Annotated in this window: 94 protein-coding genes, 1 tRNA gene, 1 other RNA gene and 1 pseudogene (2 of these 97 running past the window's edge); 48 read left to right on the top strand and 49 right to left on the bottom strand. The window is 59.4% G+C overall.

Annotated features, from left to right (window positions below; translation table 11 throughout):
* The 5 genes in view from I6L35_RS15320 to I6L35_RS15340 are tightly spaced (at most 11 nt apart) and all read right to left on the bottom strand, a layout consistent with a single transcriptional unit that may run on beyond the window.
* Positions 1–880, bottom strand: partial view of a hydroxymethylglutaryl-CoA lyase gene (locus tag I6L35_RS15320; protein WP_100653898.1) — the 5' portion only. 89 nt of this gene lie to the left of the window's left edge; 880 of the gene's 969 nt are visible here — the first part of the coding sequence; the start codon lies at positions 878–880; its stop codon lies beyond the left edge, outside the window.
* Positions 877–2,847 carry a biotin carboxylase N-terminal domain-containing protein gene (locus I6L35_RS15325; protein ID WP_216978642.1) on the bottom strand — a complete coding sequence of 657 codons (1,971 nt, stop codon included), beginning with the start codon at positions 2,845–2,847 and terminating at the stop codon, positions 877–879. The genes I6L35_RS15320 and I6L35_RS15325 overlap by 4 nt, the downstream gene beginning before the upstream one ends.
* Positions 2,844–3,698, bottom strand: a complete 855-nt coding sequence (locus I6L35_RS15330) for an enoyl-CoA hydratase-related protein (protein ID WP_216978643.1) — start codon at positions 3,696–3,698, stop codon at positions 2,844–2,846. Before I6L35_RS15330 ends, I6L35_RS15325 begins: the two co-directional genes overlap by 4 nt.
* Positions 3,699–3,709: 11 nt before the next feature.
* Entirely contained in the window at positions 3,710–5,311 is a 1,602-nt protein-coding gene (locus tag I6L35_RS15335; RefSeq protein WP_216978644.1) for a carboxyl transferase domain-containing protein, read from the bottom strand.
* Positions 5,308–6,450, bottom strand: coding sequence for an isovaleryl-CoA dehydrogenase (locus I6L35_RS15340; protein ID WP_127008673.1), 1,143 nt, complete (start codon positions 6,448–6,450; stop codon positions 5,308–5,310). Before I6L35_RS15340 ends, I6L35_RS15335 begins: the two co-directional genes overlap by 4 nt.
* Positions 6,451–6,754: 304 nt before the next feature.
* Between I6L35_RS15340 and I6L35_RS15345 the strand changes: the two genes are divergently transcribed.
* From I6L35_RS15345 to ffs, 8 genes are all read left to right on the top strand, one after another.
* Entirely contained in the window at positions 6,755–7,912 is a 1,158-nt protein-coding gene (locus I6L35_RS15345) for an acyl-CoA dehydrogenase family protein (protein WP_216978645.1), read from the top strand.
* 140 nt (positions 7,913–8,052) lie between these two features.
* Positions 8,053–8,835: an enoyl-CoA hydratase gene (locus I6L35_RS15350; RefSeq protein WP_005336930.1), complete on the top strand. Its 783-nt coding sequence runs from the start codon at positions 8,053–8,055 to the stop codon at positions 8,833–8,835.
* 18 nt (positions 8,836–8,853) lie between these two features.
* Positions 8,854–9,966, top strand: a complete 1,113-nt coding sequence (locus tag I6L35_RS15355; protein ID WP_216978646.1) for an enoyl-CoA hydratase/isomerase family protein — start codon at positions 8,854–8,856, stop codon at positions 9,964–9,966.
* Positions 9,967–10,017: 51 nt separating this feature from the next.
* Positions 10,018–10,920, top strand: coding sequence for a 3-hydroxyisobutyrate dehydrogenase (mmsB, locus tag I6L35_RS15360; RefSeq protein WP_216978647.1), 903 nt, complete (start codon positions 10,018–10,020; stop codon positions 10,918–10,920).
* 52 nt (positions 10,921–10,972) lie between these two features.
* Positions 10,973–11,752: an SDR family oxidoreductase gene (locus I6L35_RS15365; RefSeq protein ID WP_216978648.1), complete on the top strand. Its 780-nt coding sequence runs from the start codon at positions 10,973–10,975 to the stop codon at positions 11,750–11,752.
* A 358-nt stretch (positions 11,753–12,110) separates the two neighbouring features.
* A complete protein-coding gene (arcD, locus tag I6L35_RS15370; RefSeq protein ID WP_005336921.1) occupies positions 12,111–13,547 on the top strand; it encodes an arginine-ornithine antiporter in 1,437 nt (478 codons plus the stop codon).
* 105 nt (positions 13,548–13,652) lie between these two features.
* The gene (locus I6L35_RS15375; RefSeq protein ID WP_216978649.1) at positions 13,653–14,441 is read left to right on the top strand and encodes a sulfite exporter TauE/SafE family protein; all 789 of its coding nucleotides are present in this window, start codon (positions 13,653–13,655) and stop codon (positions 14,439–14,441) included.
* A 102-nt stretch (positions 14,442–14,543) separates the two neighbouring features.
* Positions 14,544–14,640, top strand: an RNA gene (gene ffs / locus I6L35_RS15380) — signal recognition particle sRNA small type.
* A gap of 317 nt (positions 14,641–14,957) precedes the next feature.
* On the opposite strand, the gene I6L35_RS15385 is transcribed toward ffs, so the two are convergent.
* Positions 14,958–16,784, bottom strand: coding sequence for an ATP-binding protein (locus tag I6L35_RS15385; RefSeq protein WP_047435143.1), 1,827 nt, complete (start codon positions 16,782–16,784; stop codon positions 14,958–14,960).
* 8 nt (positions 16,785–16,792) lie between these two features.
* Positions 16,793–17,284 carry a molybdopterin-dependent oxidoreductase gene (locus tag I6L35_RS15390; protein ID WP_216978650.1) on the bottom strand — a complete coding sequence of 164 codons (492 nt, stop codon included), beginning with the start codon at positions 17,282–17,284 and terminating at the stop codon, positions 16,793–16,795.
* Positions 17,285–17,622: 338 nt separating this feature from the next.
* On the opposite strand from I6L35_RS15390, the gene I6L35_RS15395 reads away from it, so the two are divergent.
* From I6L35_RS15395 to I6L35_RS15420, 6 genes are all read left to right on the top strand, one after another.
* Positions 17,623–17,973: an STAS domain-containing protein gene (locus I6L35_RS15395; protein WP_005333409.1), complete on the top strand. Its 351-nt coding sequence runs from the start codon at positions 17,623–17,625 to the stop codon at positions 17,971–17,973.
* The gene (locus I6L35_RS15400; protein WP_005351415.1) at positions 17,970–18,386 is read left to right on the top strand and encodes a hypothetical protein; all 417 of its coding nucleotides are present in this window, start codon (positions 17,970–17,972) and stop codon (positions 18,384–18,386) included. Before I6L35_RS15395 ends, I6L35_RS15400 begins: the two co-directional genes overlap by 4 nt.
* Before the next feature lie 18 nt (positions 18,387–18,404).
* The gene (locus I6L35_RS15405; protein WP_005351417.1) at positions 18,405–20,510 is read left to right on the top strand and encodes an SLBB domain-containing protein; all 2,106 of its coding nucleotides are present in this window, start codon (positions 18,405–18,407) and stop codon (positions 20,508–20,510) included.
* A 1-nt stretch (position 20,511) separates the two neighbouring features.
* On the top strand, positions 20,512–21,180 hold the full coding sequence (locus I6L35_RS15410) for a tyrosine-protein kinase family protein (protein ID WP_005360129.1): 669 nt from the start codon (positions 20,512–20,514) through the stop codon (positions 21,178–21,180).
* A 23-nt stretch (positions 21,181–21,203) separates the two neighbouring features.
* Positions 21,204–22,694, top strand: coding sequence for a SpoIIE family protein phosphatase (locus tag I6L35_RS15415; protein ID WP_101530773.1), 1,491 nt, complete (start codon positions 21,204–21,206; stop codon positions 22,692–22,694).
* Positions 22,695–22,774: 80 nt separating this feature from the next.
* Positions 22,775–23,776 carry a glycosyltransferase family 4 protein gene (locus I6L35_RS15420; RefSeq protein ID WP_216978651.1) on the top strand — a complete coding sequence of 334 codons (1,002 nt, stop codon included), beginning with the start codon at positions 22,775–22,777 and terminating at the stop codon, positions 23,774–23,776.
* 194 nt (positions 23,777–23,970) lie between these two features.
* Here I6L35_RS15420 and I6L35_RS15425 read toward each other — a convergent pair whose 3' ends face one another.
* Genes I6L35_RS15425 through I6L35_RS15435 form a run of 3 tightly spaced genes read right to left on the bottom strand, consistent with a single transcriptional unit; the run spans position 23,971 to position 26,979 of the window.
* Positions 23,971–24,606 carry a sugar transferase gene (locus I6L35_RS15425; protein WP_005333398.1) on the bottom strand — a complete coding sequence of 212 codons (636 nt, stop codon included), beginning with the start codon at positions 24,604–24,606 and terminating at the stop codon, positions 23,971–23,973.
* Complete coding sequence (locus I6L35_RS15430) at positions 24,603–25,796, bottom strand: glycosyltransferase family 2 protein (protein ID WP_216978652.1); 1,194 nt, start codon at positions 25,794–25,796, stop codon at positions 24,603–24,605. Before I6L35_RS15430 ends, I6L35_RS15425 begins: the two co-directional genes overlap by 4 nt.
* Before the next feature lie 31 nt (positions 25,797–25,827).
* Positions 25,828–26,979, bottom strand: a complete 1,152-nt coding sequence (locus tag I6L35_RS15435) for a glycosyltransferase (RefSeq protein WP_216978653.1) — start codon at positions 26,977–26,979, stop codon at positions 25,828–25,830.
* A gap of 157 nt (positions 26,980–27,136) precedes the next feature.
* Between I6L35_RS15435 and I6L35_RS15440 the strand changes: the two genes are divergently transcribed.
* The 3 genes from I6L35_RS15440 (at position 27,137) to I6L35_RS15450 (ending at position 30,789) form a co-directional block, all read left to right on the top strand.
* Entirely contained in the window at positions 27,137–28,552 is a 1,416-nt protein-coding gene (locus tag I6L35_RS15440) for a GNVR domain-containing protein (RefSeq protein ID WP_216978654.1), read from the top strand.
* 393 nt (positions 28,553–28,945) lie between these two features.
* Entirely contained in the window at positions 28,946–29,875 is a 930-nt protein-coding gene (locus I6L35_RS15445; RefSeq protein WP_216978655.1) for a hypothetical protein, read from the top strand.
* 290 nt (positions 29,876–30,165) lie between these two features.
* Positions 30,166–30,789 carry a hypothetical protein gene (locus I6L35_RS15450; protein WP_139478191.1) on the top strand — a complete coding sequence of 208 codons (624 nt, stop codon included), beginning with the start codon at positions 30,166–30,168 and terminating at the stop codon, positions 30,787–30,789.
* A gap of 169 nt (positions 30,790–30,958) precedes the next feature.
* On the opposite strand, the gene I6L35_RS15455 is transcribed toward I6L35_RS15450, so the two are convergent.
* Entirely contained in the window at positions 30,959–31,804 is an 846-nt protein-coding gene (locus I6L35_RS15455; RefSeq protein ID WP_113739425.1) for a DUF1194 domain-containing protein, read from the bottom strand.
* Positions 31,805–31,962: 158 nt separating this feature from the next.
* Between I6L35_RS15455 and I6L35_RS15460 the strand changes: the two genes are divergently transcribed.
* Positions 31,963–32,730 (top strand): hypothetical protein, encoded by a 768-nt coding sequence (locus I6L35_RS15460; protein ID WP_216978656.1) that lies wholly within the window; start codon positions 31,963–31,965, stop codon positions 32,728–32,730.
* A gap of 90 nt (positions 32,731–32,820) precedes the next feature.
* The gene (locus I6L35_RS15465) at positions 32,821–33,267 is read left to right on the top strand and encodes a hypothetical protein (RefSeq protein WP_216978657.1); all 447 of its coding nucleotides are present in this window, start codon (positions 32,821–32,823) and stop codon (positions 33,265–33,267) included.
* Here the strand turns inward: I6L35_RS15465 and I6L35_RS15470 are convergent.
* The 4 genes from I6L35_RS15470 to I6L35_RS15485 are packed head-to-tail and all read right to left on the bottom strand — an operon-like array spanning position 33,245 to position 38,227.
* Positions 33,245–33,721 (bottom strand): hypothetical protein, encoded by a 477-nt coding sequence (locus I6L35_RS15470; RefSeq protein ID WP_216978658.1) that lies wholly within the window; start codon positions 33,719–33,721, stop codon positions 33,245–33,247. The two genes, I6L35_RS15465 and I6L35_RS15470, sit on opposite strands and share 23 nt — an antisense overlap.
* An 11-nt stretch (positions 33,722–33,732) precedes the next feature.
* On the bottom strand, positions 33,733–36,279 hold the full coding sequence (locus I6L35_RS15475) for a hypothetical protein (RefSeq protein ID WP_216978659.1): 2,547 nt from the start codon (positions 36,277–36,279) through the stop codon (positions 33,733–33,735).
* Positions 36,276–37,475 carry a glycosyltransferase gene (locus I6L35_RS15480; RefSeq protein WP_216978660.1) on the bottom strand — a complete coding sequence of 400 codons (1,200 nt, stop codon included), beginning with the start codon at positions 37,473–37,475 and terminating at the stop codon, positions 36,276–36,278. Before I6L35_RS15480 ends, I6L35_RS15475 begins: the two co-directional genes overlap by 4 nt.
* Positions 37,472–38,227, bottom strand: a complete 756-nt coding sequence (locus I6L35_RS15485; protein WP_216978661.1) for an acyltransferase — start codon at positions 38,225–38,227, stop codon at positions 37,472–37,474. Before I6L35_RS15485 ends, I6L35_RS15480 begins: the two co-directional genes overlap by 4 nt.
* 299 nt (positions 38,228–38,526) lie before the next feature.
* Between I6L35_RS15485 and I6L35_RS15490 the strand changes: the two genes are divergently transcribed.
* Genes I6L35_RS15490 through I6L35_RS15505 form a run of 4 tightly spaced genes read left to right on the top strand, consistent with a single transcriptional unit; the run spans position 38,527 to position 43,657 of the window.
* The gene (locus tag I6L35_RS15490) at positions 38,527–39,846 is read left to right on the top strand and encodes a lipopolysaccharide biosynthesis protein (RefSeq protein ID WP_216978662.1); all 1,320 of its coding nucleotides are present in this window, start codon (positions 38,527–38,529) and stop codon (positions 39,844–39,846) included.
* Positions 39,834–41,240 (top strand): O-antigen ligase family protein, encoded by a 1,407-nt coding sequence (locus I6L35_RS15495; RefSeq protein WP_216978663.1) that lies wholly within the window; start codon positions 39,834–39,836, stop codon positions 41,238–41,240. The genes I6L35_RS15490 and I6L35_RS15495 overlap by 13 nt, the downstream gene beginning before the upstream one ends.
* Positions 41,237–42,508: a glycosyltransferase family 4 protein gene (locus I6L35_RS15500; protein WP_216978664.1), complete on the top strand. Its 1,272-nt coding sequence runs from the start codon at positions 41,237–41,239 to the stop codon at positions 42,506–42,508. The genes I6L35_RS15495 and I6L35_RS15500 overlap by 4 nt, the downstream gene beginning before the upstream one ends.
* A 12-nt stretch (positions 42,509–42,520) precedes the next feature.
* Positions 42,521–43,657, top strand: a complete 1,137-nt coding sequence (locus tag I6L35_RS15505; protein WP_216978665.1) for a glycosyltransferase family 4 protein — start codon at positions 42,521–42,523, stop codon at positions 43,655–43,657.
* Between the two features lie 44 nt (positions 43,658–43,701).
* On the opposite strand, the gene I6L35_RS15510 is transcribed toward I6L35_RS15505, so the two are convergent.
* The 3 genes from I6L35_RS15510 to I6L35_RS15520 all read right to left on the bottom strand — a co-directional run bounded on the left by I6L35_RS15510 (position 43,702) and on the right by I6L35_RS15520 (position 49,825).
* Positions 43,702–44,748, bottom strand: a complete 1,047-nt coding sequence (locus tag I6L35_RS15510) for a diguanylate cyclase (protein ID WP_216978666.1) — start codon at positions 44,746–44,748, stop codon at positions 43,702–43,704.
* Positions 44,749–45,049: 301 nt separating this feature from the next.
* The gene (locus I6L35_RS15515) at positions 45,050–47,965 is read right to left on the bottom strand and encodes an HD domain-containing phosphohydrolase (protein WP_216978667.1); all 2,916 of its coding nucleotides are present in this window, start codon (positions 47,963–47,965) and stop codon (positions 45,050–45,052) included.
* Between the two features lie 246 nt (positions 47,966–48,211).
* Complete coding sequence (locus tag I6L35_RS15520) at positions 48,212–49,825, bottom strand: response regulator (protein ID WP_216978668.1); 1,614 nt, start codon at positions 49,823–49,825, stop codon at positions 48,212–48,214.
* 362 nt (positions 49,826–50,187) lie between these two features.
* Here I6L35_RS15520 and I6L35_RS15525 point away from each other — a divergent pair, with 362 nt between their 5' ends.
* From I6L35_RS15525 to I6L35_RS15585, 13 genes are all read left to right on the top strand, one after another.
* On the top strand, positions 50,188–51,360 hold the full coding sequence (locus tag I6L35_RS15525) for an HD domain-containing phosphohydrolase (RefSeq protein WP_216978669.1): 1,173 nt from the start codon (positions 50,188–50,190) through the stop codon (positions 51,358–51,360).
* Positions 51,357–55,379 carry an ATP-binding protein gene (locus tag I6L35_RS15530; protein ID WP_216978670.1) on the top strand — a complete coding sequence of 1,341 codons (4,023 nt, stop codon included), beginning with the start codon at positions 51,357–51,359 and terminating at the stop codon, positions 55,377–55,379. Before I6L35_RS15525 ends, I6L35_RS15530 begins: the two co-directional genes overlap by 4 nt.
* 956 nt (positions 55,380–56,335) lie before the next feature.
* The gene (gene hybO / locus I6L35_RS15535; protein WP_216978671.1) at positions 56,336–57,469 is read left to right on the top strand and encodes a hydrogenase 2 small subunit; all 1,134 of its coding nucleotides are present in this window, start codon (positions 56,336–56,338) and stop codon (positions 57,467–57,469) included.
* Positions 57,470–57,471: 2 nt separating this feature from the next.
* Entirely contained in the window at positions 57,472–58,518 is a 1,047-nt protein-coding gene (hybA, locus tag I6L35_RS15540) for a hydrogenase 2 operon protein HybA (RefSeq protein WP_216978672.1), read from the top strand.
* Entirely contained in the window at positions 58,511–59,698 is a 1,188-nt protein-coding gene (gene hybB / locus I6L35_RS15545; RefSeq protein ID WP_216978673.1) for a Ni/Fe-hydrogenase cytochrome b subunit, read from the top strand. Before hybA ends, hybB begins: the two co-directional genes overlap by 8 nt.
* Positions 59,695–61,398 (top strand): hydrogenase 2 large subunit, encoded by a 1,704-nt coding sequence (gene hybC / locus I6L35_RS15550; protein WP_058059088.1) that lies wholly within the window; start codon positions 59,695–59,697, stop codon positions 61,396–61,398. Before hybB ends, hybC begins: the two co-directional genes overlap by 4 nt.
* Complete coding sequence (locus I6L35_RS15555; protein WP_041207560.1) at positions 61,398–61,928, top strand: HyaD/HybD family hydrogenase maturation endopeptidase; 531 nt, start codon at positions 61,398–61,400, stop codon at positions 61,926–61,928. Before hybC ends, I6L35_RS15555 begins: the two co-directional genes overlap by 1 nt.
* The gene (gene hybE / locus I6L35_RS15560; RefSeq protein ID WP_216978674.1) at positions 61,910–62,449 is read left to right on the top strand and encodes a hydrogenase-2 assembly chaperone; all 540 of its coding nucleotides are present in this window, start codon (positions 61,910–61,912) and stop codon (positions 62,447–62,449) included. The genes I6L35_RS15555 and hybE overlap by 19 nt, the downstream gene beginning before the upstream one ends.
* 136 nt (positions 62,450–62,585) lie before the next feature.
* Positions 62,586–64,196 carry an ABC transporter substrate-binding protein gene (locus I6L35_RS15565; protein WP_216978675.1) on the top strand — a complete coding sequence of 537 codons (1,611 nt, stop codon included), beginning with the start codon at positions 62,586–62,588 and terminating at the stop codon, positions 64,194–64,196.
* Positions 64,181–65,191 (top strand): ABC transporter permease, encoded by a 1,011-nt coding sequence (locus tag I6L35_RS15570; protein WP_216978676.1) that lies wholly within the window; start codon positions 64,181–64,183, stop codon positions 65,189–65,191. Before I6L35_RS15565 ends, I6L35_RS15570 begins: the two co-directional genes overlap by 16 nt.
* Entirely contained in the window at positions 65,181–65,996 is an 816-nt protein-coding gene (locus I6L35_RS15575) for an ABC transporter permease (protein ID WP_216978677.1), read from the top strand. The genes I6L35_RS15570 and I6L35_RS15575 overlap by 11 nt, the downstream gene beginning before the upstream one ends.
* A complete protein-coding gene (locus I6L35_RS15580; RefSeq protein WP_199416563.1) occupies positions 65,990–66,778 on the top strand; it encodes an ATP-binding cassette domain-containing protein in 789 nt (262 codons plus the stop codon). Before I6L35_RS15575 ends, I6L35_RS15580 begins: the two co-directional genes overlap by 7 nt.
* Positions 66,778–67,419, top strand: a complete 642-nt coding sequence (locus I6L35_RS15585) for an ATP-binding cassette domain-containing protein (RefSeq protein WP_216978678.1) — start codon at positions 66,778–66,780, stop codon at positions 67,417–67,419. Before I6L35_RS15580 ends, I6L35_RS15585 begins: the two co-directional genes overlap by 1 nt.
* 226 nt (positions 67,420–67,645) lie before the next feature.
* On the opposite strand, the gene hypB is transcribed toward I6L35_RS15585, so the two are convergent.
* Positions 67,646–68,464 carry a hydrogenase nickel incorporation protein HypB gene (gene hypB, locus I6L35_RS15590; protein WP_216980301.1) on the bottom strand — a complete coding sequence of 273 codons (819 nt, stop codon included), beginning with the start codon at positions 68,462–68,464 and terminating at the stop codon, positions 67,646–67,648.
* Here hypB and I6L35_RS21150 point away from each other — a divergent pair.
* Positions 68,357–68,683 (top strand): annotated as a pseudogene (locus I6L35_RS21150) (hypothetical protein). The gene hypB and the pseudogene I6L35_RS21150 sit on opposite strands and share 108 nt — an antisense overlap.
* Here I6L35_RS21150 and hypA read toward each other — a convergent pair.
* The 19 genes from hypA to I6L35_RS15685 all read right to left on the bottom strand — a co-directional run bounded on the left by hypA (position 68,661) and on the right by I6L35_RS15685 (position 90,132).
* Positions 68,661–69,002 (bottom strand): hydrogenase maturation nickel metallochaperone HypA, encoded by a 342-nt coding sequence (gene hypA, locus I6L35_RS15595; protein ID WP_045526958.1) that lies wholly within the window; start codon positions 69,000–69,002, stop codon positions 68,661–68,663. The pseudogene I6L35_RS21150 and the gene hypA sit on opposite strands and share 23 nt — an antisense overlap.
* Before the next feature lie 69 nt (positions 69,003–69,071).
* Positions 69,072–70,076 carry a hydrogenase expression/formation protein HypE gene (gene hypE / locus I6L35_RS15600; protein WP_216978679.1) on the bottom strand — a complete coding sequence of 335 codons (1,005 nt, stop codon included), beginning with the start codon at positions 70,074–70,076 and terminating at the stop codon, positions 69,072–69,074.
* On the bottom strand, positions 70,073–71,185 hold the full coding sequence (hypD, locus tag I6L35_RS15605; protein WP_216978680.1) for a hydrogenase formation protein HypD: 1,113 nt from the start codon (positions 71,183–71,185) through the stop codon (positions 70,073–70,075). Before hypD ends, hypE begins: the two co-directional genes overlap by 4 nt.
* Entirely contained in the window at positions 71,179–71,430 is a 252-nt protein-coding gene (locus I6L35_RS15610; protein ID WP_216978681.1) for a HypC/HybG/HupF family hydrogenase formation chaperone, read from the bottom strand. Before I6L35_RS15610 ends, hypD begins: the two co-directional genes overlap by 7 nt.
* 5 nt (positions 71,431–71,435) lie before the next feature.
* Positions 71,436–73,874: a carbamoyltransferase HypF gene (hypF, locus tag I6L35_RS15615; RefSeq protein WP_216978682.1), complete on the bottom strand. Its 2,439-nt coding sequence runs from the start codon at positions 73,872–73,874 to the stop codon at positions 71,436–71,438.
* Positions 73,871–75,766: a selenocysteine-specific translation elongation factor gene (gene selB / locus I6L35_RS15620; protein ID WP_216978683.1), complete on the bottom strand. Its 1,896-nt coding sequence runs from the start codon at positions 75,764–75,766 to the stop codon at positions 73,871–73,873. The genes hypF and selB overlap by 4 nt, the downstream gene beginning before the upstream one ends.
* A gap of 4 nt (positions 75,767–75,770) precedes the next feature.
* Positions 75,771–77,249 (bottom strand): L-seryl-tRNA(Sec) selenium transferase, encoded by a 1,479-nt coding sequence (gene selA / locus I6L35_RS15625; RefSeq protein ID WP_216978684.1) that lies wholly within the window; start codon positions 77,247–77,249, stop codon positions 75,771–75,773.
* A gap of 314 nt (positions 77,250–77,563) precedes the next feature.
* Positions 77,564–77,655, bottom strand: a tRNA-Sec gene (locus tag I6L35_RS15630).
* A 213-nt stretch (positions 77,656–77,868) separates the two neighbouring features.
* On the bottom strand, positions 77,869–78,360 hold the full coding sequence (gene hycI, locus I6L35_RS15635) for a hydrogenase maturation peptidase HycI (RefSeq protein WP_005301892.1): 492 nt from the start codon (positions 78,358–78,360) through the stop codon (positions 77,869–77,871).
* The gene (locus tag I6L35_RS15640) at positions 78,360–78,773 is read right to left on the bottom strand and encodes a formate hydrogenlyase maturation HycH family protein (protein ID WP_104014700.1); all 414 of its coding nucleotides are present in this window, start codon (positions 78,771–78,773) and stop codon (positions 78,360–78,362) included. The genes hycI and I6L35_RS15640 overlap by 1 nt, the downstream gene beginning before the upstream one ends.
* Positions 78,766–79,581 carry an NADH-quinone oxidoreductase subunit B family protein gene (locus I6L35_RS15645; protein WP_005333324.1) on the bottom strand — a complete coding sequence of 272 codons (816 nt, stop codon included), beginning with the start codon at positions 79,579–79,581 and terminating at the stop codon, positions 78,766–78,768. The genes I6L35_RS15640 and I6L35_RS15645 overlap by 8 nt, the downstream gene beginning before the upstream one ends.
* Positions 79,581–80,126 carry a formate hydrogenlyase complex iron-sulfur subunit gene (locus I6L35_RS15650; protein ID WP_104014701.1) on the bottom strand — a complete coding sequence of 182 codons (546 nt, stop codon included), beginning with the start codon at positions 80,124–80,126 and terminating at the stop codon, positions 79,581–79,583. The genes I6L35_RS15645 and I6L35_RS15650 overlap by 1 nt, the downstream gene beginning before the upstream one ends.
* Positions 80,127–80,135: 9 nt before the next feature.
* Positions 80,136–81,854 (bottom strand): NADH-quinone oxidoreductase subunit C, encoded by a 1,719-nt coding sequence (locus I6L35_RS15655; RefSeq protein WP_017784116.1) that lies wholly within the window; start codon positions 81,852–81,854, stop codon positions 80,136–80,138.
* An 80-nt stretch (positions 81,855–81,934) separates the two neighbouring features.
* A complete protein-coding gene (locus I6L35_RS15660) occupies positions 81,935–82,888 on the bottom strand; it encodes a respiratory chain complex I subunit 1 family protein (RefSeq protein ID WP_043819836.1) in 954 nt (317 codons plus the stop codon).
* Position 82,889: 1 nt separating this feature from the next.
* Positions 82,890–84,758 carry a hydrogenase 4 subunit B gene (hyfB, locus tag I6L35_RS15665; protein WP_216978685.1) on the bottom strand — a complete coding sequence of 623 codons (1,869 nt, stop codon included), beginning with the start codon at positions 84,756–84,758 and terminating at the stop codon, positions 82,890–82,892.
* Positions 84,758–85,423, bottom strand: coding sequence for a 4Fe-4S dicluster domain-containing protein (locus I6L35_RS15670; RefSeq protein ID WP_216978686.1), 666 nt, complete (start codon positions 85,421–85,423; stop codon positions 84,758–84,760). Before I6L35_RS15670 ends, hyfB begins: the two co-directional genes overlap by 1 nt.
* Positions 85,424–85,990: 567 nt before the next feature.
* On the bottom strand, positions 85,991–87,859 hold the full coding sequence (gene kup / locus I6L35_RS15675; RefSeq protein WP_104014706.1) for a low affinity potassium transporter Kup: 1,869 nt from the start codon (positions 87,857–87,859) through the stop codon (positions 85,991–85,993).
* Between the two features lie 530 nt (positions 87,860–88,389).
* Entirely contained in the window at positions 88,390–89,376 is a 987-nt protein-coding gene (locus I6L35_RS15680) for a hypothetical protein (RefSeq protein ID WP_216978687.1), read from the bottom strand.
* Positions 89,377–89,805: 429 nt separating this feature from the next.
* Complete coding sequence (locus I6L35_RS15685; RefSeq protein WP_216978688.1) at positions 89,806–90,132, bottom strand: hypothetical protein; 327 nt, start codon at positions 90,130–90,132, stop codon at positions 89,806–89,808.
* Between the two features lie 157 nt (positions 90,133–90,289).
* On the opposite strand from I6L35_RS15685, the gene I6L35_RS15690 reads away from it, so the two are divergent.
* The 5 genes from I6L35_RS15690 (at position 90,290) to fdhD (ending at position 96,982) form a co-directional block, all read left to right on the top strand.
* Entirely contained in the window at positions 90,290–90,889 is a 600-nt protein-coding gene (locus I6L35_RS15690) for a 4Fe-4S dicluster domain-containing protein (RefSeq protein WP_005333302.1), read from the top strand.
* Positions 90,890–90,935: 46 nt separating this feature from the next.
* Positions 90,936–93,080 carry a formate dehydrogenase subunit alpha gene (fdhF, locus tag I6L35_RS15695; protein ID WP_216978689.1) on the top strand — a complete coding sequence of 715 codons (2,145 nt, stop codon included), beginning with the start codon at positions 90,936–90,938 and terminating at the stop codon, positions 93,078–93,080.
* Positions 93,081–93,176: 96 nt separating this feature from the next.
* The gene (locus tag I6L35_RS15700; protein WP_123174147.1) at positions 93,177–93,575 is read left to right on the top strand and encodes a hypothetical protein; all 399 of its coding nucleotides are present in this window, start codon (positions 93,177–93,179) and stop codon (positions 93,573–93,575) included.
* A 417-nt stretch (positions 93,576–93,992) separates the two neighbouring features.
* Complete coding sequence (locus I6L35_RS15705; RefSeq protein WP_216978690.1) at positions 93,993–96,125, top strand: sigma 54-interacting transcriptional regulator; 2,133 nt, start codon at positions 93,993–93,995, stop codon at positions 96,123–96,125.
* Complete coding sequence (gene fdhD, locus I6L35_RS15710; RefSeq protein ID WP_254204473.1) at positions 96,122–96,982, top strand: formate dehydrogenase accessory sulfurtransferase FdhD; 861 nt, start codon at positions 96,122–96,124, stop codon at positions 96,980–96,982. Before I6L35_RS15705 ends, fdhD begins: the two co-directional genes overlap by 4 nt.
* Before the next feature lie 101 nt (positions 96,983–97,083).
* On the opposite strand, the gene asd is transcribed toward fdhD, so the two are convergent.
* The 4 genes from asd to I6L35_RS15730 form a co-directional block, all read right to left on the bottom strand.
* On the bottom strand, positions 97,084–98,196 hold the full coding sequence (asd, locus tag I6L35_RS15715) for an aspartate-semialdehyde dehydrogenase (RefSeq protein WP_005345266.1): 1,113 nt from the start codon (positions 98,194–98,196) through the stop codon (positions 97,084–97,086).
* 361 nt (positions 98,197–98,557) lie between these two features.
* Positions 98,558–99,823 carry a D-amino acid dehydrogenase gene (locus I6L35_RS15720; protein ID WP_216978691.1) on the bottom strand — a complete coding sequence of 422 codons (1,266 nt, stop codon included), beginning with the start codon at positions 99,821–99,823 and terminating at the stop codon, positions 98,558–98,560.
* Positions 99,824–100,021: 198 nt separating this feature from the next.
* The gene (locus tag I6L35_RS15725; RefSeq protein ID WP_216978692.1) at positions 100,022–101,542 is read right to left on the bottom strand and encodes a cryptochrome/photolyase family protein; all 1,521 of its coding nucleotides are present in this window, start codon (positions 101,540–101,542) and stop codon (positions 100,022–100,024) included.
* Positions 101,542–101,706, bottom strand: a complete 165-nt coding sequence (locus I6L35_RS15730) for a DUF2256 domain-containing protein (protein WP_216978693.1) — start codon at positions 101,704–101,706, stop codon at positions 101,542–101,544. The genes I6L35_RS15725 and I6L35_RS15730 overlap by 1 nt, the downstream gene beginning before the upstream one ends.
* 459 nt (positions 101,707–102,165) lie before the next feature.
* Between I6L35_RS15730 and I6L35_RS15735 the strand changes: the two genes are divergently transcribed.
* Complete coding sequence (locus I6L35_RS15735; RefSeq protein ID WP_216978694.1) at positions 102,166–103,551, top strand: tryptophanase; 1,386 nt, start codon at positions 102,166–102,168, stop codon at positions 103,549–103,551.
* A gap of 133 nt (positions 103,552–103,684) precedes the next feature.
* Here the strand turns inward: I6L35_RS15735 and cdd are convergent, their stop codons facing one another.
* The 3 genes from cdd to I6L35_RS15750 all read right to left on the bottom strand — a co-directional run bounded on the left by cdd (position 103,685) and on the right by I6L35_RS15750 (position 105,794).
* Positions 103,685–104,569, bottom strand: a complete 885-nt coding sequence (gene cdd / locus I6L35_RS15740) for a cytidine deaminase (RefSeq protein ID WP_005345271.1) — start codon at positions 104,567–104,569, stop codon at positions 103,685–103,687.
* 185 nt (positions 104,570–104,754) lie between these two features.
* Entirely contained in the window at positions 104,755–105,441 is a 687-nt protein-coding gene (locus tag I6L35_RS15745; RefSeq protein ID WP_104014718.1) for an LrgB family protein, read from the bottom strand.
* The gene (locus I6L35_RS15750) at positions 105,438–105,794 is read right to left on the bottom strand and encodes a CidA/LrgA family protein (RefSeq protein WP_005333279.1); all 357 of its coding nucleotides are present in this window, start codon (positions 105,792–105,794) and stop codon (positions 105,438–105,440) included. The genes I6L35_RS15745 and I6L35_RS15750 overlap by 4 nt, the downstream gene beginning before the upstream one ends.
* 165 nt (positions 105,795–105,959) lie before the next feature.
* On the opposite strand from I6L35_RS15750, the gene I6L35_RS15755 reads away from it, so the two are divergent.
* Positions 105,960–107,669, top strand: a complete 1,710-nt coding sequence (locus I6L35_RS15755) for a glycoside hydrolase family 36 protein (RefSeq protein WP_216978695.1) — start codon at positions 105,960–105,962, stop codon at positions 107,667–107,669.
* A gap of 68 nt (positions 107,670–107,737) precedes the next feature.
* On the opposite strand, the gene I6L35_RS15760 is transcribed toward I6L35_RS15755, so the two are convergent.
* Both I6L35_RS15760 and sbcB read right to left on the bottom strand, forming a co-directional pair.
* Positions 107,738–108,238 (bottom strand): hypothetical protein, encoded by a 501-nt coding sequence (locus I6L35_RS15760; RefSeq protein ID WP_216978696.1) that lies wholly within the window; start codon positions 108,236–108,238, stop codon positions 107,738–107,740.
* A gap of 155 nt (positions 108,239–108,393) precedes the next feature.
* Positions 108,394–109,809, bottom strand: a complete 1,416-nt coding sequence (sbcB, locus tag I6L35_RS15765; protein WP_216978697.1) for an exodeoxyribonuclease I — start codon at positions 109,807–109,809, stop codon at positions 108,394–108,396.
* A gap of 188 nt (positions 109,810–109,997) precedes the next feature.
* Here sbcB and I6L35_RS15770 point away from each other — a divergent pair, with 188 nt between their 5' ends.
* A complete protein-coding gene (locus I6L35_RS15770; protein ID WP_064337861.1) occupies positions 109,998–111,191 on the top strand; it encodes a site-specific integrase in 1,194 nt (397 codons plus the stop codon).
* 40 nt (positions 111,192–111,231) lie between these two features.
* Here the strand turns inward: I6L35_RS15770 and I6L35_RS21320 are convergent, their stop codons facing one another.
* A complete protein-coding gene (locus I6L35_RS21320; RefSeq protein ID WP_216978698.1) occupies positions 111,232–111,405 on the bottom strand; it encodes an AlpA family transcriptional regulator in 174 nt (57 codons plus the stop codon).
* A gap of 516 nt (positions 111,406–111,921) precedes the next feature.
* On the opposite strand from I6L35_RS21320, the gene I6L35_RS15780 reads away from it, so the two are divergent.
* Positions 111,922–113,292: an SVAGG family GlyGly-CTERM protein gene (locus tag I6L35_RS15780; protein ID WP_216978699.1), complete on the top strand. Its 1,371-nt coding sequence runs from the start codon at positions 111,922–111,924 to the stop codon at positions 113,290–113,292.
* Positions 113,293–113,534: 242 nt separating this feature from the next.
* On the opposite strand, the gene I6L35_RS15785 is transcribed toward I6L35_RS15780, so the two are convergent.
* Positions 113,535–114,458 (bottom strand): WYL domain-containing protein, encoded by a 924-nt coding sequence (locus I6L35_RS15785; protein WP_047435310.1) that lies wholly within the window; start codon positions 114,456–114,458, stop codon positions 113,535–113,537.
* A gap of 100 nt (positions 114,459–114,558) precedes the next feature.
* Between I6L35_RS15785 and I6L35_RS15790 the strand changes: the two genes are divergently transcribed.
* Positions 114,559–114,849 (top strand): DUF4258 domain-containing protein, encoded by a 291-nt coding sequence (locus tag I6L35_RS15790; protein ID WP_064337874.1) that lies wholly within the window; start codon positions 114,559–114,561, stop codon positions 114,847–114,849.
* Positions 114,850–114,855: 6 nt separating this feature from the next.
* On the top strand, positions 114,856–115,343 hold the 5' portion of the coding sequence (locus I6L35_RS21155) for an ADP-ribosylglycohydrolase (protein ID WP_234879819.1). Its footprint extends 151 nt past the window's final position; only the first 488 of its 639 coding nucleotides appear in the window; the start codon lies at positions 114,856–114,858; its stop codon lies beyond the right edge, outside the window.

The raw sequence follows: 115,343 nt of genomic DNA on the forward strand, positions 1-115,343 counted from the left end.
CGTTGGGACGGCCGAGCTGCTCGCTCACCCACTGGCCGGTGGCCGCCAGTTTGTCGAGATCCACCCCGGTCGTCATGCCAAGGCCGTGCAGCAGGTAGACCACCTCTTCTGACGCTACATTGCCGGAGGCGCCCGGCGCATAGGGGCAGCCGCCAAGCCCCGCCACCGAGCAGTCGATGGTGCGAATGCCGCGCTCCAGCGCGGGTAGCAGGTTGGCCAACCCCTGGCCGTAGGTGTCGTGAAAATGGACCGCGAGTCGACCCGCCGGGATCTCGTGCAGCACCGCATCCAGCATGGGCGCCACCGTGCCCGGAGTGCCGACGCCTATGGTGTCCCCCAGCGAAATTTCGTGGCAGCCGAGATCCAGCAACTGCTCGGCCATGGCGGCGACCCGTTTCGGGCGGGTCGGGCCATCAAACGGGCAGGCGATGACGGTGGAGAGGTAGCCACGCACCTTGATGCCGAGGCGGCGCGCCTCCTGCACCAGCGGGGCGAAGCGCACCAGCGACTCCTCCACGCTGATGCCGATATTGGCGCGGGTAAAACCGTCGGAGCAGGCGGTGAAGAGGCCAATCTCATCGGCGCGGGCGGCAATGGCTGCCTGCAAGCCTTGCAGATTGGGCACCAGTGCGCCGTAACGGGTTGAGCCCTTGCGCGGCAGTGCCTCGAACAGCGCTGCGGAGTCCGCCATCTGCGGCACCTTTTTGGCAGAGACAAAGGCTCCCACCTCGATGCGCTGCAGACCGCTGTCGGTAAGGCGCTGGATCAGCTCCAGCCGCTGTACCAGGGAGAGGGGCGCAGCTTCATTTTGCAGGCCATCTCGCGGCCCCATCTCCACCAGACTGACCCTGTCGTCACGGACGTCCTGTGATCGGTTCATGGGTGTTCCTCCTGTGAAGCAGTCTCTTCGACAAAGCGCACCAGCACGGCCCCCTGGCTTACCTGCTCGCCCTGCTTGCACTGCAGGGTTTCAATTACCCCATCCCGCTCTGCACGCAACTGGTGTTCCATCTTCATCGCCTCCAGCACCAGCAGGGGTTGTCCCTTGCTGACTGTTTGGCCGGGTTCGACCAACACGGCTACCACGATGCCGTGCATGGGGGCGATGGCGCCCTGCGCCTTCTCGTTTGCCTGCTCATGGTAGTGACTGTGCAGCTGATCATCGGCCGCGAAGCGGATGCGCTGGCCCCCTAGGGTCATGATGAAGGCTGCCTCCGAGCCTGCGACCGTCTGAATGGGGATCTGTTGCCAGCAGTCACCCTGCTGCAGCCGGATATTATCGTCACCTCTCTGGTAGCAACGGGTCTCCCCTTGCCACTCAAACTGGCCGCCATGATCGTTAAGGGTCAATACCCGGTGCTCATCACCAATGCGTACCGCCGCTGCCCAGCAGCGAGCCGGCCCTAGCCGAAATCCGCAGGCTTGCTGCCAGGGGGCGGTGCCCGCAGGGCGGCTCGCCAGCCAGAGGGTGGCCAGCGGCCAGGCGAGTTCAGGAATGGGCTGCGCTGTGGTGGGAATGGGCCACTGGGTATGGTGGCCCATGGCCAGGACGTCAGGCTCTTCACAAAGGCGCAGCAAGAGCGCGCCGTTGTGCACCAGCGGGCCGAGATCCAGTGCCGCCAGCGCATCGGCCAGTTGGGCGAACGCCTCGGTGCGGCTCTGGCCGTGGGCGATCAGCTTGGCGATCATGGGATCGTAATAGGGGCTCACCTCATCGCCAGCGGTGACGCCGGTGTCGATGCGCACGCCAACGGGCCAGTGGAGCCAGTGGATAGGCCCGCTGGCGGGCAGAAAACCGGCCGCCACATCCTCGGCGTAGAGGCGCGCCTCCACTGCATGGCCGCGCAGCACCACTTCCTCTTGGGTGAGTGGCAGCGGCTTGCCTTCGGCCACGGCCAGCTGCCAGGCCACCAGATCCTGCCCGGTCACCGTTTCGGTGACCGGATGCTCCACCTGCAGCCGGGTGTTCATCTCCATAAAGAAGAACTCATCCTTGCAGAGCAGGAACTCGATGGTGCCAGCCCCCTGATAATGGATGGCTTTGGCTGCGGCCACGGCTGCCTCCCCCATGGCGCGGCGCAGAGCCGGAGGGATGTCGGGGGCGGGCGCCTCTTCGATCACCTTCTGATGGCGTCGCTGCAAGGAGCAGTCCCTGTCCCCCAGATAGATGGCGTTGCCGAGGCTATCGGCAAAGACCTGTACTTCCACGTGGCGAGCCTGGGGCAGATAGCGCTCGAGCAGTACCAGATCGTCACCAAAGGCAGCCTTGGCTTCCCGTTTGACGGCTGCCAGCGACTCGTGAAAGTCGGCCAGCTGATCGACCCGGCGCATCCCCTTGCCACCGCCGCCACTGGCCGCTTTGATAAGTAGCGGGAAGCCAATCTGGCTCGCCAGATCGCGCAAGAAGTCCGGCCGTTGATCCGTGCCGTGATAGCCAGGCAGTACAGGTACACCGGCAGCCTGCATCAGCGCCTTGGCCCCCGATTTGTCGCCCATGGCGAGAATGGCGGCGCCGCTTGGGCCGACAAAGCGCAGGCCGCGCTGTTCGCAGGCGGTGGCAAAATCGCTGTTTTCCGACAGAAAACCGTAACCGGGATGGATGGCATCGGCGTGCGCCTCTTTGGCAATCTTCAGCACCTTGCCGGTGTCGAGATAGCTCTCTCTGGCCGGTGCGGGCCCCAGATGCCAGGCCTCATCGGCCAGACGGGTGTGCATGGCAAGGGCGTCGGCATCGGAGTAGAGGGCGATGGTGTGAATGCCGAGGCGTTTCGCCGTCTTGATGATGCGCACGGCGATTTCGCCGCGGTTGGCAATTAGCAGGCGTTTAATCTGAATGTGATGGGTCATGTCTCATCCTTGAAACGGGGACGCCAGGCAGGAGGACGTTTGTCGAAGAAGGCCTGCATCCCCTCCTGGGCTTCGAGCCCCACCCGTACCCGGGCGATGGTCTCGACGGTTTTCTCTTCGTAGAGGCGGGACGGGTGGGCCTCTATCGCTGCCAGCAGTCGTTTGGTCTCTTTCATCGCTTCCGGCCCGTTGCGGCACAGGCGCAGGGCTTGCGCCCGCCCTTCCGCCAGCAGTTGATCCGGTTTGCAGAGTTGATGCGCCACATTGAGCCGACAGGCGGTGATGGCATCGAACGGCTCGGCACTGAGCATGTAGCGGCGCGCCTGACGCATTCCCATGGTGCGCACCACGTAGGGGCTGATCACCGCAGGCACCAGCCCCAGGCTCACCTCGGAGAGGCAGAAGCGCGCATCATCGCTGGCCAGCACCAGATCGCAGGCGCAGATCAGCCCCAGCGCCCCGCCATAGGCAGCCCCTTGTACCAGTGCCACCGTAGGGAAGGGGAGTTCGTCGAGGGTCTGCATCAGCCGCGCCAATACCCGGGCGTCTTCGCGATTGTGCTCAAAATCGGCGTGAGCCAGATTGCGCATCCAGTTGAGATCGGCGCCCGCGCAAAAGTGTTTGCCTTCGGCACGTAACAGCAGGGCGTGAGGGCGTTCGGTGAGATCATGACCATGGAGATGGGCCAGATCATCGAGGCAGTCGAGCAGCCCCAGCATCAGGTCGGCATCAAAGGCGTTGTGGCGGGCCGGGCGCGACAGCACCAGCTCGGCCAGCGGGCCGTGCCGCTCCAGCCGAAACGGGCCCTGTGTTGAAGAGCCAAGTGCTGAGGAAGTAAGTGGATCTGACATCGTTTTGCTCCTTACATCCGGAAGATACCGTACTGCTCGGGTTCAATGTGGGCACCCTGACAGGCGGCGAGCGCCAGCGCCAGCACGGTGCGGCTCTGGGCCGGGTCAATGACGCCATCATCCCACAGGCGGGCGCTGGCGTAGTAGGGGTGACCCTGCCGCTCATACTGCTCGATCACCGGGGCACGGATGGCGGCCGCTTCCTGCTCGCTCACATCTTTGCCCTCGGCAGCCAGCTTGTCCCGACGCACCTGCACCAGCACCCCGGCAGCTTGCTCGCCCCCCATGACAGAGATGCGGCTGTTGGGCCAGCTAAAGAGAAAATCGGGCTCATAAGCGCGGCCGCACATGCCGTAGTTGCCGGCACCAAAGCTGCCGCCGACGATCAGGGTGATCTTGGGCACCCGGCTGCAGGCCACTGCGGTGACCAGCTTGGCGCCGTGCTTGGCGATCCCCTCTTTTTCTGCGCTACTCCCCACCATAAAGCCGGTGATGTTCTGCAAAAAGAGCAGCGGGATGGCACGCCGGTTACAGAGTTGGATAAAGTGGGCCCCCTTCTGGGCACTGTCGCTGTGCAGCACGCCGTTGTTGGCGAGGATGCCCACTTCCATGCCGCAAATACGGGCAAAGCCGGTCACCAGTGTGGTGCCGAACAGCGCCTTGAATTCGTCAAAATCAGAGCCATCCACCAGTCGTGCAATCAGTTCGCGGGCGTCGTAAGGGCGTTTGAGACTGGTGCCCACCAGACCGTAGAGCTCCTCGATCGGGTAGCAGGGGGGTTCGTAGCCGGGGCTGCTCTCTACCGGATTGCTGCCCAAATGAGTCACCAGCGTACGGGCGATGGCCAGCGCGTGGGCATCGTCACGGGCCATATGATCAGCAACTCCCGAGTGGGCGCAGTGTACCTCGGCGCCGCCCAGGGCCTCGGCGCTGATCTCCTCGCCGGTGGCGGCCTTGACCAGCGGCGGACCCGCCAGAAAGATGGTGGCTTGCTCCCTGACCATGATGGATTCATCAGCCATGGCGGGCACGTAGGCGCCGCCTGCAGTACAGAGCCCCATCACCACTGCCAGTTGAGGGATGTTTTGGGCCGACATGCGGGCCTGGTTGTAGAAGATGCGGCCAAAGTGATCCCGGTCGGGGAACACCTCATCCTGCATCGGCAGAAAGGCGCCGCCGGAATCCACAAGATAGAGGCAGGGGAGGCGCAGCCGCTCGGCGATGGCCTGGGCGCGCAGGTGTTTTTTCACCGTGAGCGGGTAGTAGGTGCCGCCTTTCACTGTGGCGTCGTTCACCACCAGCATGCAGAGCCGGCCCGAGACCCGACCGATGCCGGTGATGATACCGGCGGCGGGGACCGGCTCGTCATAGACCTGCCAGCCAGCCAGCGCCGAGAGTTCGAGAAACGGGGAGCCCGGGTCCAGCAGCTGATTGATGCGCTCGCGGGGCAACAGCTTGCCACGGGCCTGATGGCGGGCGTTGTTGGCCGTGCCGCCCCCTTGCGCGATCTCGGCAATGCGGGCGTGGAGATCGTCGACCAGCCCCTGCATAGCGGCCCGATTGGCCGTATATTCCGGGCTCGCCGTGTCGAGGCGGGAGTGGATACGACTCATGCATTTTCTCCCATCAGCTCGCGGCCGATGAGCCAGCGGCGGATCTCCGAGGTGCCGGCGCCGATCTCGTAGAGTTTGGCGTCCCGCAGTAGGCGGCCAGTGGGGTATTCGTTGATGTAACCGTTGCCGCCTAGCAGCTGGATAGCGTCGAGGGCCATCTGGGTGGCGTTTTCGGCGGCAAACAGGATGGCTGCGGCGCAATCTTTACGGCTGGTGCGCCCCTGATCGCAGGCGCTCGCCACCGAGTAGACCAGCGCCCGGCTGCTGGCGAGGCGGGTATACATGTCGGCGAGCTTGCCCTGCACCAGCTGGAACTCGCCGATGGCTTGACCAAACTGCTTGCGCTCACGCACATAGGGCAGCACTACATCCATGCAGGCCTGCATGATGCCAAGGGGGCCCGCAGCCAGCACCACCCGCTCGTAATCGAGCCCGCTCATCAGCACCTTGACCCCGCCGTGCAGGGTGCCCAGCAAGTTCTCCTGCGGCACCCGGCAGTTGTCGAACACCAGCTCGCAGGTGCTGGAGCCGCGCATCCCCAGCTTGTCGAGCTTCTGGGCGGTAGAAAAACCGGGAGTGCCGGCTTCAACGATAAAGGCAGAAATTCCTTTGGGGCCCGCACTGGTATCTGTCTTGGCATAGATGACGAAGGTGTCGGCATCGGGCCCGTTGGTGATCCACATCTTGTTGCCGTTGAGCACGAAGTGATCGCCCTCGCGCTCCGCGGTGAGGCGCATGCTGACCACATCGGACCCGGCTCCCGGCTCGCTCATGGCCAGCGCCCCCACATGCTCGCCGCTCACCAGCGGGGGGAGGTAGCGTGCTTTTTGCTCCGCCGTGCCGTGGCGGTGGATCTGATTGATGCAGAGATTGGAGTGGGCGCCGTAGGAGAGGCCGACCGAGGCGCTGGCGCGGCTCACCTGTTCCATCACCAGCACGTGGGCCAGATAGCCGAGGTTCACCCCGTCATACTCCTCCGCCACTGTGATGCCGTGCAGCCCCAGCTCACCCATCCGGGGCCAGAGATCACGGGGGAAGGTGTTGCTCTGATCGATCTCGCTGGCGCGCGGGGCAATCACTTTCTGGCAGAAAGCCGCAACCTGTTCGGTCAGGGCATTCAGGGTCTCATCCATCTGCATCCATGCTCTCCTTGCGGATATGACAGTCGGGTAGGAAGGTTGGTTCGACCGGCTGACTCGGCGTTACGGCTGGCAGTGGTCGGTCCATTTTGTACTTCACTTCTGCCATAAGTTTACGTTAGCGTAAACGTAAATCAATTGTTAATCTGTTGTGTATCGATAAAGCCGTGGTAGTGAGAGCGTCATCAGCTACCACGACAACAGCGCCATAGTGGCAGATCCGAATGACCAGTGTGTGGGCGCCGCGTCATAAAGCGCTAACGCAGGAAAATAAGCGCGGGGCAACAAGGGAGCGAACGACAAGATGGATTTTACCCTGACAGATGATCAACAGGCGTATGTGGAGGCGGCCGCCGCCTTTGCCGATGAGGCGCTCAAACCCCATGCCGCGCGCTGGGACAAGGAGCATGAGTTTCCGATCCCGACCATCAAGCAGGCGGCCGGGCTAGGTTTTTGTGGCCTCTATACCCCGGAGCAGTTTGGCGGATTGGGGCTACCTCGCCTCGATGCGAGCCTCATCTTCGAGCGCCTCGCCATGGGGTGTACCTCGACCACTGCGTATCTGACCATTCACAACATGGTGAGCTGGATGCTGGGCAGCTGGCTGCCCACCGAGGTTGCCAAGGAGTGGGTGCCCAAACTGGCCTGCGGCGAGCTGTTGGGATCATATTGCCTTACCGAGCCGGGGGCTGGTTCCGATGCGGCGGCCCTCAAGACCCGGGCGGTGCGCGAGGGTGACAGCTACCTCATCGAGGGAACCAAAGTCTTTATCTCGGGAGCGGGCAGCAGCGATGTGCTGGTGGTGATGGCGCGCACCGGTGGTGAAGGTGCGAAGGGGATCTCAGCCTTTATGGTGCCGGCCAATGCCCCCGGCGTGAGCTATGGCAAGGCAGAAGAGAAGATGGGCTGGAACAGCCAGCCGACCCGGGAGGTTGTCTTTAATGGGGTTCGCATTCCTGCCTGCTATCGGTTGGGTGAGGAGGGGGAAGGGTTCAAGTTCGCCATGCAGGCCCTTGATGGGGGGCGCATCAATATTGCCACCTGTTCGGTGGGCACAGCCCAGCAGGCGCTGGACGATGCGCTGGCTTATGTGCAGCAGCGTCAGCAATTTGGTCACCCGATCAGCGAATTCCAGAGCGTGCAGTTTCGCCTGGCCGATATGGCGACCGAGCTGGCTGCCGCCCGTTTGCTGGTGCGTCAGGCCGCTGACAAGCTGGATCGCGGGGCACCGGACAAGAGTGCCTGGTGCGCCATGGCCAAACGGTTTGCCACCGATGTGGGTTATCGAATCTGTGATGAGGCTCTGCAACTCTTTGGCGGCTATGGTTATATCCGCGAGTATCCGCTCGAGCGCTATCTGCGCGATACCCGGGTACACCGCATTCTGGAGGGCACCAACGAGGTGATGCGACTCATCATCGCGCGCCGCATGCTGGCCGATCCCGGTTTGTCGCTGGGCTAACCGGTGGTCGCATCAAGGGTGTGTTGCCTGCCACCCGATTTGCACCATGCCATGCCGGTTTCGGCTTTGTGAGCCAGCCACAGGTTGGCGGCATTCAAGCCTGTCATCATGGCGGCAGCTTCATCGACAAGGACAATGTTATGACAAGGATCAGACTCGAATATCATGGCCACGTGGCCTATATCACCCTCGACCATCCCCCTGCCAACACCTGGACTCTCGCCAGCCTGCAGGCCTTTTTGCAGATGATGGTGGAGCTCGACAGTCGTCCCGATGTGGTGGCGCTGGTGATCCGTGGTGCGGGCGACAAATTTTTCTGCGCCGGTGCCGACCTCAATATGTTTGTCGAGGGGAATGTCGAGCTGGCCCGCGAAGTAGCCGAGGCCTTTGGCAAGGCCTTCGAGGCGCTGGCCCGTTTTCACGGCGTCAGTATCGCCGCCATCAATGGTTATGCCATGGGCGGTGGCCTGGAAGTGGCGCTGGCTTGTGATATCCGTATCGCCGAGCAGCAGGCGTTGCTGGGACTGCCGGAAGCCTCGGTGGGCTTGCTTCCCTGTGCCGGTGGCACCCAGCGTCTGACCGAGCTGGTGGGGCCGGGCTGGGCCAAGCGGATGATCCTCTGCGGTGAGAAGGTGAGTGCCTCGCTGGCCTACGAGATGGGGCTGGTGGAGGAGGTGGTGAAAACCGGTCAGGCGTGGGAGGCGGCGCACCAGATGGCCCATCTGGTGGAGCGCCAGAGCCCGAGCGCCCTGCGCGCCTGCAAAACCCTGATCAATCAGGGCCGCAGTGGTCCGCGGGATGCCGCCTTGCCCCTTGAGCGGTCGCTGTTTCTCGATCTCTTTAGCGATGCCAATCAGCGTGAAGGGGTGGCCGCCTTCCTGGAGAAACGCTTACCGCGCTGGCAATATGGCCCAACAGAATAAATCCATACGGAGCCGTTTATGAGTGAGCCGGTCAAGGTTAGCTGTTATCCCACCGAAGATGGCCATCAGATCGGGGTGTTGACCCTCGATAGCCCTGCGTCTCTCAACGCATTGAGCCTGCCGATGATCCAGATCCTGCAACAGACGCTGACCCGTTGGGAGCAGGATCCCGCCATCGTCTGTGTACTGCTGCAGGGGATGGGTGAGAAGGCATTTTGTGCCGGTGGCGATATCCGCTCCTTCTATTACCGCAAACAGGAGGCAAGCGGATCGGAACTGTTCGATTATGCCCGCGACTTTTTCGAGCAGGAGTATCGGCTCGATCACCACATCCACTCTTACCGCAAGCCCCTTGTCTGCGTGGCGGACGGCATCTGCATGGGCGGTGGGATAGGCTTGTTTGCCGGCGCCGATTTTCGGGTTGTCACCGAAAGAAGCCTGTTCGCCATGCCGGAGGTGACCATAGGACTCTACCCCGACGTGGGGGCGAGCTGGTTTTTAAGCAGGATGCCGGGGCGGCTGGGGCTCTGGCTTGGTTTGACTGGCGCCCGCTTCAACGGGAGTGATGCCATCGGTCTTGGGCTGGCGGATCACGTCATCGCCAGTGGCGAGCGCAGTGCGCTGTTGTCACGCCTCGCCGTGCTCGAGTGGGCTGGCAGTGGTGATCCCCGCGAGCAGATCGATCTGCTGTTCAGGGAATTGCACAGTGAGGTGGCGGCCCGGTTGCCAGCGCCAGTATTGCTACCCCATCAACAGAGGATCGATGCCTTGCTGGCGGGACGCACGCTGCAAGGGGTATTGGCGCGGTTGTTCGAGGCTCAGTTCGATGAACAGGAGGCGGTACTCCAGCAGGCGCAGCAGCTCTGCCGCACCGGCAGCCCCATCAGCCGTGCCATTTTGTGGCGCCAATATTGGCAGGCTCGCCGCTACTCCCTGGCAGAGGTATTTGCCGAGGAGCTGACCCTCTCGGTCAACTGTGTGCTGAAGGGGGATTTTGTGGAAGGGGTACGGGCACTGCTGATCGACAAGGATAAAGATCCCCGCTGGCAACAGTTGCCACCGGAGGGGGAGTGGCTGGACGAGTTCTATCGCTGGCCGCAGGGGCGCAATCCGTTGGCCTGCAAGGAATAACATCTTGGCAACCGGCGCACGCCGCCATCAGCAACGCAAGGAGCAAGCGGGATGACAAGGATAGGGTTTATCGGGCTCGGCAACATGGGGGGCCCCATGGCGGCCAATCTGGCCGGGGCCGGGCACACGGTGCAGGTGTTTGATCTGGTTGCCCAAAACATTGAGCGCGCCATCGCCGCTGGCTGTATCGCAGCGGGGGATGCCCGAGAGGCGGTGACCGGCTGCGAGGTGGTGATTAGCATGTTGCCTGCGGGGGAGCATGTGCGCGACCTTTGGTTGTCTGAGGGGCAGGATCTGCTGGCGGCCCTGCCGGTTGGTGCACTGGTGATCGACTGCTCCACTATCGATGTCGACTCTGCCCGTCAGGTCGGGGAGGCGGCCCGCGCCCGCGGTTTGCGCTTTATTGATGCCCCCGTATCGGGCGGTGTCGCCGGTGCGGCCGCCGGGACGCTCACCTTTATCGTTGGCGGCGACGCGGCAGATTTCGAGGCGGCAAAACCCTTGCTCGCCTGCATGGGGCAGAACCTGTTTCACGCCGGGACGCTGGGTGCCGGGCAGATCGCCAAGATGTGCAACAACATGCTGCTTGCGATCCATATGGCGGGTACTGCCGAGGCGCTGGCCCTCGGGGTGAAGGAGGGGCTGGATCCCGCCGTGCTCTCCACCATCATGGGCAAGAGCTCCGGCAACAACTGGAGTCTGGAGCGCTACAACCCCTGGCCCGGGGTGATGGAGAATGTCCCTGCCGCCCGCAACTATCAGGGGGGCTTTATGACCCGTCTGATGGTGAAAGATTTGGGGCTGGCCATGGCGCTGGCCGAGCATGGCCACAGCGCTGTGCCGATGGGGGCGCTCGCGCGTAACCTGTTCAACCTGCATGCCGCTCAGGGGCAGGGGAGCCGCGATTTCTCCAGCATCGTCGAGCTCTATCTGGATAAACAGGATCCCGCCTGACGGGCCACCTCTCTTTAAGGCATCTCTCTTCGACCAGCTACAAGGAGCATTGATGGATATCAAAGATAAGGTCATCGTTATTACCGGCGCTGGACGTGGCTTGGGACGGGCCATTGCGCTGGCCCTGAGCGCACAGGGGGCGACGCTGGCGCTGCTCGACATCAATCGCGCCGATCTGGAGGCGACCGCAGCCCTGGTGCGCAGTCAGAATGATCAGTGCGATCAAGATAGCCAGTGCGAGCTGTTTGTCTGCAATGTGGCGAGCGAAGCCGAGGTTGAGTCGGTTTTTGCTGGCATCAAGGAGCGTTTTGGCGTGCTGCACGGTCTTATCAACTGCGCCGGTATTTTGCGCGATGGCATGCTGATCAAGGTCAAAGAGAGTGAGCTGGTGGAGAAGATGACGCTGGCCCAGTGGCAGAGCGTGATTGATGTCAACCTCACAGGTACCTTCCTCTGCGGGCGCGAAGGGGCGGCGCTGATGGCGCAAGGGGGGCAGGGGGGCGTTATCATCAACATCTCCTCCATCGCCCGCGCTGGCAATATTGGCCAGAGCAACTATGCCGCCAGCAAGGCAGGGGTTGCCTCGCTGGTGGTGACCTGGGCGCGGGAGTTGGCGCGCCATGGCATTCGGGTGATGGGGATTGCCCCCGGGGTGTTTGCCACCGACATGACGGCGGCGATGAAGCCGGAGGCGATGGCGCGGATGCAGCAGGCCATTCCGGTCGGCACCCTTGGCGAGGCGCAGCAGCTGGCCGAGACGGTGAGCTTTATTTTTGCCAACGACTATCTGTCGGGAAGGGTGATAGAACTGGATGGCGGTTTGCGTTTATAGGGATTTACATAATGGGCCCCGGTGTTTCCACCGGGGCTTTTTTATGCAGATTATTTATACAGAGAGTGCCTGAATGGCGATGCATAGGAACCATGCGAGTCAGGTTGTGTTGGCAGAAAAATGAGAAATATCAATGGGTCTTGGTTAATTTGAGCCAGCTCACAGGCCATATGGGTCAGTGCTGTAAAATTGCGCGCGGTCAAGGCGGTGCATGATTGACGGGACGAGGGATTGCGGTCGGAATAGTCATGCAATATAGTTGCCGCCTTTTTCACGGGGTCAGGATTCCCAGCCCCTCCCATATTGCGCGCAGTATGAATACGGACGCTCTGCCGCCGCCTAAATAAACAGGATTGAAATGGACAAGAAACTAGGGCTGGGCGCCCTCATTTCGCTGGTGATCGGCTCCATGGTCGGCGCCGGGGTCTTCAGTCTGCCACAAAATATTGCTGCGCATGCCAGTGCCGGGGCGGTCGCCCTGGGTTGGGCCATCACCGGTCTGGGCATGATCTGTCTCGCGCTGGTTTATCAGAACCTCTCCATGCGCCGCCCCGATCTCGATGGCGGTATCTTCAGCTATGCCAAAGCCGGTTTCGGCGATTTCATCGGTTTCAACGCCGCTTGGGGTTACTGGCTCTGCCAACTGCTGGCCAACGTCTCTTACGCCATCGTGGTGTTCAGCGCCCTGAGCTACTTCTTCGATACGCCGGACAACGTCATCTTCGGTGACGGCAATACGCCGGTCGCCATCACGCTGGCCTCCATCCTGATCTGGTCGGTGCATGCGCTGGTGCTGCGCGGGGTACAGGTTGCTGCGCTGGTGAATATCGTCACCACCATCGCCAAGATGGTGCCGCTCATCGTCTTCTGTGTTGCGATCCTGCTGGCCTTCAACATGGATACCTTCACTCTGGATATCTGGGGCCAGAACAACATGGAGCTGGGCTCCGTGATGGATCAGGTCAAGTCCACCATGAAGGTGACCCTCTGGGTCTTTATCGGGATTGAAGGGGCCGTGGTAGTCTCTGCCCGTGCCCGTCATCGCAAGGATGTGGGCCGAGCTACCGTGCTGGCGCTGCTCGGCGCCCTGACGCTTTACGTGATGGTGACCCTGTTCTCGCTGGGTGTCATGAGCCAGCCGCAACTGGCGGCGCTCAAGAACCCTTCGACCGCCATGATCCTTGAAGCCGTGGTCGGCCCCTGGGGCGCCTGGCTTATCAACATTGGTCTGGTGGTGTCTGTGATGGGTGCTCTGCTCAGCTGGACCGTGCTGGCCGCTGAAGTGCCCTACATCGCAGGCAAGACCGGTGTGTTCCCGGGCTGGTTTGCCAAGGAGAACAAGAACGGCTCGCCGCAGGTGTCCCTCTGGTGCTCTACCTGTCTGGTGCAGATCTTCCTGATCATCATCTACTTCCAGAGCAGCACCTATCTGGCGCTGGTCAACATCGCCACCTCGGCGGCGCTGGTGCCTTACGTCTTTTCGGGCGCTTATGGCCTGAAGCTGGCATTGAAAGGGGAGACCTATCAGGGTCAACCTCATCAGCGCAAGCGTGACCTGCTGCTGGCCCTGGTGGCGACGGTTTACGGCTGCTGGCTGGTCTACGCTGCTGGTGTGGAGTACCTGTTGCTGGTGGCGCTGCTCTATAGTCCGGGCATCTTCATCTACTGGAAGGCACGTCAGCATCACGGTCTGCGCGGCCTTAACCGGTTGGAGCAGGGGATGACGGCGGCCCTGCTTGGCTGTGCCGTGCTGGCCTTCTACAAGGTGATGGACGGTACCATTCCACTGCACTAACCGGCACAATGAAGAGATGGCCCTCGCGCCATCTCTTTTTTTTCATGCAGATATCCACTGTTGCCCGGCCGTGTTGGCCAGTTTTTGTTTAACACAGGAATTTTTATGCTGTTTATGGGTTACCTCCTGCTGGGCGCCTTTGCCGGTATGCTGGCGGGACTGTTCGGGATCGGCGGCGGTCTTATCATTGTCCCCGTGCTGGTCATGACCTTTCGCGCCCAGGGCATCGACCCTGAAATCATTACCCATCTGGCCCTCGGCACCTCGTTGCCCACCATGATCTTTACCGGATTCAGCTCGCTGCGGGCCCACCGGGAGGCGGGCGCCGTCGACTGGGTGATGATCCGCCGACTCGGCGCCGGCATGCTGATTGGGGGCTGGCTTGGCGGCATCACCGCCAATCTGCTCAGCACCAGCACCCTCAATATCATCATCGGCTGCTTCGCCTGGAGCATGGCGCTACAGATGGGGCTCAACCTTAAACCCAAAGCGGAACGCCATATGCCGGGTCCGCTCGGCACAGGCATCGCCGGTACCATCATTGGCTGGATGTCTGCGCTGTTTGGTATTGGCGGTGGTTCACTGACCGTCCCTTACCTGAGCTGGAACTCGGTGCCAATGCGCAATGCGGTAGCGGCCTCTGCAGCCTGCAGTATGCCCATCGCGCTGGCGGGGAGCCTCAGCTACCTCTATGCGGGTTGGGGTCATGCCGATTTGCCCGAGTGGAGTGTGGGCTACATCTATCTGCCCGCCCTGCTGGGCATTGTGCTGACCAGTACCCAGTTCGCCCGCATTGGCGCCAAGCTGGCACACCGCCTGTCACCCACACGCCTCAAGCAGGCCTTTGCCCTGCTGATGCTGCTGGTGGGGGCGAAATTTATGCTGTTTAGCTGATTCATTCGGCAGATTGTTGAAAAATAAGGCAAACGATCTGTTGGAGGGTAGAAAGCCGTTGCATTGAACGCTCAGTTTGCCTATTCTCCTCGCCGGTGGTCCTATTGGTCCTCTCGCATTGATAACCCGTCGACCTGGTCAGGACCGGAAGGTAGCAGCCAAGGCGGGGGACTCGAGTGCCGGGATGTGGCTGGTAGGGCCACCACTTGTTTCTGAAATTCAATAAGTTAGCTTCCTAAAGCCCTTGGTCATCCACTTTGTGTGGACGACGAGGAGCTCATCGATGAATCTCTGGCTCAGTCCCCACGGCACCTGGTATTACCGGAAAGTCACCACGCTCCCCTGTGGTCGTCGTAAAGAGATCAAAAAATCCCTGCATACCCGAGACAAGCCGACGGCCCGTGCAGCTGTTGCGAAGCGGCTTGCCTGCGTGGGTTCCAGACCCAAGCCCATTCAGTTGCCTGCAGAGGTCAATGTTGCCCCACATGAGCAATCAGTAGCCCGGAATCCAAGGTTTTATTGTTTGGTGACACGCATGGCTGCGTTGTATTTGAGCCGACCATGGGAAATATGTCTGTTTATCTCGCTTAGCAGCGTCTCTTTATTGATGGGCTTGGTGATATACCCGTTCATGCCATGGGAGAGATAGTATTGCTTGGATTCCGGCATCGCATCCGCCGTCAGTGCGATGATGGGGATATCTGCCCAAGGCATCTGGGAGGTGCGGATCCGGGTGGTGGCCACCAGGCCATCCATCACTGGCATCTGGACATCCATCAACACCAGATCAAATTCGGTGTGACCCAGTTTCTCCAGCGCCTCTTCTCCCTGAACGGCCAGTGTGACCTGATGGCCCACGGAGTCGAGCATGGCGCCGATCACCTTGCGGTTGGTGGCATTGTCATCAACCAGCAAGATGCGATAACTCTCCTGGTCCAGCGGTTTGGACGGCAGGCAAACAATCGAGGGGGTCGTGGCTCTGGCGGGCCAGATGTAGGTAAAAGTACTGCCATGTCCCTCGCTGCTCTCTACCGAGATATCGCCGCCCATCAGGCGTGCGAGGTTACGGGATATTTCAAGTCCCAGGCCCGATCCGCCATATTGGCGGGTGATCGAGACATCCGCCTGGGCGAAACGTTGAAACAGGTTCTTTAGCTGACTTTTGCTCATGCCGATCCCGGTGTCCTGGATCGAGATGCGTATCGAGTGGCGATCCTGCTCCAACAGGGTGCTATCAACGTGGATCTTTACTTCCCCCTGATGGGTGAACTTGATGGCATTGCTCACCAGATTGAAGAGGATCTGGCGCACCCTCAGCGGGTCGATCATCAACCACTCCGGCGTATCGGGGGCAACAGTCAGGGTCAGCTTGATCCCTTTTGCATCGCAGTTGCTCTGCATCAGAGCCCGGATATCCTCCAGCAGCTGGGGCAAGTGATGGGGGGCCAGTTGCAGCTCGATCTTGCCCTCTTCCAGCTTGGATACATCCAGAATGTCGTTAAGCAGACCGAGCAGATGGTTTGCCGATTCGCGCGCCGTCTCCAGATAGTCTCGCTCCCTCGGATCCATATCCCGGTCGGCCAGCAGTGAGAGCATGCCGAGAATACCATTCATGGGGGTGCGAATTTCATGGCTCATGTTGGCCAAAAAGCTGCTTTTGGCTCTTGTGCCTGCCTCTGCCGCCTGATTTGCCCGCAGCAGTTTGTCATTGAGCTGCTGCATCAGTTTGTGTTGCAGAAACGAGATATTCATTTGCCGCCAGATCAGCAGGGCGAGCACAAAGAGCAGCGCAAATTGCAGGGTTGCGATGAGTGTCGTCGTGATGATCTGCTCCCTCACGCTGTCGCGACGCGCCACATCAAACAGGGTCGCCTGCTGGTTCACCTCCAGAGTCAGCTGATGGAGCAGGGGGAGCAGGGAGGCAAGCTGTTGGCGCAGCTCCTGATGGGCAAGATTGTCGAGCGGCTTGGTGGCTTCCGGGCCGAGCCAGATATCCGCCAGAGAGATGTAGGATCGAATGGCTTTGCTTGCCTGCTGATAGATCTCTGTTTGCTGAAGCAGGCTTCGATCCTTGCTCTCCAGCACCAGATCCATGCGGCTGACCAGAATATCGTATCTGAGCTGGAAGGTCGGTTGCGACTCATGGAGCAGCGAGCTTTGAAAACGCAGCGCTTCGTTATAGAGCTGGAAATAGTTCCACATCACGTTGTCTTCGCCCTGGCTGGTACTGCGCTGCAGATCCTGAAATTGCCGGTACTGGATGGTACCAATACCGGCAAAGGCAAGGAGCAGCACGCAGAGCACCACAAACAAGAAACGTTGACTGGCCGCCATGGAACGCATGATGGGATCTACTCCACTTTTATCGCGCTGATCTGCCAGATAGCCCGACCGTAATAGAGCTTGTTTTGCAGTTCGGGATATTGATCGAACGGATAGACAAGAAACAGCGGCCCTTTGTCACGCACCGACAGTGGCTTGCCATTGATCGTGCGGGCGAGGATGACCCGATACTGCTCGGCATCGCTTGTCGGCACCTGTACCGAGTAGTCATTGAGCGCGGTAATGGTGAGCTGTTTGCCGGTTGCCCCGACCTTGGCCAATACATCTTGCAGCAGCGGGCCGCGAAAGGTTTTGGCTTCGTCATACCAGGGGGTATGGGTTTTGATTTCGTGTACCGGCAGTTGATCCAGCATGGCGCTGTCCCACAGGGCCAGAGCCTGATGAGTGGGGCTGCTGATGGCGCCTTCAACCTTCAACACGGCGCTATCAGGGGAGGGGGCTGCGTATGCGGTGCCGAAAAGGGCAGCCAGCAGTGGTGCGATATAAAGGCCTGCTTTCATGATCTCTCCTTCCTGGAATATGGCGGCATGGGTGCCGGGCCAACAGTGGCTTATAAGGTGTGTTCAGAGACAAGCAATAATTGGGCCCGGTGGAATGAGCGTGAATTATCTGCGATTGAGTCAGTTACCCGGTTATTTCGGATGAGGTGAATTGCAGTTTGCAACGTTTGGCAGGTGCTAATTGCAATTTGGCTACAAAAACGGGGGGCAGGGGCGGACAAACAAGTGGCGAAGAGCATCATTTGGAGAACAAGCCCCCTGGCGCTTCTCGGCATAACATTTGCAAAGTGATGAATGCCGTGACAGCACAAAGTCTGAGAATCGACAAGGAGCTAGCAATGGAAAGCATGACTTACACCCTTAATGATATCCAGGTAGTGGTACTGGAAAACGAGTTTGACGCGATGGCCGTCAGTGAGCTCCGCCCGTTGTTTGAAACCCTCTCGACCCACCCGGGAGATATCCTGGCCGATATCAGCGATGTTCATTTTATTGATTCATCGGGGATCGGAGCCTTGGTATTTCTCTATAAAAGATTGATTATGAACGGGCATCAGATGGCCCTTGTCTGTGGACCCGGTCAACCTCATGACCTGCTGGAGATGTTGCATATCGACCGGGTGATCCCCTGCCATGAGAGCATCAAGGCCTATATGCGTTCCCGTGGCATGATGGCCGCTGCATCATGAAACGCTTTGGTATCCTGCTCTCATCCATTCTGCTGTCGGGTTGCGCGCAGTGGCCGCCGGAGGGATATGGCGGCATGGCCGAGGCAAGACCCACCCGTATTCCGGTCAATGAGGATGAACGGCGGGTCTGGTCTCGTTATGATGAGCGTCAGAAGGAACTCGACTTGCAGCTGACGGAATTAAAGCAAGCGAGTCTGCAGGGGTGTATGCCTGCCGAGTTGAAACGACTACAATCTCAACGTATTGATATCGAACGGGATATGCACGGACGGCTCTGGTCGGATGTAGCCTGGCGTCAGACCGTGTTGGCACAATCACTACAACAAGTACGTTTGCGGCTGCAACAGACAACAGCGGATGGCTGTCGTGCTGATTGGTCAGGGCTCCCCTTACGCCAATGGGGGCAGACGTAACAGACGAAAAGGATGTCTATGAAACGGGGCGCTCTCGAAGGATTGATCTGTGTTCTCTTGCTGTTGTTCACCTGCCCGTTACTGGCCTCCACCTTGTTGGCTCCCGGTGATCGGTTGGCCATAGTGCAACCCGGTGAGCCTGCTTTTGATCAGCCTTTCCAGATCAACAAGCAGGGAGAGATTGCACTGCCTGAAGTCGGCAACCTAGTGGTGGGGGGAAAGACCCTGCAACAGGCGGATGAGCTGATCCGCACCGCCCTCAAACCTGTTTACAACAACCTCTCTCAATTGACCGTCACCTTGCTGGAAAAGCGGCTGCTGATCAGCGTGATGGGCTATGTCAAAAAACCCGGCAGTTATGATCTGGCGCCCGATGGCAACGTGCAGATGGCCCTCGATGCCGCTGGTGGTCTGGTGCCCGGTGCCCAGCTCAACAATATGCAGGTGCGGCGCGGCAGTACGGTCTCTAGCTTCGACTACAAGCGTTATCTCGATACCGGCGATGCCAGCGTGTTGCCGCCATTGCAATCCCTTGATGTGGTGTTCGTGCCAGCATCCCCTTTGATCGGCAACGTGCAGATTGATTTTGATGCGGCAACCCTGGCGGCAGGCGGGGATGGCGATACCGGCAAGGCGATCAAGGTGTTTGGCGAGGTCAACAGCCCCGGCGCCTTCAGTTTCAAGAGCGGCAACTCCATCGTGGATCTGCTGATGCGGGCAGGTGGGGTGACCCGCTTTGCCGGGGTGGAGCGGATCCGGGTGATCAATGGTGATGCCCCCGAACTGTTCGATCTCAAAGCCTATCTCGACTCCGGCAACAACAAGTTGCTGCCCAATCTGGCGCCGGGCGCCACCATCTTCGTGCCCAAGGATGAAGAGCAGATAAAACGGGGGGCACGCACCATCTACATCATGGGTGAGGTGTTCAAACCTGGTGCCTATGAGGGGCGGGAAGGGGACTCCTTCCTCGATATTCTGGCCAATGCCGGTGGCCCGACCCGCTATGCCGAGAGTCGCCAGATCCGTTTGCTGCGCACCGATGGCACGATCGAACCCATCGACTTGCAGGCCTATACCGAAGGGATGCAAAAGGCGCTTCCCCAAGTCAAACCCGGTGATGCCATTTTTGTGCCGGAAAAAACCGATATCAACGAGAAGTCCTGGTTGAAAGTGGCGCCCGGGCGGGCGGTGATGGTGATGGGGGCGGTGCGGATCCCGGGCCGCTATGAATGGTCTGACGAAATGTCGCTGCTGGATCTGATCGCCCACGCCGGTGGCCCCAACGAGCGGGCCGATATCGCCAAGGTGCAGATCCTGACCGCCGAAGGGGGGCAGGCCACGCCAACCCTCTTTGATCTCGACAAGTTCCTTCATCAGGGCGGGGCGCTGGCCAGCCTGCCGAAGATCCGGGCCGGATTCACCATCATGATCCCCGAGCTGCCCACCGATCCCAGTGACAACAAATCCCAGTGGGTGCGCCAGTCACCGGACAGTTCCATCTATATCTTCGGTCAGGTCGGGGCCCCCGGTCGCTATGCCTTCAATGAGCAGATGGGCTTTATCGACATCCTGTCGGCCGCCGATGGCCCGACTGCGGCGGCGGATCTGCGCAATGTGCGCATCGCCCATCGCAGTGGCAGCACTGCGCGGGTCAGCAAGCTCGACCTTGCTCTCTACTTTGAAACCGGCGATGAAACCTTGCTGCCCAAGGTGCTGCCCGGCGACTCCATCTACCTGCCGGAGAAGAATCGCCCCTGGCTCGATGAGCCGAAGGAGAACACCATTCGGGTGCTGGGAGCGATAGCCCGTCCTGGTCGCTACCGCTTTGACTCCTCCATGACCCTGCTGGATCTGCTGGCCGAGGCGGGGGGCCCGACCAGCAGCGCCTATATCAAGAAGATTGTGGTGATCAACATGGCCACCAGTGGTCAGGGGGATCAGGCCCGCAGCTTCGATCTCGACGGCTTTGCCAAAGAGCCCGACTTTAGCCAGTTACCGGTGCTGCGCGCAGGGGACACCGTCTTTATCCCTGACAGCAAAAGCAGCAACTGGGCCATCTTCATGGATGGCATGCGCGACATCCTGACCACGATCTCGGTGGTGGCCCTGGTCGGGACGCTTTGATATGAGCATCCCCATTCAATATCTGGAGCTCGAATCCCTCTACGCGGCGACGGTCGCCCGGGGGATCCGCTCGCTGGCGGTCACCTCGTCGGAAGGGGGAGAGGGGGTGAGCTCCATCTGCGATGCGCTGGCAAGGCGCTCGGAGGCGGATGGGCTGCGCACCCTGCTGGTGGATCTCAACCTCTATCATCCCGGCCGCGCCACGGCGGTTGCTTGGGGGCCCAATGATGTGCCCGAGCCGGTAGCCACTGGCCGGTCGTTGTCGCTGCTCCCGGCGCCGGGCAAGGATCTGATGGCTTTTCGCAACAAGGATACCTTGCGTCAGCTGCTGGTTCGCTGGCTGGAGCATTACGATGTGGTGATCTTCGATACCTCGCCGCTCACCGCCCTCAATCGGGGCAATATTCCGGCCGATCAGGTGTGTGGGGCCTGTGAAGGGGCGCTGCTGGTGGTGCTGGCGGGGGTGACCCCGACGACCGTGGTACAAAGTGCAGTGGATAAACTGACCCGTGCCGAGGCCAATCTGATTGGCGCTGTCTATAACGACAAACTCAACCCGGGGCTGGCCAGCGAGATCCTGCGCGAACTCAACCGGCTGCCCAGTAACCGGGTGACCGAATGGCTCAAGCGCTGGTGTCGGCGCAGCGCCTTGCTCAATTTCCGGATCTGATCGCCCGCTGATGGAGGCCCGATATGGATGACTGGTTGCGATCTGCTCCGGCAACCCTGCAGTCGGTGCGCGAACTGCGCAACCGGCTGGCGCAGGGACTCTCCCTGTTTCAGGTCTCCCCAAAGGATCAAGCCAACTGGCTGCTCTGTTTCAGTGAGCTGGCCACCAATAGCGTCAAACACACCGTCCCTCCCGCGACCCGGCTCTGGCTCACGCTGAAAGAGGATGAAACGGGCTTGAGTCTGGTGCTGGAGGATGATGGCGGCCCGCAACCCGGTCTTGCCAGTGCGCCGTTACCCGATGAGCTGCAGGAGGGGGGATACGGGCTGGCGCTGGTGCACCAGCTATTTGCCGAGGTGCACTTCTCTCGCGACGGTGAGCGCAATCGCGTGACCCTTCGCCAGCAGGGCCCGGTCAACCAACTGCCGGTGATCGCGGTGATCGACGATGACAAGGTGATGCGTGCCTTGCTCACCGCTTACCTTCATGAGCACTATCGGGTTGAAAGTTATGCCGACTCCCATGCCGCCCTGCTGGCGCTCGGAAAGCAGCCCCCCGCGCTGGTGCTCTCCGATATCGAGATGGAGGGGATCGATGGCTTTGGGCTGCGCCAGCAGTTGATGAAGGATCCCAAGATGAAGGGGGTGCCCTTTATCTTCCTGACCGGTCATCAGGATCAGTGGACCCAGAGTCGGGCGGGGGCGCTGGGGATCGATGACTTTCTGGTCAAACCCATCACCAAGCAGGACCTGTTGCTGGCGGTTTCGCGGGTGCTGCAACGCTCGCAGCAGCTCAAGTCGCAATGGGGCGAGCAGCTGGATCAGCGCATGACCTCGGCGCTGCGCCCGTTATTGCCTGCCACCTCCATAGGGGGATACCAGCTGGCGTTGCAAACCCGCGCGGCCACCGTGGGGGGCGGGGACTTTCTGCTGGTCAAGGATCGGGTGCTGTGGCTCGGGGATGTGATGGGCCACGATGCGGAAGCCAAGTTCTTTGCCCATGCCTATGCCGGTTATCTGCGCGGTTTGCTGACGGCGCACGATCTGGAGCGCGCCCCCGCCCGTTTGCTGACCATCTTGTCCAATGCGGTTCACAGTGATCCGCTCCTTGGGGCAACCCTGCTCACCACCCTCTGTATTGAGCTCGGCAACGAGGGGCGGGTGCAGTGGGCCAGCGCGGGCCACCCGGCGCCCTGGCTGGTTGGGCCCGGCACTATCCGTCAGGTCGGCGTGACCGGCCCCTTGCCAGGTTTGCGCCCGGATCCCCACTTCGTGACCAATGAGCGTCAGCTCAAGCCCGGCGAGATCCTGCTGTTCTGGACCGACGGCCTGCTCGATAGCCGTGATGCCGCAGAGCGCCAGCGCTGGGAGTCGCAGCTAAAAGAGATCTGCCTGACTTCGGGGCCCGGTCTTGAGCAACTGGCTCATCGCATTGCCCGCTGGTTTGATGAGCGCATCAATGATGCCGCCCTCGATGACATGACCCTCCTGCTGGTCGCCTGTCCCGGCGCCTGATCCAGCCCCTCTTTGCCTGACTGGCCCGCTCTATGCAGCGCCTCATTTCTGGTGGCATGGAGCCACGGGAGGAGGTGCCTATGTTACCCATGCAGCAGATCTGGCTGGCCATCGATGCGCGTCAGGTCGGTGGAATAGAAGTTCACATTATCCACTTGGCCAACGATCTGCTGGCCAGGGGATTTCGCCCCACCATAGTGCTGGTGAGCAACCACGGCATGACCCCCTTTACGACCCTGCTCAAACAACAGGGCTTGCCCTACGAGGTGTGCCAAAACAGCCGCGATTTTATGCGCCGTCTGGCCCGCCAGCCTGCTTCTGTGCTGATCCATACCCACGGCTACAAGGCCGGGGTGCTGGGGCGGCTGACAGCCTGGTTCACCGGTAAATCGGTGGTCTCGACTTTTCACAGCGGGGATGACGGGGAGGGATTGCTGAAGTTTTACAGCTGGCTGGATCGCACCACAGCGCGTTTTGCGAAGTGTATTGCAGTAAGCGAGCCCATCGCTCGCAAATTGCCTGTGCCAAGCACGGTGATCAGCAACTTTGTCCCCATGCCTGCGACGCCGGCTACGGTAACTGGCAACCGGATTGCCTTTGTCGGCCGCCTCTCGCCGGAAAAGGGGCCGGAGGCATTCTGCCAGCTGGCCGCCTTCTGCCCGGAGGGGGCGTTTCATCTCTACGGGGATGGCCCCATGAAAAGTGCCTTGTTGCAGCAGTATGGTGATCGCGTCCAGCTTCATGGTTTCCAGAACATGGCCAATGAGTGGCACAACATCGACCTGCTCTGCATCACCTCCCGCTTTGAAGGGTTGCCGCTGGTGGCCCTGGAGGCGATGGCTCACGGTATACCGGTTTGTACCTTTGCGGTGGGGGGCCTGGTCAATCTGATCGACCATAAATCCAATGGCTGGCTGGTGGAGCCCAGCCATGTGAGGGATATGGCGGAGCTGGTCAACTACTGGCTGCGCAGCGATGGGGTGGTGCGCAGCAAAATGAGTCAGGCGGCCCGCAACACCATAGCCCGCGGGTACAGCGTCAACAACAGAGTGACCGATATTCTGGCTGTCTACGGCGCCTGAATCACGGAGAAACCTGTCAAAACGAGTGGCCGCTGGCCACTCGCTTTTTTATGTGCCGGTGTTAGGGGGAGCAGGGGGCGGATTGCTTCTGTGATCACAATTGATGTGCCACAAAGATGCGCCATAAAAAAAGGCCATTGCAGTGACAATGGCCTGATGGGCGTTGAGATGTGATTGAGGTTGGTGCGGCGGGATTAGCGCCCCTTCTTGCCAACCATGATGGCGATCGTCTTGCCGATGATATGCACATCCTGCACCAGCCAGCGCCAGGGGTGGAGCAGGGCGACCGAGTAGGCCAGGTCGAACGCCAACTTGCTGCGCACATCATCGAGCGACTCGTCGTAACCCTGATTGACCTGCGCCAGACCGGTAATGCCGGGGGCCACTTCATAGGTGCGTTCGATAAAGTACGGCACCGCATCTTCCAGCCGGTTGGCGATCCCGGGTCGCTCCGGGCGGGGGCCGATCAGCGACATCTCCCCTTTGAGCACATTGATAAACTGCGGCAGCTCATCGAGCCGGGTTTTGCGCAGAAAGTCGCCGCTGCGGGTGATCCGGCTGTCCCCCTTGCCACACCAGACCGGCCCGGTAGCCGCCTCGGCGTCGGCGCGCATGGTGCGAAACTTGATCATGAAAAAGAGCTCGGTATGGGTGGCGTGGCTGCGCCCGATCCGCAGCTGACGAAAGAACACAGGCCCCGGGCTATCGAGCCGGATGGCCAGCATGATCAGCGGCCACAGTGGCAGCGTCAGCAGCAGGCCAAGAGTGGCGCCGAGCAGATCCATGCTGCGTTTGACCACCAGGGTCAATCTTGGAATGGGGTGTGTCATACGGCTTTCTCCTGTGACATGAAACGTATGGGGGCGCGCAGGCAGTAGCGCAGGGTGCCCATGCCGTTGTACCAGTGTCCGAGTACCAGATAGTGGATCTTGCGAAACAGATTGGGCCAGGGGTGCACAGGGGTCAGCTGGATCAGGATGACCAGCAGATACCCCAGCAGTTGCAGCCCCAGCAGCAACTGAAACAGCAGGGATTGGGTGGCCAGCGGGATGGCGCAGAGCCACAGCAGGGTCAGGCAGAGCGGCATCAACACCCGCAGCCCCTTGCCACTGGCAAAGTTGAAGGCAACCCAGCCGAACTTGGGGTGCAGCAGGGGCAGCAACCGCAGCAGCTGCTGGGTGTTGCCGGCCCCGATCCGCTTGCGCCGTGTCGCCTCCAGCGCGGCATCCGAAATTTCCAGCTCCAGTGCGGCGCAGCGATTGTCATAGACAGCTCGATACCCCTTGGCGATGGCCTGCATCGGCAAGATGAAATCGTCGTTGATGGTATCGGCAGCCAGCGGGGTGAGGCACTCCCGGCGCATCATGTAAAAGGCCCCGTGAGCCCCCAGCATGCCGCCAAGGGCCGACTCGCAGAGTTTGATCTGGCTTTGATAGTGCCAGTAACTCTCCTCGCCCTGAGAGCCCGGTTGCCAGAAGCGGTATGCTTCCCCGACCACCCCTACCTTGGGATCGGCAAAATGGGCGACCGCCAGCAGCAGGCTGTCGATGGGCAGCAGGGCCGAGACATCGGTGAGGGCCACCAGATCGCTGTGCACCCGGGTCATGGCCTCGTTGAGCACGGCGACCTTGCCGCGATTGCGGGGGTGATCAAACAGCCTGATCTGCAACTGCTGCAGGGCGGGATCACCGAGCTGACTTAGCGCTATGGGGTAACTGTTGTCGCTGCAGCCGTCGAAATGCACATGCACCCACAGCTTGTCGGCGGGGTAATCGAGGCTGGCGAGGTTTTGCAGCTTGGCCGCGATGGTCGCCGCCTCGTTGTAGACCGGCATCAGCAAAGTGATGGTCGGCAGCGCCTCATCGGCGGCCTCTGCTTTGAATCCCCGATCCAGAGGGCGGGGCGGATTGGCTACCTTGCGTGCCTGCCGACCACCGAATTTGAGCAGCAGGGGATAGCCGACATGGTGGTAGACCACCAGTACAGCACACAGCCAGAACACGATCATGATCCATTCCATGGGATGCTCCTCTGGTCATCGGGTCGCTTGATCAGCGGCTGTAAAGCTGCTGATAGGCCTGAGCCATCCGGCTCAAGCTGCTTTGCTGGCACACAAACTCACGGGTGACGGCACGCAGGCTATGGCACTGCAGCAACCCTTGTGCCAGAAGCTGGGCAAGGCGGCCGGGATCCCGCTCCGACAGGATATGGCCGCTGGCCTGACAGACGATCTCTCTTGCCGCCCCCACGTCGCTCATCACCACCGGCACCCCGCACGCCTGTGCTTCCAGCACGCAAAGCGGCATCCCCTCAGCCAGTGAGGGGAGGCAGAAGAGATCCAGCCCCTGATAGAAGCGCGGCATGTTTTCGACCAGCCCCAGAAAATGGACCCGATGGGCGATCCCCAGCTGCTGACACTGTTGTTGCAACGCATTTTGCAAACTGCCGACCCCTGCCAACGCAAGATGCACCTCCTGCGGCAGGGCGCGGATCGCCTCCAGTAGCAAGGTGTGACCCTTGACCGACTCAAGGCGGGCGGCGCAGCCAATCAGTTTGACCCCTTGCGGCAATCCCATCTCCTGACGGGCGAGGGCGGCGGCGCCCGGGGCAAAGCGCTGCTCATCGATGCCGTTGGGGATCACGGTTGGCGACAGCTGGCCCAGCTTGGCCAGCAGCTGGTTGGCCACCGGCGTGGCATCGGCCACCAGAATGGGTTTGAAGGCGCGCAGCCCCCACAGGGCCAGCGTGCGCTGATGGGGATCATCGAGATACCAGGCATCGTGCTCTGTGTGTACCAGGGTGGGCACCCAGGCCAGCCGACTGGCCAGACCGCCATAGAGCATGGGCCCCAGATGGTGGGTATGTACCGCGGCGGGCTTGAGTTGGCGCAGCAGCCGAGTGAGCCGCCAGAGGGTTGCCAGCGACCAGCCCGCGGGCTTTTCCAGACAGTGAATATTGCCAGCAAAGGGATGCAGGGCGGGCCACGCCCTTAGCACATCCCCTTTGCGCCCTTCGAGGGAGATGATATGCACCGGTTGATCGGCAGGGCTTGCCTGAGTGAGGTTGAGCACCATGGTCTCCAGCCCGCCGGGGTGCAGGTGCTGCACGATTTGTACGACAGGTTGCATGACAGGCTGAACGATAGGCTGGGCGCTGGCGCCCCTGTGGGGATGGGCTCTGTGCGACGGGGTTGATGACAACATGGTTCGCGCTCCGGCAAGGGAAGGGGTGACACCCCGGATAGCGGGAGAATGCGAATCTTGTACCACTCTTGCGATCTGCCCACAGAGGCGATCATCTCCTCTGGTGGCACTGCCTTTGCATCGTGCGGGGGGAGGGCCTTTCTCAGGGAGTGATGCCATGCCTGTCCAGTTCTATTACAACCTCTACATCATTCTCTTTGCCGCCTGGCGCCGTCGCTATCTGCTGGTGATCCCGGTACTGGTGATGCCGCTGGTGGGCGTGACGGTCGGCCTGCTCACCCCCAAGGAGTATGAGAGCCGCACCACCTTTATGGTGCCGCAAGATGCCAACCAGACCCCGACCCTCAAGGATCTGATCACTCAGGAGAGTCTCAAGGATCGCTTTGCGGTGCTCGAAGCCCTGCTGCGCAGCCGTTATGTACTGGATGGGGTAGCGCGGGATCGCGGTCTGGTCAATGACGAGACCCCGCCAGCCCAGCGCGATGCCATCATGGACTGGCTCTCGAGTGCCGTCTCGCTGCGGTTGATTGGCGATGAGGTGATCGAGATAAAGGTCAAAGCGGATTCGGCGGCCAACAGCGCCGGTTTGCTCGAAGCCATTTCACGGCGCTTTTTCTTCAACCTGCTCAGCAAGGGGCGCCAGTCGGCGGAATCGTCCGAACGTTTCCTGCAAAGCCAGCTCGACAGCCGCCGCAGCGAACTGCAAGCGGCCGAGCAGCTGCTAGCCGACTTCAAACGGGAGCATGCCAGCGCCTTGCCCCAGCAGCAGAGTACCAACGTCGCCCGTCTCTATGGTTTGCAGGAGCGCTATGCCGAGAGCCTGATCACCCTGCAGCAGGCCAAGGCCCGGGTCGATCAGCTATCGCTGGGGCAGGAGAGCCAGCTGGCCCGCCAACTGGATGAGAAGCTGCAGCTGATGCGCACCGAGCTGGTGTTGCTGCGGGCCCGCTACAGCGACGAGCACAGCAAGGTGCAGAGTCTGCGCTATCAGATTGACCAGTTGCAGCAGGAGTTCGAGCAGCTCAAATCCCAGCCGGATATGGCCCGTGGGCCCGAGTGGCAGCTGGCCCAGACGCAGCTGACGGAGGCGGAGCAAAACACCGCCGGCCTGAAGAGTCAGCTGGATGGGCTGGACAAGGTGGTCGACTCCCAGGGCGATACCGAACGCCAACTCGCCGAGCTGGAGCGGGATCTGGCGGTCAAACGCACCCTCTATCAGGATTTGCTGCTGCGCTATGAGAAGGCCAAGGTGACCGGCGATCTGGGCAACTTCGAGCAGGGGGAGCGGATCAAGGTGATCGACAAACCCTTTGCCCCCAGCAAGCCGAGCAACTACCCGCTCTGGCTGTTTTTGCTGGCGGGCATTGTTGGCGGGTTGGGGCTGGGCTGCGGTCTGGCGCTGGTGGCCGAACTGGCGGATGCCAGCCTGCGCCGCTCCGATCAGCTGGCCGCCCTGGTCAAGGCGCCGGTGCTAAGCCGCATTCCCTACTGCGAGCCGGTGCCGGACTATCCATCCAATAGTGATCATGCGCTGGATGGGCAGGTGTTGCCCTTGTCACCAGAACCGAGTTGATTGCCACAAAAGCTGGCTATCAGCCGGAATCTGAATATTTCTGATTAGGCCTCTTAATGAGGCCTTTTTATATCATGCAAATAGCGGAGTAAACATCGCGGCAAGCCGATAAAAGAGGAGATAGGCTGCATTTTATATTTCCGTTTGTTGACTGTGGTTTTATCCAGTGGTACAAGTGGAACCGGCGCAAGGCTATTGATAATAGACCTATAAGAAGGACTTATAAGTCAGATGCTGGTTGGTAATACAGTGATTTTAATATTATCTATTGGTTGTGATGACGAGTGGTAGGGCAGAGCTAGATGGAAGGCGTTACGAAGGCATTAATAGTGTTTTCCATCCTATTACCGTTAGGCGATATTAAGGCTGGCTTGAAATTATGAGGGATAAACTTTGGCAATAGAATCACCATTATTTCAGAGTGCAATGGAGTTACTTGGTCACTCTATTACACATTACAATGGTAAGAAAGAGCTAGACCGAAAATTGTTGATTTTGCATTTGGCAAATGCAGTGGAATTAATATTGAAAGATTTAGTGCTTGACTCTGGTGAATCTATATACAAAGGGCCAAAGGAAACAATTACTATTCAAGGTTGTATAAAAGTATTGCAAGATAAGTCTATAAGTCTACCCTTACTAAATAAGATAGAGTTGTTAGTTGACGAAAGAAATGCTCTACAGCATCGTTTTGGTTCTCCGAATGAATTGACCAGTATTTTTTACATGAATATAGCAGAGAACTTTTTTCGAGAGGTTCTGAAAAAATATTACAGTCAGGAGTATGATGAAATTATAGTGCAGTTTTCGGATGAGTCTGACTTGCTTGAGTATAAATTGAGTGATCCAAGTAATGACCAAGAATTAGACAAGCTTAAAGATTTAGCTAAAATACATCCTTTAGGTGCATTACTCTCGGCTTGGACATATCTCGAAAAAGAAGTTGAAGTATTTGCAGAGGAAACAGGCATAAAATTTCTCCAACGTCGCCCTGCAACCACAGATCTGGTCAATGGTCGTTGGGAGCGATTCGGTGTAGCGGTACCTGATGGATTGAGTGACCGTTTCCATGAAGCACGTCGATTAAGAAACATGGCAGCACATGGCCGCCTTGAGCCGACGGTCGAAGATGTCATATCTTCAGTTGATACAATTGAAGCATTAGATAAATACTTATTGAGCCTAGATAAATCTGTTATTAAGCAAAGTGCCCAAATTGAGAGAGAACGGCATGAAAAAGAGCAGAAAGAGTATCTTGATAAACGTTCTAAAGAGCGCCAGCCAATAAAATTCATTGATTTGTTCGGTGGTCAGGTAGCCTAACAAGCCCTTGAATAGGGGGGCTGCCAACGTATGGTGTTTACAGCGCGTAGGTTCGATTAGCGGGTGGTAGGAATAATCGGATGCTCGCTGTGACACTCCACTTCAATGCTGTAACTACGCCCCGACCGGTGCCAGTTCGAGGGTGATTTTTTGTGGGAGGGGGAGAAGTGGCAAGATGGAAGGGTTTTAGCGAGTTAAATAGAAATGTTGCAGAAAGACCGCGAACGTCCGATTACGCTTCGCTAATCGAACCTACTGCCCTTAAAAAATCGTAATGAGGAGAGACTATATTGATAAATCATCTGTTGTCACGCTCTGCTGAACTTGAAAAAAACTTACTGGAATTTTTAGTACTGCCTCCCTTCGATGACTCACAAAGAATCATGGTGAGCAGAGTCATGTGTAGTATTGCTTTCGAGCATGCTGAAAGTGCTAAAATGCTTATATCAGCAGGTAATCTAACCTCGTCTACGGGGCTTGTTCGTCTTCAATATGAGGCACTGGTTCGGGCAATGTGGCTGCTCTACGCTGCAACCGATACAGATGTTTTAAAGTTAACCAGCGAGCTGACGCAGGAGACGGCAAATAAGGCAAATAAGCTTCCTATGCTCAGCGAAATGTTAGAAAAACTACAAGGAAAGTCCCCTCAAGAACCGTTGGATATGTTGAGAGAATTCAAAGAGTATTCTTGGAAACCTCTTAGTTCGTTCATCCACGGTGGACTTCATGCAATCCATCGCCACAGTAAGGGTTATCCACTTCCTTTACTTGAACAGATGGTCAGAATATCCAACGGGGTGTCGTTAATGGTGGGCATGCTGTTAGTTATATTGCATGGTGGTGGTGAGCAGGTAGGTAAAATCCCACGTATTCAAAGAGAGTTTGCTGATTGTCTACCTGATACCAAGTTGTAAATTTCAATAAGAAGTGTCGTAAAGAGCCGCCAGCCCCATGTTTTAGTCGAGTAGCCTGCCTCAGCCCAATCATGAGCACAACTGCTGTATATGCTCAGCCACTTATCCTTGTTTTCAGATAAAAATCAGGGAGCCATAGCTCCCTAATCGCAACACACGGGGGGATAAATCAGCCGATGGCGGGTGCCAGTTGCCCGTTGGCGGGCTGCAGGCGTCCCTGATTACGGCGCTGATAGCGCCAGGCCAGCAGTAGCGGCATACCGAGCAGCAGCTGGGCGGCCAGCGGGATCTCCTCGATGGGGGCGGCCAGTGCCCCTTCCGGAATAATGCCCCCCTCAATTTCGGCCGCCAGTTTGAGCTCCAGCGCATTGCCAAAGTCGGCGAAGGTGGTGGCGTTGATGACAAATGCATCCTGACCGCCCGCCACGTTCTCCACATACCACTCTTGCAACACCCCATCGGCATAGTCCTGACCTATGGTGATGCCGTTGATAGTATCGATGCCGGAGGCGAGCAGTTGATCCCGTACGGTGGAGGTATCCAGCCCGTTGTTCTGGATACCGTCACCTGACACATCCATCACCTGGCGGGCGGCGGTGTAGTTGTTGGTATCAAACTGCTGGGCACCAAAGGCCATGGCCGAACCGGGGGCCGTCATCCCCGCATAGGGGCGGACCAGGGCATCCAGGGTGGCGGCGAAGTTGTTGATGGAGGTCATGTCGTAGAGGTGGAACCAGTCAGTCATCACGCTCTGCTGGTTGCTGCTGCTCCACATGATCATCTGTACGGCGATGGACCCGAGTTTGCCGCCGCTGGTGTCGAGGATGGCGCTTTGTACATCCTGACTGTAAAAGGCGTCCACATAGCCCTGTAATTGCAGATTGAATTCCGATGAACTGACGCTGCCCGACACATCCATCAGCAGTTGCAGTTCGGTATCGACTTCGGTCAAGGCGTATGCGGGGGAGGTTACCAACAACATCCCCAGCAGCCCTGCCAACGGTTTGAGTTTCATTGCTCACTCCTTCTCCCTGGCGCTAGTGCCAGCAGGGTGGAATGAATAAAGCGTGCCAGCTTTGTTGAATCCTCTGACTTGGCTTGATCCGGGTGAGGTCGGGCAGGCATGGAACTTGCGACAGCGGTCAAAAGCGCTGATAACCGGCAGGAGTTGCGATGGAGATCCGTCCCTGGCAGTGGGCACCCAACTGGCTGCTACTTGGTTTGGCCAATCAGTGGGGCATGGTGTGGCTCAATATGGGCCACTTCAACCTGCTGGTGGTGTTGCTGATTGCTATCTGGTGGCAAATTGCATCGCGGGTTGCACCGAGCTGGCGCCCGCATCCACTGGCGCTCGCCCTCTTTATCCTGCTGATCCTGATCCCCAGCGCCAGTTGCAAGGCGCTGGCTTGTCTGTTGCTGGTGGCCTCGCTATGGCGCCGTCATCAGAGTGGCGATGAGCGGGCGGTGTTGCAGATTGTGCTCGCCTTTACCGTGGCGGTGTTGTGGGGGCAGCAGGTGTTTGCCCTGCTCTCCGGCCCTGTGCTGGCGCTCGACGCCTGGGGTGTGGGCCAGTGGTTGCAGCTGCTGGGCTGGGAGACTCGCCTTGATGGCAATCGCATCGAGCGGTTGGGGGGCCATGCGCTGATCGTACTCAAGGGGTGCTCCTCGTTTTCTCAACTCTATCTGGTGGTGCTCTCCTGGCTGGTCTCCTGCTGCTGGCTGGCGCCGGAGCGCCCCCTCTACCGGCAGTGGCCCATGTTGCTGCTGGTCTGCCTGCTCTATATCGGGGCCAATCAGCTGCGGTTGGTGCTGATGAGCCTGGATCTGCGCTGGTATGGCTGGCTGCATACCGGCTCGCTGGCCCAGCTCTACCAGTGGGCCATCATGTTGTTGGTGATGACCATCCTGTTTCTAAGGGGGCGCCGTGATGCGTCTGTCTAAGGGATATCTGCGGTTGGTGGCGTTATCAGAGCCGGGTGGTCAATATGATGCTGCTGGTGATGAGCATTCTCTTTATCCGGGGGCGCCGTGATGCATCTATCTAGGGGATATCTGCTGCTGTTGCTGGTGGCGCTGCTCAGTGCTGCCGCCATGGGCTGGCGTTATCAGAACCGGGCGATCAATGAGGGGGCCAAACCCATGCTGATGGAGCTGGTCCAGTTGGGCTGGCGCTTGCGGGTGGCCACGCCGGTATTGGGCGGCACCTATGTCAGCTATCAGCTGGCCCATCCCCGCTGTGACGGCCTGCTGCAGGCCATGCTGGTGGCGCCGGATAGCGAGGCGATGTCAGTGACGCTGGCGGGTGAAGGGATGAGTCAGGGGGTGATGTTTTTAGGTGAGCTGCACCCGAGCCCGCCGCTGCTCTCGTACCGTCTTACCCAGGGTTGGCGCAAGTTGTGGGGGCTGGCCCCTTATCCCCTCTATCGGGTGGCTTTGCCAACCTTTTGCCTCGGCCTTATTGCGCCGCCGCTGGGGTGACCGCCCCCGATTCACCGTTTGGCAGAATGCGGATCAGCAAGGTATTGGGGGCTAGCATGGGGTCATAGCGGGGCTCCAGCTCAATGGCGCGAGCTCCCAGCAAGCGTGTCAGGGCAGTTAGTCGCACGCTTGCCATCCGCGCACTCTCCAGCATGTCGGTTTGCAGCCCGGGGCCGCTTACCAGCGCAATTCGGGCCGGATCCTTGCGTCCCAAAAACTGATGCAGCTGCTGCTCCTGATCCGCTGGCAGTTGTGTCTCCGCTTGCTGGTACTGCAGTTGCAGCTGGGGCTGTTCGGCCAGTTGCTGTTCCCGCAACTGGTTGAGGATCGGCAGGGTCTCATTGACCGGCTCCTGACGGGCGCAACCGGTGAGGATCAGCAATGGCAGCATTAGGGGCAACAGGCAGCGCAGGGCGCTGTCTTTGGCTGTGGAGCGGGGAGTCTGGTTGGCCATACGCAGTCACTTCAGGAGGATGAGTTGGCACCAGTTTGCAATGTTTTCAATCCCTTGGCCAGTTGTTCAATCTCGCGGCGCCACTGGATCCAGGCGGCAGAGGGCAGTTGCTCTGCCACCTGCCAGCGGGTCGGCAGCTGATCCCGCAGGCGCTCCAGCAGCAGGGCGGCATCCACCTGATAGCGGGCCTCCTGCTCCAGCCAGGCGAGCCAGCGCAGATCCTCGATGGCTTGCTGCAACAGAAACAGATCGTGAGAGAGGCGGTGCGCCTCGCAGGCTTGCGGGCCGAGCAGCATAAAGTCGCTCTCCCGCCCGTCGGTGGGGTCATAAGGTAGGGCGGTGGGCATGCGGCCATGCCACTGCAAATAGCCCTCGGCGCCGCTTTGCCACAGATAGAACCCGGCGGCTCTCGGGGTGCCCAGATTGTAAAACCAGGGGGTGACCTTGTGCTGGCGCACCCGTGCCACATCGGCCTTGTCGGCGCCAAAGCCTGCGTTTATCAGGGCAATCTCCACCTCTGCCAGCAGACCAACCTGACCCGGATGATTGAAATGGCCTGCGCGGAGCACCGCCGGATCCCGCCGTTTCATCTCCCGCGCCAGGGTGGTGATAGCGGGCAGGGTAGCAAGATCCGGCTCATCAAAGAGGCTCCATGCCAGCGGGGGCAAGCCGCTGTCGGTCAACCTCTGTTGCCGCGCCTGCCACTGTTCGAGCTGGCTGGCAGGGTCGCTCCCCCAGCGTTTGAGCGGGGTATAGGCCAGCAGGGGGGGCACAAAGCCGAGCCCGGCCGCCTCTCCCATGATCTCCCGCATCCCCGCTTCATCCTGTGGCAAGGCGGGCGAGAGGCCGCTGATCCCGAGTTTGGCGAGCCGCTGCAGATCGCAGCGACTGGCCTCGGCGATCTGCTCTTTTAACGCCTCGGGATTGGGGCTCAGCCAATTCAGATAAGGGGGCGCTTCGACATAGATGCCGACCGGCTTGCTGGCCGCGGGCAGAGTCAGCGGCAGCACCTCGATAGTCAGTGGCAGCTGCACCAGTTGCTGCTGGCTCAGCAGCTGAATATTGCCGAGATAGTGACCGGCAGGCGCATCGCGAGGGACGGTGATCTGCAGTACCAGACGCCGAGGTACGCCTGCCAGCAGGGTGAGCCCGGCGATCCCCTCGACCAGCTCCTGATCCGAGGGGGCCAACAGGGTGCCGCTCGCCTGCGGGCGAACCAGATGCCACTTGCCGTAATAGGGGGTCAGCGCCAGCGGCGATCCTGCCTGCTCGGGGGGCTGGATCACCAGCAAGGGGGCCGGATCGTCGGTGGCGGCGTGGATGGCAAACTCCAGCAACAGCTGGCTGCCACGGGCGGCCAGCACGGGTTGTGAAGCCTGCTGCAACGCATCGGCCGCAGATAGCGGGGCGATCTGCAGGGTTGGGGCGGCATCCGTAATCGGCGTGAGGCTCAGCTGCTGCACAGCTGGGGCTGGGGCTGGGGTTGGGGAATAGGGGGCCAGAGTCCACTTTTCCAAAAACAGCTGGCGCTGCTTGGTCAGCACGCTTGCGGTAGCGTCGGCCAATACGGCGAGATCTTTTCCACTATTCGGGAGAGCCTCTTTGCTGGTGGGGGCCGGATAGGGGGCAAGCAGCAGCCCCGCCAGGTATTTGGCATCCGGCGAGTGGCCCACCAATGTGATAGTGATCGGGCCGCCGGGGTGGTTCAGGGTGACATGGACCGGGCCGCCTTGACGAGCCCCGAACAGCTGCCAGGGATCCGGGTTTGGCAGTGCCTCGCGGGATTGTCCCGCCAGATAGCGCTGCGTTAGCCACTCCTGCGGTTGCCACTGTTCGGCCCAGATGGGCTCGCCATTGACCAGCACGCTGCGCTCGAAGGTGTGGGGCAGATACTCCCACTCGCCGGGATCATCGAGCCAGAGGGTGAGCTGGTAGCGCCCCTTGGCTACGTCAAACTGCACCCCGTCGAGATTGCGCAGTCCATCGCGCACCAGGGCATCGCCGGAGGGGCGCAAGATGGGGGTGGGATGGCCAATCAGCCGGGGATCCCCCGGACTCAGGGGCTCAAAGCCGGTAAAGCGGGGGGCGGCGGCCGCCCCCAGATCCAGCGCAATGGTGCCCTCAGGCAGAGTCAGACCGGGCTGCCAGTACCAGCGGTGAATGGTCATTGAGGGTGCGTTATCGGCCATAAAGAGATAGAGCTTGGTGAGTTTGTCCAGCGCCAACGCTCTGGGTTGGCTGGTGCGCCACTCGCTCAAGGCAAAGCGCTGGGTGAAGGGGCCGGGTGCGACAATTCGCTCCAGATTGACCCGGCTGCGGTAGTTGACCGAGGCCTCATCGTCGATACGCAGGATCAGGGTTTGCGGGCGGGCGCTGGGGTTATGGCCCTCGATCACCAGTTCATCATCGCTTCCTATTGGCCAGTTGTGGGTGCTCAGAGCGAGCCGCTGGGGTGTCTGGTTACTTGTCAGGGGCAGCGGGGTCTGCCCCTCCAGCCGGGTGGCGGCCATTGATGCATGGCAGCAGAGCAGGATAACCAGCCAGAGCCCTCTGCTCATCCGGGCAGCCCCTTCAACCAGTTGTTTAGCTCGGCAGCCTTGTGATCCCAGCTTTGCAGGGCCACCTGCTGTTGGCGCGTGTGGCGCCCTTCGCTGTGGGTGAGCCCCTCCCAGCCACTCTCCTGAAACCAGCCAGGATTGGGTTGATCAAAGGCGGCCCGATTGATGGCCTGGGCCAGGCTCTCCCCATCGTGGGGGAGCTGGATCTGATCCCGATAGCCATCGAGAGCCGGAAAATCGGTGCTGACGATGGGGCGCCCTGCGGCCAGATATTCGCGCAATTTCAATGGATTGCAGGCACGGATCTGGGCGTTGTCGACAAAGGGCAGCAGACTCACCTGCCAGTGCTGGGCATAGGCCGCCAGCGTGTGGTGGGGACGGGGCCCCAGCAGATGGATATTGGGGAGCCCCTTGAGGGGGGAGATATCGGTCTGGACCGGGCCAATCAGCACCAGATCCCAGTGGGGCAGGGCGGCCGCCGTCTCTGCCAGCAGGGGGATATCAATCCAGTCGCTCAGGCTGCCGTAAAATCCGGCAATGGGACGGCCGGAAGGGAGATCCGCCGGGCGTTCTCTGGGGGGCATAAACAGCTCGAGATCCACCCCGTGGCTGAGGAGCCGGGTTTTATGGGGGGGAAAGCGGCTGGCCAGCGCGGGGCTGGCGGCCAGAATGAGATCCGCTTTTTCCACCAGTCGGGCTTCGCAGTGGGCAATGGCCTGATGATCCACCCCCGCCAGCGCCGAGAAGTCATCGCCGCAGTAGTAGATCACCGCCCGCTCTTCGAGCTTGCCAATCAGATCGACGGCGCTGGGCAGGGAGATCCAGAGCAGGGGGCGATCCAGCTCGGGCAGCTGACGCCGGATCTGCGCCGCCAGCCAGTGGCCATTGATCTTGCCCGCCAGACGACTGCCCGGCAGCGGCAAGGCGAGCGGCGGCAGAACCCGGGGGCTGCTGACCTCTGATGGCGCAACCGACTTGCCGCCAGCATGGCGCGCGCCGCGCAGCACCGCCCCCAGTTTGCGGACGATACGGGTGAGATCATGAAGGGTAAAGCGGGGACAGCGCATGCCGATGGAGTTGACCCAGAGCACTTGATAATCAGGCAACAGACGCTTGATCAGGTGTTGGGTGCTGGAGGGGTGCTGGCCCCAATCCTCGCCCAGCACCACCAGTTGCGGCAGTGAGTGTGGTTTCATGCAAAGGTCTCCGAAGCGTGTGCGGGGTCGCTGTGATCTTGTGGCTGCAAGGGGCGCAGTACGGTGGCCGGTACACCCGCTGCCAGCACACCTGCGGGCAGATCCCGGGTGACGACGCTGCCTGCGGCGACAATGGTACCGGCGCCTATGGTGACACCGGCCATCACCATCACCCCGGTGCCAAGCCAGACATCCTGCTCCAGCACAATGGCGCCCACCTGTTCATCGCGATCCGGCAGGCCCCGGGCGCGATCGCGGGCGTTGACCGGGTGCCCCGGGTAGCCCGCCAGAAAGGCACGCCCTGCAATCCGTACGTTATCCCCCAGCACGATCTTGCTGCCCACCGCCAGGGTGGTTTGCCAGCCAATCCCGACATTGCGGCCAATGACCAGCCTTGGTGTCTGGCTCGATGCCCGGCCGCTGATGGTCATGGCGGCGCTGAGGCGGCAGTCGGCACCGATTTCGATGGTGACCGGGCCACTGATATAGGGGATGCCGCCATAGAGATAGAGGCGCGGGGCGGGGGCCGTGAGGCGAGATTGAAACAAGGGGGTCCACCAAAGGGTGCGGGTCAGGGTTGCCAGCGCGTTGCTACCCAGCAGATAGAGCCGATAAAGCAGCCGATGCAGGGGAGGGATCACGGGGAATGACCAGTGGCGGGCACTTTTGGCCAGTCGCCATATCCGGCGAGCCAGTGGCGTCTCCCCCTGTTTGGCCCAGCTTTTCATCCGGTGCAGGTTGATGGTGTTCATGGCGACCTCTCCCTCTGGTGCAGTCCGTTGCTCGCTATGCAGAAAGCAGGGATCGGGCCAACAGGACGACCCCAGCGGGATCGGGCCAAATGGGGCTAAGAGGAGGGGCAGATTGCGCTGGTCGGTGCAATTTGCAGCCCGCGTTGTGCAAAACGCAAATGCCAGTCTCATTCTGGGCTTGCTTAGGCCGGTTAAACCGCACAGAGAAGCTATCGTCTCTGGGCGGGAGTGAGTGGCGTGGGCTTTGCATTAGCGGTAGCTGACCCGGAGCGGGATGCTTCGGGTGGCTGGGAGGCCCTATGAAACTTGGTGTGAACCAGATTGCCATGCTCTATTACGCCGGCGGCTTGCTCCTGATGAAGGGGATCTCCCTGCTGATGCTGCCGGTGTTGACCCATCAGCTGCTGCCTCGCGAATACGGCCAGCTGGAGGTGCTGCTGACCCTTATCAACCTGGGTTCCCTGATCCTTGGCTTCGGGCTGGTGGATGCCCTCTACCGCTTTGCCGGATTGGCGAAAGATGAGCAGGAGCGCCAGCAGGTGGTGGCCCGCATGTTTGGGCTGGTCTGGCTGATCGCCCTGGCCAGTCTGGTGCTGCTCTGGCTGCTGGCACCAGTGGTGCAAGCCTGGCTGCCGGTTGAAACCCGCCTTGCGGATGTGCGCTGGGTGCTCTGCGCCCTGCCGTTTGAAGGGGTGATCGGCGTGCCACTGGCATGGCTGCGGATGCGCAATCAGGCGCAGCTCTTTTTCGTGGTGACCGCAGGCAAGGCGGTGATCCAGTCGGTGCTGACCGGCTGGTGGCTCTGGCTCGGCTGGGGCGTGAGCGGGGTGCTGGCCTCCGGCACCCTGACCTGCGTTGCACTGGCGCTGCTGCTGAGCCTCTGGCAGTGGCGAGATAGCGGGATCCGCTTTGACTGGCAGCACTATCGGCCGCTGCTGCGCTATGGATTGCCCCTGGTGGTGAGCGGGCTGGCAGGCTTTGCCCTGAGCGGACTGGATCGCTGGTTGCTGGCCGATGTGGTGGGTGAGGCGCTGCTTGCCTACTACGCGGTGGCGGGCAAGCTGGCGCTGGCAGTGGGGTTGTTGCTGCAACCCTTTGCCCTCTGGTGGTATCCCCGCCGTTTCATGCTGCTGCGCGAGCCGGATGGACTGCGGCTCAATGCCCACTACAGCGTGATGGGGTCGGTACTGGGGTTTGTTACCGCGGGGATTGTCGGGCTTACCGCCCCCTTGCTCATTCGCTGGCTGACCCCGGAGAGCTATCACGGGGCGATTGCCTATATTCCGCTGCTGGTGCTGGGTATGGCGGTGCGCAATGTTTCGGACTTGCTCAATGTCGGCTGCTTTAGCGGCGAGAAGAGCAATGCCCAGATGGTGATCAATCTGGGCTGCAGCGGTCTTGGGGTCGCAGGCTTTCTGCTCGCCATCCCCCCCTTCGGGGTTGCCGGGGTGATCTGGACTCTGCTTTTGGTCTATCTGGTACGGGCGCTGGCCTTTTATCTGGTGAGCCAGCGGTTGCTGCCGTTGCCGTATCGCCTCTCGACCCTCTGGGCCAGTTCGCTCGGGGCGCTGGCGATGGTCTGGCTCGGCCAATGGTGGGCAGGATCATGGCTCGTCTAACGCCAGCCATCTGGGCAAGCGCCATCTGTCTGGTGCTGGCCCTGCTCTGGTGGCGGCTGCCCCATCCCTTGCTGCTGCCGGTGCTCGGCCTTGCCATTCCCGCCATCTGGTTTGCCCTGCGCTGGCCCTTCTTGATGGTGCTGGGGTTTGTCACCTTCTCCTTCTTTCGGCTGCATGAGGTGTTCCCCCAGCTCTATCCCCTCAAGATCCCGCTGCTCTTCTCGCTGGCCGCCATCGGCGCGCTGGTCTGGCACATTTTGCTGACCGGCCGGATCAAGCCCTACTGGAGTCCAGCCCTGAGCTGGCTGACGGCTTTCTTTGTGATGGTCTCCATCGGTGTGCTGTTTGCCAGCAACCGGGGCGAGGCGATCGCCACCTGGACCGGCAGCTACAGCAAGATCTATCTGATGACCCTGGCCACCGCCTGGCTGGTGCGCACCCCGGGGGATTTTGCGCTGGCGGTGCGCACCTTTGTGGTGGCGGGTTGTCTGGTGGCAATGGTGGCCCTCTACAACAAGGCGAGCGGGATCGGGCTGGTGGAGGGGACCCGGGTGACCATAGGGCGCGAGCTGGGCTCTGTGCTGGGGGATCCCAACGATCTGGCGCTGGTGCTGCTCTTTCCTGCCGGCTTTTCGCTGAGCTTGTTGCTCAATCAGGGCAATGGGGTCTGGGGGCGTTTGCTGGGGGGGCTCGGCTTTGCGCTGACTGCGGCCGCCATTATCGCCACTCAGAGCCGCGGCGGTCTGCTGGGTATCTGCGCCGTTGGTGGCCTGTTTGCCTGGCAGCGGGTGAAGTCGAAAACCCTGTTGATCTCGCTGGGGATGGTCGCGCTGGTGGTGCTGTTTGCCGCCGCAGGGATCAGTGACCGGGCATCTGGCGGCGCCGCCGAGAGCGGGGTCGATGCCTCGGCCATGGGGCGGATCTACGCCTGGCAAGCGGCCTGGGGCATGGCGCTGGGCCATCCGCTGGTGGGGGTGGGCTTGTCCAATTTCTATTACAACTACTTCTTCTACAGCCCCCATTGGGATGGACTCAATCATGCGGTGCACTCCACCTGGTTCGGGGTGCTGGCTGAAACCGGCTTTGTCGGGTTGGCGCTGTTTATCGGCATGGTGACGGTGACCCTGCGCAGTGGCTGGCGTTGCCAGCTTGCTGGCATGCCTCCTGCAGTGATCACGGCGATGCAGGGGGTGATGGCCAGCATGGTGGGGTTTGTGATTTCGGGATCCTTCCTGACCCAGGGGTTTACCTGGCCCATCTATCTGGAGTTGGCGCTGGCCGTCGCCGCCATCAAGTACGTGCAGCAGTCGGCCACAGAGGTGAAGGCCACCGCTGAGGATCATCAGGAGGCAACCCGGTTGCCGGCAGTGCCACCCAAGGGAGCAAGAGGATGAACGCAACCCCTGTTTTGCTGGTTCACTACGGAGAGGACTGGATCCGCGGCAGCGAACGCTGCCTGCTGGATCTGCTGGCCCACCTCGATCGCAGCCGGTTTACGCCCCTGCTCTGGTGCAATAGCCCGGCTCTGGCGGCAGAGGCGGCCACCCTCGGGGTAGAAACCATGGTCGAGCCGTTCAGCCTGCTGCTGGGATGGCAGGCGCCCCGCTTTGATCTTGCGGCCCATCGGCGCCTCTCCCGGCGAGCCAGAGAGCTCATCACCGAGCGGCAGATTGGGCTGGTGCATGCCAACAGCGCGGCCCCTTGTCAGTGGCTGGTTGGGGTCTGTCGAGTGTTGCAGGTGCCGCTGGTGTGCCACCTCCATGCCCGTTACCAGCCCAGAGACAGATTCAGCCTGCGGGTTCATCAGGCAAGCGTGCTGATCGGGGTGAGCGAGCCGGTGTTGACCGGTTGGCGCCAGGATGGCTGCACGGCCGAGCGGTTGATCCGGATACCCAACGGGGTGGATGCAGCTCGCCTGAATGGCGGTGCTCACTGGCCGGTCGTCGGCATGCTGGGCTTGCCCCCGGGGGATATGATCATCGCAACCGTCGGCTCATTGATCAAACGCAAGGGGATTGATCTGCTGATCCGCTCGCTGGCTGCCCTGATGGCATCGGGGGAGGAGGCCCAATTGCTGGTCATTGGCAGCGGCCCGGAGCGGGAAGCACTGATGGCGTTGGCTGTCGAGCTCGGGGTGGCCGAGCGGGTCCACTTTCTTGGCGAGCGGCCGGACAGTGCCGCTATCTTGCGAGGCGGGGTGGATCTGCTGGTCTCCGGAGCCCGTGAGGAGGTGTTTGGTCTGACGTTGGCGGAGGCGGGCATGTTGGGGCTCCCGGTCAGTGCCTATCGGGTGGGCGGCATCCCCGAAGTGGTGGAGGAGGGGGTGACCGGCTTGTTGGCAACCCCGGGGGATTGGGCCGAGATGGCTGAGCACTGGCGGCAATTGAGCAATCCGCAGCGCCGATGTGAAATGGGGCGGGCCGCTCAGCTGCGCGCCGCACAGCTGTTCACGGTGGCGCGCTATGTTGACGCAGTCACGGCGGTGTGGGACGCCGCGCTGGCTGGTCGTTGGCACGCAACGGCCCCCACACCCTTCCGACCACTCATGCATTGGGCGGGGCAGCGACTTCTTGCCAGAGGTCGCAATATGCTGGCGAGTGGAATGGCAAGAGTGGCGCAAAAAGTGCAACTGGGGTTTGGCCGCCGCAAGGTGCCAGAGTAAGGGAGCAGCAAGATGAGCATGCAAACTGAGCCGGTGTTTGGAAAGATCATCGTTGTGGATCCCATCCCGTTTCGCGGTGGCTCCAAGGTTGCGACCGAAGTGCTGCTCGATGAGTTGGCCAAACGGATGCCCGGGCTCACATGCCATGTGTTGACCCAGGATCCCGACTCCTGGTCCCGTTGTCAGCATCATCCCCTTTGGCTGCCCCACATATTGAAGGGGCGGGAGTCCGGCATCGGTTATCTGCTCAAACAGGGGTGGCAGACCCTGCTCATCCTCTGGCTGGTGTTGCGTTTGGGGGAGGTGAAGTGCCTGGTGGCGGCGTCCGGGCCGGGGGTGGATCTCTGCTGTTACTGGGCGGCCTGCTGGTTGCGGTGCCGGGTGGTTCAGCTGATCCATGGCCCTGTGGGGTGCTCGGGGCTCTCTGCCAGAGCCTTGCAACGGGCGAGTTTTGTGTTTTATCTCGAATCAACCCGCAGCTCCCTGGCGGCATTGCTGGCCCGGCTTGGCGAGACCGAGTTCCCGTCACACTGGCAGCCATTTACCAATGGTTTGAGCGAGATTGATTGGCCCAAGGCGACCCTGGGGGGGCCTCGCATTTTGTGGGCGGCCTCGTTGCTGCGCTGGAAGGGACTGGAGACCATGCTGGCCGCCCATCAAATGATCCCTGACGCTCGCTCCGAGCTGATGGTGTGCTATCTGCAACCCAAGGGCACGCTGCAGCCCTGTAGCCAGCCCCAGCCACAGCTGCCAGACACGCACTGGTATGCCAACCCCGCCAATCTTGACGAGATCCGATCTCAATGCGGCATTTTTGTCTCCACCAGTCATCAGGAACCGTTTGGCCTCTCCATTCTGGAGGCTATGGCGGCAGGATTATGTGTAGTGATCCCGGCCGATGGCGCCTGGTGGGACCGACACCTCACCGATGACGTGAATTGCCGCAAATATCAGCCAAACGATCCCGGCGATCTGGCGCGGGTGCTGGCCAGCCTCAATGCGATGCCCGACGTGGTCAAGCGACTTGGCCATCATGCTCGCCTGCATGCCATGGTCCATTACAACGCGGCAGATACCTATCAAAGCACACTGGATCAGTGGGAAGGTATGTTGCGATGGGATGCGTTGAGCCTTGCCGTGCATGGTTAGCGCGCAGTGGTTTCCCGTGAGGAGGATGGGGGCGTATGAGGGACTTATGGGCAGACTGGTTGCGGGAGGCTGGGTGACTCCGCCACTCTGATGCAGTTACGGCCGGATGATTTGGCGGTGTAGAGCGCAGAATCAGCCAGTTTGACCAGTTCAGATGGCTGCCAGTGACTCGATGGTCTGAGGCAGGCAACACCCATGCTAACGGTCACCAGACCGGTGGCATTTTGTGCGTGTGGCTGCGCCAGTGCAAAAATCAGTCGCTGGATATGTTGGGCAATTTCATAGGCGGATTGACGCTCGACATGTGGCAGCAGGATGACAAATTCTTCTCCGCCGTAGCGAGCCACCAACTCCCCCGAGCGGCGCCCGGATTGCGCCAGGGTATGGGCCAGCAATCGAAGGCACTCGTCACCGGCAACGTGGCCATAGAGATCGTTGAACTGCTTGAAATGATCGATGTCGAGTATGATGAGCGCAATCGGCATCTCTGTCTGAATACAGTGTTCCCAGACCTGGTTCAATGAGTTGTCGAACAGACGACGGTTGCCGATATTGGTGAGCCCGTCGGTATTGCTGAGCGCTTCCAGTTTCCGGTTCGCTTCCGCCAGCTCCTTGGTTCTGAGCTCGATAATGAGCTCCAGCTCATGTTGGCGCTCCTCCAGACTGGTCATCGGGTAAATTTCGCTTTCCCGAGCAGCACTGTAAGGGATGGAGATACTGCTGTGAGCAATTTTCCACGCCATGGCTTCGTGTCGAAAAATCAGCACCAACCTGGCGGTTCTGCGGGAGAGGATAGGTTCTGATTTCGGTAGATGGATATGGAAGAAGGCGGTGACAGCCACCACATCAGCGGCCAGATCTTGCAGGGTTACATCGAGTATTTCCAGGCGGATCCTGCCCGGGATCTGGGCAAAATCGCGGCGGGTTATCCGGATCCACTCATCTTTATCGGTAACCAGAACATCACTGCTGCCGGCAAAACCGCTGAAATTGTCGCTAAACCGCGTGGTGAGCCGATCATCCCGTGATGAATACAGCTCGATGTACTCATCAAACAGTGAGCGGATCAACGGTTCCCGTTCAGTGGTCATTGCGCTGGGCCCATGTGAAGTGGTCACGTTTTTAAAACGTTCGATTGAACTATAGTCAATTATGTTGTTTTAATTGGCTATCTATCTTGATTTTTATCGTTTTTTGTTCGATTACCGTTATTGGCAAGTGTCCGTAAGGTCAGTCAGAACAAGGTGCCATGGAGAGGATTAGCATGGCTGTCCGGTGCATATCCTCCCCATCTCTATTGCGCATCGGGGTGACCACCGGTGACAAGACGGCGGGTCTGCATGCAGATCCCCAGATTGCAGGCATCAGGTAACCCAGAGTGCCTCGCGGCGATCAATGGCTGGCGAGATAGGGGCTGATATCCACCTCGTCAATGAGCTCCGGGCTCATGTAACGCTTGGCATAGCGCAGGTAGACGCCAGAGCGGAGAAAGAGCGCAAACAGCTCGGGGTCGATATGGTGATCCTGTTGCATGAATCCCATGATGCGGATGGCCTCCGAAAGGGACTTGGCCTTCTTGTAGGGGCGATCGCCGGCGGTCAGCGCCTCGAAGATATCCGCGATGGCCATCATGCGAGCAGGGATGCTCATCTCGTCCCGTTTCAGCCGCTTGGGATAACCGGTTCCATCCATCTTCTCGTGGTGTCCCCCTGCGATTTCCGGCACCTGTTTCAGGTTGGCGGGGAAAGGGAGTTTATCGAGCATGATGATGGTCTGGATCATGTGCTCATTGATCTTGTAACGCTCCTCGTCGGTGAGGGTGCCCCGGCGGATGGAGAGGTTGTAGATCTCGCCCCGGTTATAGAGATATTCGGGAGTGTTGACCTGAAATCCCCAAGGGTTGTCAGGAGCAAGGCGCTCTCGGTTGCTGCGGGTGAAGAGGTGATCCGGGCGATCGGCCAACAAGGGTTCGGTGACCGGCAGCGGTGACTCCGCTGCCCGCTGTTTGCGCGCCAGCTCATCCTGAGAGATGCCAATCCGATCGGATAGCGTGCGCTGCCAAGTGCGGCCCGCGATTTGCTGCAGCCTTGCAATATCCTCTGTGGCCATAAATTCGCCCCCTTCATTGCAGCGGGCGATGAAGGCAAACTCCTCATCCAGCTGTTGCCACTGCTTTTGCAGTGTCGCCTTTAACGTGGCCTCATCACCCCCGTGCAGACGCGCCTGCCAGTAGGCAATCTCGGCATCCCGTTTCAGCACTTCAAAGCGCATCCTGACCTCGTGAATGCGATCGCACAGGGTTTCCAGCTTGGTGGCTTTGTCGACCACAAACTCCGGGGTGGTAACTTTGCCGCAATCGTGCAGCCAGGCCGCGATATGTATTGCTTCCCACTGTTTTTCATCGAGCGAGAAGTGCTGGAATGGCCCCTCCCGGGCCTCACATGCCGCCTCTGCCAGCATCTTGGTCAGTTCGGGGACTCGTTGACAGTGGCCACCGGTATAGGGGCTCTTGGCATCGATGGCCCCTGCGATGAGCTGGATAAAGGCTTCCAGCAGATTGCGCTGCTCCTCCAGCAGTCGCTGGGTGGTGAGCGCCACGGCGGTGGTGGAGGAGAGCGCTTTGACAAATGCCATCCGCTGCGGAGTCAGGGGCTTCTTCTGTTCATCTATCAGAAACACCAGGGTGCCGAGTAGTTGGCCATCGCGATTTTTCAGGGCTATCGGCCAGAAGGTCAGTGGGGTGTCGCTCTCCTCAATGTAGGGAAACAGGATCTGCAATTCGCTGGTGACCAATGCAACGGGTTCAAGTTCCACTCCCTGCAAGCTCTGGAACAGTGGATGGTTTGGCTGATTGAGGGTTCCGATACTGTGGGTTGGCTTTTGCTCCTGTACCTCACCATTCCAGCACAACCCAGCCAGATCCAGCGTCTTGTTGCCGTTATCGGAGAGGTAGAGCATGCAGCCTGTTGCACCGGTGAGTTGCTGCATTTCGCTGAGTAGCCGTACAAGCAAGCGGGGGAAGCTGGTCTCGCTTGAGAGTGACGTGGAAAGCTGCAAAAAGTGCTGGATCGTCGATTTCATGTTACCCATGGCCTGGGATAGATCGATGATTTCGGCAATATATGTGTTGACCCGGACAGGGTCATGGAAGTCGAAGCTGGCAATTTTTCCTGCCTCTTGCGTCAGGGCATCAAGAGGCTTGGCGGCGGTTCTGGCAAGCATTATTGCTGCGAAAAGGGCAAGAATCAGAAATATCCCCGACAATAGGAAGGTCTGGTTGCGAATGGTGATGGCGGTAGCCAGTAATTCATCGACAGGTGCCGCAATCCAGAGTGATAGCCGTGATTCATCCGCATCCGGCAGATCAATGCGCATTCCTTGCCAATCGTGCCCTTCCGAGTGAAACGTCAGTTTATCTATGTTCTGGTGTTGGCTGGCATCTATCAGATGTTGCAGCATGGGGAGCTCTGCCTCAGCGACCTTAGCTAGCCGATATGCCCCGTTCTCACCGTGAATGATCATGCCGCCTTTATGACTGGTAACCAATTCCCCCATCTCATTGACGATGGCCTGCCGCATATTTGGGGTGATCATGGCAGATTTGAGCAAGCGTTCGATGGATCTCAGACTCAGGTCTACCCCGACGACGCCAGCCCCGTTCTGCATCGGTTTGGCAAAGCTCAGGTTTATCTCCTGAGTATCGATCGAGATATAAGGTGGCGTTTGCACCAGTCGTCCAGCCTGTTTGGCTTGAATAAACCATGGGCGCGTTCTGGCATCAAAGAGCTGCCCTGATACCTGTTTGTGTTCGATGATGGTGAGATTGTCGGTCAGCGCGAAGATGTCCGTGAGGGTCGCAGTCTCTTGGTGCCGAACGCTTTTCAATATCCAGTGGGTATTGGCTGGAGGGGTCAGGCGTTGCACCTCTGCATCGGCAGGCCAGCGCATAAGCCAGAACATATCGCCGTTGTGGTACCCGGCATAAACCCCATTGGCTGAGCGCTGTCCTTTTAGCAAGGTTGCCATGTAAGGAAGGTTAGCCATGCGAGCAGCTAATGTTGTTGCCTCGATCAAGCGTTGCTGGGCGAGCATATTGGTGCTCAGTGCCGCAGGTCGAAATAGCCCCTCCAGCTCTTGAATCGTCAGTTGGCCGATCAGGCTGAATCTATCTTCGGCTTCCTTCATCAGCATGATTTTTGTCTGTCGGTATTGGTGGCCGAGAGTGATCAGGGCAAACACCAGCAACAAACCTAAGAAAAGATGTGCAATATGGACATACAAGGGGATAACACGGCGAAAAAGATTCATGTTATCTCCTCAGGTAAATGGGGTCATGAAATGAGCCATAGAACAGACAACCCAACGGGATCATGGACAGTATTATTGTGTTCATCCTGCCTGCTGCATACATGAAGATTACCCCGTTGTGTTACACCACAAGATGAAGATCAATGGAAAGGACGGAGAAAACCCATCGTGTGTTACTCACCCATCACATAAGCAGAAAATAATTTGCGGCGGTGTCACGGCTGAACACGGGGACCTTGATCCGGTTCATTCTGGATATGGATTGAAATCCTCTTCTTGCGGGAAAATTGCTGAGATATTAAGCAGATGGGATTCTTCGTCAAGCGATGCAGTAACGGTAGCGCCATTAGCTTCCAGCATGATTTTTCCATGATAACCATTGCGACTGTGCATTTCTTTATTATCTGAGGAGGAGAGTTGATCGAACAGAGATGAGACACAGCTGATATCCAGCATGCTAGAGCTATCAATATTCAAGATAATGCTGTCTGGTTTTTTCAGACAGACAATCTCCACGCAGGAGGAGGGCGCTGCATGTTCACAAGCGAGCCGTATCAATATTTGAAATGCGGAATAACAGAGAAATTCGTCACCGGCGATGAACAGCTCGTCATAGAGATAATTTTTGGGTTTGGTCAGCTTGATATCGAGCTTTTTTTCGGCATAGAGATTTTTGAATTGTACCGAGAGCCGGTTGAATATCTCAAAGAGCTGGACTTTTCCCGCTTTCAAAACAAAGGCACCGGTTTCAATCTGATAGATCTCGGTGGCCAGACGGGTCAATTCCAGCGCATCGCCCACTGATTTTCTGGTAATGGAGAGCTGTGTCTTCTGGATCATGTTGAGCGATGGATCGGCCGCCAGCTCTTCCAACAGATGCACCGCATTGAGCAGGGGCTCCCGGATTTCATAGCGGATATTGAACTCGAGGCTCTCTTTGAGCCTGTTGAGCTCCAGCATCTGATCGAACTCTTTTTGCAGGTCTTTTCTGGCATGCACCAGGCGCATCAGATTGGCAATACGGAAACGCAGCATCTCGATGTCGATCGGCTTGGTGATAAAATCGACTGCTCCCAGTTTCATCGCCCGTTTACGGGAATAGATATCATCCAGTGCCGTCATAAAGACGATGGGAATATGTTCTGAATGGGGGTGTTCACGCAAAATTCTGGCGACATCAAATCCGTTCAGCTTGGGCATCATGATATCCAGCAGCACCAAGTCGGGTGGATTATCCGACTGGCAGATATTGATCGCCTTTTCGCCATCCTTGACTAGCTTGAGATGAAACTCTTTGCGAAATACCGAGGTGATCAGCATCAAATTATCTGGAACATCGTCAACCACCAGAATAGTGGGACTGTCCTGATTGCTAGCGATCAGATCGCTGCTGGAAAAACGGTGCAAACGACCAAAATCGAATTGAGATAGCTGGAGTTGCGATTGACTGGTTGCCAACAGCAGCCGAGCGATCCTGTTTTTAAGTATATCGGGTTTGAGCGGGGTCAAAATAATGTCAGAGACTTTCGCCTGAACAAATTGTTCGATCCGTGAGCGATCGGTCCCTGAGGTCAGGGTCAAAAAAGGCAGTGTGTGATAAGGGGCTGTGCTGCGGATATTTTTCAGCAGTGTGAGCAGATTCGCCGAGTCGATATCGATATTGCAGATGATCATGGCAACGGGGCCGTCAGATATGCAACGTTCCAGCGCCTCCACACTCTCCACCACCGTAATCTGGCTTATGCCAATGGCACGTAACTGCTGGCAGAGCGCATCACTATGCACATTATCTTTTTCCAGTACCAGCGTGGGCCCGGCAATGATTTTTGCTATGTCCATATGGCTATCTGATGTGCCCATCTGTTGCTGTATCCTGCCAGCTCATTTTGAGCATGATAATATAGAGTGCATGACCTTGGTCAACCGATACTGCGGTTATCTTGTGCTGGAGATCTAAATCCATACAGAGGCACATATCTTCAACTGGATTAACGGCTCAATCTGATCTGATGTCACAGCGACAGTGGGCGTAAGCCATCCTGTGACGCAACAAAACTGCCGCAATCACATATCCGCTGTCTTCTTGGCCAACTGTTGACTCCATTGGTTAGACCGCATATTTCAACCGGGTTGCCATGGCTGCCAGCCGGTGGATCCGTTATGGTGTGAGAAGGGCTGTAAAGGTTCACAGCCTTCCATCATGGCAGGGAGAATCACAAGATATGGAACATCTTGCCCTGGACGCAATTCGTCCTGTGGTGCTGGTGGTTGATGATGATACCGGCACCCTCAATTTGATGAATGCACTGCTCAGTGCTCGCTATATCATCAAGCTGGCGACCACGGGTCGCAAGGCGCTGGAGATAGCCCTTGCCGACACGCCTCCTGACCTTGTGCTGCTCGATATCATGATGCCGGATCTGGATGGACATGAGGTGTGCCGTCAACTGAAAGCCGATCCAAAGACAAGCGAAATCCCGGTGATTTTTCTGACCGCCATGGCGCAGATCGAGGATGAGCGGCAGGGATTTGCACTAGGTGCCGCGGACTACATTACCAAACCCATCAGCCCGCCGATCCTGTTGGCCCGCATCGACACTCACCTGATGCTCAAGCGAGCGGCGGATCAACTGCGTGCATCTCGTCACCAGCTGGCGTGTCAGCATGCCGGGCAAGCAACGCCTCATCACGCCCTTGCACAGGGTGCCGCTTTGTTGCTGGCTACGTTTGCCGCGCAGCGTGTCCTTGATGTGCAACCTCATGTCTTTTACACCCAATCCTGCCTCAAAGCGCTGGTTAGCCAGCTGGTAAATCAGTCGCACTATCGGGATGCGTTGGCTGGGCTCGATCTCGAGCTGCTTTATCAGGCCGCTTTGCTGAGGGATGTGGGGATGTTAAGTGTTCCGGAAACCGTCCAGTGTAACTCTGCTCCACTGACTCTGTCAGAGCGTGAGCAGATCGTCCGCCATCCTGAGTGGGGAGAAGTTGCGATCGCCCGGTTGGCGGGGTGGGTTGAGGAGTCTGTCGCCTCTGAGAACCTGGGGGAAGAGTGTTGTGCTGATAACAGTACTAATAGGCTACTCACCGGGTTTGCCCTCGCCGGGATATTGGCTCGTCATCATCATGAGCGCTGGGATGGCAACGGCTATCCCGATGGTCTGGCGGGAGAAAAGATCCCGTTGGTAGCGCGCCTGATGGCTATCGTCGATGTATATGGTGCTCTGCTTAGTGAACGACCCTATCGTCCGCCTTTCTCCCGCGAGCAGGCACTGGCACTAATGATGGCTGGGAGAGGCAGCCAGTTTGATCCTCTGCTGCTGGATTGTTTTGTCGCTCTGGCGCCGACATTCCCGCCGCTTGGCGGAGTGGCTGACGGAGCATGCCATACACCATGAAATCCCGTCTTTGGTATATGGTCGCCGTGTTGTTGCTTTCCTTGATGGTGGCCAGTCTGGTCGATGCTTTCTATCTGGAACTGGAGCGGCAGGAGTATCGCCAGTCGCTGGATACCCGCATTCAGCGCGAGGGCGAGAATCTGCAGCAATTGACCCTCTCAAGCAAGGGGATGGGGGCCGTTCAACTGGCTGGCCGTCTCAACCGCGAGATCCAGCAATCGTCACTGCTTGAGCGGGGGGACCTGAGCCCCAGCGAGGCACTGCAGGTACTGGCGCAAGGGGTGAAAGCCAATCATGCCTTTGTTACCAACAAGGCAGGGGTGATCGTCCGTGACTGGGATGCGCTCGGCCGACATGTTGTTGGGCAGGATGTATCTTTTCGCTCTTACTTCAGGCAAGGGATCAGGGGGATGGAAACGGTGGATGCCGGGGTGAGCCTCAATACCGGCAAGCGGATGATCTATGTTGCTGCGCCAGTTTCTCACGATCGGGCGCAAGGAAGCGAAATTTCCGGAGTGGTGGTGGCTCGTTACGAGATGACACTGCTCGATACCTTTCTGGCAGGGTGGGGTAATACCATCGGCTTGTTGGTCTCGCCAGATGGTGTGGTGATGGCCAGCAACAAGAGTGACTGGCAAATGGCAGTGGTGGGGCCAAACTCTGTCGCAAGGCAGCAGCAGCTCTTGGCATCTCGTCAGTACGGACATTATTTTGCAGCGGATCGCCAGCCGGTGATCCTGCCTGTGCTTGATGGCAGTGAGGTGAAGATAGGGGAGGAAAGCTATCTGGTAAGCCGCCTGCCCATCGAGTGGCACGATGCCAAAGGGCAATGGACGCTGCTGTTGCTGGGTAATGCTGAGCAGGCCGTATCAGGATGGCGGCGAGCGGCCTTGTTCGGCACAGCTCTGTTGATCTGTCTGATATCTGCTCTGCTCTGGCAGGGCCGGATGTTGCGTCGCCGCAGCATTCGCGAGCGCAACGAGCAGTTTGCCTTTCAACAGGCATTGATCGATACCCTGCCACATCCTCTCTTCTATACCGACAATCAGGGTTGTTTGTTGGGCGTAAATCGCGCTTTTACCAGCGCATTTGGCAGTGTCCAGCCAGTCGAGGGCAAGCGGCTGGCTGAGCTGCCCCAGCTGGCTGTACTGGATGAGGCAGATAAGGACAGCACCATACAGAGGGTGGTTGGCAGTCAGGTCAGAACACAGCATGAAGTGCGTATGCTCTCGCAGGATGGGCGTCCTATGGACATGCTCTATTTTCTTTCGGGAATTGAACTTGCCGAGAGCGAGCGAAGCGGTGCGGTCGGCAGCCTGGTCGACATCACCCCGATCCGTGCTGCCGAGCAGGCCATGCGGGAGGCCCATGATCGGATAGCGGCGGATCGCCAGCGATTGCATGAGAGCGAACAACGGATCCACTCCATGGTGCGCAATGTGCCGGGTATGGTCTATCGCTGTTTGCCTCATCCCCCCTGGACCATGTTGTTCGTCAGCGACGAGGCGGAGAAATTGACTGGCTATCCTGCCAGCGATTTTGTCGGTGATGGTAACAGTCGCGATTTTGTTGACTTGATCCATCCCGATGATCTCGAGCTGAGCAACCGCAACACCATCGAGGCGATTGCCGGACACCGGCAATATATCAACGAGTATCGCATTTTCGATCGCTGGGGCCAGATCCGTTGGGTCTACTCCATCGGGCTCGCTACCTATGACGCAAATGGTGAGGCCGCCTGTCTGGACGGGATCATCTTCGATTTCAGCGACCGCAAGCAGGCGGAGGGCGCCATGCTTGAAGCCCGGCGGATCGCCGAAGACGCCACCCGAACCAAGAGCGAATTTTTGGCCAACATGAGCCATGAGATCCGCACGCCGATGAATGCCATCATCGGAATGGTCCATCTGGCGCTACAAACCAGCCTCTCCCACGAGCAGCATAACTATGTAAGCAAAATAGACCGTGCGGCGAACAACTTGCTGGGGATCCTCAACGACATACTTGATTTTTCCAAGATGGAGGCGGGCAAGCTGCAACTGGAGCAGGTGGATTTCCGGCTCAACGAGGTATTCGAGTGGCTAGCTGATCTGACGGCGTTTCGGGCGCGGGAAAAGGGGCTGGCGCTGCTGTTCGATTTGGCCGGTGATCTGCCTGATCGTTTGCGCGGTGATCCCCTGCGACTTGGCCAGATCCTGCTCAACCTGACCAGCAATGCTATCAAGTTTACCGAGCAGGGAGAGGTGATTGTCCGGTTGGCACGCAGTGACGAGAATGATGGTGCGATCTGGCTGCAGGGCTGTGTCCAGGATAGCGGTATCGGCATGACGGCGGAGCAGTGTCAGCGTCTCTTCCACTCCTTTGAGCAGGCTGACAGCTCGACCACCCGCAAATATGGTGGCACCGGCCTTGGTTTGGCCATCACAAACAATCTGGTGCAGCTGATGGATGGGGAGATCCGGGTGGAGAGTACCCCTGGGCAGGGCAGCGGGTTCCACTTCCGTATTCGGCTTGCGATCGTGGCGGATCAGGATAAGCAGCAAGAGCAATGTGTTGAGATGCCGCTGGCGCCACGGCGAGTGCTGTTGCTGGAGCAGCACCCTGCTTCGCGAGCAGCCATCCTTCACCAGCTGTCGGCGCAGCCGGTTGAGCTTGTCTACGCGGACGCTCCCGCAGCAGTGCTGGCACTGCTGCATCAAGGTATCGCGGCGGGTAAACCCTGTGAGCGAGTGGTGCTGGGCTGGCAGGAGGGGGAGAGCTGGTTGTCAGAGGTGTTGCAGGAGATTGCCATGCTGGCAGTGTCGCCCGCGATCTTGCTGATCACCTCTGGCGATCCTGCACTGGTTGCCAGTCATGTCGCGGTGCAGGGGCTGTCGCCGGGTGATGTACTTGCCCATCCGTTTACTCCGCAGGCATTGAGCCAGGCGCTGAGTGGCAACGCCGTCGCGGGGGAGGCGTTATCTGATACAAGCCCTCATCATCCGGTGGCGCTGCCCGGTCATGGGCTGGCGGGGGCTCGTCTGCTGCTGGTAGATGATAACGACATGAACCGGGAGGTGGCATTGGCCCTGTTGGGCAAGGAGCAGATCACGCTGGTCTGTGCCTGTGATGGGGCGCAAGCGCTCTCCCTGCTGGCGCAAGATCGCGGGTTTGACGGCATCCTGATGGATTGCCAGATGCCGGTGATGGACGGATATACCGCGACCCGGTTGATCCGCGCCGATCCGGCGCTGTCCGCGATCCCCATTATCGCCATGACTGCCAGCACCATGGCCACAGATAAAGAGAAGGCGCTGGCGGCCGGCATGAATGCTCATATCGCCAAGCCTTTGAATATGTCGCTGTTGCTGGCGACCCTTTCGCACTGGATTAAACCTGCCAGACCGCTGGGAGCCGCTAGCAACTCGCAGGTGTCAGACGATGTGACCCCTTGGCAAGATGTGCTCGGTCTTGATGTGCAACGGGGCATGACAGTAATGGGGGGGGACAGTGTGCTCTACCGAAATATGTTGCAGCGTTTCTGCCAGGGACAGCAGGGATTTGAAGCCAGTTTCCACTCAGCGTGGGCCTCGGATGACAAGGGGACGGCCCGGCGTCTGGCTCACACCCTCAAGGGCAGTGCCAGCACCATAGGCGCAACCGGTGTGGCGGCACAGGCTGCGCTGCTCGAGCGCGCCTGTGAAGAGGCGGATTACGCAGGGGTTGCAACCCGCTTGCCATCCCTGATGGCAGAGCTGATGCCGCTGTTGTCTGGGCTGGAAGCTGTGCTGGCATCGTCCCCCATGGCGGTGGTAACTTCCCGGGGTATCGATGCCGAGATGCTGGCGTTGCAACTGCGGCAGTTGAAGGCCTTGTTGGCACAGAGCGATGCCCAGGCGTTGGCGCTCTGTCAGCAGATAGAGGCTGATCTGGCTGGCAGTGAATTGCAGCTGCGGGCTGCGTTTCAAGAGGTGAGTCGGGTGGTCAACGAGTTTGAGTTCGATCAGGCGTTGCAGTTGCTGGAGCCACTGCTCGGCTGATGATTAATACATTGATCGTTTGTCATGATCATCGTCACCCCTACCCATTTCTTTTCGTTGCCATTGAACAAGAATAATTATCATCCATATCGATGAACATGGATATTTACGCTCTGGTTAATTACGCAGGGTGACGTGAAGGTAAATAGTGTGACTGTGGGCGGTAACATCTGTAACCGGATGAGCAAATATATCTCGATTTAAATATGATAACTATGTTGCCGCAGCCGTCCAACTTGCCATTTCTCTCACTGTTAATTTGAATGCAGATTCACGATGATGCGTAAACATATCAGTGAACGCGATATTTTACTCACCAGCATCCAATACAATAAAGAGTGGGGGAAGTCGTACTGATATGCATAGCCAGGCGGCATCTTTTCATTAAGCTGTGTTAAGTGTCAGGGACGCTGGGTGAGGTTATGCTGTGTGGGCTAGCAGGAGGAATCATCGCCCTGCAGTGCAGGAAAAATGCAAGCTGAAACCAAGCGACATTCAGGTAAATCGTGCCGTGCAGGCCGTGCTTGCTACCGGTGGTAGCTGGCCGAGAGACCGTTCTGGTATGGGGAGGCAAGTCAGGAGGTTGTCCCATGGATGACTGTATGGAATATGCAATGAGATGAGTAAAGATATATTCAATGGATTATTTATTGGTGGGCATCAGTATTGTTAAATAAGCGGTACAGCCAAGATTTCAGTCATGTTAATTTGGCTCGCAGCGAAAGAGAGGGAGATGCGGTGATTAATTATTTTATATCCAATTAAGTGCATAAAATTTATTAAGCAGCCAAATATCTCTTTGGGGGTAATTGATTTCGTTTGTGATGTGGCTCGCTATGGAAATAGGGGTAAGCCGGTCGAAGTTGATAGAGATCAATACTGTGATGTGGGTGAGTCCTTAGCATTTCTCCTATTAAGCATTTACCAAACAAGTGCTCACTACGGGAATAAGAAGAATGGTCGAGGATAATTTTTTATCGGCTCATGGGATTAATCGCCGTGATTTTATGAAATTGTGTGCCGGGATGGCCGCAACCCTGGGATTAAGTCAGAATGCCGTCGCCAAGATGGCCACTGCGCTCACCAGCCCCGAGCGGCCGCCGGTGATCTGGATAGGGGCGCAGGAGTGCACCGGCTGTACCGAGTCGCTGTTGCGGGCCACGCACCCCACCATCGAGAACCTGATCCTCAATACCATTTCGCTGGAGTACCACGAGGTGCTCTCGGCGGCCTTTGGTCATCAGGCGGAAGAGAACAAGCACAACGCCATCAAGCGCTATAAAGGCAAGTATGTGCTGGTGGTGGATGGTTCCATTCCGCTCAAGGATGGTGGCGTCTACTGCATGGTGGCCGGTGAGCCCATCGTCGACCATATTCGCCGTGCGGCTGCCGATGCGGCTGCCGTCATCGCCATTGGTTCCTGTGCAGCCTGGGGTGGCGTCCCTGCCAGTGGTGGCAACCCGACCGGTGCCGTCAGCCTTGAAGAGGCGCTCGGCAATATCGGCACCCCCATCATCAATATCCCGGGTTGCCCGCCCAATCCTCACAACTTCCTCACCACGGTTGCCTACTACATCACCTACGGCAAGCTGCCAGCGCTGGATAGCAAGAAACGTCCGCTGTTTGCCTATGAGCGACTGATCCACGAGAACTGCGAGCGTCGTCCGCACTTCGACGCAGGGCGTTTTGCCAAGGAGTTTGGCGATGAGGGGCACCGTCAGGGCTGGTGTCTCTACCATCTGGGCTGCAAGGGGCCGGAGACCTACGGCAACTGCTCGACCTTGGAGTTCTGCGATGTGGGCGGCGGCATCTGGCCGGTCGGCATCGGTCACCCCTGTTATGGCTGCAACGAGCAGGGGGTCGGTTTTAGCAAGGGGATCTTCCAGCTCGCCAAGGTCGAGAACCCGACTCCGAGGGTGGATAAACCAGATGTGAAGATCCAGGAGGGGGGCTATACCTCGCCCACCGCGACCGGCCTGATCGGTGGCGCCCTCGGGGTGCTGGTCGGGGTGAGTCTGATGACGGTGCGTGAACTCGGTCGCCAGCAGAAGCGCCACGAAGCCGGGCAGCACCCATCACGGGAGGAGTGACCGTGAACAGACGCAACTTCCTCAAATTTGCCTCCGTCGGCGCGCTGGCGGCGGGCACCACCGTCTCCGGCAGCGCATTGGCGGCGGCCGAGAACAAGCCGCCCATTCCCGGCGCGCTCGGCATGCTCTACGACTCTACCCTCTGCGTCGGCTGTCAGGCCTGTGTGGCTGAGTGTCAGCGCCTCAATGGCAATCCTGTCAACCCGGCAGGGGCGCAGACCTGGTCCAACAACGACAAGCTGACCCCCTACACCAACAACATCATTCAGGTGTGGAAAAGCGGCACTGGCGAGCACAAGGATCAGCTGGTGGATGGCTATGCCTACATCAAGAAGCAGTGCATGCACTGCGTCGATCCCAACTGCGTCTCTGTCTGTCCGGTGCAGGCTCTTAAAAAAGATCCCAAGACCGGCATCGTTCACTACGACCCGAGCGTCTGCACCGGTTGCCGCTACTGCATGGTGGGTTGCCCGTTCGATGTACCCAAATATGACTATGACAATCCGCTGGGGGCGATCCACAAGTGCGAGCTCTGCAACCAGAAGGGGCTTGAGCGAATTGATCAGGGCAAGTTGCCCGGCTGTGTCGAGGTGTGCCCCACCGGCGCCGTCATCTTCGGCACCCGCGAGGAGCTGATGGCCGAGGCCAAGCGCCGGTTGCTGGCGACTCCGGGCAGTGAATATGCCTATCCGCGCCAGACCCTCAAGGCCAACGACCCCTACCTGCACGAAGTGCCCAATTACCAGCCCTACGTCTATGGCGAGAAGGAGGGGGGCGGCACCCAGGTGCTGGTACTGGCCGGGGTGCCCTATACCAAGCTCGACATGCCCGACTTGCCGGAGCTCTCCTCCGGTGCCCGCTCCGAGCATATCCAGCACACCCTCTACAAGGGGATGGTGCTGCCCATGGTGGTGCTGACCGGCCTTTCGGTGCTTATCCGTCGCAACACCAAGAATGGTCACGATCACCATCATGATGATGGCCATGATCAGGGGAGTGCGCAGATCAAGGGTCAGGGCTCCACAAAGGGAGGCAAGGATCATGAGTAATCACAAGGCGTATCCCCTCGGCGGCAAGCTGGTCAGCTGGCCTGTACTGGTGCTGGCGCCGTTCGTCATCCTGTGCGGCATGTTGATCCTCAAACGTCTCATCTTCGGGCTGGGCTCGGTCACCGACTTGAATGGCGGTTATCCCTGGGGTTTGTGGATTTCGTTCGATCTCTTGATCGGTACCGGTTTCGCCTGCGGTGGCTGGGCGCTGGCCTGGGCTGTCTATGTGTTCAACCGGGGTGAGTATCACCCGCTGGTGCGACCGGCCCTGTTGGCGAGCCTGTTTGGCTACTCGCTCGGTGGTCTCTCCATCACCATCGACGTGGGGCGTTACTGGAACCTGCCGTACTTCTACCTGCCCGGTCACTTCAACACCTCATCGGTGCTGTTCGAGACGGCGGTCTGCATGACCATCTATATCGGGGTGATGGCGCTGGAGTTTGCGCCCGTGCTGCTGGAGAAGTTCGGCTGGAAGAGCTCCATGGTGCGACTCAACAAGATCATGTTTTTCATCCTGGCGCTGGGGGCCCTGCTGCCCACCATGCACCAATCCTCCATGGGCTCGTTGATGATAGTGGCGGGGGAGAAGATCCATCCGCTCTGGCAAAGCTACGAGCTGCTGCCGGTCTTTTCGCTTCTGACCGCATTCATCATGGGTTTTTCCATCGTGGTGTTTGAAGGATCCCTGGTGCAGGCCGGATTGGCGGGGCGGGGCCCCAACGAGAAGCCGCTCTTCTACAAACTGACCCAGGTGATCGACATCTTCCTGATCCTGTTTGTGGCGCTGCGCTTTGCCGAGATCGTCATCCACGACAAGTCGGAATACCTCTCCGAGCTCAATCGTTACTCCATCATGTTCTGGAGCGAGATCGCGCTGATGATCTTCCCGCTGCTGGTGTTCCACTGGGACAAGAGCCGCCGGGATTCGCGCATGTTGTTCCTGGGGGCCCTCAGCATGCTGCTGGGCGCAGCCCTCTGGCGACTGGACTACTCCCTGCTCGCCTTCAACCCCGGCAATGGCTACCACTACTTCCCCTCCGCGGAGGAGGTGCTGATCTCCTTGGGCTTTGTTGCCATCGAGGTGTGTGCCTATTTGCTGTTGATCCGGCTGCTGCCGGTACTGCCATCACTTGAACGTGTTCACCAAGATTATCAGGCCCGAGGGAAAGCCAACGTATGAGCCAACGTATCACCATAGACCCCATCACCCGCATTGAGGGGCACCTGCGTATCGACTGCGAAATCGAAGGCGGCAAAGTGACCAAGGCCTGGTCGTCCGGCACCATGTGGCGCGGCATGGAGGAGATCGTCAAGGGCAACGACCCGCGCGATGCCTGGATGATAGTGCAGCGCATCTGCGGGGTATGTACCTCTATTCACGCCATCGCTTCGGTGCGGGCGGTGGAGAACGCCATCGGCGCCAAGGTACCGGTCAACGCCCAGTACATCCGCAACCTCATCATCGCGGCCCACAACATCCACGATCACATCGTCCACTTCTACCAGCTCTCCGCGCTGGACTGGGTGGATATCACCGCGGCCCTTGAGGCCAATCCGCAAAAAGCGGCGGACATGCTCAAGGGGGTATCAACCTGGTCCCTTAACAGTGCCGACGAGCTGACCAAGGTGCAGGACAAGATCCGCGCGCTGGTGGCGAGCGGTCAGCTCGGCATCTTCGCCAACGGCTACTGGGGTCACAAGGCGATGAAGCTGAGCCCGGAGGTGAACCTCATCGCCGTGGCCCACTATCTGCAGGCACTGGAGTGCCAGCGCGATGCCAACCGTATTGTCGCCATTCTCGGCGGCAAGACCCCCCACATCCAGAATCTGGCGGTGGGCGGCGTGGCCAACCCCATCAATCTGGATGCGCCGAGCGTGCTCAACCTGGAACGACTGCTCTACGTGAAGAGCTTTATCGACCGGCTCGGCGAGTTTATCGAGCAGGTCTACAAGGTGGATGCCGCCATCATAGCCGCGCACTATCCCGAGTGGCTGACGCTGGGGCAGGGGGCCAAGCACTACCTGAGCGTGCCGGAGCTACCCACCGACGCCAACGGCGGCAGCTTCCTGATGCCGGGCGGTTATATCGAGAATGGCAATCTGGCGGGTTATCGCCCTATCGAGAGCCATCAGGATGGCTGGCTGATGGATGGCATCGCCGAGAGCAACAAGCACGCCTGGTACAAGGATGACGAGCCCCTCAAACCCTGGGATGGCAAGACCGAGCCCGATTACACCGGCTGGCAGGATGACGGCAAGTACTCCTGGGTCAAGTCCCCCACCTTCTACGGCAAGGTGGTGGAGGTGGGTCCTCTCGCAGACTTGCTGGTGAAACTGGCCGCCAAACACCCGGAGACGGTGGCGCACTTCGATCAGCTGAACGGCATCTACAAGGCGCTCACCGGCTCGGCCATCAAGACCGAGCAGCTGCACTCCACCATGGGCCGCATCATCGGCCGCGCGGTGCGCTGCTGCGTGCTCAAAGACACCCTTTCCCATCAGTGGAAGGCGCTGGTGGACAACATCGGCAAGGGGGACACCACTGCCTATATCAAGGCGGAGATCCCGGCGGACAAGGAGTTTCGCGGAGTGGGCTTTGAAGAGGCGCCGCGCGGCATGCTCTCCCACTGGATCGTCATCAAGGGCGGCAAGATCGAGAACTATCAGGCGGTGGTGCCCTCCACCTGGAACTCGGGTCCGCGCAACTTCAACGATGAACCCGGCCCCTACGAACAATCGCTGGTAGGCACCCCGGTGGCCGATCCGGCCAAACCGCTGGAGGTGGTTCGCACCGTCCATTCGTTCGACCCCTGCATGTCCTGTGCGGTGCATGTGGTGGATACCCAAAATGGCGAAACGACTCAGGTGAAGGTGTTGTGATGAACACCCTGATCCTGGGCGTGGGCAACCTGCTCTTGAGTGACGAGGCCGTCGGCGTGCGCATCGTTGAGGGGCTGGGGCGCGAATACCGTTTCGCCCCGGGCATCGAGCTGCTCGACGGCGGTACCGCCGGCATGGAGTTGCTCGAAGCGATGGCCAGTCGCGATCACATCATTCTGGTTGATGCGGTGCGCAGCGGTAATCCGCCGGGCACAGTGGTGACTCTGAAGGATGAGGAGATCCCGACCCTTTTTGGCCGCAAGATCTCCCCGCACCAACTGGGGCTGGCGGACGTGCTCTCGGCGCTGCACATGACGGGGGAGTCGCCCAAGCGGCTCACCCTGATCGGGGTCGAGCCCGAATCCCTCGAGCCCCGCATCGGCCTCACCCCTGTGGTGGCGGCTGCCATGGGGGAGGCGACGGATCGGATTTTGACCCTGCTGGCCGCCGTTGGCGCGCCCGCCATTGCACTCTCTGAGCAGGAGAAAGCTGAACAAGCGCGGGAGGGTTTATGGCGCAGTCCCATTTAAGCGAGGCTGAGAGAGTGCTGGAGATAGTACCGGAGACAGTGCAGGAGTTTGCCGGTTTTGCCAGCAATCCCGCGCCTCTGCTGGTAGCCCAGTACGAGCGGATCGCTCGCGAAGAGATGCAGGCGCTGCCCTTCTATCACGCCAGCATGCCCATAGTGGCGGAGTGCGTGCTGTTTGAAGGTCAGTGGCTTGGCTGCGTGCTCACCCCCTGGATGTTGAGCGTGGTGGTGCTGCCGGGGCCGGATCAACTCTGGCCGGTACGCAGCAACAGCGATCGGCTCGCCCTGCAGCTCCCCTGCGGCAACATGACCTTTATGGTGGGTGAATTGCCCGAAAGTGGTCAGCTGCTGTCCTGCTCCCTGATGTCGCCGCTCGATCCCCATCTCGGTGCCGGGGAGGGGCGAGCACTGGTGGGCAGCACCCTCAAGATGCTGCTCTCCTTGCCGGTGCAGCAAGGGGCTGGCGGCGTGGATCTGGGTCGCAGACGACTATTCGGTGCCCGGCGCAGTCAACCGGCATAGTCGCTAGGTTTCACGCGAAATCAAGTTTAGAATAGGGGGGGGGGGCCATTTGGCTCCTCACTCCCATGTTCAGACACGCATTCCACCGCTTTTTTGAGTGATGATCCGTGAGTGGTACAAAACAAGAAGGATCCCCATGACTGTTCCACGCAATTCCCTTAGCCATTACTGTTGCACCAGTGCTGCCGCCCTGTTGACTCTGCTGCTGGGCACCGCCTCTCACGCGGCGCTGGCCGCTGCCCAACCTGTGCCTGCCGAGCTCAAGCTCGCCATCGGCAGTGAGCCCACCGAAGGGTTTGACCCTCTGCTTGGCTGGAGCCACGGCAGCTACCTGCTGTTGCATAGCCCGCTGCTCAAGCAGAACGCCGATCTCAGCTGGCAAAATGTGCTCACCCAGTCGGTGACCCCGAACAAGGATGGCAAGGGGTGGCTCATTACCCTCAAGCCTGAACTGAAATTCTCCAACGGTGCGCCGCTCACCGCCGAAGATGTGGCCTTCACTTACAACAGCGCAGCCAAGGGCGGCGGCAAGATCGACATGGGCAACTTTGTCTCGGCCAAGGTGCTCTCGCCCACCGAGGTTGCCATCACCTTGAGTGCCCCCCAGAGCACCTTCGTCAACGTGCTGGGATCTTTGGGGATAGTGTCGAAGAAGGATTACGACGCAAAAGCGTATGCCCAAAAGCCGGTCGGTGCCGGCCCCTACCGGCTGGTGAGCTTCCTGCCCGGCCAGCAACTGGTGGTAGAGGCGAACCCCTATTACGCTGGCGGCAACAATGATTTCAAACGGCTGGTCTTTGTCTTTATCGACGAAGAGAGCGCCTATGCCGCCGCCCAGAGCAGCCAGCTTGATGTGGTGCGCATCGCCCCATCGCTTGCGCCAACCGTGCCTGCTTCCCTCAAGCTGTGGGTGCGGCCGAGTGTCGAGAACCGCGGCATCGTCTTCCCCATTCCGCCAGCGGGCGGCAAGGATACCAAGGGTTATCCCATCGGCAACGACGTGACCTCGGATGTGGCGGTGCGCCGCGCCATCAACTACGTCATCGACCGCAAGCTGCTGGCCGATCAGCTACTGGAAGGGCACGCTATCCCCGCTTACAGCGCGGTGGAAGGGTTGCCATGGCTAAACAAAGCCACCGCCTTCAAGGATGGGGATGCGGCTCACGCCAACGCCCTGCTCGATGAGGCGGGCTGGAAGATGGGCAGTGACGGCATTCGCCACAAGGGCGACCTGCGCGCCGCCTTTACCCTCTGGTACACCAGCGGTGACAGCACCCGCCGGGATCTGGCGGAAGCGGTGAGGGCCATGCTCAAGCCAATTGGCCTCGAGGTGCGCCTCAAGTCCGGCAGCTGGGAGCAGGTGGAGCGGGAGATGCACGCCAACCCGGTGCTGATGGGGTGGGGGAGTCTGGATCCCATGGAGCTTTATCACCACTACCAGAGCGGCTCCGGTGGCGTGGAGTTCTACAACCCGGGCTACTACAGCAACCCTGTGGTGGATGGCCACCTCAAGCAAGCGCTGGATGCCCCCAACTGGCAGGCGGCCGTGCCGTTCTGGCAGCAGGTGGAGTGGGATGGCAAAACCGGCGCCGGAGTGCAGGGAGATGCCGCCTGGGCCTGGCTGCTCAATGTGCAGCACACCTATCTCGCCAACCGTTGCATCGACCTTGGCAAGGGGGCGCCGGAAATCCACGGTAGCTGGTCCCTGCTCAACAACCTGCAGGATTGGCGGTGGACGTGCCGGTAAGTTCGCCCTTGAGTCATTCAGGTTATCTGTTGCTAAAAGCCCTGCTGCGTTTGGCAGGGCTGTTATGTCTGGTCTCGGTCGCCACCTTTGTGCTGCTGAGTTACTCCCCCATCGACCCCATCAAGGCCTATATCGGCAACGATCTGCTCCATGTGCCGCCGGAGCAGTACGCCCGCATCGCCGCTCGCTGGGGGCTGGATCAGCCGCTCTGGCTGCGCTACTGGCACTGGTTTACTCAGGTGCTGCGGGGGGATCTCGGTTACTCCATGCTCTATAACGCGCCTGTGGGTGAGGTAATAGGCCAGCGCTTTGCTGCCTCCTTCCTGCTGCTGGCGGGTGCCTGGCTGCTCTCCGGCTTTTTCGGCATTCTGCTTGGCCTCTGCGCCGGTCGCTATCTCAATCGCTGGCCCGATCGCCTGATTTGCCGGTTTGCCTATCTGCTCGCCTCCCTGCCCACCTTCTGGGTCGGCCTGTTGCTGCTCGCCCTGTTTGCGGTGCACTGGCCGCTACTGCCGGTCTGCTGCGCCTGGACGCCGGGGCTCGCTGCCGATGAGGCGGATTGGGCCATGCGGTTGCGTCATCTGCTGCTGCCGGTCACCACGCTCGCCCTGCTCGGGCTGGGCAATATTGCACTGCATACCCGGGGGCGGGTGGCCGAGGTGCTGGAGAGCGATTTTATTCGCTACGCCCGCGCCCAGGGGGATGGTGGCTGGCCCATGCTGCGTTTTCATGTGCTGCGCCATGCCCTGACCCCGGCCATCTGTCTGCAGTTTGCCTCGCTAGGCGAGCTGATTGGCGGATCGCTCTTGGCAGAGAAGGTCTTCTCCTACCCGGGGCTCGGCCAGGCCACCGTGGATGCGGGGCTGCGAGGGGATATCCCCTTGCTGATGGGAATCGTGCTCTTCTGCACCCTGCTGGTCTTTATTGGCAACACGGTGGCCAGTTTGCTGCTGGCCCGCATCAATCGGGGTTGGGAGGGCGAGTATGCTGTTTAATCCGCTTCCCTCCATACTGCGGCTGGGGTTTGCCCTGCTCGGATTGGCGCTGCTGGCCACTTACGGCTGGAGCCTCTCTCATCAGGATGTGCCGATGGATCTGCTGGCGCGCCAGCAGCCTCCCTCGCTGACCCACTGGTTCGGCACCGATCAGATGGGGCGGGATCTCTGGTTGCGGGCTTTTCAGGGCACCCTCACCAGTCTGGAGCTTGGCATCAGCACGGCGCTCTGCAGTGGCCTGCTGGCCATGGTGGCGGCAAGCCTTTCGCTGGTTCATCCCAGATGTGATGCGGCGGTGCGAATGGTGATCGACGCCATGCTGGCGTTGCCCCATATGCTGCTGCTGATCCTTATCTGCTTTACCGTGGGGGGCGGTATGCGCGGGGTGATCCTGGCGGTGGCGCTCACCCACTGGCCCAAGCTGGCGCTCATTCTCTGCGCCGAGGCACGGCGGATCGCCTGCAGCGACTATGTGGTGCTGGCCCGCTGTCAGGGGATGGGGGCGCTGCGTCGCTGGCGCACCCACCTGCTGCCGGGGCTGTTGCCCCAGTGGTTTATCGGCACCTTGCTGATGTTTCCCCATGCGGTGCTGCACAGCGCGGCCTTGAGCTTTCTCGGCTTTGGTCTGGCGGCCCACGAGGCCTCGCTGGGCCTGCTGCTGGCCGATGCCCTGCGTTATCTGGCCGGTGGCGGCTGGTGGCTGGCCCTCTTCCCGGGGCTGATGTTGCTGCTGTTGGTGCTGCTCTTTGATCAGGCTACCCGCGCTCTGCAACAGCTGTTGTGGCACAGGAGTGAACCATGCTGAGTTTTGATCAGGTGACCATAGAGGCGGCCCACTACTCTTGGCTGGGACGGCGCAGCTGGCAGCCATTGCTGACCGATATCAGCCTGCAACTGGCGCCGGGGGAGATAGTGGCGCTGGTGGGGGGGAGCGGCGAGGGCAAGAGCCTGCTGTTGCAAAGCGCCCTGACATTGCTGCCGGACAATCTGCGGATGCGCGGCAGCATCTCCCTCGATGGCGTGCCCCTGTGCGATGCCAGCCGGGCCCGTTTACGCGGCCACACCCTCTGCTATGTGCCGCAGGGGGTAAGCGCCCTCAATCCGCTGCTGACGGTGGAGCGCCAGCTGGGCCGTGCGGCACGTCTCTGCGGCCAGAGCGGTTCTCGCAAGCGGCTCGGCGAGCAGCTGCTGCGCTACCAGCTGCCCGCGAGTACCTTGGACAGATTCCCGCGCCAGCTCTCCGGCGGCATGGCCAAGCGTATTCTGGCCTGCACCGCAGCCCTCGGCGGTGCCCGCTACATTCTGGCAGACGAGATCACCGCTTGGCTTGACGAGGGGCTGGCCTGCCAGCTGCTCAGCCAGTTGCGTGAATTGGCCAATCAGGGCAGCGGTATCCTCTGGGTGACCCACGATCTGGCGCTGGCGGCCCGCTTCGCCGATCGCATCGTGGCGCTGCATCAGGGGCAGGTGAGCGATACCTTGAGCTGCCACCATCTGCGCCAGGGGCAGGGGAGCGAGATGCTCCGTGCCCACTGGCAGGCGCTGCCGGAATTCAACGCGCTCTTCTCTGTGCCGGAGGTTTCCTGATGTTTGAAGTAAGAAATCTCACTATCGCCCAGGGGGAACGCCCCCTCTGGCAGGGATTATCGCTGACCGTGAAAGCGGGCGAGCGACTCGGTATCTCTGCCCCGAGCGGTTATGGCAAGACCACGTTGGGGCGGGTATTGGCGGGTTGGCAACCGGTTGGGGCTGGTGGGCAGATCCTGCTGGATGGGCAGCCAGTACCTGAACAGGTAAAAGGTTATAACCCCATCCAGCTGGTGCCCCAGCACCCGGAGCTCACCTTCAATCCCTATCGCACCACCGGGCAGGCGCTCTGGGATGTATGGTGCCCCGATGAGGCCATGCTGGCCCGCTTTATGGTCAAACCTGCGTGGCTCGGTCGTAAACCTGGCCAGCTCTCCGGTGGTGAGCTGGCCCGCATCGCGCTGCTGCGCGCCCTCGATCCCCGCACCCGTCTGCTGATTGCTGATGAGGTGACTGCCCAGCTGGATCCGCAGATTCAGCGCCAACTCTGGCGGGAGTTGATGGTTGAATGCGAGCAGCGCGGGCTTGGTATGCTTGTCTTCAGTCACCAGCAGGCACTGCTGCGCCAGATCTGCCATCGGGTGCTGCGCTTTGGTGAGGTGCAGCCCGAATCTGGGGAGCTTACCGAAAGCGCGGCTTGAAGGTTAGTTCCCCCTCATCCCCAGCCCTTCTCCCGCAAGGGGAGAAGGGAGCAGAAGGTGCCATTGCGTCAGGCTAGGGTTTGGGAAACTCTGGGCGGGTTGTTATGGTCGCAGGCTATTCTGTACAGAGAGAATCGTTGGCAAAGCGCGCAGATAAAAGAGAGGGAGGCATCAGCCTCCCTCTCTTGCTATACGGCGTTGGTAACAGCATTTAACCGGTTCTGGTTCAGGCCGTGGCCAGCCAGTTCAGCCAGGCATCCATCCCTTCACCGGTAGTGGCGCTGACCTGGATCACCTGAATATAGGGGTTGACCCGTTTGGCGTTCTCGATGCAGCGGGCCACGTCAAAGCTGACGTAGGGCAGCAGATCGATCTTGTTGATCACCATTAGCTGGGCGGCGGCAAACATGTCCGGGTATTTCAGCGGCTTCTCTTCCCCCTCGGTGACGGAGAGGATCGCCACCTTGTACTTCTCACCGAGATCGAAGCTGGCGGGGCAGACTAGATTGCCCACGTTCTCGATAAAGAGGATTCCCCCTTGATTGGCAGGCAGCTGGTGGCAGGCGTCGTGGACCATTTTGGCATCCAGATGGCAGCCCTTGCCGGTGTTGATCTGCACGGCAGGGACACCGGTGGCACGGATGCGATCCGCATCGGCGCTGGTCTGCTGATCCCCTTCGATCACCGCGCAGGGGCGCTTGTCGGCCAGCAGGCGCAGGGTTTCGCACAGCAAAGTGGTTTTGCCTGAACCCGGGCTAGAGACCAGATTGAGCACCAGCTGGTCTGCAGCTGTGAAGTGCTCGCGGTTGTGGGCCGCCAGCGCATTGTTCTTGGCCAGCACATCCATCTCGATGGCGATCAGCTGACGCTGTCCCATGCCGGGCACCGACAGTCCCGCTTCCCCTTTGCCGTAGTGCAGATCACCCTGCTGGTGGTCATGGTCATGGCTGTGATCATGGGGATGTGCGTGGGAATGGGCGTGGTCATGAGAGTGGGAATGATTATGGTGGTGCTCATGAGGCTGATCATGACCCTCATGGCTTATGGGAGCCCGTAACCCGTGGTAGTGATGATGGACATCCCCCTGATGGTGGTAGTGGTGGTGAATGATCAGGGGGCGCGGCGCACTCTGCTCGTGCTCATGACCATGTTCATGGTGATGTTCATGTTCGTGATGATGCTCATGATCGTGCTCATGGCCGGCAATCCGCGCCTGGCCGCATCCGCATACGCTACACATATCAACTTACCTCGATGTCGGTGATGCGCAGGCTATCACCCTGCGCGACTCGTAATTTGTATCCGCCACACTCGGGGCAGGCCTGCCCGCGCTCGGTGAGGGTGACCGTCTGGTTGCAGTCATAACACCAGGCCTCTGCCGCCTGGTGCTGAAAGTGCAGCTGGGCCCCTTCGACGGCGGTGCCCTTGGCGGCAGCCTCGAAACAGAAGGCAATGGTGTCCGGGTCGACGCAGGAGAAGCTGCCAACCTCGAGCCAGAGGGCGGTCACCCTGGTAAAGCCCCGCTGGGTGGCCTGCTCGGCCGCCAGATCGATGGCAGCCATGGCCAGAGACATTTCGTGCATGGTGACTCCTTAACCGATATGGGGAGGAGCAGTGATTCCTCCCTGTAATTGACGGAACGGCATGGCCGCTCAACAGATCCGCGGCAGCAGCTCCCCTTGCGGCAGCTCCAGATAACGGCGGCTGCCCCAGGGGTTGTTGAGGATCACCTTGTGGCGATCGCTCGCCTGCACCACACCGATCTGGCTGGCGGCGGGGTTGAACTGCTGCAAGATGCCCAGCGCGTCCTGCGCCTGCTCGGCAGGCAGGGCCAGCACCATGGTCCCCTCGTTGGCGAGATCATGGGGCTCGAAACCGTAGAGCTCGCACAGGCCCCGCACCGGATCGCACACCGGAATGGCAGACTCCTCCAGCTCGATGGCAACGCCGGAGGCGCTGCTCCACTCGTTGAGCACGGCGGCAAGGCCACCGCGGGTGGCATCGCGCAGGGCGTGAGGGGTAATGCCTGCCTGCAGCAGCGCTTCTACCTGCGGCCAGAGGGTGGTGCAGTCGCTTTTGAGATCAGATCCCAGTTGCAGGGCGTCGCGGGCCATCAGGATGCAGGCGCCGTGGCTGCCGATATCCCGCGACACCAGAATGGCGTCACCGGCCTTGAGGTTGCGTACCGAGATGCTCCGGCTCTGCTCAGGCAGCGGGAAGGTGCCGACCCCGCTGGTGTTGATGAAGAGCTTGTCTGCCGCCCCCTTGGGCACCACCTTGGTGTCGCCGCAGACGATGTGGGCGCCGCTCTTGGCAAGCTCTGCTGCCATCGACTCGACGATGCGGGCCAGATCGGCGTAGGGGAAGCCCTCCTCGATGATAAAGCTGCAGCTCAGATACTCGGGCTTGGCCCCCATCATGGCGAGATCGTTGACCGTACCGGCGATGGCCAGCTTGCCGATATCGCCCCCCTCGAAGAAGAGCGGCGAGACGGTAAAGCTGTCGGTGGTGAAGGCAACGGGGCCGTTTACCGGCAGCAGGGCGGCATCTTCACCGCGCAGCAGGATCTCGTTGCCAAAGTGGCGAAAGAAGAGCTGATTGATCAGCTGGTTCATCTCCACACCGCCGCCGCCGTGGCTTAACTGAATTTCTCTCATTGGATCCCCATATATCGGTAGTAGGCATTGCAGGCCCCTTCGGAGCTGACCATGCAGCTGCCCATGGGCTGGGTCGGGGTGCAGCCCCGGCCAAAGACTTTGCACTGGTTCGGTTTGGCCAGGCCGCGCAGGATATCGGCGCACTGGCACGCCTTGTGGTCATCGATGGGAGTCTGATTGAGTTGAAAGTGGCGCTCCGCATCGCGTTTGGCAAAGGCATCGCGCAGGCGCAGGGCGGAGGCGTTGATATCCCCCAGACCTCGCCAGCGAAAGTGCTCACGGGTCTCGAAAAAGCGCTCGACCAGCCGCTGGGCGGCTTTATTGCCGCTGGCGGTGACGGCGCGGCTGTACTGCACCTCCAGCGCGTAGCGACCCTCCACCTTCTGGCGCACCATCATCAAGAGCGCCTCCATCACATCCACCGGTTCGAAGCCACTCACCACCACCGGTACCTGATAACGATCGACGATGGGCAGGTAGATATCGGCGCCGGTGATGACGCTGACGTGGGAGGGGCCGATAAAGGCGTTCACCTTGGCAACGCCGTCGGCCATCACAGCATGAATGGCGGGGGGCACCAGCACATGGTTGATATGAAACAGGAGGTTATCGACCTCTTGCTCTTCAGCGGCGGCCAGCAAGGCGGCGGTCATCGGGGTAGAGGTCTCGAAACCGATGGCGAAGAAGACCACGGTTTTTTCCGGGTTTTCTTTGGCGATGCGCAGGGCGTCGAGGGGGTCATAGACCGGGCGGATATCGCTCCCCTTGGCCCGCTGCTGGGCCAGCGTACCTTTGGAGCCCGGCACCCGGATCATGTCCCCCAGGGTGACCAGAATGACGTTGGGCTGGCGGGCCAGCTCGATGGCCTGATCGATGCGTTCTTTCGGCATGATGCAGACCGGACAGCCGGGGCCGTGGACAAACTCGATGCTGGCTGGTAGCAGCTGGTGCAGGCCGTACTTCATGATGGTGTGGGTATGGCCGCCACACACCTCCATCACCCGCAGCGGTTCGGGGAGTAATTTGGCCAGTTCGGTGATCTGGGCGGCGAGGGCGCGGATCACCTCGGGCTGGCGAAAGCCCTGGAACAGGTCATTCAAGGTCAGCATGGCAAGATATCCTGTTTGGGCATCAGGGCCACCATCTGGCGGAAGCTCTCGAGGCTGGCCTGCGCCTCCTCTTCATCAATCTTGCTCATCACAAAGCCGATATGGAGCAGCACATAGTCGCCAATGTTGAGATGCTCTTCGAGCAGCATGCAGCTGACGCGCCGCTGCACCCCCAGGGTGTCGACGGTGACGCAGTTATCTTCGGGGTGCAGTTGCACCACCTGAGAGGGGATGGATAGACACATGAATTTCAGGACTCCGACAAGGTGGCACAACCGGTTGTGACAGGGTGGTGCGTGGCAAGATGGTGGATGGCAAACCAGAGCTGACCGGCGGCGATGCCACCGTCATTGAGCGGCAGGGTTTCGCTGGTCAATACCTGCCGGCCAGCGCCTTCGAGTGCGGGCACCAGCTGGTCCATCAGTACCCGGTTTTGAAAGACGCCGCCCCCGAGTACCACCGGATAGCCGGGGAAGCGCTCGGCCAGGGCAACCACCAGATTGCTGATGGCGCGGATAAACCCGGCGGCCAGGCTGGCAGTGGCGGTGCCTTGGCGCCGCTCGCTGACAAGGGTATGGATGAGCTCGGCCCACTCGATCTGCAGTGGCCTCTCCGCTGATTGGCTGAGATCAAAGGCGAGGGGGAAGGGCTGTTCATCGGGAGCCAGCTGCAAGGCGGCTGCCTCCAGCAGGAGTCCCGCTTCGCCCTCGTAATCCGGGGTGTTGATCACCCCCAAGAGTGCCGCTACCGCATCGAACAGCCGGCCGATGGCGCTGGAGTAGGGGGCGTTTCGACCGAGATGCCAGAGCTGGTGCAGGTTGCTGATCCGCTTAAGGGGCAGTTGCTTGATCAACGGAATATCGAGGGTGCTGATCTGCTCAGGAGTGTGCGATTCAAACAGCAGCCCCAGCAGCTGGCGCACCGGCTCGCGGATGGCCGCTTCGCCGCCAATAAGCTTGAAGGGTTTGAGGTGGGCAACCCGCTCAAATCCCTGAACGTCTGCCAGCAGCAGCTCTCCGCCCCAGAGGGTGCCGTCATTGCCAAGGCCGGTGCCATCGAAGGCCACCCCCAGCACCGAGCCTGTGATGTTGTGCTCGGCCATCACTGCCAGCAGGTGGGCGTGATGGTGTTGCACCTCGAGGTGGGTCGCACCCTGATCGCGGCAATAGCCCTTGGCCCACTGATGGCTGAGGTAGCCGGGGTGGCGATCCGACACCAGCAGTTCTGGCTTGAGATCGTAGAGATCGCGAAAGGTCGCCAGGGTCTGCTCGAAGTGCTCCTGCATTGGCAGGCTGTGCAGATCGCCGATATAGGGGCTGTAGATGCGCTGGCGGCCGAAGGCGAGCGCCAGCTGGTTCTTCTGCTGCGCTCCGACTGCCAGCAGTGGCGCCTTGACCGCCTCTTGCAGGCTGGGAGTGCAGGGGGCATAGCCCCGGGCGAGGCGCAACGTCTGGCGCCGCCCGCCTGCCCACTGCACCAGACTGTCGTCGCACGGGTGCAGGATGGGGCGGTTGTGATCCAGGATGCCGTCAATCTCGCGACCGAGTTCCCTGACCACCGCTTCGCACTCGATAAGGATCGGGCTGCCGCGCCCATTGGCGCTGGTAGCCGCCAGCGGGATGGCGCAGGTATCCAGCAGCAGCTGATGGAGCGGGGTATAGGGGAGCATGACCCCAAGGTAAGGAATGCCGGGGGCGATCCCCTCGGCCAGCGGCGCGGTTGTCAGTCGGGATTCTGAGAGCCGATCATCGTTAATGCGCTTGCGCAGCAAGGTGATGGGTCTGGCCTGAGAGGCGAGCAGCTTCCACTCGGCCTCGCAGCCGGTGACATGCAATTTGGCCTCGGCAAGGGAGCCCATCATCACCGCCAGCGGCTTGCGCGCGCGCCGTTTGAGCGTTCGCAATCTGGCAACACTCTGTTCATTGCGGGCATCACACATCAGGTGATAACCCCCCATCCCCTTGATCGCAATCAGCTCCCCCGCTTGCAGGGCGCGGGCGGCGGCGTGCAGGGCCTCTTCGCGTTCGGCCAGCGCATTTCCATTGCCGCAGCGCCAGCTGAGATGGGGCCCGCACTCGGGGCAGCTCACCGGCTGGGCGTGGTAGCGTCTGTCCAGCGGGTTTTCATAGGCCGCCGCACAGCGCCGGCACATGGCAAAGCCTGCCATGGCGGTATGGGGTCTGTCGTAGGGGAGGCGGCGGATGATGGTGTAGCGCGGGCCGCAGTGGGTGCAGTTGGTAAAGGGGTAGTGGTGGTGGCGATCGCTTGGATTGGCCACGTCCGTGGCGCACGCCTCGCACATTCCCTGATCCGGTGAGATGGCGACCGTGGCGGCGCTCTGCTGCTGGCTGGCTTTAATTCGAAACTGGCCATGAAATTGGCCATCGAAGTCGGGATCATGAGCAAGGGGCAGCTCCCGCTCGCTGAAGTGATCGATGCGGCTAAGCGGCGGCGCCAGTTCCCGCAGTTCGCGGGCAAAGCAGGCCAGCTGCTCAGGCGATCCTTCGGCACCTATGGTGACGCCGTTGGCATCGTTCAAGACATAACCGGCAAGGCCGTGGCGCAGCGCCAGCCCATAGACGAAGGGGCGAAAGCCGACCCCCTGAACTATGCCGTCGATATGAAATTCGCGGCGCAGCCGGTTGGCCACAGGATTGGAAGAGCCAGAGGGGGCGATGGTGGTGCTCATGCCGGCTCCATCTCATCTTGAGTCTGCGGCAAACGCAGCACCCGGCGCTCGTTCTCCTCGCGCCGTACCCAGCCATCCATCTCCATGCGCAGGCAGAACGGAATGGCGTATTTGCGCGACAAACCGGTGATCTCCTTGAGGGATGCCATGTCGATCAGATCTCCCACCTGCTGGCCCGCCAGCACTTCGGCGACCATCTGGTTGTAAAGCTCGGCGTCGTAGTAGATGGGGCCATCGAGCTGCACCAGATACTTGAGTCGCGCCAGATTGCGCAGCTGCTTTTGCAACGCGCCTTTTTGTAGCAGGCCCTGCTGCAGGGCCGCGGGCAGCTGGCGGGTGATAAAGGGATCCAGCTCCACGCCGCCGGGGCCCAGTTTACCGGGCTCGTACCCCTCCTTGCCTTGATCTCGCACCACCTTGAGCACCAGCTGCGCCTCTTCCCCCAGATCATCTTCCGACTCGCCGCTGCCCGGCTGCCACTTGTCATGGTGCAGGCGAACAAGCTGCTCGCTTTTGAGCTGCTGGAGCAGGGCATGAGTGACCGGCAGGGCGATGCCAAAGCGGGTCGCCAGCTCGGCGGCACTAAGGGGTTCACTTTTCAGCGTGGCCAGCAGCTGGTCGCTGCTTTGGGCCAGCCAGCAGTTATCCAGCAGCCAATCACCGAGGGGGGTGACCTGCTCTGGCTGCTGGTCAAAGCGGCTGGTCAGTACATAGCCGTTGAGCCCCAGTTGCAGGGTGGCCGGGTTGTAGTGCTCTAGCTCTTCAGGCAGCTCGCCCAGCAGGGCGTGCAGCGCCTTGCGTCTGGCGGGATGGATGTCACCGCACCAGACGATGCGGGCGCCGTGCAGCAGTTCACTGCTGCCGTGGCGAATGATGGCGAGCGGCTGGCCGAAGAAGCAGGGGATGGGGCTGGTAAAGATCAGCCGCGCCAGCCGGGTATCCTTGATGGGCACGAAACGGGCCCGGCCATGCCAGCTGCCGAGGGCTACTTCGACCTCCTTGTTGTGCAGAGAGGGGCGTAGTGCCTTGCCGCTCAGGCTCTCGGTGTTGAGCCGCACGATGAGGTGAGTCGCCGCCTCGCACTGGCCAGCTGCGCTGGTCAGGCAGTGGCCGCGAGCCACCTCCTTGTGGGGCACTTTTTTCAGGCCCACCGCCACCCGGCAGACGGCGCCAATCTCGTCGACGCTCTGGTGATAGGCCTGCAGGGAGCGCACCTGCACCTCCCGATCGGCAGGGTAGAGGCGCAGCTTGTCCCCCACCTTGAGGCTGCCCTGTTGCAAGGTGCCAGTGAGCACAGTACCGGTGCCGTTGGCGGTAAAGACTCTGTCCACATACAGTCGCGGGGCGCTCTGCTCGCGGGCAGCGTGTGAGGCTGGCAGTTCGGCAAGCTGGCGCACGATGGCGGTGTGCAGGGCGGCTATATTGGCGCCGGTCTTGGCACTGACGCTGACGATGTCGGGCACCATGCCGCTCTCGTCCATCACCCGCTCCAGCAGGCTCTCCTCCAACAGCAAAAGCTCGTCGGGGGAGACCAGATCGCACTTGTTGATGCAGACCAAGAGGCGCGGTACCCCCATCGCCTTGAGCAGGCGCAGGTGATCGCCGGTCATCGGCATCCACCCCTCGTCGGCGGCAATGACCAGCAGCACCAGATCCAGACTCCAGAGCCCCGCCACCATGTTGCGGATATAGCGCTCGTGGCCGGGCACGTCGATGACGCCTATGGTGTTGCCCTGACCGTCGTCGAAGTGGGCAAAGCCGAGATCCTGGGTCATGCCGATGGCCTGCTCGTGGGCGCGGGCGGTGGTGATGCCGGTGAGGGCCTTGATCAGCAGGGTCTTGCCGTGATCCACGTGGCCGGCAAGACCGATAACGGCGCGATAGGGGGTCATGGGATCAGGGCTCCTCGGTCGCATTTGTTGCATTGAACGGGGCGGGGAGAAGCAACTCCCTGAGTTGGGCGATCAGCAGTTCCATCTCGGTCGGCAGCAGGGTCGCCATATTGAGCAGTACCTTCTGCTGGCGCACGGTGGCGATGACAGGGACGGGGAGTTCGCGCAGAGCATCAAGCAGCTGCTGGGCCGGACGCGGGTCGGTGCACTCGAGCGCGGGCGCCGGATAGAACTCGTCCGGCAATGTGCCGCCGCCCACCACCAGTTGGGAGGGAACCGGCACAAAGGAGCCAGGCAGGGCGGCCATCAGCTGGGAGGCTCTCGCCTGCATGGCGGCCGGGGTGCTCAAGGTACGCTGGGCGATACCCTCGCCGACGGGAGATTTGTTGAGCTTGTGGATGAGCAGACGTTCGAGCAGGGAGTAGACGATGCGGCTCGGGCGGAAGGTGCGCATCATGGGGTGTTTTTCCAGCCGCTTGATAAGGTCGCTGCGGCCGCTGATGATGCCCGATTGCGGGCCACCAAGCAGCTTGTCGCCGGAATAGCAGACCAGATCCGCCCCCGCCTTGATGTACTGGCGCACCGAGGTTTCATCCGGTGCAAACTCTTCGGTGGTCAAGCCCGACCCCTGATCCACCGCCAGCACCACATGCTCGGGCAGGGCGCGGGCCACCTCGCCGATATCGGGGGATTCAGTAAAGCCGCGAATGGCGAAATTGGATCTGTGCACCATCAGTACCAGCGCGGTCTGATCGGTGATGGCATCGAGGTAATCTTTGGCGGTGGTGATATTGGTAGTGCCCACCTCCACCAGTTTGGCACCGGAGAGCGCCAGAATATCGGGAATGCGAAAGCCTCCACCAATCTGGATCTGCTCGCCGCGCGAGACGATCACCTCGCGCCCCTTGGCCACCTCCTGCAGCAGCAAAAAGAGCGAAGCGGCGTTGTTGTTGACCACCAGCGAATCCTCGGCCTGGGTGAGGCAACGGAGCAGGGGGGCGATCAGCCCCTTGCGCCCGCCGCGCTTGCCGGTGGCGAGATCCAGCTCCAGATTGTTGTACCCGGTGTTGAGGTCACGCACCTCGTCCCACAGATCGGCACTTAACGGCGAACGCCCCAAATTGGTATGCACCAGGGTGCCGGTGGCGTTGATCACCCGGGTTTGACGCTGGCGCAACTGCTGTTGGCAGCGTTTGGCAATCAGCGCCTCGATCTGCTCGGGGGCAACGCCATGCTGGCGAAAATCTTCGCTCTGGCGCAGCTCGCTGAGGGTGTCGCGCACCGCCTGGGTCACCAGCGGGCGGCTCAGCGCTTCGATAAAACCGGCGAGAAAGGGTTGCTGCAGCAGCTGTTCCACTTGCGGCAGACGGCGCGTTGGTTGCTGGCCGGGCTGTTGCTGAGAATCTGGCTGTGAATCGTCGGCAGCCGTACCTGATGCGGGCTGGCGGTGGGGGATGGCTGACGCGTGAGACGAGTTCGGCATGGGATTACCAGTGCAGTGCGTGGGTTCGGGATGCGCACCGGTTTGCCGATAGAGAGGCCGAGCTGACGGGTTATGGCACTGCTGGCGATTTGCGGATGACTGCAAACTGGGTGCATTAATGAGCGGGTATAAATTAATGCTGCATCGATGCTGATAAATTAATTTTTGGCCAGCGAGATAACCTGAGTTCGGATTATATTGGCAAGCGGCAAGCACCTTTTTTAAAGTATTACTTCAAATATATTGAACAAACAATGGAAATAACATTCAGGCCGAAAAATTCAGCGAGAGAGTATTTGTTCAATAGATAAATTTGGCGGAAGAGGCAGGAATCGAACCTGCCAAAGCCTTCTCGGCTCACATCGGTTTTGAAGACCGAGGAGGCCACCAGACCCCATCAACTTCCGTAACGGTCGCCATTTTGTGGCAATTTTCTGTGACTGGCAACGCTTTTTTTGTCATAAAAAATCGAGAGTTAGCGATTTTTTGAAAAAATCAAAGAACCTTGTTTTATATCAAGTTCAGCACAATTAGCCCGATGTTTTTAATTTAACATCGGGCCTCGATCACATTGCCGGAACCGTTGGTCAATAACGGTAGTTAACAACTCGCTAAATAATCACCGGTTGGCGTTGGCAATATTCCACTGATCCAGTTTATCTATTAACAGACTGGTGTCACTGGCGGCATCAAGATGCTGATAAAGATAATCCATCGCCTCGCTCACCATCTCGGTCATCGGGAAGGAGAACGCCACGATGGCCGGTTGTACCCCGACAAAGATCACCTCGGGGACAAAGGTCTTGAGTTCGTCGATCAAAAAGTTGAGCGGCATGTTGTGGGTCGAGAAGATAAACATCTCGGCGATGGTCTCGGGGGGGATCACCTGCAGGGTCCCCGCCTTCTCGCCGATCTCGGCGGCATCCACCAGCACCACCCGCTCCGGTTGCAGCTCCCGCACCTTGTAGACCACATTTTCCGGCGCGATGCCGCCGTCAATATGGATCCAGCCGGACAGGGGGGCGGCTTGCAGTTTGTCGGCAAGATAGGGGCCGGCACCGTCGTCCCCCATCATGGCATTGCCCACGGTCAACACGAGATTGCAGCCCATCAGCGGCTCCTTACCATCAGATACATATGGGGGTCGTTATAGAGGGCGGTGAGCTGATCCATAAAGGTATTGGTCCAGCCCAGCTCCTGCTCATCGAGCAGATTGTCTGCTTTGCGCAGTCGGTCGAAGGCGCAGGCCAGCATATGGCAGTGCTCGCGATAGATGGTGATCTCGCCAAAGGTGAGAAATCCCTCCATCTTGCGGCGCGCTTCGCTCCCTTCTGGCAGCTTGGCTACCCAGTCGCGATAACCGGTCAGCGAGCAGACCAGGTCTGCTCGCAGGCAATCAACGATGCCGAGGTGGTGGCCGATGGCGAGGCTGTAGTACATCACCTCCCTGGCCTCTTCCGGCACGTCGAACTGCTCGTCGACGAACTTGCGCGAGAGGCGATAGAAGAAAACCTCGTCAGCCATGCACCGCCTCTCCCTTGCCGGCCGCCCGGTTGAGGCAGGCGTTTGCGAGGTTGTTGACGATCTCCGAGAGGCGCGGATCGTCGTGCTGATCGAGGTAGCTCTGGATGCGCAGATCCACATCCTGCTGGGTCGCCCCTTCGAGCAGGGCCATAAACTCGTCGGCGATGATCCGCCCCTGGCGATAACCTGCCATGCGGCGCGCTTCGCGCTCGATCATCACCCGGATTTCATTGGGGATGCCGGTGTGGCGCAGCTCGACCCGCTCACCCGGTTGCACCTCGTGGCTGGTGGCTTTGAGTTTCTGTTCCAGCAGACCGAGCGCCACGGCAAAGCCATAAATGGTAGCCGCCGGTGTCGGAGGGCAGCCCGGGATATAGACATCCACCGGCACGATTTTGTCGGTGCCGCCCCAGACGCAGTAGAGGTCGTGGAAGATGCCGCCGTCACAGCCGCAGGCGCCGTAGGCGATGCAGATCTTGGGATCGGGCGCCGCCTCGTAGGCGCGCAGGGCTGGCACCCGCATCGCCCGGGTCACCGCGCCGGTAAAGAGCAGGATGTCGGCGTGGCGGGGGGAGGCGACCACCTTGATGCCGAAACGCTCGGCATCAAACAGCGGGGTGATGGTGGCGAAGATCTCGATTTCGCAGGCGTTGCAGCCGCCGCAATCGACCCGGTAGACATAGGCCGAGCGGCGAATGTCCTTGAGCAGGGTCTTCTTGAGTTTGGTGATCTCGGGATCCTGTGCCAGCGGCACGGCGCGGGTATGGGCATGGCCGACAACCGGTTCTATGCCTTTGATCTTGCTCATCACATCCACTCCTTTTGTGCGGCCATCGGTGTGATCAGGGCCGAGTCAGGCTGGCTCAGCATGCTCAGTTTTCGTTTGCAGTCGGGGCAGTGGTGCAGTCGCTCCGGGGTGGTCAGCGGCGTGCCCGCCTGCTTGAGGGTATCCTCCACCAGCGCCACCAGCTTGCTCGGGGCAAAGTAGGTGCCGCAAAGGGTGCAGGGGGCCAGCGCGAAGCGGGCCTCCTCATAGAGATCCGCCTTGTTGGTCACCGCCAGCTCGAACTCGGGGGAGAGGGCGATGGCGCGGGTCGGGCAGACCTCCTCGCAGCGGCCGCAGAAGATGCAGCGCGCCATGGAGATCTCCCAGCGTCGTTCGCCGGTCTCCATGTCCACTTCCATCACCAGCGCATTGGCCGGGCAGGCCTTGGTGCAGGCGGCGCAGGCGATGCACTGATCCGCCTGATATTTCGGTTTGCCGCGAAAATCCCGGTTCACCTCGTAAGGGGCGAAGGGGTACTTGGCGGTCGGGGTGCCAGCCTTGAGGATGGTCTTGAACAGCTTGATCATGATGACCCCTTATTTCAGCGGAGAGTTTTTGCGATCGATGCCGTAGCGCTCGATCTCCTTGTAGGAGACCACGGTGGATTTGCCCTTCTTGGGGTCGACCAGGGTGACCCGGTCGGTACAGGAGTAGCAGGGATCCAGACTGCCGATGATGAGCGGCGCATCCGCCACGGTATTGCCGCGCAGCATGTAGCGCAGGGCGGGCCAGTTGGCGTAAGTTGCGGCGCGGCAGCGCCAGCGGAACAGCTTCTGGTTATCCCCGGTCATGCTCCAGTGGACGTTCTCGCCGCGGGGCGCCTCGGTAAAGCCCAGCGCAAACTTGCCCGGCTGGTAGGTGAAGCCTTCGGTCAAAAGCGGCCCCTCCGGCAGGTGCTCAAGGCCGAACTCAATCATGTCGAGGGAGTCGTAGAGCTCGTGGATGCGCACCAGCACCCGGGATTGCACATCGCAACCCGCCTTGGTCTGGATCTCCATCGGCAGCTCGCGGTAGCCGGCAAAGTCGTGAACCCGGCGCACGTCGCGCTTGAAGCCGCTCGCCCGCACCATGGGGCCGACGCAGCTGAAATCGCGGGCAATTTGCGGGTCGAGCTTGCCGATACCGATGAGGCGGGAGGAGATGTTGGCGGTATCCAGCAGCATGGCCACCAGGGGTTTGAGCTCATCACGCAGTTCCCGCACCAGCTGGGCACCCTTGATGCGATCTTCCTTGAAGATGTCGCGGCGTACCCCGCCAATCAGGTTGAGACCATAGGTCTTGCGGGCGCCGGTCAGCAGCTCGGCCAGGGTCATGGATTTCTCCCGCACCCGGAAGAACTGCATAAAGCCGGTGTCGAAACCGGTGAAGTGGCTCGACAGGCCGATGTTGAGGATATGGCTGTGCAGGCGCTCCACCTCCAGCAGCACGGCGCGGATCATCTTGGCCCGCTCCGGCACCGGAATACCCATGGCGTTCTCTACCGAGGTGGTGTAGGCGACGCTGTGGGTAAAGCCGCAGATGCCGCAGACCCGGTCGGTCAGAAACGCCACTTCGTTGTAGCCCATCCGGGTTTCAGCCAGCTTCTCCATGCCGCGATGGACATAGAAGAGGCGGTAGTCGGCATCGATGATGTCTTCGCCATCGACGAACAGACGAAAGTGGCCCGGTTCATCCGAGGTGATGTGCAGCGGGCCGACCGGCACGATGCGGTTGGCATCACTGCCGAGCTCATTGACGAAGGGGTAGGTCTCGGTGTCGGTGGTGGGCATCGGGCGCTGGCGATAATCCATGGCGTCCTTGCGCAGCGGGTGGATATCCTCCGGCCAGTCATCCGGCAGTACCAGACGGCGTTCGTCCGGCAGGCCGATGGCGCGCAGGCCGTACATGTCGCGGATCTCCCGCTCGCCCCACACCGCCGCCGGAATGGTCGGGGTGATGGAGGGGTACTCCTGGGTATCGGCATCTACCAGCACCTTGACGGTGATCCAGCACTTGGTGTCGCCCTCCATGGAGAAGACGTGGTAGACGGCGAAGTGGCCGTTGAGGCTGCGCTCGTCATTGGCAAAGGAGAGCGGAAGCCAGCCCCCCAGCTGGTGGAAGATCAGGCTGGCCGTCTCGACCAGACTGGTGGGCTTGACGGTAATGGTGGCCTGATCGGCGGTTTGCCACTCCTCGTCGACGATGGCGTGGGGCAGTTGTGCTCGCACCTGCTGGATGTAGTCGCAGCCGATGCGATCCGAAATGGCGATGGTCATGCAGTTCTCACTTTAATGTTCGGGAATGAGCATTCACAAATGATGAAATCGGAAAAAGTTTCTGTGCTGGCGGGCATGGCTCAGATCCCGACCAGATAGGCGAGCAGCGCCAGCAGGGCCAGCCCCAGCCCAAAGCGGGTGAGCTTGTGGGTGCGCACGAACTGGGTGCGGGCCATGGCGTTTTCGATGATGCCGGCCAGTAAAAAGGCCACCAGCAGCTTGCAGGCGAGGATCAGCGCCGCGCCGATGAGCGCAGGCAGACTCCAGTTGGCCGCCTTGCCGAAGGGCAGGAAAATCACCAGAAAGAGCTGCACCACCACCAGCTGCTTGAGGCCGATGGAGAGCTTGAGCAGGGCGAGACCCGCACCGGAGTACTCGGTGAGCGGTCCCTCCTGCAGCTCCTGCTCGGCTTCGGCGCAGTCAAAGGGCAGCTTGCCCATCTCGACAAACACCGCGAAGGCGCAGGCGGCACCCGCCAAGAGGGTAGCGATGGGAGCGGCCAGTGGCTGGGTCGCTACATAGCTGCTGATATTGCCCAGATCCGAGCTGCCCACCATCATCGCCATGATGAAGCAGGCGAGCACCAGAATGGGCTCCACCAGAATGCCGAGGGTCAGTTCGCGGCGGGCACCGATCCCTGCAAACATGCTGCCGCTGTCGAGCCCCGAGAGGGAGAAGAAGAAGCGGAAGATGGCGAACAGATAGATGTCGGTGATGAGATCCCCGGCGATGGGGAAGGGGGACTCGTGAGTCAGGGTCGGCAGCGCCATCCCCACCAGCAAGAGGGCGGCGATGAGCAGCGCAGGCATCAGGTTGAAGATGATGCCGGCAGGCTCGGGGGTCACCTCCTGACGGCGCAGGAGCTTGGCGATATCCCGGTAATCCTGCAGCAGGCCCGGCCCCTGACGGGAGTGCATCTTGGCCCGCAGCACCCGGTTGAAACCGGTGGCGAGCGGCGCCAGCGCCAGCATGGCGATGGCCTGGGTCAGGGCGAGGGCAACCATGCCCCAGCTCGGCATTTCAAGAACAGGCATATCAGACTCCTACAGCCATCAGGATAAAGAGCGCCAGCACAATGCCGTGCAGCAGCCAGCCGGTCGTCCCGCTGGTATCGCTCACCCCGTGCAGGGCGCTGGCCAGATCGAGCTGCGGCTGCTTGCGATAGAGCGGCGCGCAGAGTTGGCGCAAGGTGTGGGTGACACCGCCGGAGGTAAGGCTCATGCGCTCCTCATAGGCGTAACCACAGGCCCACGGGGTGCCAGCGTGACGACGACCCAGCTTGGGCCCCTTGAAGATGGCCAGTACCAGCAACGGGATGAGGAACAGACCCAGCAGGATGATGGCGATAACGGGCGGGGAGAGGATCGCCTGGCTGCTATCGAGTGGCAGCAGGGTGGCGCCGGTGGCGACACTCATTTGGCTGGCAACCAAGGCTTGGCCATAGCTGGCAATATGGGGGGCAATCCAGGGGGCGCCCAGACCCAGCACCAGACAGACCGCGGCCAGCAGCAGGGTGCCTGCCACCATGGCGCCCGGCACTTCGCGGGCGTGGCTCGCGTGTTCGCTGCGCGGGGCGCCGCAGAAGCAGATGCCATACACCTTGACGAAACACATCACCGCCATGGCGCCGGTCACCGCCAGCATCACTACCGCGAGCGGCGCGACGAGCGAGGTACCGAGTTTGGTCATGGAAAGGAGCGACTGATAGATAAACCATTCGCTGACAAAGCCGTTGAGCGGCGGCAGCGCCGAGATGGCCATGGCACCGATGAGGAACGCCAGCGCAGTCCAGGGCATCAGCTTGGCAAGACCACCCATCTTGTCCATATCCCGGGTGTGCAGGCGGAACATCACCGAGCCGGTGCCCATAAAGAGCAGGCTCTTGAAGATGGCGTGGTTGAGCAGGTGATAGAGGGCGCCGAGCAGCCCCAGCACCACCAGCGCCGGCTGCTGGTTGGCGATGCCGATCATGCCGATGCCCATCCCCATCAGGATGATGCCGATGTTCTCCACCGTGTGGTAGGCGAGCAGCCGCTTGAGGTCATGCTCGGCCAGCGCAAACAGCACCCCGAGCACAGCCGAGCAGGCGCCGAAGATCAGCACTACATAGCCCCACCAGAGCTGGCTGGCGCCGAGAAAATCGATGCTGACCCGCAAGATGCCAAAGAGACCCAGCTTCACCATCACGCCAGACATCAGCGCCGAGATATGGGAGGGTGCAACGGGCTCGGCCACTGGCAGCCAGCCGTGCAGCGGCACGAAACCGGCGCGCAGGCCAAAACCGCAGAAGCTAAGCAGGAACACCAGAGAGGCCAAACCGCCCGCCAGATGGTGCTCGCGCAGCGCGGCGAACTCCAGCGAGCCAGATTCGCGGCAGAGCAGCCAGAAGGCGATCAGCACCAGCGCCATGCCGATATGGTTCATCACCAAGTAAAGCCGGCTCTGTTTGGCAGCATCCGGATTGGTCTTGACCAGCCAGTAGGTGGTAAGGGTCACCAGCTCGTAGCAGAGCAAGAAACCGAGCGCGTTGTCGGCCAGTACCATGCCCACCATGGCAAAGAGGAAGAGGTTCATCAGCGCACCGATGGCCACATCGCCCTTGCCCTGATATTCGCGGATATAGGCAAAGGAGTAGAGGGCGACGGCGACGCCAACGGTGCTAATCACCAGCAGCATCAGCGCGGCCAGCATGTCGAGGTGCACCGAGCCCAGCAGCCAGAGCTGGCCGTCGACGGGGGCGCCTTGGGCAAAGATCTGGATGGCGGCGACCAGACCCGCGAGCGAGCCCAGCAGGGCAAAACCGCTGTTGAGACGGTTGGCCAGTGCGGGCAGCTTTTGCAGCAAACCGGCGGCAGCGCCCAGCAAAAAGAGCAGGAGCGTGGCTATAACAAGGGGGGACAACATCAGCGAACTCCCTCTGTGGTAGATAAATCGGATGCAGGGAGCGCCGTGGCAGGCGCCGAGAAGGCAGAGGCCCCTTGCGGGTTGGTGTCGGCCGCTTGCTGGCGACGGATACGGGCGGCGCGTTCGGTGTCGCTGTCATTGACCAGCTTCAGTGCCTGGGAGGGGCAGGCTCCGACACAGGCCGGGCCATCGGCGCGAAACTCGCACAGGTCGCACTTGACGGCGATGCTGCGCACGCCCGGCTCCCAGCTCAGCAGATCCTCGCCAAAGCAGCGCAGGCCGGCAGAGGTGGAGGGGTTGCTGGAGCGGATGGAGCAGGGGATATAGGTGTCGTAACTGGTGGCCACGGCCACCGGACGGCTGCCGCCGCTCTGGATGGCGCCAAAGGGGCAGGCCACGGTGCAGAGATTGCAGCCGATGCAGAGCGACTCGTTGAGTTGCACGCAATCGCCAGTTTGGCGAATTGCCTCGACCGGGCACACCTTGATGCAGGGGGCATCGTCACAGTGACGGCACTGAACCGGCATGGTCGCCTGCTCGTGTCGCATAACGGTTAAACGGGGGGCTTGCTGCAAACCTTGCGCCTTGTGTACCTCGCTGCAGGCCGCCATACAGGTGCCACAGCCGATACAAAGCTTGGGGTCAGCGATAACGAAGCGGTTCATAGCCTACCTTGTCGTGTCGCGAACGGAGAAAGTAGGGGCAGGTTGGCAAGATACGGGCCAGATTGGTTTTTGCAGAGAAATTGGTTTTAAGTGCATGTTTTTAAATGAATAAAAATCTTCATGTGGTTGAGTGAACGCGCTGATGTGGCTGTCGAACTGTGACGTTCGTCACTTGTGACGAAGCCCCCAAGAGGGTTCGTCACCCCCGAAAAACGGTATCGACACGGCTGAATGCGGGGTCGTGACAAGGGACGAAAGGGTGATTCGTCTGCGCTGTTCGGATAGAGGCCGCCTGTTTTGAAACCGTAGGTTCGATTAGCGAAGCGTAATCGGACGCACGAGAACGGAAACATATCGGCATCATGCCGGGAGTAGGGTGCAATGAACGAAGTGAATTGCACCGTTTGCAGCATATGGTCGCCGTGGTTTGCCCCCTTCTCCCCTTGTGGGAGAAGGGCCGGGGATGAGGGGCGGTAATTAGGGTTAACGAAAATGAAGAGGGAGGCCAATGCCTCCCTCTCTATTTGCTGACGTTTTTTATGCCATCAAGAGGCCATCAACCCGCCATCAGATATCCACCTGCGAACCCAGCTCGATGACCCGGTTGGGCGGGATCTCGAACTGATCCGGGGCGCGCAGGGCGTTGCGCTGCAGCAGCATAAAGAGCTTGCCGCGCAGATAGAGATACCAGGGGCGGTCTTTCATGATGAGCGACTCGTGGGCCATAAAGAACGAGGTCTCCATCATCCGGCAACTGAGCCCCTCGGCGTTGCAGCGGTGGAAGATCTCCTCCACGTTCGGGGTCTCGCGCCAGCCGTAGCTTGCCACCACCCGCCAGAAGGTGGGGGAGAGCTGCTCGATGCAGACCCGGCGCACATTGTGGACGTAGGGCACATCCTCCACCCGCAGGGTGAGCAGGATGATCCGCTCGTGCAGCACCTTGTTGTGCTTGAGGTTGTGCAGGAGCGCATGGGGGATCACATTGACCACCCGTGACATATAGACCGCAGTGCCCGCCACCCGGGTCGGCGGGGATTTCTCCAGCGAGGCGATCATCGGCTCAAGGGAGTTGCCGTGCTCGTTCAGGCGGCGAATAAGCTGGAAACGCTCGCTCTTCCAGCTGGTCATCACGGTGAACATCACCGCGCCCAGAGTGAGCGGCAGCCAACCGCCGGAGAAGATCTTGGCGAGGTTGGCGGCAAAGAGCGGCACGTCGATACAGAGCAGCGCAGCAAACAGGATGGCCACCAGATACTTGTTCCAGTGCCAGCTGTTCTTGGCCACCGAGCAGGAGAGGATGGAGGTAAGCACCATGGTGCCGGTCACGGCGATGCCGTAGGCCGCCGCCAGATTGCTGGAGTGCTCGAAGCTCATGATGACGATCACCACCGAGATATAGAGCATCCAGTTGATGACCGGAATATAGATCTGGCCGGACTCCTGCTCGGAGGTGTGAACGATACGAATGGGGGAGAGATACCCCAGCCGCACTGCCTGCCGGGTCAGCGAAAAGACCCCGGAGATCACCGCCTGCGAGGCGATCACCGTCGCCATGGTTGCCAGCAGCAGCAGCGGCACCAGCGCCCATTTCGGCGCGAGCAGGAAGAAGGGGTTGGCAATGGCGGCGGGGTTACTTAGCAGCAGCGCACCCTGCCCGAAGTAGTTGAGCACCAGCGAGGGCAGCACCACGATAAACCAGGCGAGGCGAATGGGATTCTTGCCAAAGTGGCCCATATCCGCGTAGAGCGCCTCCACCCCTGTGATGGCCAGCACCACGGCGCCGAGGGCAAAGAAGGAGGTGGTCTGGTACTGGACAAAGAAGCGCACAGCCCAGATGGGGTTGAGCGCACCCAGCACCTCGGGGTTGTGGATGATGCCGCGCAGCCCCAGCACCGCCAGCGTCATAAACCAGATCAGCATGATGGGGGCAAACAGCTTGCCCACCATGGCGGTGCCATGTTTCTGGATGGCGAACAGCAGGGTCAGCACCAGCACCGAGAGGGTGACAATATAGGGGTCGAGGGCGGGGGTGAGAATGCTCAGACCCTCGATGGCCGACATCACCGACATCGCCGGGGTGATCACCACCTCGCCATAGAAGAAGCTGCCGCCAATCAGGCCGAGGATGATCAGCAGCGGCGTCCAGCGGGTGGAGGCGTTGCGGGTCGCCAGCGACATCAGGGTGAGAATGCCACCCTCGCCGGCGTTGTCGGCCCGCATCACAAAGGAGAGGTACTTGACCGACACCACCAGGATCAGCAGCCAGAAGATCAGCGAGAGAAAGCCGAGAATGGAGGCCGGCTCGACGCCGAACCCGAATTGACCTGACAGGCACTCGCGCAAGGTATAGAGCGGGCTGGTGCCGATATCGCCATAGACTACGCCAATCGCCGCCAGCATAACGCCGGACATGGCTTGTTGTTTATCACAGTTCATGAGTTCATCTTGTCAGTTTGATGTTTACACGTTTGCCACAGCAGATCGCCCCGAACACATCAGGTATGTGTGGATACAACATCGGGGGGAAATCAAAGGATTGCGATGGGAAGGGAGCTAATCGGATATAAAGATGCGTTTCATGGGACACAGTCTGTTCATCTGTCGTTAAGCTTATAATGACACACACTCTGCGGGTTCATGCTCAGGTATAAATAATCAAAACGTCCTTTTGAGTAAGGTTATTAATTGGCCATTGATTGAAATATTCATGCGCTCTGCGGGCAACCGTTTGTTTTATCTGGGGATGTGGTTTGGCCACTATTTTTTACCGAACCGAGTGAAAAATAGACGATAAAATAGTGACTAATTAATTGCTGGCAGGATGGCAAAGTGGAGGGCGCTGGGTAGCAATGGAGTCTTTATTTGGGAGGGGAAAATGTAGGGTGCAATGAACGAAGTGAATTGCACCAAGTATTAAAATAGGCAAGAGGTGCAATGCGCTGCGCTTATTGCACCCTACAGTATACCTATTCTTTTCGGGGTAGTAGTTTTGATACTGAGTCTAAAATCTCTTTTATTCCACTGAATGCCTTCTCAGCATTATCTGAATTTATATCTTTAGATGTTGGTGAAGAGAATATTACATTTGTTGCTCCAGTGACTATTTGATCTCTAACAGCTGGTTCACGAGTTAAGTCACCATAATTAGGGAGGGAGGTTGCTACAGCAGCCTTATGAGCATATTCCTCCTCGAAATCACGCTCCTTTTTATATTGAGTGAATGAAAAGCCAAAGGCTATGTAGAGAGGAATAAGAATTACAGAACGAATTATTACTGAAAGCCAGGTTATATCATTTTTAGCTCCTGCTTTGGCTATCTCAGTAAGAGTATCGCTTACAGTTGAAGCGAATCCATAAGTTGCATGTATGCAGTATATACCAATAAATAATGCAATAATCCCCCACACGATACGACCTCGCAGTAAAATATCTTTTCTAGCAGTAAATGCTTGTGAGAGAGAGCCAGCAACAGCTGGTGTTATTAATGTTTTAACTTCTTCCCGTAATTTTTCAACATCGGTTCTTGTGGCTATCAAACGATCTAGTTCAGCTGAAAGACTGGTTGAGGTTTTTTCTAGATATGCGCTCCCGATGGATAAGAGGGGGATACCAAACAATCTAATGTGATATGCAAGAGAATCTATGCTCTGTGAAAATGATTGAAATGAGTTTTGATCTCGAGATGCTCGTAATTGAGAATATGTATTGTAAGTATTTTGTATTTGCCCCTCTAAAGTCATGCATGCATGCCAGGTTAGATTACTCCATGCATCATTTTTAGTCAGGCCATCAAGTGAGTCCAACACAAAGTTTAGCGTTATCTTTGTTTCCTCTAGACTTAGACCATCAAAATCTGAATATGTTTGTGGAAAACTTTCAATCTCTCTAGGATTAAGAAGTAAAAATTGATTATACATATCTATGCAGCGGTTAAGACGAGTATCTTTAGACATATTAAACCCCCATAAAAATAGTTTTTACATTGTAGATAGCATTGTGAATCTTATATGCAAATTGTCATTAATAAAAATGTGGCATACTGTTAAATTGAATTGGCTAAAAAACGATAATGAGTGATGTTATTGTGAGATATATCCATTTCATGTAAGTCCTTTTTATTTTAGATAAACCCTAGGCTTTAAATATTTTTATGATTTATGTTGTAAGCCATGATGATATTCCATTTATTAGAAATGACGTAGTAGAAAAAGATCAACAACTCAATTTTTTATGTCCCTATCTGGTACTTTTTAACAGTGGTTTCATATTGTTTACCTGCATACAAAAGACCCCAAAGGAGCTGGTTGCCAAGTGGCACATATTAACCGGAGGGATAGAAAACTGAAGGGGCAGGGGCCTAAAACCGGCTCTGGCTCAACAAATCAGTCAATGGGCGGCCTATTTTTGTTCGATTTGACTTGATGATCACCTGCCAGCTCGATAGCAAAACCAAACAACTTGGCCACCGCCGCAAGCGTTTTTTGCATGCTGCACAGCCCATTTTTGGCCCTTGGTATGGCTTTTCTCCCCGAATGTCGTTGCTCCGCTTGCCCGGTTTGGGGCGGCCGATCCTGGCTGCAAACGCCTTCGAACTGCTCCTTATGCGGCTGGGGCAGGGGCTGGTCAGCCGGTGTCGAGCTCGTCACTTTTGTCGTGTCGATCACACTTCCCATCCCGTCGTCACCCTCGTCAGTAGTGGTAAACAGCAAGCTGTTCTTGCTGATTACTCCTTTATTTTCAGATGGTTGTGAATTTTTATCGCACCCTTGGCCCGTTTTGGTCTGATAAATGCTTTGTGGGGGGCTGGCCGCCTCTTTGCCTGTCGGCGGGCGGCCCGGTGTAACGAACCATTTAGGATCCCTCTCTATGAACAGCTTCGTGATTGCAGATCCCAGTCTCTGTATTGGGTGTCGTACCTGTGAGGTGGCCTGCGCCGTTTCACACCAGTCAGGGTCTTGCAGCGGGACCCTTGAGCGGGAGGGCGGCCTGCATCTTGCCATCGAGGATGGACATCTGGTCTCCAGGGACAGCTACTTTCAGCCGCGCCTGAAGGTGATCGTGGGCAGCAAGGTGACCACGCCGGTGCTCTGCCGCCAGTGTGAAGACAAGCCGTGCGCCATGGCCTGCCCGAACAATGCCATCGTCAGCGAGGATGGTTGCGTCAAGGTGTTGCAGGAGCGCTGCATCGGCTGCAAGTCCTGCGTGGTGGCCTGTCCTTACGGCGCCATGGCGGTGGTGCTCAAAGAGGTGGCACCCGCTGCCGATTCGCTCTTCAAGCGTCCGCAGACCAAGGCGCAGGCGCTCAAGTGCGATCTCTGCCGTCACCGCGAGGCGGGCCCGGCCTGTGTCGAGGTGTGTCCGACCCAGGCGCTCAGGCTGGTCACGCCGGAGCATCTTGAAACCCTGAACCGGCAGAAACAGCTGGCCAGTGCTGAGGCACTGCTGGCGATGCCGGCGCGGGTGTGAGCGGGCTTGCCGAGCCGTTTTTCGTTAACAAACAAGAGTGTGAGTCATGAAAAAAGTCATTACCGTGTGCCCCTATTGCGGCACCGGTTGCAAAATCAACCTGCTGGTTGAAAACGACAAGGTGGTGGGGGCCGAAGGCGCCAACGGCCGGACCAACGAGGGGCAGCTCTGCCTCAAGGGCTATTACGGTTGGGATTTTTTGAACGACACCAACCTGCTGACCCCCCGTCTCAAGAGCCCGATGATCCGCCGCGAGCGCGGTGGCAAGTTCGAGGCAGTCTCCTGGGACGAAGCGATCGCGTTCGCCAGCAGCCGTCTCTCTGCCATCAAGGCGAAATATGGCCCGGACGCCATCATGACCACCGGCTCTGCCCGTGGCCCCGGCAATGAAGCCAACTATGTGATGCAGAAATTTGCCCGTGCGGTGATTGGGACGAACAACGTCGACCACTGCGCGAGGGTGTGACACGCACCCTCAGTCTCCGGTCTGGAGACAACTGTAGGCAACGGCGCCATGAGCAACGCCATTCCCGAAATTCAAGAGACCAAGTGCCTGCTGGTGTTTGGTTACAACGCTGCTGACTCTCACCCCATCGTCGCCCGCCATATCCTCAAGGCGAAGGCAAACGGGGCCAAGGTGATTGTGTGTGATCCCCGTATGGTGGAGACCGCTCGCATCGCCGATCAGTGGCTGCCGCTCAAAAACGGTTCCAACATGGCGCTGGTTAACGCCTTCGCCAACGTGTTGATCAATGAAGGGCTCTACAACAAGGCATTTGTCGCCAACTACACCGAAGGGTTCGAGACCTTCAAGGCGACGGTGGCCAAGTACACCCCGGAATATGTGGAGGGGATCACCGGCCTGAAAGCCGCCGATATCCGCGCCGCCATTCGCACCTACGCCGAATCGCCTGCTTCCATGATCCTGTGGGGCATGGGGGTGACCCAGTACGGTCAGGCGGTGGATGTGGTCAAGGGGCTCGCAGGTCTGGCGCTGCTGACCGGCAACTTTGGTCGCCGCGGCACCGGTTGCGGGCCGGTGCGCGGTCAGAACAACGTGCAGGGCACCTGTGACATGGGGATGCTGCCCCACCAGTTCCCGGGTTATCAGTCGGTGGCCGATCCCGCCATCAGCGCCAAGTTCGCCAAGGCGTGGGGCGTGGAGTCTCTGTCCCAGAAACCCGGCTATCGCCTGACGGAGCTTGGTCACAAGGTGGAGGAGGGCAAGTGCAAGGCCTTCTACATCTTCGGTGAAGATCCGGCCCAGACCGAGGCAGATCTCGGTCAGTTCCGTCGCACTCTGGCGGGGATGGAGCTGGTGATCGTGCAGGATATCTTCATGACCCAGACCGCCGAGATGGCGGATGTCATTCTGCCCGCCACCAGTTGGGGCGAGCATGAAGGGGTCTACAGCTCGGCAGATCGCGGCTTCCAGCGTTTCTACAAGGCGGTGACGCCCCCTGAGAACGTGAAACCGGACTGGGCCATCTTCTCGTTGATGGCGACCGCCATGGGTTATCCCATGGAGTACCACAACACCGAAGAGATCTGGGACGAGATGCGTGCGCTCTGCCCGCTCTACGCTGGGGTCAGCTACGACAAGATGGCCGATCTCAAGAGCGTGCAGTGGCCCTGTCCGACCGAGGATCACCCGGGCACCAGCACCCTGTTCGAGGGGAATGTGTTCACCACCCCGAGTGGCAAGGGTCAGCTGATCGCCTCCGAGTGGCGGCCGCCGCTGGAGCAGCCCTGTGCCGAGTACCCGCTGGTGCTCTCCACCGTGCGCGAGGTAGGTCACTACTCCTGCCGCTCCATGACCGGCAACTGCTCGGCGCTGCAAACCCTGGCCGATGAGCCCGGCTATGTGCAGATCCACCCGAGCGATGCCAAAAAGCTTGGGGTGAAGGATCAGGCGCTGGTCTGGATCTCGTCGCGCCGTGGCAAGGTGATCACCCGCGCCAACTACAACGACCGGGTCAACGCCGGGGTGGTCTACATGACCTACCAGTGGTGGATCGGGGCCTGCAACGAGCTCACCATCGAGCACGTCGATCCCGTCTCCCACACGCCGGAGTACAAGTACTGCGCGGTGAAGATCGAGCGCATCGACAATCAGCCTGAGGCGGAAGTGTACGTCCAGACTGAATACAGCGCGCTCAAGGCGAAATTGCGCTGCGCAGCCAAGGGCTGACCGCCCTAAAAAAGAGGTTCTGCACAAATAAGGGAACCCGACTCGGATTTATCGAGTCGGGCACCCTTTTATTACCCAAAAAAAGGGGAGTAAATGATGCAACATGAAATTGGTCGCTTATTCGGACTTTTCTATATTGGCACCTATCTGGCGGCGATATTGCTGGGAATAGGTTGCTATATTTGGCGCGACGAGATGATATTTCTGCTCGGCTTCGGTTTTTTCGGCTGTTTTATGGCGGCACGCCTTGCCATGAGCAGCGTATTTTCTGCCTTGAGTATTTCCAGTGCCTGGCTGATCGGGTTTATCTCCACCACCTTGATCAACGGCCTGCTGCTGGGGGTGATCACCCTGCTGATCTACCTCACTCACCAGAGCGTCACCACCGAGCTTGCCGACAACGCCAGCTGGCTGCTGATGGCCTTCCAGAGCTTGTCGGCCCTCTTTATCTTCGGTGGCCTGAAGTGCTGCCACAGCCGGATCATCACCTCATAAACTGCCGATAAATGGGCTGCAAACGCCATCTTGAAACCCGCAGCCAGCGAAGAGGAAAGGGCAGATCTGACAGTTGACGGCGGCCCACTTTTCGGGCGCCTTAATTGAGATCAAGAACTGATGAAATAACCGGTTAAATATGGCCATCAGATATATTAAATCGGATTGTAATGAAATTTGAGCTCATCTATGATGAGTCGCCATTCCAATATATCCCCCGATAACGATGTTACTTTTTGTTGTCGTTCGTTAATAACAACTCTGGAATTGCAACATGCGACAATTTTCGTCACCGCTTTTCTTATTGGCAGCCGCTTTTACGGGCTGCGGCTATTTATTTTGGTGACGAGTGCTTGTCGTGATGCGATGGCATGGACAGCCTGACTGGTGACTAAATCGATATAACGTGAGGCCGCAATGCTAAATGTGAGTGCCATCCCCCTGGACGAGATCTCTCCCATCTGGGACGACGGTTTCCTCCTGCTCTCCAAATCTCTCCTGTCGGCCGTGACGCTCGATGATTTTATCCACAAACTCAACAAGATAGATGCCAGCTTCGGCGGCGTGACCCGGGTCAACCTGATCCTCAACATGGGTGCGGACGAGGAGGCCATCTTCTACTTCATGGGACATTCCGGCCCAAAGCATCTTGTCTGCCCCAAGGCAGAGCTGCACCTCTCCCCCCGTCCGACCAAAGAGACCCCGGAACAGGCCATCATTCTCGCTGCCGCCCGCTTTGAGAATCGCTGCCCGGCGCTGGATCGCGAAGGGGTCTACGGGGGGCTGCGCTCCTACTGCCAGCTCCCCATCACCACCGCCCGCAGCCACCTTGGCGGGGTCGAGTTTATCAACACCCAGCTCGACAGTTTCACCATGGAGACCCTCGCCAAGCTGACCCAGCTGGCGGCCATTATCGCCATTGCGCTGGAAAACGTGCTCGACAAGGAGCGCACCCTGGAGCAGGCCAACTCCCTGCGCCTTGAGCGCGACAGCTGCAAAATTCTGGTGGATGTGACCAACGCGGTGATCAAACTGGTGCGCATCGCCGAACTGCCCAAGAGCCTGTTTGCCATCCTGCACCACCACTTCGGCATCAGCAGCTTGTGTCTGGCCGAATACAACGCCACCTCCGACAGCTTCAAGAGCTATCTGGTCAATCAGCACCAGAGCGATCAGCCGGGCATCATCGATCACTCCTGTTTTGAAAAGAAGTGCCTGCAGGGGGCCCTTGGCCACAGTGAGCCGTTTTTTGTCTATCGCGAACACGGTCACGGCTGCAGCAATCGCTGCCGGTTTACCTCCCAGATCCTGCCGCCCGAGGCCGACAGCTCCTGCATTTTGCCGCTGCGCTATCGGGGCAACCTGCTGGGGGTGTTGATCCTCTCGCACCCCAACGCCGACTTTTTTGCCGATATCGATATCTCCTTGCTGGAGCAGGTGGCGGCGCGCACGGCCATAGCCATGAATAACGTGCAGGCACAGCAGGAGATCTCCAACACCAACGGTGCCAAAGAGAAGACCATTCGCATCAACGAGCCCCAGATGCAGGGGGAGTTCCCCCACATCATCTACCAGAGCGCGGTGATGGAGAGCGTGCTGGAGAAGGTGCGGCTGGTTGCCGAGAGCGACAGCAGCGTGCTGATCCTCGGCGAGACCGGCACCGGCAAGGAGCTGATCGCCCAGGCCATTCACGCCCTGAGTGCCCGCCACGACCACGAGATGGTGAAGGTGAACTGCGCCGCCATTCCGACCGGCCTTATCGAGAGCGATCTCTTTGGCCACGAGAAGGGGGCCTTTACCGGCGCCCTGACCCAGCGCATCGGCCGCTTCGAGCGGGCCCACAAGGGGACCCTGTTCCTCGACGAAGTGGGGGATATGCCGCTGGACTTGCAGCCCAAACTCTTGCGGGTATTGCAGGAGCACGAGCTGGAGCGGGTGGGCAACAGCAACCCCATCGCAGTGGATGTGCGGCTGGTGGCCGCCACCAACTGCGATCTGCTCTCCATGGTCAAGAACAAGCGTTTCAGAAGTGATCTCTACTACCGCCTCAATGTCTTTCCCATCGAGCTGCCGCCCCTGCGGGAGCGGCGCGAGGATATTCCGCTCTTGGTCAATTTCTTTATCAAGAAGATCGCCAAGCGGATGCGCCGCACCATCACCTCGATCCCCGCCGATGCCATGAAGATGTTGGTGTCGCTCCCCTGGTACGGCAATATCCGCGAGCTGGAGAACGTCATCGAGCGCGCTGTGGTGATGACCCGCGGTCATGTGCTCAACCTCTCGCCGGAGGAGCTGATGCCCCTCAAGGGCTACCACAAGATTGAGACCCTGGTTTATGACGAGCCCGCCACGCCGCTCTTTGCCGAGGATGGGCCGACCGATGAGCGAGAGGCGATCATCGCCGCCCTGCGCGACTGCAACGGCATCGTCGCTGGCGAACGGGGGGCGGCCAACCGCCTCGGCATGAAGCGCACCACCTTGCTTTCGAAAATGAAGCGGCTCGGCATTTCGGCCAGAGATCCCGAGATCATTGACGGGGTTGCACCATGAGAGAGCTACTTGAGCTTGAGGTGCGTGACGAGCTTAGCGAGCAGAGCGAACAGAACGAGCTGGCCCGCTGCGCCATCCATCGCGAGGTGGTGCACTACCGCGCCGATACCTTGACCTGCGACAGCGAGATGGCGCTCCCCTCCGAGACGCCGGTGGCGCTGGTCTACAACGGCATCGCCCACAGCGTGATGATGTGTTCGGCCTCCGATCTGGAGGATTTCGCCATCGGCTTTTCGCTATCCGAGGGGATCATCGACAGCCTGCTCGATATCCACGACATCGAGCAGATTGATGGCTGTCAGGGGATTGAGCTGCATATCACGTTGGCCAATCGCTGCATTCATCGCCTCAAAGAGAAGCGGCGCACCCTGGCGGGCCGTACCGGTTGCGGCATCTGCGGCAGCGAGAGTCTGGAGCAGGTGATCCGCACCCAGCCAAGCTTGCCCGACAGCCAGCGCCTAGCGGTGGGCCATATCGACAAGGTGCTGAGCGCGCTGCGCCCGCTCCAGCTATTGGGTCAGCGTACCGGCGCCACCCATGCGGCTGTGCATCTGGATGGTGAGGGCAATATTCTCGCCATCCGTGAGGATGTGGGGCGCCATATTGCGCTGGACAAGCTGGTGGGCCATCTGTGCCGCAGCGGTCGGCGGGATGGCGCCATTCTGGTAACCAGCCGCGCCAGCTTCGAGATGGTGCAAAAGTGCGCCAGCGCCGGAGTGGAAATATTGCTCGCTATCTCTGCCGCCACCGAACTTGCGGTCGAGCGGGCCGAGCAGACCGGGCTCACCCTGGTAGGTTTTTGCCGCCCCGGGCGGGCCGAGATCTACAGCGGCTGCCAGCGCATTCTGCTCAAGTAATGGCAAGGCCGTGAACCCGTTAAACGGGTCATAAAAACAGGCAATGAAAAAGGGCGGGGAGTGTGACTCCCCGCCCTTGTTGTATCTGCTGCTGTAGCGGCTTAGCGTGCCAGCAGGATACGCAGCATGCGGCGCAGCGGCTCGGCGGCGCCCCACAGCAGCTGGTCACCCACGGTAAAGGCGGCCAGATACTCAGGGCCCATATTGAGCTTGCGCAGACGACCCACCGGAATGCTGAGGGTGCCGGTGACGGCAGCCGGAGTCAGCTCGCGAGCTGTGATATCGCGATCGTTGGGGATCACTTTTACCCAGTCGTTGTGGGCAGCCAGCAGGGCTTCGATCTCCGCCAGCGGCACATCCTTTTTCAGCTTGATGGTGAAGGCCTGGCTGTGGCAGCGCAGGGCGCCGATCCGCACGCAGAGACCATCCACCGGAATAACGGCGTTCTCGATACCCAAAATCTTGTTGGTTTCGGCCTGACCCTTCCACTCTTCACGGCTCTGGCCGTTGTCGAGCTTGGTATCGATCCAGGGGATAAGGCCACCGGCCAGCGGTACGCCGAAGTTGTCCACCGGCAGGGTGCCGGAGCGGGTCTTCTCGGTGATCTTGCGCTCGATATCGAGGATGGCGGAGGCAGGGTCGGCCAGCTCGACCGCCACTTCATCACGCAGCATCCCCATCTGGGTGACCAGCTCGCGCATATGGCGGGCACCACCACCGGAGGCAGCCTGATAGGTGGCCACGCTCACCCACTCCACCAGATCGGCCTTGAACAGGCCGCCGAGGGCCAGCAGCATCAGGCTGACGGTGCAGTTGCCGCCAACGAAGGTCTTGATGCCATCGTTCAGGGCCTGCTCGATGACGTCGCCGTTGACCGGATCCAGAATGATGACGGCGTCTTTCTCCATCCGCAGGGAGGAGGCGGCGTCAATCCAGTAGCCCTGCCAGCCAGCGGCTTTCAGGCGCGGATAGACATCCTTGGTGTAGTCGCCGCCCTGGGCGGTGATGATGATATCCTGCTTGGCCAGCGCCTCGATATCGAAGGCGTCTTGCAGAGTACCGGCATCGACGCCGAAGTTGGGAGCGGCCTCACCGGCCTGGGAGGTGGTGAAGAATGTGGGTTGAATATGGGCGAAATCCTGCTCTTCCTGCATCCGGCTCATCAGAACCGATCCCACCATGCCACGCCAACCGACCAAACCTACTTTTTTCATATTGTCCTACCCTGGATTGCTGCTAAAGAAACTCGTGGTGACACCCGTAACCCCTTGTCTGGCGACGCCTGTTTACAAGCGGTTTACAGGCCATTTAAAAAATATGCGCTGCGAAAAATGCGTCTATCCACATTACGGATTGTGACGGCTTGCGCAAGTCGAATTGCGCAATATTCTGTGCCGTTTGCTGCATTAACCGGCAGCCAGAGCACCGCTCAGGCAGACGGGGAGGGAGAAGGTCAACATCAGACGAAAAGGCCACCGTTTTTGGCGGTGGCCTGTCAATAAAGCGGTTGAGAACGTCCTCTGCTGTTGTCTGGGGGCGCAGTTGGCGAGTGAAACAGCCCGACAGCGTAGGCGCTTAGCCGTAACGGGCGAGAGTCAACCCCTCATCGCTGATGGCGGGTTCGCTGCCGCTGATAAGATCGCACAGAAGCTGACCCGAGCCGGCCGCCATGGTCCAGCCCAGGGTGCCGTGGCCGGTATTGAGCCAGAGACCGGGAATGGGGCTGGGCCCCACCAGCGGGGTGCCGTCCGGCGTCATGGGACGCAGGCCGGTCCAGAACTCGGCCTTGCTGATATCGCCCCCTTCGGGGAAGAGATCGCCGACCACCATCGCCAGAGTGTCGTGGCGTCTCGGGTTGAGGGCGAGGTTGTAGCCCGACAGCTCCGCCATGCCGCCGACCCGGATCCGCTCGTCAAAACGGGTGATGGCCACCTTGTAGGTTTCATCGAGCACGGTACTGCGCGGCGCGGCCTCGGCATTGATCATCGGCAGGGTGAGGGAGTAGCCCTTGACCGGATAGACCGGCAGCTCCAGCCCGAGCGGGCGCAGCAGCGGCCGTAAAAAGCCGGTGGCATAACTGCCGAGCGCGCAGACGATGGCATCGGCGCGATAGCGCTGCTCGCCCGCCCGCACCGCCACGGCGCGGCCGCGGGCTTGCTCAATCTCGTCGATGTCGCAGTTGAAGACGAACTTGACCCCGAGCTTCTCGGCTTCAAGGGCAAGGGCCTTGGTGAAGCGGAAGCAGTCGCCGGTCTCGTCGCCGGGCAGACGCAGGCCGCCGACGATTTTGCCGCGCACCCGCGCCAGCGCAGGCTCTACCACTTCGCAGCCGCTGGCATCCAGCGACTGGTAGGGGACGCCGTATTCCTCCAGCACCTCGATATCGCGCTGGCTGGCATCGAGCTGGGATTGGCTGCGAAACAGCTGCAGGGTGCCGAGCTGGCGCCCTTCGTAATCGATGTTGAGCTCGTCACGCAGCCGCTTCATGCAGTCGCGGCTGTATTCGGCCAGACGCACCATGCGCCCCTTGTTGGTGGCGTAGGCGGTCGGGGTGCAGTTGGCGAGCATTCTGAGCATCCAGCGAAGCTGGAAGGGGTCGGCGGTGGGGCGCACGGTGAAGGGGGCATGCTTTTGCAACATCCATTTTGCCGCCTTGAGGGGAATGCCGGGGGCCGCCCAGGGGGCCGCATAACCCGGGGATATCTGCCCGGCGTTGGCATGGCTGGTTTCAAGGGCGACGCCACCTTGTCGCTCCAGCAGAGTCACCTTGTGACCCGCTTTGGCCAGATACCAGGCGCTGGTTACCCCAATTACGCCGCCACCGAGAACCACTATCTCCATATCGTCTTTCCTTGACTGATCTCCTGATGTGGCCACCACCATAATCAGCCGCCACAGGATATTCAACCGCTCTACGCAGGATTGGGATCTCCGTCTGCTTGCCAGTCACAAGCTGGTGTTTGGTGCGATGGTGAGCCTGATTGCCAGCGTAAATCGCTGCGCTGTTGTCAGGGGCATCTGTCAGGGAACATGGCCCGCTTACAACTGCTCCAGCTGGATTAGGTAGTGCTCCGCCGTTGCTAGAATAGCCTGCTGTTGTTCGGCAGCTTGGCCATCCCAGTTGGCATAGGGGAGGGCGAGGCGGGGATTGCCGCCCAGTTTGTCCCGATTGCGCCAGAGAAAGTGCCAGTAGAGGCTGTTGAAGGGGCAACTACCGTCGCCGTGGCGGGCTTTGACCTGATAGTGGCACCCCTTGCAGTAGTGGCCCATCCGCTCGAGATAGGCGCCGCTGCTGGCGTAGGGCTTGCTGCCCATCAGGCCGCCATCGGCAAACTGGCTCATGCCGCGGGTGTTGGGCAGCTCGACCCACTCGATGGCATCCACATAGATGCCGAGATACCAGGCATCCACCTCGTCAGGATCGAGCCCCGCCAACAGGGCAAAGTTGCCGGTCACCATCAGCCGCTGGATATGGTGGGCGTAACCGTGCTCAAGAGACTGGCCAATGGCGTGACGCACGCAGGCCATCTTTGTTTCTCCATTCCAGAAGAAACCGGGCAGCGGCCGGTTGGCCACGAGAAAATTGGTCTGCTTGTAGTCGGGCATCTTCTCCCAGTAGAGGGCACGGACAAACTCGCGCCAGCCGAGGATCTGGCGGATAAAACCCTCCACCTGCGCCAAGGTGATGGTGGCCTGATTGGCCTGCCAGTGGGCTTCGGCGGCGCGGATCACCTCAAGCGGATGAAGCATCTTGCTGTTGAGGGAAAACGACAGTCGGCTGTGAAACAGACTCCAGCCCCGCTCGCTCAGGGCATCCTGATAGCGGCCAAAATGAGGCAGGCAGTGGGCCAGAAAATAGGCCAGCAGCTCGCGACTCTGGCGCCTTGTGATGGGCCACGGCAGTTGGCGGGCATCCGCCTTGCCGATGGTGCTGACCCCGTGGCGGGTCAGCATGGCATCAATCTCGCTCACCTCGTTGGCAAAGGTGAGGGGTTCCGGGATCGGCTGACGCTCCGGCAGCTTGGCGCGGTTCTCGTCATCAAAATTCCAGCGCCCGCCAAGGGGTTGGCCGCGCTCATCAAGCAGCACCCTGTATTGCTTGCGCAGGGCGCGGTAGAAGAACTCCATCCGGCTGTGGGGATAGCGCTGCCAGCCATCGCGGGGGGTGAGAAAATGTTCGCTCTCCACCTCGGTGGCAGGGATGGCAAGGCCCGCTGCCCAGCTTTTCAACTGGCTGGCGAGGCGCCACTCGTCCGGGCTCTGCCAGGCAAAGCTGTCGGCCTGATGCGCCGCGATTTGGGCTGCCAGCAAGCCGGGCAAGTCGGGCCAGCGGGCACTCTCATCAAGGGTCAGGTAACAGACGCGGTGGCCCGCCTTGCCAAGGGCCGCTGCGAAGGCGCGCATGGCGGCAAAGAAGGCCAGCACCTTCTGGCGATGGTGGCGGCAGTAGTCGGTCTCCTGGCGCAGCTCCGCCATTAGATAGCAGGTTGCCGGATCCGGGGTGCGAAACCAGCTGTGAGCGGCGTTCAGCTGATCGCCGAGAATCAGGCGCAGCTCCATCAGGCTGGCTCCCCCTCAGGTTGCTGGCTGCGGTGACGAGCGTGGCGACAGCGTTCGCTGCAGTAGCGAACCTCCTCCCAGCTGCGCGCCCACTTGCGCCGCCAGCTGAAGGGGCGCTGGCAGAAGGGGCAGATCTTCTCGGGCAGATGGGGTTTGCGATGCATGATGGCTACGGCCTTGGCTGATGGGGGATGTGGCGTGTGGGTAGGGAGAATAACGAACCGGGGGCGTGGACGGATCAACCTCACTGCCAGTTTGCCGCGCAGATGCCCACTTTGTGAGCGGGCGCACAGCCCGTCAGTGCACTCCTTGTTTGCCAATTAACCAGCCGTTAACGTGGCGAGGCTGCCCGTTGGCAGCATCCATCAATGGATCTTGTTGGCCACCGACTGTCTACAACCGATATGGAGGGGAGTGATGCCAATCATGACAGCTACGCCCCGGGCAGCTTGCCTGCTCGCCCACTGGTATACCCGGGATCCCATTCTCACCTTCGACTTTCCTCACCGCTGATTGGCGGCACCCGCCGTTTGAATTTGTCAGCCGGACGACCCTGATCGCCTCGGCCTCTTTACCAATTCCAATTTCAAACACACTGGCCTTGCGCCGGTGAGGAGTCTTTTATGCGTCGTATACCCGAGCCGTTTCGTATCAAGATGGTCGAGCCCATCAAACAGACCACTGGCGCCGAGCGTCGCGCTGCCCTCGAGGCCGCTGGCTGGAACCCCTTCCTGCTGCTGGCCGAGGATGTCTATATCGATCTGCTGACCGACAGCGGCACCGGTGCCATGTCCGATCGCCAGTGGGCCAGCATCATGATGGGGGACGAAGCCTATGCGGGCAGCCGCAACTTCGTCGAGCTGGAGCGCACGGTGCGCGAGATCTTTGGCTACCAGCATGTGATGCCCACCCACCAGGGGCGCGGGGCCGAGCAGATCCTCTTCCCCGAGCTGGTCAAGCGCTGTAAGGGCAAGGCGCCGGTCTTCATCTCCAACTACCACTTCGACACCACCAAGGCTCACGTGGAGTTGGCTGGGGCGCGGGCCATCAACCTGCTTACCCCGAAAGCCCTCGACACCACGGCCCCCTATGCCTGGAAAGGGGATTTTGATCTCCCTCGCCTGACCGACACCATCGAGACCTTGGGGGCCGACAACGTGGCCGGCATCATCATCACGGTGACCTGCAACAGCGCCGGTGGCCAGCCGGTCTCCATGGCCAATATGGAGTCGGTTTCCGAACTGGCCCGTCGTCACCAGATTCCGGTGGTGATCGACGCCGCCCGCTTTGCCGAGAACGCCTGGTTTATCAAGGAGCGGGATCCGGCTTATGCCAAGCGCAGCATCAAGGAGATAGTGCGCCAGATGTTCGCGCTGGGGGACATCTTCACCATGTCGGCCAAGAAGGATGGGCTGGTCAATATCGGTGGGCTCTGCTGCTTCAGGGAAGATCTCGACCTGTTCCGCGCGGTGCAGGTGCGCTGCGTGGCGATGGAGGGGTTTGTCACCTATGGCGGCCTCGCCGGGCGGGACATGGCGGCGCTCGCCATCGGCCTGCGCGAGGGGATGGATGAGGAGTATCTCACCTACCGTATCAGTCAGGTGGCCTATCTCGGCGAGCGGCTGGTCGAGGCGGGGATCCCCATCCAGACCCCCACCGGCGGCCATGCGGTCTTTGTCGATGCCAAAAAGCTGCTGCCCCATATTCCGGCCGAGCAGTTCCCGGCCCATGCGCTCGCCTGCGAGCTCTATCTGGAAGGGGGTGTGCGCGGGGTGGAGATCGGCTCCCTGCTGCTGGGGCGCGATCCCGCCACCGGCAAGCAGGAGGCGGCGGACTTCGAGCTGCTGCGTCTCACCATTCCGCGTCGGGTCTACACCCGGGATCACATGGACTATGTGGCCGACTGCCTGATCGCGGTGAAAGCGCGGGCCAGCGACATTCGCGGGCTCACCTTTGACTACGAGCCGCCGCTGCTGCGCCACTTCACCGCGCGGCTGAAACCTGTCTGATCAGCAACCGGTCAGACTGGGTGATCAACCGCGCCAAGCAGTGAGGATCACCGGCTGCTCCCGGTTAAACGGCCCAGTAAAAAAGCCCCCGCACCAAGGTGCGGGGGCTTTCGTTTATCTAAGCAAAGTCGGGTCAGACCGCCTGATACTCCAGCTCGACCGAGCCCAGCGCCTTGAGGGTGGACTGGGCGGAGTCACGCTGGCTGATCTGGCCGTTTTTGTTCTCCAGCAGCACGGCGCGGCGGATGGTGGCGAGATCTTCGCCGTTAAGCACCGCATGGGCGCAGGCCATCTGCATCGGCGGCAGGCTGGGGTTGAAGGCGGCGTTCTCGGCGTAGCGGCCAGAGAAGATGCGGCCATCGGCAAACTGCAGCGCCACCGCGGCATAGCCCTGACTGTAGGGGGCGTAGCTTTGACGGGCTGCGGCCAGCGCGGCTTGCCACAGCGGATCTTCGCTTTGAAGTTCAAGCTCTGCGTGATCCTGCGGGCTCATCAGCGCATCAGTGATGTCGAGATCTGCCGGGCCAAACGAGTGGGGTAGGAAGGATTGCAGGGCGCTCAGGTCATCGGGCAGGGAGACTTTAAGGATCTTGGCGGTGCTCAGCTCGTTCATGAACTGACGGCAGTGGCCGCAGGGGGTGTAGTTGACGGTGATTTCAGAGATCCCGGTCTCACCACCCAGCCAGGCGTTGGAGATGGCGGACTGCTCGGCGTGAACCGAGTGGAACAGACCTTGCCCAGCAAACTCCATGTTGGCACCGAAGTACCAGCTGCCGCTCAGGCCGCAGGCGATGGCACCGACATAAAACTTGGAGATGGGCGCCACCGAGCAGGCAGCGGCCAGTGGCAACAGGGCGAGGCGCAGGGCGCGATCATCGAGACCTGTGGCGGCTTTCAGGGTGGCGACTTGCTCCGGCGTGAAGCGGGCGTTGAAGTCGGCACTATCCAGCATGGGCTGCACGGCTGCTTTGAGCGGGGCAGAGAGGGTATCGAATGGCTTGGCAAAACGGGGATGCATAGTGTGTCCTCAAAGGCCAATTGGGCGGCCATTGTAGGGAGCAAGCTCGGGTAAATGTGTGAGCAGGCTCACGCCCTGATGGGCAAACGGAGGGGGATGGTAATGGAAACGTTTGTCTTGTGCAAATTGTGCGGCAGGTCGCACCCCGACAGCGCTGCAGAGCTGTCGGGGTGGCTAATCATCGGTCAGGTGAGCCAGTGATAGATGGCAAAAAGGAGGGGCGCGACGGCAGCGGTGAGGATACCGCACACCACCATGGCGAGCGAGGCAAAGGCGCCTTGGGTGATCCCCTTCTCGGCGGAGGTGGCGGTGCCGATGGCGTGGGCACAGGCCCCCATGGCGAGCCCTTGTGCTTCCGGGTCGGTCACTTTGAACAGTTTGAGCAGCGGGTAGCCGATCAGGGCACCGACAATCCCCACCACCACCACCACGGCGGCCGCGATGGCGGGAATGCCGCCGATGGACTGGCTGACGCTCATGGCGAGCGGGGTGGTGATGGATTTGGTGGCAAGGGAGGCGAGCAGTGCCGGATCTGTGCCCATAAAGTGACCGATCAGCAGGGTTGTGCACACCGAGATCAAGACGGAGGCGAGGGTACAGATTAGGATGGGCTTGAGCTTGGCCTGGATCTGGCGCGCCTGCTGATAGAGCGGCAGCGCCAGCGCCACCACGGCGGGCTCCAGCAGCATGGTAATGGGGCTGCTGCCGCGCTCGTACTGCTCAAGGGGCAGATCGAGCCAGAGCAGCAGGCCAATGATCACCGCGGTCGGCACCAGCACCGGGTTGATGATGGGCCAGGGCAGGCGGCGATAGAGGGCGCGGGTAGCAAAATAGAGCGCGAGCGTTAAGGGAATGGCGAGCCAGAAGATCATTTGTTCATCCTCTGGTAGAGCCGACCGACGGTGGCGAGGATCAGCACGATCCCGAGCACGATGCAGAGCATGATGACGCCGAAGGATTGGCGCAGGGGCTCAAGCCAGGCCACCAGTCCGACCGCAACCGGCACGAACAGCACGCCCATGTGGCGCAGCAGCAAGCCAGCGCCCAGCTCGACCCAGTGCAGCTTGATCAGTTGCAGGGAGAGCAGCACGAACAGCAGCAGCATGCCGATGATGCTGCCGGGAAAGGCGAACGGCAGGATGGCTGCCACGGATTTGCCTGCCAGCAGGCAGGCGACGATGACCATAAAGTCACGAAAGTACAGCAAGGCGCGTTGCGCGATCACGTGAACCTCATCGACTGGGAAGAAAAATCGCAGTTTACCAGAGAGGCCGGGTCGCGGCATTAAAACAATAACAACTGAAATCAGTTCGTTTGAAGCTGATTTGTATGCAGATTATCTGTTGAACATCGTCTGATAGAACCCTTTTTCGAACTACAAGGAGTAGTGATGACATCCCTCTTGTCCCGAGTTCGCCAGCTGACGAACGATAATGCGTTGCCACCCCATCTGCTGCAAACCCGTCAGTGGGAAGGGCCCTTGTGTCGGGTGCGACTCGACAACACCGGCGCTGATGCCACTCCGGTTGAGCGCTGGGTGCTGTTTGACGGCAAGCTTGGCCTGCCGGTGGAGAGCGCCATCTATGGCGAAGGATTCCAGATGCTGGCCCAGACCATGGGTTGCTGGCAATCACCGCAACATGTCGGCCGTTGCCCCGATGCCAGCGTCTATCGCATCACCGATGACAATGGCTTTCACACCATTCACAACCTGTTGCTGGTGGAGCATGGCAAGGGGTGGTTGCTGCTCGCCTTTGCCAGCTGCCACCGTTTTGGCGGGGAGTTTCGCCTCTACCCCGATGGTCGCTTGCAGATCCTGATGAATTGCGAAGGGCGGGAACTCGCGGCCGGTGAGCACTGGCAGAGCGAGGCGCTGATCTGCCTCGAAGGGGCGGAGCGCGAGGATCTGCTGGACGAGTTGGCACGGCTGATCGAGGCTGAGCACGGCTCGCTGATCGGCAAGGTGAGTGAGCGCCCGAGCGGCTGGTGCTCCTGGTATCACTACTACGCCGAGGTGAGCGCCGCCGATATTCGCGAAAATCTGCAGGTGCGTGCCGAGCGTTTCCCAGCCCTGCGTTACGTGCAGATCGATGACGGCTATCAGGCCAAGATGGGCGACTGGCTCACCCCGTCGGCCAAGTTCGAGCAGGGGGTGGCATCACTGGCTGAGGAGATCAAACAGGCTGGCTGCGAGCCTGCCCTCTGGGTCGCTCCTTTTATTGCAGAGCCCGGTTCGCAGGTGTTTCAGGATCACCCCGACTGGTTTGTGAAGGGGGATGACGGCTTGCCGCTGCCCTCAGAGCGGGTTACCTATGGTGGTTGGCGCTGTACCCCCTGGTATGTGCTGGATGGTACCCACCCCGAGGTGCAGGCGCACCTTGAGCAGGTGTTCCGCACCCTGCGCGAACAGTGGGGTATCCACTACTTCAAACTCGATGCCAACTTCTGGGGCGCCATCCACGGTGGCCGTTTCCACGATCCGGCTGCCACCCGGGTTGAAGCCTATCGGCGCGGTATGGCCGCCATCCTGCGTGGTGCAGGTGAAGGCGCTTTCCTGCTCGGTTGCAATGCCCCCATTTGGCCAAGCCTTGGGTTGGTGCACGGCATGCGGGTGAGCGATGACGTGGAACGCAACGGCCACCGCTATCGCCAGATCGCTCGCGAAGCCTTCTGCCGCGCCTGGCAGAACGACAAGCTCTGGGCCCTCGACCCCGACTGCATCTGCCTGCGGGATCTACCGAGCCAGCAGGCAAGCAAGGCGGATTACAGCTTCCATCTGGCAGCGCTGGTGGCGAGCGGCGGCATGATGCTGGCTGGTGATCGACTGCAAGATCTCGATGAGGAGCAGGCGGCGCAACTGCATAAGCTGCTTGCGCTCTGCGCAGCCCGAGCACCCTCTGCCCGTTTCGAGTCGATGGACTTTGCCTGCGGTGAAGTGAGCCTTCCCGAGGGTGGCACTCTGCTCTGCCTGTTCAATTGGGAGGGGTTACCACAGGAGTTTCTGTTGCCGGAAGGGGGAACCGATTTTTGGCAAGAGCAGGCTGTCGGCACAACCGTAACCCTGCAAGGGGGTGAGGGGCGGGTGATCCGCTACGCCTGATAAGGCGCATCTCTCAAAAAACTCAGGCTCCTTCGGGAGCCTGAGTTTTTGTGATTTGGGAGACGGTATCAGTAACGCCACTCGACCCCGACGGCGTATTTGGCGGAGCCATAGCCCGGGATGTCGCTGCCGGAGGCGATCGCCTTGAGGGTCAGCAACGGGGTGATGGGTACCCCCAGACCAAAGCCGATGGCCAGCTGATCATTGGGGTTCCCCATCAGATCGACCCGCATCACTCGATAGAGGGACATATCCTCGCTCAGGTGCATATAGGCCTGAGACGCGCGGTTATAGACCTGACCAAACACCTCCAGCTGGAAACCGGACTGGGCACTGATGGCAAGCGGCACCCCGACAAACTTGTACAGATGGGAGCGGTTGAAGTAGCTGTTGGTGATCTGGGGGGTGAAGTCAGTCTGCTGATAAAGAGTGTTGAAATTCTGTTCTACGATGCGATAGGTCTGCTCGGGCAGGCGAGCAAGATAATCCGGCACATCGAACCGGTATGCGGCGTTGGCTGCCAGCGGCAGCAGGGTCAGTAATCCGAGCAGTGCGTGGTGACGAGGCATCAGCAAATGGCTTCCGTTCGGCCAAAGAGATTACTTGCTTGGGATACATCCGCTCAGGATGTCGCAAGATATTGGTTTTTGGGAAAATCCCCTTCGTCATTATGACCTGAAGAAGGGGGCTGGCGGGAAGGATTTAGTGTGAAACTACTCACAACTCATAAATCTTCCAGATAACGATAGAGACTCTTGAGAATCGCAAAGTTCCGTTCGTTACTCTGGTTCTGCTCTGCCAGCGCCTCGAGACGGGGCACATAGTCCGGCAGACGGCGGCTGAAGTAGTCGCTGCAGTGCAGGCGCCAGCGCTTCTGCTCGGTTTCGCTCAGAGTGTGTGGCCAGTTGCGGGCGCGGTAGCGGAACAACATCTCCGGCAGCCGCGCGTCGGTAAAGGCAAACTCCCGCTCACCCAGCAGATCTGCGGGGGTAGCGCGCACCAGATCCATGGTGGACTTGTCGCCGTGGCCAAAGAAGCCGGCGTAGAGTTGGGTATCAGGGTCGCTGTCATTGCTGCCGGCGAACTCCTGATTAAACACTTCCACCAGTTTTTCCCGCACCTCCGGGTGGGCGCGCAGCAGATCCAGGCTCTTGCGGCACTGTTCCCGGTCGATGCCAAGCTGGTCGGCGCGCTCCGCCGTCAGGGTAGCGGCCGGCGCCAGCACCGGGCACTTGTTGATATGCACCAGCTTCACTGGGATGCTGGCCAGATCCCCCAGCTCCTCTTTCTTGGTATAGAGGCGCTCGCGGATCTCCTCGCTGGTGAGCTCGATAAGCGGGGTCGGATCGCGGGTCAGATCCACCATGATCACCGCGTTCTGGTTGGTAGGATGCCAGGCGAGCGGCGAAACCCAGCTCACACACCCTTGCCAGGGGGAGAACATGCCGGAGACGTGCGCCAGCGGCTTCATGGTCACCACGTCAATCAGCGCCTTCACCTTGTTTTTGTTGCGCAGATCAAAGAGATAACCAAACAACTTGGGTTGGGCTTTTTTCACCAGCTTGGCCATCTCGATAGTGGCCAGCACGTCCGAGAGCGCATCGTGGGCATTGGCATGGGCCACGCCGTTGGCGACTGTCAGCTTCTCCAGCCGGAAACTCGGCTTACCCTCCTCGTCAAAGGCCCACTCGATCCCCTCCGGCCGAAGGGCATAGCAGGCCCGCAGCATGTCGAGGATGTCCCAGCGGGAGTTGCCGTTTTGCCAGCTGTAGGCATAGGGGTCATAGAAGTTGCGATAGAGGGTGTAGCGGGTCACCTCATCATCGAAGCGGATGCTGTTGTAGCCAAGCACGCAGGTATTCGGCGTGGCGAACTGCTCGTGGATCTGGCGAATGAAATCCGCCTCGCACAGCCCATCCTTCATCGCCTTTTGCGGCGTGATACCGGTAATGAGGCACGCCTCCGGATCCGGCAGGTAGTCCGCTGGCGGTTTGCAATAAATCACCAGCGGCTCGCCAATGATGTTGAAATCCGCATCGGTGCGAATACCGGCAAACTGCGACGGCCTGTCCTTGGCGGGGCTGATGCCGAAGGTTTCGTAGTCGTGGAAATAGAAGGTAGGATTTGTCTGCTGGTTCATTTCGTGGTTCTGAATTGTGTCTATATGCTTGAAAAACAAGTCGTTATACGGAGTGTTATCTCAGATTGTCTCACTTTGTCCGATCTTGATTCAGTCCGTTTCAGACCAGTTTGGTACATATCTGTGTACACGTTAGGACGCGTTAATGTGTCAGTGAAAAATCAGATGACCAGTCACAGGAGAGTCATATGCCACTTACTGATACGAAGCTACGGGCCCTCTATGGTAAGCCCTACTTTGGCAAGACGGAATTGTCAGACCGTGATGGACTGTCAGCTCGGGTCACCGAGCGAGGCACCATCTCGTGGCAATATCGCTATCGCTGGCAAGGAAAAGCAGCGAGACTCAAAATTGGACGCTATCCCGACCTTAAACTCGCTGATGCCAGGGCGTTGATCCCTGCTATCCGTGGCGCTCTTGAACGTAATGAACATCCCAGAGTTTTCTGGGATAAACTCCACCAGAAGCATGATGTCACCCTGAAACAGTGCTGCGAGCATTTTCGTGAGCACCATTTGCCCAAGCTGCGGCCTCGTACGGTCATGCTCTATGAGCATACCATGCAGCGCTATTTCGAACCTCTGTTTATTGGTATTCCGGTGGAACAGATCCCGTTTTCGAGCTGGCTGGAGTGGTTTGATAAGATTGGCAAGAAAAAGCCGAAAAACGCAGGGCATTTATTGCGCAGGTTAAAATCCATACTTAGTTTTTGTATTCGGCGTAATCTCATTGGCGGCTCCCCGGTGCTGCAATTACGCACCGAAGATGTGGGCTCTCAACCTGAGAGAGGCTCTCGTGTGTTGACCATGCGTGAACTCGCTCAGATTTGGATTGCATTTGAACAGAGCAGGGCCAGCCGCGGATTAAAATTGGCAGCCAAATTGGTGATCCTACTTGGCTGTCGCAGCGGCGAGGCATTGGGTGCGCAGTGGAGTGAGTTTAATCTGGAGGAGCGAATTTGGACGGTTCCCGCTGCTCGAGCCAAATGTGGTGCGCCAATACGTCGGCCTATTCCTGGCAGGGTGATGATGTTGCTGCAAGAAGCGGCAGCGAGATCTCGGCTAAGGGGAGGGCCAGTATGTCGCTCGCCAGTGAATCCAAAAAGATCGTTGAGCAGTGCGTCTCTGATCCAGTTAGCAGAGCGTGTTCGAGATAAACTGGATCTGCCGTATTGGCGTATGCACGACATGCGTCGAACGTTGAGTACGCGTTTATCGGAAGAGCGAGTTCTACCACAGGTCACAGAAAAAATGCTTGGTCACAGGATGGCGGGTGTCATGGCTATATACAATCTACATGACTGGATTGATGAGCAACGTGAGGCATATGAATTATGGGATAAAAAATTAATGGAGGCAGTAAAATCATTGCGGGAACTCTAAATATAACCGAACCAAAGTTGATGTAATTCATCATCTAAGATTAGTGATTTTCCCTTGACATCCAATTATTTATCGCTGCGACAGAATAAAAGCCCTTATTGATAGGTGGTGGGAACTTGTCTTCTTTAATCCATCTATACAGCGTCGATCTTGATATGCCAAGTTTTTTTAATAGTGTTTTTGTCCTTATTAGTGCTGGTTCATTGTTGTTCATATGGCCTCCTATTTTTTTAGGAGGTTAAACATGATTGGTATATGTGTCAATTTACCATATTTTTAGACGGCTTGCTTTTATGATATAGAAAAGCAAGTAGTCATTTTCATACTGCGAAAATCAATTCAATAATTGTTTTTGTGTATTATAAAAGCAATGGAAATGGCTATGGAACAATATGGCTTATGGTCATGATATGTAAATTTCAATAACATTTTTGACTCCTTTTAACTCTCGATGGTTGGGTATGGAGTGTGTTCGTGTTGTTAAGTCAACGGGTGGCTCTATTCATTATTGGTAGAGTTGAAAAAGCGATTGAATAGGTTAGCCACGAGGGGGTAATAAAAGTGGGGGTTAAGCAGAGAGTTAATAAAGTCTTTGTGTTTCATAGGATTGTGAATCCGTTCACAAATCATGACGCTTTTTTAAAAACATAATGTCACGCATTGCAAATTGGATTCGTTGGAGTATTGTTTGCGGTTTCATATGGTTATACTAGTTCCGGAGAAACTGTTGATGTCAAAGCTACTCCTTATGGCTGCAACCTTGGTTGCAAGCAATGTGGTGATGGCCACTACGGTTATTGATGTAAACGTAATGGTTCCTAAATCCATCGTTGATCAAGATGGTGCCGAAAAAGTGTTTAACACCATTCACCAGCGTGTAGCGGCTATGGACGAGTATTACACCAGTCAGCGCACCGGCATCGTCAAAAATGGCAATCCTCAGAACCTGCATTTCGAGGTGAAGCAGATCCTCGTTATGAGCGATACCGTCCTGAACCCGACGTGTAAAACAGGCTACTCAGCCGCGGTTGTTCTGCTCAACGAAAAGGTGATCGGTGTTCGTAGCTCTTATGGCCCGAACTTCGGCATCATGGCGCCTCCGCTGTGGGACGGTGTATGCACCAACGAGCAGGACATTCAAGACCTGACCTTCGCTGCGCACAGCTCTGGTGCCGATATGTGGATCACCACAAAGGGCGGCCCTGATGGCAAGTTTGATGGGATGGCTACTTCCGGCGCTGATTTTATGGTGAGTCGTTATGACACCACCCCTGATACCTACGCACATGAAGCCTTCCACCTGTTCGGCGCAGAAGATCTTTACAACCGTAAAGGTGCAGAAGGATTCTGCGACCAAGGGGGCATCTGGGCTGGTCGTCTGATGTGTGGTTACGGTGATCTGACCAAGAACAACATGTTCGGTGGCAGTCCTTCCGCCATTGACCAAGGGGATATTTACCCGTACGGCCCAAGCGAGAGATATTTGCTCCAAAACTTCTACAACAACCCTGACAGCCCTGATGCCGCTCGCCTGTTGACGATGCCTGATGGCAACCTCCGCGCTTACTACGGATGGACAAAAGGCACTGGTGCAGGCGTCATGCCGAGTGCAGACGTTGCTGATCGCACTTTCACAATGAAAGTAGACAGCACTACCCTGACCAATGCGAAGCCGTATATCGATGTTATCATCACTGCCTCTGGCACTGATGCTGCCGGTAAGCGTCTCTCTGTAGAGCTGTATAGCGAGTCTGGCAGCGCGGTTGTGGGCCAGCACTACAACGATGGTATCTCGCAACTGGTGCGCTTTGACCCGACTACTGGGCAGACTGCACTGGATGCAGCAGGCAACCCGACCTACACAGTGCGCGTGACAGCGCGTGACCTAGCGTTCGTCGGTGCCAAGAGCTTTACCCTCGGCCTGCGTAGCAGTACTGGCGGTAATGTGATTACCCAGCCAATCGTTATCACTGTGCAAGGTGCCAACACTGATGATGGTCGCAACGATGGTGGTGACAACGGTGGCGGTGGTTCGACAGGACCGATCTCATTGCTGACTTTGGTTATCTGCGGGTTGGTTCGCCGGCTTAAAATGTGTTGATAAGCCTTGTACCAATACCTTTTTTCATCATTATGGCAAGGTAGTCAAGCTGCGTTGGCATGGTAGGTCGCCAAAGCACCCAGATGTTATGAGTGTTGCCGAGAATAATTACGGGCGTCACCAAAACACGAATTCCGATTAAACGATTTATTACAGTCAAGGCTCCCGCCATGTCGGGAGCCTTTCTTATTTCTATCTCTCTTTGCCGGATGTGCGGAGAAGTCGGACATCATGGCGCAGGGTTAACTTGGTCGTATTTGTAGGTCTGCACTCTTGAGCTTGAAGGTACACCCTTGCTGGATGAGCTCCTCCCGATTTGCCAGCACCAGCGGGTAGAGCAGGGGATGTTGTTGATGTTCGCCGTTATAGCTCACTTGCATCCGTTCCAGTGCGTAATGCACCAAGGGGATCCGTTGGCTGATCAACAGCTGGTTCCCTGTCATCGCATAGTCTCTGGCAATGATGGCCTGTTGTCCTTCACTGAGCCCGGGATTGGGAACGACTACCGCAGTCACCTGGGTGTTCCACTCCAGATCCTGCTCCCGGCCGTGAGGAGAGGCATCCAGCAGATCCGGTTCGCCCCGAAAACGACTCATCACAAAATCCAGATATTCCCCTTTCTTCTCGCAGTAGGCACGTACGTGCCAGCGGATCCCGTCATAGACTAGGGTGTGGGGCACGATATTGCGGCCACTCTGCTCCTCTGAACTGAGGGATACGTAATCGACATCGACCCGCAGTTGGCCGCGCGCCGCCTGCACCAAACCCCGCACAATCTTGGGGTCGATATGGCGGTTCGGCACATCCAGGATTTCGATATGGCCGTAGCGCAAATCCATCAGCGGCAGCGTTAACAGGCCCGCTTCATGTTGGCGCTGGTGCTGCTTTTCACGGTGTAGCAGCATCAGGTACTCATCCACTTTTCCCTCACTAAAGCGCGGGACAAAGTGCTCTGTGGGTTTGTATCCCTTCAGGCTTCTGTCATAGACCAGCCCCTCCGGTGAGTAGTGGGTCAGGTAGTGGTTGATATCCCGTGACGCCTGTTGGCGACCGATATTGAAGGCGGTCATCAAATGATTGGTAGTCAGCCGTCCCTCCCACTGCAAGACGATCTCCAACAGACGAAAGCGCAGGGTTTGATCCCAGGTGAGCTCTTTGGGTGCCATACGTGCTCCAAAATGCGACATGTTTATGTAACCAGTATCGGCATGAGTATACAGACTACATATAATGAGTCCATCGAAATGAGCGCCAAAGGAGCATGTCATGAACGGGAAGCTGGATAGTGCTTACAGCCATCACGCCGCGTGCCGGATGCAGCAGCGCGGTATTGCTCCCGAGTTGGTAGAGCTGCTGCTGAACATCGGACGTTCTTCTTATCACCAGGGGCGCGAACTGGTTTATCTCGATCGCAAAGGAGTTGCCATGCTGCAAGCCGAGTACGGATTGCCAGCGGAATGCTGCCAGCGGCTGCGCCGTCACTATCTGGTCCTGCAAAACGGCGAGATTGTCACCGTCGGTCATAAAACCACTCACTTCAAACGCGATCGTCACTGAGGCGCTATGAACTCAAGTCTGTTATCAGGTCAGGCGGCCATGCCCCTGATCAGGGGGATCTATTGCTTGCTGTCAGCCGAGCGGGCCAAGGCGTTGACCGCTTTGCTTGCCCAAGGCGCGTGTCACCAAGGGGGTGAGACTTCACCACTGGCGGTGGTGACGGCATTGGCTATCCATGTCGAGCAACATCGACTGGATTGCACGTCACAGCCCATCTATCTGGGGCGTGAGCAACTGATGACCGGTGCAGCCGATTTGCTGGGGGAGGATGCCAGCTTTGAAGAACAGGATGCGTTTCGTCTGTTGGCGCTGCTACTCGACAAATTGCTGCGAGGAGGGCGTGGCAGCCGTCAGGCCAAGCTGGATGGACTCACGCCAAGCGTGATGGAGCAGCGGGCGCTGGCTGCCCGCTCCCCGAATAGCGGCGCTGTGGTCCGCGGCAGCTGGCGGCGCAAGTCACGCAATCAGCTGGGCCATGCCAGCTGGCTGGATGT

Origin of the sequence: Aeromonas sp. FDAARGOS 1405 (assembly GCF_019048265.1) — a bacterium.
Lineage (GTDB): Bacteria > Pseudomonadota > Gammaproteobacteria > Enterobacterales > Aeromonadaceae > Aeromonas > Aeromonas veronii_A.

What these genes read in the sequence shown, in the direction of transcription:
- I6L35_RS15505 (WP_216978665.1), top strand. Translation starts at nt 42,521, where the DNA reads ATGAGCATGCAAACTGAGCCGGTGTTTGGAAAGATCATCGTTGTGGAT.
- I6L35_RS15700 (WP_123174147.1), top strand. Translation starts at nt 93,177, where the DNA reads ATGCAACATGAAATTGGTCGCTTATTCGGACTTTTCTATATTGGCACC.
- hypD (WP_216978680.1), bottom strand. Translation starts at nt 71,185, where the DNA reads ATGCTGACCTTGAATGACCTGTTCCAGGGCTTTCGCCAGCCCGAGGTG.
- I6L35_RS15470 (WP_216978658.1), bottom strand. Translation starts at nt 33,721, where the DNA reads ATGGCCAACCAGACTCCCCGCTCCACAGCCAAAGACAGCGCCCTGCGC.
- I6L35_RS15725 (WP_216978692.1), bottom strand. Translation starts at nt 101,542, where the DNA reads ATGGAGCTGCGCCTGATTCTCGGCGATCAGCTGAACGCCGCTCACAGC.
- I6L35_RS15480 (WP_216978660.1), bottom strand. Translation starts at nt 37,475, where the DNA reads ATGAAACCACACTCACTGCCGCAACTGGTGGTGCTGGGCGAGGATTGG.
- I6L35_RS15660 (WP_043819836.1), bottom strand. Translation starts at nt 82,888, where the DNA reads ATGCCTGTTCTTGAAATGCCGAGCTGGGGCATGGTTGCCCTCGCCCTG.
- I6L35_RS15720 (WP_216978691.1), bottom strand. Translation starts at nt 99,823, where the DNA reads ATGGAGATAGTGGTTCTCGGTGGCGGCGTAATTGGGGTAACCAGCGCC.
- I6L35_RS15610 (WP_216978681.1), bottom strand. Translation starts at nt 71,430, where the DNA reads ATGTGTCTATCCATCCCCTCTCAGGTGGTGCAACTGCACCCCGAAGAT.
- hycI (WP_005301892.1), bottom strand. Translation starts at nt 78,360, where the DNA reads ATGGGCTGCAATCTCGTGTTGACCGTGGGCAATGCCATGATGGGGGAC.
- I6L35_RS15365 (WP_216978648.1), top strand. Translation starts at nt 10,973, where the DNA reads ATGGATATCAAAGATAAGGTCATCGTTATTACCGGCGCTGGACGTGGC.
- I6L35_RS15580 (WP_199416563.1), top strand. Translation starts at nt 65,990, where the DNA reads ATGCTGAGTTTTGATCAGGTGACCATAGAGGCGGCCCACTACTCTTGG.
- hypE (WP_216978679.1), bottom strand. Translation starts at nt 70,076, where the DNA reads ATGAGAGAAATTCAGTTAAGCCACGGCGGCGGCGGTGTGGAGATGAAC.
- I6L35_RS15500 (WP_216978664.1), top strand. Translation starts at nt 41,237, where the DNA reads ATGAACGCAACCCCTGTTTTGCTGGTTCACTACGGAGAGGACTGGATC.
- I6L35_RS15325 (WP_216978642.1), bottom strand. Translation starts at nt 2,847, where the DNA reads ATGACCCATCACATTCAGATTAAACGCCTGCTAATTGCCAACCGCGGC.
- hybB (WP_216978673.1), top strand. Translation starts at nt 58,511, where the DNA reads ATGAGTAATCACAAGGCGTATCCCCTCGGCGGCAAGCTGGTCAGCTGG.
- I6L35_RS15555 (WP_041207560.1), top strand. Translation starts at nt 61,398, where the DNA reads ATGAACACCCTGATCCTGGGCGTGGGCAACCTGCTCTTGAGTGACGAG.
- I6L35_RS15785 (WP_047435310.1), bottom strand. Translation starts at nt 114,458, where the DNA reads ATGGCACCCAAAGAGCTCACCTGGGATCAAACCCTGCGCTTTCGTCTG.
- I6L35_RS15465 (WP_216978657.1), top strand. Translation starts at nt 32,821, where the DNA reads ATGCATCTATCTAGGGGATATCTGCTGCTGTTGCTGGTGGCGCTGCTC.
- I6L35_RS15395 (WP_005333409.1), top strand. Translation starts at nt 17,623, where the DNA reads ATGGAAAGCATGACTTACACCCTTAATGATATCCAGGTAGTGGTACTG.
- I6L35_RS15495 (WP_216978663.1), top strand. Translation starts at nt 39,834, where the DNA reads ATGGCTCGTCTAACGCCAGCCATCTGGGCAAGCGCCATCTGTCTGGTG.
- I6L35_RS15485 (WP_216978661.1), bottom strand. Translation starts at nt 38,227, where the DNA reads ATGAACACCATCAACCTGCACCGGATGAAAAGCTGGGCCAAACAGGGG.
- I6L35_RS15335 (WP_216978644.1), bottom strand. Translation starts at nt 5,311, where the DNA reads ATGAGTCGTATCCACTCCCGCCTCGACACGGCGAGCCCGGAATATACG.
- I6L35_RS15645 (WP_005333324.1), bottom strand. Translation starts at nt 79,581, where the DNA reads ATGAGCAAGATCAAAGGCATAGAACCGGTTGTCGGCCATGCCCATACC.
- I6L35_RS15655 (WP_017784116.1), bottom strand. Translation starts at nt 81,854, where the DNA reads ATGACCATCGCCATTTCGGATCGCATCGGCTGCGACTACATCCAGCAG.
- I6L35_RS15375 (WP_216978649.1), top strand. Translation starts at nt 13,653, where the DNA reads ATGCTGTTTATGGGTTACCTCCTGCTGGGCGCCTTTGCCGGTATGCTG.
- I6L35_RS15475 (WP_216978659.1), bottom strand. Translation starts at nt 36,279, where the DNA reads ATGAGCAGAGGGCTCTGGCTGGTTATCCTGCTCTGCTGCCATGCATCA.
- I6L35_RS15585 (WP_216978678.1), top strand. Translation starts at nt 66,778, where the DNA reads ATGTTTGAAGTAAGAAATCTCACTATCGCCCAGGGGGAACGCCCCCTC.
- I6L35_RS15345 (WP_216978645.1), top strand. Translation starts at nt 6,755, where the DNA reads ATGGATTTTACCCTGACAGATGATCAACAGGCGTATGTGGAGGCGGCC.
- I6L35_RS15790 (WP_064337874.1), top strand. Translation starts at nt 114,559, where the DNA reads ATGAACGGGAAGCTGGATAGTGCTTACAGCCATCACGCCGCGTGCCGG.
- I6L35_RS15745 (WP_104014718.1), bottom strand. Translation starts at nt 105,441, where the DNA reads ATGATCTTCTGGCTCGCCATTCCCTTAACGCTCGCGCTCTATTTTGCT.
- I6L35_RS15735 (WP_216978694.1), top strand. Translation starts at nt 102,166, where the DNA reads ATGCGTCGTATACCCGAGCCGTTTCGTATCAAGATGGTCGAGCCCATC.
- I6L35_RS15430 (WP_216978652.1), bottom strand. Translation starts at nt 25,796, where the DNA reads ATGGAATGGATCATGATCGTGTTCTGGCTGTGTGCTGTACTGGTGGTC.
- I6L35_RS15525 (WP_216978669.1), top strand. Translation starts at nt 50,188, where the DNA reads ATGGAACATCTTGCCCTGGACGCAATTCGTCCTGTGGTGCTGGTGGTT.
- I6L35_RS15565 (WP_216978675.1), top strand. Translation starts at nt 62,586, where the DNA reads ATGACTGTTCCACGCAATTCCCTTAGCCATTACTGTTGCACCAGTGCT.
- I6L35_RS15405 (WP_005351417.1), top strand. Translation starts at nt 18,405, where the DNA reads ATGAAACGGGGCGCTCTCGAAGGATTGATCTGTGTTCTCTTGCTGTTG.
- cdd (WP_005345271.1), bottom strand. Translation starts at nt 104,569, where the DNA reads ATGCATCCCCGTTTTGCCAAGCCATTCGATACCCTCTCTGCCCCGCTC.
- I6L35_RS15690 (WP_005333302.1), top strand. Translation starts at nt 90,290, where the DNA reads ATGAACAGCTTCGTGATTGCAGATCCCAGTCTCTGTATTGGGTGTCGT.
- I6L35_RS15390 (WP_216978650.1), bottom strand. Translation starts at nt 17,284, where the DNA reads ATGAAAGCAGGCCTTTATATCGCACCACTGCTGGCTGCCCTTTTCGGC.
- I6L35_RS15650 (WP_104014701.1), bottom strand. Translation starts at nt 80,126, where the DNA reads ATGATCAAGCTGTTCAAGACCATCCTCAAGGCTGGCACCCCGACCGCC.
- I6L35_RS15705 (WP_216978690.1), top strand. Translation starts at nt 93,993, where the DNA reads ATGCTAAATGTGAGTGCCATCCCCCTGGACGAGATCTCTCCCATCTGG.
- I6L35_RS15520 (WP_216978668.1), bottom strand. Translation starts at nt 49,825, where the DNA reads ATGGGCACATCAGATAGCCATATGGACATAGCAAAAATCATTGCCGGG.
- hypF (WP_216978682.1), bottom strand. Translation starts at nt 73,874, where the DNA reads ATGAGCACCACCATCGCCCCCTCTGGCTCTTCCAATCCTGTGGCCAAC.
- asd (WP_005345266.1), bottom strand. Translation starts at nt 98,196, where the DNA reads ATGAAAAAAGTAGGTTTGGTCGGTTGGCGTGGCATGGTGGGATCGGTT.
- I6L35_RS15425 (WP_005333398.1), bottom strand. Translation starts at nt 24,606, where the DNA reads ATGACACACCCCATTCCAAGATTGACCCTGGTGGTCAAACGCAGCATG.
- I6L35_RS15640 (WP_104014700.1), bottom strand. Translation starts at nt 78,773, where the DNA reads ATGGCTGACGAGGTTTTCTTCTATCGCCTCTCGCGCAAGTTCGTCGAC.
- I6L35_RS15680 (WP_216978687.1), bottom strand. Translation starts at nt 89,376, where the DNA reads ATGTCTAAAGATACTCGTCTTAACCGCTGCATAGATATGTATAATCAA.
- I6L35_RS15400 (WP_005351415.1), top strand. Translation starts at nt 17,970, where the DNA reads ATGAAACGCTTTGGTATCCTGCTCTCATCCATTCTGCTGTCGGGTTGC.
- I6L35_RS15435 (WP_216978653.1), bottom strand. Translation starts at nt 26,979, where the DNA reads ATGTTGTCATCAACCCCGTCGCACAGAGCCCATCCCCACAGGGGCGCC.
- arcD (WP_005336921.1), top strand. Translation starts at nt 12,111, where the DNA reads ATGGACAAGAAACTAGGGCTGGGCGCCCTCATTTCGCTGGTGATCGGC.
- sbcB (WP_216978697.1), bottom strand. Translation starts at nt 109,809, where the DNA reads ATGAACCAGCAGACAAATCCTACCTTCTATTTCCACGACTACGAAACC.
- I6L35_RS15460 (WP_216978656.1), top strand. Translation starts at nt 31,963, where the DNA reads ATGGAGATCCGTCCCTGGCAGTGGGCACCCAACTGGCTGCTACTTGGT.
- mmsB (WP_216978647.1), top strand. Translation starts at nt 10,018, where the DNA reads ATGACAAGGATAGGGTTTATCGGGCTCGGCAACATGGGGGGCCCCATG.
- I6L35_RS15385 (WP_047435143.1), bottom strand. Translation starts at nt 16,784, where the DNA reads ATGCGTTCCATGGCGGCCAGTCAACGTTTCTTGTTTGTGGTGCTCTGC.
- I6L35_RS15350 (WP_005336930.1), top strand. Translation starts at nt 8,053, where the DNA reads ATGACAAGGATCAGACTCGAATATCATGGCCACGTGGCCTATATCACC.
- I6L35_RS15415 (WP_101530773.1), top strand. Translation starts at nt 21,204, where the DNA reads ATGGATGACTGGTTGCGATCTGCTCCGGCAACCCTGCAGTCGGTGCGC.
- hybO (WP_216978671.1), top strand. Translation starts at nt 56,336, where the DNA reads ATGGTCGAGGATAATTTTTTATCGGCTCATGGGATTAATCGCCGTGAT.
- selB (WP_216978683.1), bottom strand. Translation starts at nt 75,766, where the DNA reads ATGACCCCCTATCGCGCCGTTATCGGTCTTGCCGGCCACGTGGATCAC.
- I6L35_RS15530 (WP_216978670.1), top strand. Translation starts at nt 51,357, where the DNA reads ATGAAATCCCGTCTTTGGTATATGGTCGCCGTGTTGTTGCTTTCCTTG.
- I6L35_RS15330 (WP_216978643.1), bottom strand. Translation starts at nt 3,698, where the DNA reads ATGTCAGATCCACTTACTTCCTCAGCACTTGGCTCTTCAACACAGGGC.
- I6L35_RS15770 (WP_064337861.1), top strand. Translation starts at nt 109,998, where the DNA reads ATGCCACTTACTGATACGAAGCTACGGGCCCTCTATGGTAAGCCCTAC.
- hypA (WP_045526958.1), bottom strand. Translation starts at nt 69,002, where the DNA reads ATGCACGAAATGTCTCTGGCCATGGCTGCCATCGATCTGGCGGCCGAG.
- hyfB (WP_216978685.1), bottom strand. Translation starts at nt 84,758, where the DNA reads ATGTTGTCCCCCCTTGTTATAGCCACGCTCCTGCTCTTTTTGCTGGGC.
- I6L35_RS15575 (WP_216978677.1), top strand. Translation starts at nt 65,181, where the DNA reads ATGCTGTTTAATCCGCTTCCCTCCATACTGCGGCTGGGGTTTGCCCTG.
- I6L35_RS15440 (WP_216978654.1), top strand. Translation starts at nt 27,137, where the DNA reads ATGCCTGTCCAGTTCTATTACAACCTCTACATCATTCTCTTTGCCGCC.
- I6L35_RS15410 (WP_005360129.1), top strand. Translation starts at nt 20,512, where the DNA reads ATGAGCATCCCCATTCAATATCTGGAGCTCGAATCCCTCTACGCGGCG.
- I6L35_RS15340 (WP_127008673.1), bottom strand. Translation starts at nt 6,450, where the DNA reads ATGCAGATGGATGAGACCCTGAATGCCCTGACCGAACAGGTTGCGGCT.
- I6L35_RS15780 (WP_216978699.1), top strand. Translation starts at nt 111,922, where the DNA reads ATGTCAAAGCTACTCCTTATGGCTGCAACCTTGGTTGCAAGCAATGTG.
- I6L35_RS15515 (WP_216978667.1), bottom strand. Translation starts at nt 47,965, where the DNA reads ATGAATCTTTTTCGCCGTGTTATCCCCTTGTATGTCCATATTGCACAT.
- hybE (WP_216978674.1), top strand. Translation starts at nt 61,910, where the DNA reads ATGGCGCAGTCCCATTTAAGCGAGGCTGAGAGAGTGCTGGAGATAGTA.
- I6L35_RS15455 (WP_113739425.1), bottom strand. Translation starts at nt 31,804, where the DNA reads ATGAAACTCAAACCGTTGGCAGGGCTGCTGGGGATGTTGTTGGTAACC.
- selA (WP_216978684.1), bottom strand. Translation starts at nt 77,249, where the DNA reads ATGCCGAACTCGTCTCACGCGTCAGCCATCCCCCACCGCCAGCCCGCA.
- I6L35_RS15760 (WP_216978696.1), bottom strand. Translation starts at nt 108,238, where the DNA reads ATGCCTCGTCACCACGCACTGCTCGGATTACTGACCCTGCTGCCGCTG.
- I6L35_RS15510 (WP_216978666.1), bottom strand. Translation starts at nt 44,748, where the DNA reads ATGACCACTGAACGGGAACCGTTGATCCGCTCACTGTTTGATGAGTAC.
- I6L35_RS15420 (WP_216978651.1), top strand. Translation starts at nt 22,775, where the DNA reads ATGTTACCCATGCAGCAGATCTGGCTGGCCATCGATGCGCGTCAGGTC.
- I6L35_RS15755 (WP_216978695.1), top strand. Translation starts at nt 105,960, where the DNA reads ATGACATCCCTCTTGTCCCGAGTTCGCCAGCTGACGAACGATAATGCG.
- I6L35_RS15490 (WP_216978662.1), top strand. Translation starts at nt 38,527, where the DNA reads ATGAAACTTGGTGTGAACCAGATTGCCATGCTCTATTACGCCGGCGGC.
- I6L35_RS15730 (WP_216978693.1), bottom strand. Translation starts at nt 101,706, where the DNA reads ATGCATCGCAAACCCCATCTGCCCGAGAAGATCTGCCCCTTCTGCCAG.
- I6L35_RS21320 (WP_216978698.1), bottom strand. Translation starts at nt 111,405, where the DNA reads ATGAACAACAATGAACCAGCACTAATAAGGACAAAAACACTATTAAAA.
- fdhD (WP_254204473.1), top strand. Translation starts at nt 96,122, where the DNA reads ATGAGAGAGCTACTTGAGCTTGAGGTGCGTGACGAGCTTAGCGAGCAG.
- hybC (WP_058059088.1), top strand. Translation starts at nt 59,695, where the DNA reads ATGAGCCAACGTATCACCATAGACCCCATCACCCGCATTGAGGGGCAC.
- kup (WP_104014706.1), bottom strand. Translation starts at nt 87,859, where the DNA reads ATGAACTGTGATAAACAACAAGCCATGTCCGGCGTTATGCTGGCGGCG.
- I6L35_RS15355 (WP_216978646.1), top strand. Translation starts at nt 8,854, where the DNA reads ATGAGTGAGCCGGTCAAGGTTAGCTGTTATCCCACCGAAGATGGCCAT.
- I6L35_RS15670 (WP_216978686.1), bottom strand. Translation starts at nt 85,423, where the DNA reads ATGAACCGCTTCGTTATCGCTGACCCCAAGCTTTGTATCGGCTGTGGC.